Genomic DNA, 115,343 nt, shown 5'->3' with positions numbered 1-115,343 from the left:
AATATTAGCAAGCCATCGCTTACGTACTTGCTCATCTTTAGCGAGTGTAAATGCAAGGATATTAAAATCTTCGCTTAATTGGCCTAATTCGTCTTTTCGCTCAAGCGTAAGTTTGGTCTCATAGTTACCTTGCGTTAAGCGATGCATACCGTTAGCAATTTGCTTTACTGGGCTAACTAAGTGGCGAGACAATAAAAAGGTAACCAGTAATGTAAGCAATACCGCAGCTAAAGCAATAAACCATAAGTAGTTAGTTTGCTGCTGTAAAAAATCAAGCTCATAACCATCAACCAAGTTATCTCTTTTGGAAACAGCTAAGTAACCCACTGTTTTATCGCCCACTGTAATTGGGGTTGTTATATATTTTAAATCACTGAGATATTTACCCACTACTCGCTGTTTATTTTCATCAAGTAATGCGTAGTGAGCAATATTGTCCGGTGGTGGGCGGCGATCCATCCCTAAACGAACATGATCTGGCGGCGGTCGTCGCATCATCCCTCCCCTGTGACCCGGACCTTTTGGTGGTCTAGGTAAAAACTGGCTATTTTCTAGCTGCGATTCAACAAGCTTTCTAAAATTTTCGTCATCGCCAACAACGCGTTGCCATGAGGGGGTTTGTTCGTACTGTCTTGACAGCTGCGCAACAAGTGGTTCAAGCGCTTTCACCTCTTTTGCATTAACAAAATCAATTACGCCTTGGCCTATACTCCATTGTATAAGTACTACTAGCCCTGCAATAACACTAAAGGTAAAACTAAATAGTATTAAAAAAAGTTTATTATGAATTTTCATTAATTCGTGTTTTCAACCTTGCTAGGAAAGCTTTCAAATCGGTATGTTATAAACTCTTTGCTTTGATCGCTAACATACAACGTAGCAACTATTTTTTTGCCTTGAACGGTCCAATACATATGACCATGATTATTTAAAGTAACCGATACGGTATTTATACCAGTTTTAAATAAGTTAGCAGGTAAATGCAACGCTTGTCCGTAAATTCGCTGTATTTTAACCCCATTAATGTATAAATGAGCATGACCTTGTAAAAAGCCCGTGTCATCGTTTGTAGTAACGCTCATCATTTGCTGCATGTTCATCGTGCCCTCTGGCGGCACAGACAAATCATAACGCTGTGTATCTAAAATTAAGTTATAACCCGACATACTATCTTTTAATAACTTAAGGCTTAATGCCGGGATTGGCGTATCATTTGGCACTGCTATAGGCATATGGCTATGATCCATCATTTCCTGCTGCGCAAAGAGCTTGAAGCTCAATAGCGCAGCAGTTGTTAGGATCAATGCGTATTTAAAATAACGCATAGTTACTCCTTACATTCCCGGTGGTGGACCCATTGTTTCGCCAGTGTCACAGCGACCAATCGAATTATCGGCTAATTGACCTTTAAAACGAGGCCCTATTTGATAAGGAAAAGAAGGCTGTAATTTACCATCACTGCCTAACGTTAGTGTTATATGGTAGTGATAACCCTTGCCATCATTAGTATCGTGGCCGTTATGCTCATCTAATTGAGTACCGGTTACTGTTTTTTGTGCGTAGTAATAATCTTCAAAGTAATACCCATCGTCGGCATTTAATGTATTACCAGAGAGCGTCGTTACTTGTGCACCGATAGCAGGGCCAGCATCACTTGTTTGTGTGCCTTGGCTAACATCGTATTGATCGACTAAAGTACAGCTTCGCTCGCCCTCAGTACCACAACCACCCTCACTTTCTGATGCGCCATAATCACGTATTTCCCAGCCACTTAATGCTAGTTGGCCGTTACTTTCATAAGGACCGTAAAGTGGATAACCATCAGCTGCAAACCCATAAATAGGTGAATGCGCATCGCCATCATCTTCGAGTAAATCAGCTAAGCAACTCGTGTAAAAATGGTGATGATATTCTCCGTTAGCAGCATGTCCGCCACACACATCAACATCGTATTGCTCAGCAATGGGCGCTAATGTATACCAAATATTATTACCGTAGCTCATACCATCGCCCCAGTTAAATATGCTGGTGCCATTAACCATTAAGCCAACTGTACCTAAACCTGTTTCGCAGGTTTCAGTGCCTGATAAGTCGGTAGGTGTTAGCGGAAAATACGCCTCAACCGCTTGTTCTGTCGGGCAGCCTGGTCCTGGAGGCCAATAACCTGCACCGCCCGTGTCATCACAGTTTTCAGTGCTGCTGTTATAGCCAATATCTTCACCAAATGAAATAGTTTGACCTACTGCTGCTGAGGTTACACCGTTATAAAAATCAGTAGCTGCACGCGGGCGATTATTTAACGCGTCTACTTGGTCTTGTGTAAGCGTTACATCATATCTAGGAATGTCAGTTGTTTGCACGTACATGTATTCAACGTCAGCATCTTCCTCTGTAACAGTAACAACCTCAACTGATTGAACATCTTCAACCACTGCGCCATTGTTTTGTATATAAGTAGAGGTTGTATCATTATTAATTAACCAACTAGAGAGCTTTACACTGGTATCACCATCATAATCTGATGATGCAATTACCGTAATAGTAACGGTATCAATAACAACATCATTAGTACCGTCATCTGCACTGATTTCAAATACAAGTGCTTCATCAGTTAAAACTTCAGGTGCAACAAACTCAGTAGACGTTGCGGTACTTGAAGATAAACTAACCGTAGTGCCTGATGTTTGTGACCAACTAACAGATACTTCGCCGTCATCTTCAACCGTTGAACTTAAATAAACGGTATCACCCGCATTAACAGTTTGGTCAATACCGGCATCAACCGTTGGAGCACTATTACTGACTGTTTCGCCGCCTGTTGTTGTGCTTGTTGAATCGCTATTACATGCGCTTAAAGCGATACAAAGCACACTTAACGCAAATAATTTAGTTACATTAGAGGCTTTTATTTTAAGAAGTGTTTTCAATGTTTGAACCTTTACTTTAACGTTTAATAAAGCAAAGTTAACAAGTAAAAGTGCAAACAATGTGCACAAACAAAGGAAGAATCTACATAAAATTACAACTGTGGTCTTTTAAGAAAAAACTTATCTTTGGTTGTACTAAAGTAATCGCCGCCCATTTTGCCCACTGCATTTAATAATTCAGGGTCTATATAGTCACCACTCATTACTTCATCGTCTATACAAATACCCACTACATCCAACAACATCATTTTTCCGCCGCCAGGCTCATTTGAAATACTAATAACTTCGCGTAACTTACATTCAAACCGTACTTTTGAATCGGCAACGCTTGGCGCATTAACTAACTTACTTGGAGCTTGGGCGATGTTTGCTGCATCAAATTCGCTTATATCACTAGGATAATTTGCACAACTTTGATTCATTTTTTCAACTAGCTCTTGGCTAACTATATTAACCACACACTCTTTAGTTGCCATTAGATTACTGAGCGTATCTTTATTCGTTTTATCACTAGGGTTTACTTGCGTAACACTTAAAACAGGTGGCTTGCAGCTAGCCACAGTAAAAAATGAATAAGGCGCAATATTCGCAATACCTTCACTATTTAATGTACTTATCCATGCGATAGGCCGTGGGCTTATACCGCCGACTAAGTAAGAGTAAACATTTTGGTTGGTATTTTCGGTGAGATCTAAAAACATACATTTCCTTTTAATACATTAAAACTAAATCTTAATTCAAGGTAGTTACGTATAACTTTGGCTAACTCAATTAAATAACAAGTTAATTTTTATTTCTATTTAAAGCAATAAACCAATTATATGAAAATAAACATCGTGTGGTTTAAACGTGATTTACGTCTTAGCGATCATCAACCATTAAAAAATGCATTTAGTAATGGCTTACCGACCCTGTTACTTTATAACTTTGAGCCATTACTGCTCGAAGATGCACACTACAATGAGCGGCACTGGCGCTTTGTGTATCAATCAATAGTTGAGTTAAATAATCAGCTAGCGCGTTTTAACGCCTGTGTTTATGTATTTAATTTAAATATGAGCGATTTACTTGAATCGTTAAAGACGCAGTTTGAAATAGTAAATATATTTAGCCATCAAGAAATAGGCTTAAACAATACCTTTGAGCGCGATAAAGCTATTAAAACTTGGTGCCAGCATAACCACATTAATTGGCAAGAGTCGCAAACAGGCGCGGTGATCCGCGGCAAAAAAAATCGTAATAATTGGAACGAACGCTGGCAGCAAACAATGCAAGCACCTATTGCTGTTCCTAATTGGAAGAGTATAAAAACAATTACTCTCAATAACTACCAAGCACCAACATTACCAACTACCTACACGCAAGATCACGACAGCTTTCAACAAGGTGGCCCGTTGCATGCGCGAACTGTAATGCAGAGCTTTTTTGCCGAGCGCGGTAAAGGTTATCAAAAAGGAATATCGAGCCCAAGTTTAAGCCAAACTCATTGCTCTCGGCTTTCCCCGTATTTAGCGTGGGGGAATATTAGCCTTAGGCAGGTGTATCAAATGGCCATTGATGAATATCATTCAAAACACCCTGACAAAAGAGGCTGGAAGCGCCCGCTAGCTGCGTTTGTATCGCGCTTGCATTGGCACTGCCACTTTATGCAAAAGTTTGAAAGCGAGTGCTCCATGGAGTTTTTAGCCCTTAATCCAGGCTACCATGTATTTCCGTATCGTAATGATGAACGAGTGAAAAACGATATTGAACGCTGGGCGCAAGGTCAAACAGGTATTCCCATTATTGACGCTTGCATGCGCTGCTTAAAAGCCACCGGCTATATAAACTTTAGAATGCGCGCCATGCTTGTAAGCTTTGTCACGCATCATTTAAATATAAGCTGGCAGCAAGCAAGCTTTCCTCTCGCTAATTACTTTTTAGATTTTGAGCCAGGGATTCACTATCCGCAAATTCAAATGCAAGCCTCGGTCACAGGTATTAATACCATTAGGCACTACAACCCAATTAAACAATCAGAAGATCAAGACCCAACAGGTTCGTTTATTAAAAAATGGTGCCCAGAGCTTGAAAAACTCCCTATTGAATATTTACATCAGCCTTGGGAGCAAACTCCAATGGAAGCACTCTTTAACGACTTTAAGTTAGGGGAGGATTACCCTGAACCCATGCTTGATTTAACAGCCGCCTCAAAAGAAGCACGCGAGCGCTTATGGCAATACCGTGAGCGAGCCGATGTTAAACGCGCCATAGGGAGGATTCTTAAAAAACACGTTGGGGGTACTCAAAAAGTTACTCGAACAAAAAGTAAAACGGATACTAAAAATAACAGTAAGGCTAAGTAAGCATGGCGCACAAAAAACTAAACTTACCTCAAAAAATGTGTCCTATTTGTAATAAACCTTTTACGTGGCGTAAAAAATGGCAGCGCGACTGGGATAACGTTATTTACTGCTCAGAGCGCTGTAAGCGAAATAAACAGGGATAACAATTAACTGGCGCCTATTTTTCAATATAATCAAATATTTAGTGGTTATGAAGAAATAGTCGAACAGGTATCGCAAGCGTGGAATAAATTTATCTTAGCTCCTGAAGCAGTTAAAAACATATACTCTAGTGACTGGATAAAATTGATTTAATCTTTATGCAAATTGGTGTAATTACACTGATAATGATAACTACGATAGATACAATCTTAGCTTTGTAGCCCAGTTTTAATAAACACAAAAAAGCCGCCTTGCTGGGTCAGCCCAGTTAACCAAGGCGGCTTTTACTAAACAACTATAACTTACATATTACCTAGCTCTATCATCATTGCTGTGTACATACGTAAATTAAGCTCAAGTTGCTCAAGTGTCATAAATTCATGCTCTGAGTGACCTGTATAGCGTTTACCTGGCATTGAAGGGCCAAACGATACCGCATTATCAAACAGCTTTGCGTTAGTGCCACCACCTATTGATACAAAGTCAGCTTTTTCGTCGCCCGTAAAATGCTTGAAAATATCAAGCAGCTTTTGCGCATGTGGCGCACTATCAAGTAGCATAGGTGTGCCAATAATTGTTTCTATGTTGGCAAGCGTTACATTGTTAGTGGCCTGCCAATTAGCGAGTGCATCATCAATTTGCTTTTTTAATACAGCTTCGTCTTTACCCATTGGGCGACGTGCATTTACAGCAAGAGTTAGCGCATTACCATCGCGCTCAATAACGGTTGGTGCCACTGTCATCGGGCCCATAAAGTTGTGCTTGTAAGCTATTTCGCCAAACTGTTTACCGTGAATGTCTAAACCAATTAACTGATTCACAAAGTCGATTAGCTGGCCGTCACTGTTATTTTCAAGCTCCACGCCTTTAAATAACTCAGCTAAATAAGCAATGGCATTTATACCCGACTCCGGCTCAGATGAATGCGCCGACATACCTTTAACGCTTATTGCTAAGCTATTACTTTTTTCACTAAAGTTAAATTCAACTTTATTTAATGTTTTAGCTTTTGCTTTTAATATATTAATAAGTGCTGCGTTTGCATTGTGCAAAACTAAGCTTGCGTCTTCTGGAATTTGGCTTCTAAACGCACCGCCAGTTACATCCTTTACATATAAACCCGTCTGTGGTGATGTTGCATTAAAAGTAGGTGCAATTAAGCTCCAGCCTTTCTCGGCAACCACTACAGGGTATGATGCATCAATCGTTACTGCATATTTTGGTTGCTCATACGTTTTCATAAATTGAGTAAGCGGACCCCAATCAGACTCCTCAGCAAGGTAAATCATAAGCTCAATACGGTTATTAAGCGTTATGTCTTTATCTTTAATTGCTTTCATGGCGTAAAGCGCTGTCGCTATTGCGCCTTTGTCATCCTCAGTACCACGACCAACTAATTTACCGGGCTCAGATGTATCAATAATAAAAGGGCTTTGTTTCCATTTGCTAGCATTAGCAGGCTGCACGTCGCCGTGGGTTACTACCGTTACTTTTTCGCTTTGCTCGCCCATACCAATTAATACGGTGTACCCTAAATCTTGATAGTCAAAACCAAGCTCTGCAGCTTTCATTCTTAAAAGTGCTTTAAAGCCAATAAAATCGGGATTTTGAGGAGCGGTAATGTCGCTTTTATTAACGGTCGGAAAAGCCACTAAGTTAGTTAGTGTGTGTATTTGAGCATTTTGGTAGGTATTTACTGCGTAATCGGCAACGCTATCAATATTTTTATTTAGCTGCGCATGAGCACCAAACGCAAATAAAGCAATACTGGCTAAAGCTAACTTTTTCAAAACAATTCCCATTTAATTAATAACTAAGAGCATTAATTATAACGCTATGGGAGGCTTACATATAGCAATTTGTGGCAGGCACACAGGTAACGTAAGGTAAATATTTATATAGCAGCTTTTATGAGGATGGCTGTATAATGCGCGACTTAAAATTAACAGAGTATTTAATTGTGAACCGTCGTAAAAAAATCGTCACTAAATTTCAAAAGAAAGATAAACGCACTAACGCTAAATTGCATAAAAGCAACAAACCGTCTTATGTATCAAAAGCTGAGCGCGAAAAACTAGCTGAACAAGAAAATAATGAACCACAGGTAATCCAAGAGTAACTTTACGTTACCTGTTGCTTTGATAATTTAAAGTGGCAAAAGTACCGACCACTTACATAACATACCACTGCCGTGGCAACTATAAGCTCAAACGTAGCTAAGTAATTAACTGTATCTACATATGATATTGCGAGGTTTATACTTTGCATCCAGTCTTTCATTTTAAATAATGCAGTTGCCCCAATAACCATTGGAAACGTAAAAGCAGCGTAGCTCGGCGTAAAAGGTCTGCGTAATAACTTTATAAATAACACATAAACAATCAGTGTTTTTATTATCGCTAATATGTATTAGTTCAGACAAGATCTGACAATTCAACTTGAAAAAGTGAGAGTTACCCGTTTTGATAAAGGTGTCGAATCTTTAAATCAAAACAAACAAAAAGGTAACTCTCATGTTGCATACTAACAATCCAATCATAAAACACAAAGCTGGTTTACTTAACCTTGCCGAAGAACTAGGCAATGTATCAAGAGCCTGTAAAGTCATGGGCGTATCACGAGATACATTTTATCGTTATCAAGAACTCGTTAATGAAGGTGGTATCGATGCATTAATCGAAAAGAACCGCCGTACACCAAATATAAAGAATCGCGTTGACGAAGAAACAGAGCAAGCCGTCATTAACTATGCAGTTGACTATCCTGCTCACGGTCAACATAGAACCAGCAATGAGCTTCGTAAGTTAGGCGTGTTTGTCTCAGGTAGTGGTGTTCGTTCAATCTGGTTGCGTCACGATTTAGAAAACTTCAAAAAACGATTGAAAGCATTGGAAAACAAAGTCGCTAATGAAGGCATTATTTTATCTGACGCTCAAGTTGCTGCGCTAGAAAAGAAAAAACATGACGATGAAGCCTGTGGTGAAATTGAAACAGCGCATCCCGGTTATCTTGGCTCACAAGACACATTTTATGTTGGTAACCTTAAAGGTGTTGGTCGTATCTATCAACAAACCTTTGTGGATACCTACAGTAAAGTCGCCTTTGCGAAGCTCTACACAACGAAAACGCCAATTACAGCGGCTGACATGCTCAATGATAAAGTATTGCCTTATTTCGAAGGTCACAAATTGCCTATGCTTCGAATATTAACTGACCGAGGAACTGAGTATTGTGGGCGAGTTGAGCATCATGATTATCAGCTATATTTGGCAATTAACGACATCGACCATACAAAAACGAAAGCAATGTCCCCGCAAACAAATGGTATCTGTGAGCGTTTCCATAAGACGATTTTGAACGAGTTCTATCAAATCACATTCCGCAAAAAGTTGTACGATTCAATGGAAGAACTACAAAAAGATCTGGACGAATGGATGGATTACTACAACAATGATCGGACTCATCAAGGAAAAGTATGTTGCGGTCGAACACCACTTGAAACATTATTGGATGGAAAAACGGTTTGGGCAGAAAAGAATTTAGCTCAAATCTAAACTAACAGTCACCATTAGAAAAATGGGTAACTGTCAGATCAAGTCTGAGCTAGTACAGCTAATATAAATAATGCCCCCACTATAACAAGTGATGGATTAGCTACAATATGAAAATACCCCGCTAATGTTAAACTGGCAGGCGCAGCTAAAATGGCAAGTGTTGGCTGTATTTCGTAGTCACTTTTTAATGCTAATAAAAAACGATAAAACATAATTGGCAGCATTATCGCGTACGTTGATATACCAATAACTAACGCACTATAAGCTAACCACGCTAATGTCGGATTTCCCGAAAAAGTAATATCTGCAATAATTATCCCTACTGGTGGCACAAACCAGCTGGGCGCCATATCCTCAAAGTTAAACTTTTTTGCTCGCTGGTATAAAAAACTCACCAAAAATGTGAGATGCAGCACAAAAGCTAAAACCCACATAATATCACCAGCCAATGGGTTAAATTGCCCAATTGAGTTTGAAATAACAAGATTAGCCATTGCAAATGTAGGGATCACACTTCCTGCAACTGGGTGTGCTAAATCGGCTTTTAATAAATGAGGGTGTAGTAAAAACTTAGCAGCCAAAAGTAAAACTAATACGCCAGCTAATACCGCTCCCAAAAATTGCCCTTGAGAGTTTAAATTAAAAACGTTTTCCCATGTCCATCCCATACTAGCAATACCCAAAGCTAAACCGGCCATAGCTGTTGGCGCACCCATCACTTTATTTTTAAATTGCTTAAACACTGTACTTCCTAATCATTGGGTGATGAACAAGTTACTGCTTTTTACTGCATTACCTTAAAATAACGCTGTAAAATTAATCCAAGCGTGCTTAATAGAACCCTTTTTGCATACAAATATTTCATAAAAACAAAAAGCCATAACACAGCTACGGCTTTTGCTTTATTTTAAATTTGAATATGAGGTTAATTAAAACGCGTAACTAACGCTTACATTAAATGAACGACCTTGCCCTGCTAATTGCTCAAACCCGTTGCCGCTATCTTGTTTAAGCGCTGCAATACTTACACCGCCAAGGGGGAGCTGGTAATATTCATCAAACACGTTACTCACTTCTGCGCTTAGAGTTAATGAATCCCATGTGGCTTTAGAGCTTAAATTAATCAGGCTGTAGCTGTCTGTTTGGTTTTCAAAACGATTATTATCTACACGGCTTTTTGCATCTACCCACTGCCAAGATAACGCATTTTCAAATCGATTAATTTGCTGGCTAATACCTAGCTGGGTTTGCAGTGGTTTAATTTGATAAAGCGGCTGGTTAGTATCGTCGCGCTTACCTCTCGTATTAGTAACATTAGCGTGCAACTGCCAGTTACCTAAATCCTTAGATTCATAAATGTTGGCTGTTAAATCTATTTTTGCACCATATAAAATGGCATCTACATTAGTAAACTGCAAAATGTTACGCGCTGTATTATCTAAATCATAACTATTGAAGCTTCTTACAATATCAGCATCAATATAATCATTCACATCTGTATACCAAACATTGGTGCTTAAACGCCAACCATCATCTTTAGCCTGCTTAATATAAGTAGCACTTATTGTATGCGCTGTTTCAACGTCTAAATCAGGGTTACCAATATAGCCATTACCATCGCCATACCAACCAATCATGGTGGTTGCCATATTGCTTACGCCCCAGCTGTATCGCTCGTATAAATTAGGCGCGCGGTTTTTACGGGCAAGGCCAAATTGCAGCTCATCATAATTTGTTATTTGGTAGTTAATTAATAAATTAGCATCAACTATGGTGTCAGTTTTATCTCTGTTGGCAGCATTAAAGTTCTGTGCAGCAATGCTATTATCTGTAGACGTATCGCTCATGGTCATAGTTTCCATACTGCCTATACCCATCATGCTCATACCATCGTTGTAAGATTGAACCTCCCCAACGTGGGTATTAATACTTTCAATACGCACGCCTACGTTTAACCATAACTTTGTATTTATTTGACTCTCAAATTCAGCAAATGCCGCTATGCGCTCTCGTTTACCGTTATTTATATTTACGTAATCGTCTGGTCCCATCATGGTTGAGCCTTCAATACCTGGCCACCAATCATCAATGCTGTAATTGTAATATTCTTGAGCGAGTAAAATACTGCTGTTTTTATTAAGCGCGATACGCCATTTAAGCTGCGTACTTATATCTTGTGCATCGGTTTTCATTGGCATCATGCCTGTTTTTTCTTCACTGAAAAAACCCATTTCGTGCTTTACACTGTGCCAATTAACTTGCCCTTCAAGCTCGCTGTTTTCAAAGGAGCGTTTGTATTGAGCTATTGCACCGTAACTGGTGTTATCGGTCATATCCATATACTGATTTGCAAATCCCTGATACGGGATTTTTTGATGCGTTAGCTTTATAACTAATTGCTGTTTATCATCGCGCATAGCTGCGGTTAAACTATGATTTTGCGCTCGATACAATGTATCAAGCACTACATCGTCGTTACCGTCTTCATAACTATCTGCATCACTAAACGAACCCTGATAATTAAGGCTAAACGTGTCACTTGCTAAACGTGCACCAACGCCAAGTTTACGTCCGTTATCAACGCTACTGTACTTTGCTGACACATAACCTGAGTGCCAATCTAATTCATTGCTATCGCTATACTGTGGTGAAATAGAATTAACGCTTATTACGCCTGCAATATTATCGCCGCCCGCGCTCACTGGCGACACGCCTGCAACCACATTGTAAGACGTAATTTGATTAGCCGAGATATACGACAGTGGCGGGTTCATGTGATTAGCGCATGCAGCGGTAACATCTGCGCCATCAATTAACACTTTAACTCTGTCGCCCATTAAACCATTTAAAATAGGGAGGTTAGATACGCCGCCCGCAGCTGAAAAGTCGACACCTAAATCACTTAATAACGATTCTGACGAACCAAGTGCTAAATGCTTATTTTGAGCATGTCCGTGTACTTCAATTACTTCTAAAGGTGTATCGTCGGCAAATGCAAAAGGAGATAGCACACCGCTAATAAAAAGTGCGACAGGGGAAAGTAAGTAAGTTTTTTGAGTTTTGCTTTTATAAACCATTGTGAATTTATGCCACTGTAATAATTGGCGTAATTATAGTGTGAACTGCAAAAGCAAAAGCGCGACATATTGTCGCACTTTATCAATTAAGAATGTTGTTAAATTGCCCTAGACAGAACCCTTTGTGCAGCGCATGTTTGGCATTTATTCTACGTTATCGCCTATTTATGAGGAATAAACACTACATAGGCTCTGCCTTACTTAAATACCAAACATACTGCTGAAAATTCAACCTCAAAAGATAAGCAGGCCATAAATAAAGGATGGTTTTAATTACAAAAAAGAGCCAACAGTAAAACTGTGACCCTTATATAAAAATGTATTCTTTAAATTTATACATTTAGCTGCGACACAATTTCCGAAACTTTCTCCGCCCCAGCTTCAATGTCTTTTATAACGTCAGATACTTCTGAAATTAACTCTCGCCCTTTAACCGAGGAATCAGAAACAGATGTTATTTGCTTTGAAATATCATTGGTCAGCTCTTGATTGTTTTTTACAACCGTTGCAATTTCATTTGTAGAACTACTCGTTCTTGCTGCCAATTGTCTAACTTCATCAGCTACTACTGCAAAACCTCGGCCATATTCACCTGCTCTAGCGGCTTCAATAGCTGCATTTAAAGCTAGTAAATTAGTTTGATCGGCAATACTACTTATAGTAGAAACAATTGATCCTATGACCGCAGATTGTTCATTTAGATTTTTAATTAACTCAACTGATTTAAGGACCTGATTTACGATGGCATCGGAATTTGCGATCGAATCGCTTAAAATACCAGAGCCTAGTACGGCGGTTTTAACCGTAGAAACGGCTGATTCGTGTGCAATCGCTGTGGCTTCTGTAACGGCTCTATTACGCGACATGCGCTCAGTTATATCCGAAGCAAATTTAATAACCTTTATCACGTTTCCCTTGTTATCTAAAATAGGGTTATATGTTGCCTCAAGCCAAATTATGTCTCCATTTGCTTTTACTCGTTTAAACTGTCCTGATTTGAATTGCCCTTTCCCTAACTCATCCCAAAAATGTGGGTTTTTATTGTAAAACTCGTCGGTGCAAAACATCCTATGATGCTCACCTGTTATTTCATTTAGCTTATAACCGGTAGCAGACAAAAAGTTGTTATTAGCTGTTAATATTTCACCTTGAGGGGTAAATTCAATCGTTGCCAACGCTTTGCTTAATGCTTCTGCAACTGCTTCTTGTGCTTTTCTTTGCGTGTAATTAGCCGTAATATCAGAGGCTATTTTAATTACTTTAACGACAACCCCATCTATTTCAACTGGAAAGTATGTTGCTTCTAACCATATTTTTTCGCCTTGGGAGTTATATCTTAAAAAAGACCCACTCACTGACTTACCGTCTCTGAGATTTTTCCAAAATTGAGTATACTCTTTCGATTCCGCATATGATTTTTCACAAAACATACGGTGATGATGACCAACAACATCATCCTTGGCATAACCTACTGTGTTCAAAAATAATAAATTAGCGTCTAAAATAATCCCTTCAGCCGTAAACTCAATATAAGCAACATGCTTCGTTATTGCATTTAATACTGATTCTTTTTGAGCGACTTGTAACTCAAGTGCTTCTATTTTCGAGTTACTTTTATTTATACCAAACATATAAGCTGCCTTAGGGTAAATGTTTAATCTGAATGAGCTGTTTATTTAAGCTCTATACTACAACTATAAAATTTAAATATAGGCAAAAATACAAATTTAATCTAATAAATTAGACTTTATGCGCCGCATCACACTAATTGACCGAAACTCTGGATAATCAATCTATCTCAAGTGGTTACTTTCAGCGCTAACTGCGTTTAATTTACTTGCAATAGGCCAGCTATTAACGCGTAAACTCGCCTTGTTTTCACAGAAAATCTCTGGCTAGAGGAAAAACTTCAATCCGAGTTTAGATTAACTATCTAGAGCCTGTTGATCTTCAAAAATTAAAGTTTACTCTATCTTGGCCGATTAAATCGCGGCGTAGGCTAGGTAACTGATCCTGCTTATTCTACTGATTTACATTGACATAAGAGTGAGTAAAGACAGCGCATGCTTGGCGTTTATGCTACGTTATCAAATATTTATGGGAGTTAACCAGGGTACATAAGGCCACGGTGCTTAAAAGTAAACAAGCTCCTGTAAATTCAATTTCGAAAGATAAACGGGCTCAAGAATAATCTATTTTATATATATAAAAATATCACTATTAAATGCATAAATCGTATATATATTATTTAATTTCAGTTTGGCACATGACGCCGCGCACTTTTTAACTTAATATAACCACCTGTTTATCTCTAAATCACGTCATTTTTTCTAGGGTCTGTTTATAGATTAAAATTCGTTCTATCTAGGTTCGATTTAATCGCGGCGCGAGGTGTGTAACCTAGTGGGCTAAGTAAAAACAGAGCAAAGCTCCCGCGTTCTGCTCAACACCTTTTGCCTACATCCATGAGGGAATAATCACACTAACAAGCTCTGCCTTGCCTAAAAAACACACGGCAGTTAAATTCAATCTCGAAAGATAAACAGAATCTAGCCTATATATAATATTTTTACATATTTTACTGTTGCTTTTATCTATGTATTTCACATCAATTTCAAAGGATTTTTTATGACATCAGATGTAACGTCGGCATCTAGTCAACTTAACAGAACCGCTATTTTATTTGTATTAGCGCTCGGTACATTTATTTTAGGATTATCTGAATTTTCGATGATGCCTATGCTGCCACTAATTAGCGAAACATTTGGTTCAACGCCATCACAAAGTGGTTATGCAATTAGTGCTTACGCCATTGGTGTTGTCGTGGGCGCGCCTATTTTAATGCTAACAACTGCTAATATGAGAAAGCGCAAAGCATTGCTCATTTTTATAAGCTTAATGTTTATATCAAACGGGTTAAGCGCGATGGCAACATCGCTTGAGCAGCTTGTAATATTTAGATTTTTAAGTGGCTTACCTCATGGTGCATATTTTGGTGCTGCTATTTTATTAGCATCGGATATTGCCCCAAAAGGTAAGCGTGCTAGCTTTATGTCTAAGGTGTTTATGGGTTTAACTGTGGCTACTATTGTTGGCGTGCCTATAGTTACACTTGTAGGTCAAAATTTAAGTTGGCGTTATTGTTTAGCTGGCGCTGCAGTGCTTGCATTTATTGCTTTTGTTTTTGTTTATAAAGTGGTGCCAAATATTGATAATGCTAAGCCTTCTAATTTACTAAACGAGTTTGGCGTACTTAAAAACAAACTGGTTTGGTCTATTTTAGGGATTGTAATTATTGGCTTTGGCGGGGTGTTTTGTATTTACACTTACATTGCCGACACCATATTAGTGGTAACAAAAACAGCCCCGTATACTATTTCTATCGCAATGGTAATGTTTGGTATCGGTTGTACGCTTGGTAACTATGTACTGGGTAAAGCAGCCGATAAATCAGCAATTAAAACCACTGGTCTTGCACTTGTATGTACCATTGTATTTGCTTTTACTTATGTAACGGCAAGCCATAATATTTGGGCTCTTTATGCGGTGATCTTCTTTATTGGTTGCAGTGTGGGCTTGGCTACGCTGATTCAAACGCTTTTAATGGACGTCGCCCCCGAAGGCCACGCTATGATTGGCGCCTTAGTACAGTGCGCATTTAATACTGCCAATGCTATAGGCCCTTGGGTCGGTGGAATTGCAATAGCGCAAGGTGCTGCACCTAATCAAACAGGTTATGTAGCAGCTGCATTGTTTTTAGGTGGTTTGGGTATGTGGCTATTAAGTTACTTACAACTAAACAAACAGCAACCAACAGCGCAAGCAGCTAATTAACTTGAGTTCTGGTTAATTTAAAATACAAAAAGAGCCGCTAATTAGCGGCTCTTTTTAGGTAAAATTAAGCGTTTAGTGATGCCATATCAATAACAAAACGGTATCGTACGTCAGATTTTTCCATACGCTCGTATGCCGTGTTAATTTCGTCTATGTTGATCATTTCGCACTCAGGTAGCACGTTATTTTCACCACAAAAGTCGAGCATTTGTTGCGTCTGTGCAATACCACCAATAAGTGAGCCTGCAATACGACGGCGACCCATTAATAATGGCACTGTATTTACTTCATCTACCGGACCAACTTGACCAACAATAACTAATGTACCATCTACATCAAGTAGTGGCGTGTAAATAGATAAATCATGTTTTACAGGGACTGTATCTATAATGACGTCAAAGGCAGATTGCGAGTCTTTCATTTCGTCATCATTAGATGACACTAAGTAATGCTGAGCACCTAATTTAACGGCATCATCTTTTTTAGATTCACTACGACCAATAACCGTTACGCTTGCACCCATCGCAACTGCATTTTTAACAGCCATATGACCAAGTCCGCCTAAGCCAACTACACCCACACGGCTACCTTTTTTTACGCCCCATTTATGCAGTGGCGAGTAAGTAGTAATACCAGCGCAAAGCAATGGCGCAACGCGCGAAAGGTCTAAATTTTCTGGTACTGAAAGTACAAATTCTTCACGTACAACAACATGTTTAGAATACCCACCTTGGGTCATTTCACCTGTAATACGGTCTTTACCTGCGTATGTACCAATCATACCTTCTCGGCAAAATTGCTCTTCGTGATTATCACATTGATCGCAACTTTGGCACGAGTCAACCATACAACCAACAGCAACAGTGTCGCCTTGCTTATATTTTTTCACGTCGCTACCTACCGACATGACTTTACCTACAATTTCGTGCCCAGGTACTAACGGGTAGTCACTGCCGCCCCAATCATTTCGTACGGCGTGTAAATCTGAATGGCACACACCGCAGTATAAAATTTCAATTTCTACATCGTTATTTCGTAAATCGCGGCGCTCAAAAGAAAACTCTGTCAATTCAGAACCTTGGCTTTTTGCTGCATATCCTACTGTTTTCATAATAACTCCATAGTGGTTAAAAATTTAAATCATCAACAGCATAGCCCATAGCCCGTGAATAGAACCTGACAATATAAAATAGGCACAAAAAAGCCCAAACAGTGTTTGGGCTCAATCATTAGTACTAGGGCGCTAAATTTAATTATTTTGCAAGTAAGCTGTTTAGTTCATTAATTAATGTATGAATGCGCTGTGCATTTTTGCCTAAATCACTACGTCCTACTCGCGACTTACTACGAATATCGACAAAACGTTCACTGCCTTCATCGTTAATGCGGACAACGACATCATCTTTAAAACCAAACCATGTTGTTGTATCAGTCGCTTCTACAAGACCTAAACTTGTATCTGTGTTAACAAGTTCCCAACCCAAGTTTTTCACTGCTTGCTCTGTAGCTTCAAGCAAATCAGTTTTAGATTGAGCAAAACTAAGCGTTGCAAGTTCTGGGTAAGCTTTGCGTTGTTCAATTGCGGTTTCTTCGCCTGCATAGGCAACTGGGTTTGGCGCATCAACACGAAGTGGTGCAATAGCTACAAACTGAGGGGGGTTAACTAAGTCGGTAGAAATATCATGTATTGGCGGCACACTTTTAGCTGTGTTCATCATATTTAAAGGCATTGCTATAGCCACTGCTGAAAATACAACAGCAATAGCTGCACTACCAAATGTCACGGTTTTGCGCATAAAGATTATCTGTATTAAAAGTAGCACAAGTGCAGCGCCACCTGCATAAACGCCAAATCGAAAGCCTGTAAATGCAGTTCCTAGTTCTACAATACCAAATTTGTACAAAGGCCCTGGCAGAACGACCAGCAAAAAGGCAATTAAACTAACTAAGCTCACTAAAATTTTCATTTTATGATTCCTATATTATGTGTGATTTTTATTATTAAACAGATAAACGCTATTAACGAGTAGCTTATACTGCCTATAAGTGCTTTTAGATTACTATTAGCGACTAATTACACAAAAAAGTCCAATGTTGTGTGATCAAAGTTACTTAAATTAGGAAAAATATCAACAAGCTCAGAGCTCGGCACACCAAACCACTGAGCCAATGTGGCAAAGTACTGCTCATTTGCAACGCTTGGAATTAAACGCCCGCCACTGGTATCTTGTGGGCCATCTAAATGCTGAGTTAAAAGCTCACCATATATATTGCCGCCTTTTACTGCGCCGCCCATTACTATTTGGTTCCCTGCCCAACCATGATCAGTGCCATCGCCATTTGAGGTCAACGTGCGACCAAAATCAGACATAGTAAACGCAGTCACTTTATCTGCCATATCAAGCTCTTTCATCGCACTATCAAACTCACTAAGCCCTTGGGCTAATGTGCTTAGCAATACAGGGTGAGTATCTAGCTGATTATCATGGGTATCAAACCCGCCCATAGACACAAAAAACACTTGGCGCTGAGTACTTAATTTTGACTGCACGCTAATTGTTTTAGCAACTGCTGCTAACTGCTCCGATAAACTTGTATCACTAAATGAAGTAATTAACGCTGGCGCTGTTTCTAGCGCATTATTCATCGCTTGGGTGTTATTAATCGCCGACTTGAAGCTATCAGCGTAAGCACTACTGAGGGGATGAACTGTATTACTCATAATCCGGTTCATTATAGTAGTTACATGTTCCATGCGCGGCTTATAATCACTAAATGCATTAATTTTACTTATACCACTTTTATTAAGTGCAAATGCTTTTGTTTGATTACCCGTTTGCCAAAGGTTTGTACCATCAAGCGATATATTAGCGGCAAACTGATCTTGCTGCTCTAAGCGCTCAAGTAAACGTGCGCCCCACCCACTATTTAACGACTGTTTTTCACGCCCATACATCCATGATGCCTGCTGATCATTATGCGAGAACAAATGTTTGGGGAGCGTCACGGTTTTATTTTTATAATCATCGAGAGTAGTAGGTGCGAGTAAAGTTCCAAGGCCGCCAACAAACGCTAGATTAGATGAATCAAACACCCTTTTAATAGGCGCAAGCGAAGGATGCAGCCCAACTCCACCAACAAAATTAGTTGCACTATTAAGTGCTATAGGCGCCGAAACAGCAAGGTTTTGACGACTTTGTTCATACAAGCTACGTTGCTCACCTTCTAATGGTACTAGCATATTAAGTGAATCATTACCGCCATATAAAAACACACACACCAACGCTTTGTAATCCCCCAACTCAATCGCATTTACTGACCCCGTTAATGCTTGCAGTTGTAAACTTGTTAGCGCGGCCGCCGACACACCGCCTTTTAAACATAACGACAAAAACTGTCTTCTATTTATGCTCATTATGTCTCTCCTAATACTGCAAATTAAATTCAGGTGAAATAGCAATTATGTAAAGTAAATACGATACCCGTTCTCGATATTCGGCATCATTAAAGTATGCATCTAAATCAAGCAATGCTTGGCGCGTATCAGCACTCATTGAACCTGCAAAATATAAAACATTATACTGTTCAAGTAAGGCACCTACCCCGTTACTTTTTAAAAAGCTCATATCGCTCTTGATATAAACATATAACTCTTTGGGATTTAAATCATCACGTGCTTCTGCAGTTCCCCATACTAAACCTGAGAAATGCTCGTTCATAGTGCCAATTAATGTAGTATCACCCGCTATTTGTAATTCCGGTGCGACTAACTCATCACTGCGTAATTGAGCTGGCTGATAATCGGGTCTAAAAAAGTTAAATACAGATGGCGAACGCATTGGCCCCTGCCCATAATTATTTATTAAATTCCATGTTCTATACTCCCCTTCTAAAGACCTTGCATCAAGGTTTCGCCAAAATTGTACTGTTTTTAGTAAGGGCTCCTTAACTTTTCCTTGATAGCTTAAAACACTGCCAAAATGACGAGCCTCGTCATCTAAGTAAATAGCTTTAATGACAGCCGCTAAATCCCCACGCACACCATCGCCATTATCGTTAAACACATTAGCCACTCGCTCAATATATTGAGGGGTTGGATTTGATGTAATTAATCGTTGAATTAGTTGCTTAGTAATAAATGGTGCTACATTGGCGTGATTAAATAAATTATCGAGTGCTATTTGCAGTGATTCCTCTGGCCCATAGCCCTCAGGGATTACTTCATTATTTAAAAGTACTTTTTGTTTACTTGAATGGTATTCGCTAAATGCTTGCATTGGTTTAATATAATCACGGCTTTTGCGTTTAAACGTTTCACTATCGGCAAACGTCCAACCAGTAAATACCCGTGCAAAGCCTTCAATTTGAGACTGCCCGTAAGTGGCAATGGTATTCCCTTGGGCATCAAACTTTGCGCTACCATCTAGGTTTAGCTCTTCAAGCCCAATGGTAAATAACTGCATTACTTCACGTGCGTAATTTTCGTCTGGACGAATGTTAAGTGCATCATCTGCTTTTTCGTTACCTAAATGGCTTAAATAAGTCCCCATAATTGGCGAAAGCGTGACATCCTCTAGTAACTCCCGGTAATTACCAAATGCATTTTTAAGCAGTAAATCGTAGTAGGTAACCATTCCTTCTGGTTGAGAGCTTAAGCTGCTGTTGGCATCCGACACGACTAATATCTCGCTCAATGCAAATGCAACGCGCTGGCGAAGCTGATCGTCACTGCGCAAGGTCGCCTTCCACCAACCATCAATACGGTTGATATATCTAAAGTCATCTTGATCCGGACTTTTGACTAAATAACTTCGGTGGTATTCAATTGGCAATGCTATTTGGCTTTCAAGCCATTGCTGCTCACTTAACCCTTGGGCTTTGCGTATTTCATTAAGTGTTGGCCCCATACTACCTTGGTGTAGCAAACGTGCAGCAGCAAATTCATCCATCGCGTTTCTGGCAATAAAACTTACCGTTTTAACTGCAATAGCACCTTCGTTGTCCGTTGCAGTTACATTAAAGGCATACTCTTTTGGTGAATAACTCAATGCTGAAGGAATATTTATTATCACAGAGTTAGCAGCTATTGGCTCATCAAGTACCTTAAGACCAGCAGTTTGCTCCCAGATCACACTTGTTATTGTGCCGTCGTTATCGCTCGCTGTTGCAGTTAATTCAATAGTTTGGCTTTTGGTTATATCGCTTGGAATATTAGCCACAGATAAAATAGGAATTTCATTTCCGTTAATAGTTGGCGTATCATCTGAGCCTGAACCACCGCAAGCACTTAGTAGCAAAACTGAGCTTGCCATCAAAAAATATTTATAATGCATGAAAGTCGTCATCGTCTTTTAATAAAGGTACATTACCATGTACCGAGTTTGATGCATTTATTGAAACACAAAATTTACAATTTAACCCTTTATTTTTTGTAACCGAAACTTGACTAACCCTCAAAAACACAAAAAATACGGTGGTTTAAATTAGCCTGGGCTTTATTATTTATGAAAACAGAAATTAGCTATCGTTTTGAATCTTCACAAGTTGCCAACCGATTTTCACATGAACTAAAAAATTGGTCTGTTAACGATGTAAAAACTCGTCTTTTTAATGGTGGCGACAGTGTAAAAGTAAGCTATGAGTATGACGAAAATGGGTTTGATTACACTATTGCAGAACTTGATGACCTAGCTGAGCGACACGCAGGTAAAGAAATATAAGTAAACAAAACCCCTCTCATACGTAATTTATTAAATATAAATACGTTAATTACTTTTAACACGCTAGAGATGAGTCTGGCAGTGTTATTATGGGTAATATACAACGCATTAGAGTGCCCTTATTAAGCTCACTCTCAATTTCTATAGATCCCTTATGTTCCTTTAATACGTTATATACAATAGCCATTCCCATTCCAGTTCCCTCACCTACAGGCTTTGTAGTGTAAAATGGTTCAAAAATATGATTGACTGTTTTTTCATCCATTCCGCAGCCATTATCGGACACTTCAATGTAGATATTTTTCTCGTCTGAGAATAAATTAACAAGAATTTCTCCTTGCTGGTCTTGTACTAAATCACAGGCATATTTAGCGTTTAGTAAAAGGTTTACGAAGATTTGATTAATTGCCGACAAATTACAATAACTTAATGGTAATTCATCATCCGAACACGTTATGTTGCATGTTTTTAACTGATTAGCGAGTAACTTAATAGCCCCCTCTAGCGACTCTCTAATATTAGCCATAGCCATGGAATTATTTTTAGGTCTAGCAAAATTAAGTAAGTTATTAACAATTGCCGCAATTCGCTGTAATCCCTCATGCGTATCATTTAATAGTTCATCTAGATCATCTAAAATAAAATCAATATCACTTTCTTTATCAAGTTTTATTAGTAATGTTTCCATCTCTGCAGCAGATATTGATTTATTAATATATTGTTTTGCAACAGTCATTAATGCTATCAGCGTAGGTTTAAAAAATTTAATACTTTCAAGGTTACTTGTTACATATGCCAGTGGATTATTTATTTCATGGGCAACACCTGCCGATAGCGTCCCTAAAGTAGCCATTTTTTCACTTTGCATAAGAGTAACCTGCTGATTTTTTAACATGTTAAGCTTTTCTTCAAGATCTTGGTTTGCACAAAATAATGCGCGTGTTTTATCCTCAAGTAGCATCTCTAGTTCATCTCTTGCTGCTTTTTCACGAAGGTATGCTTTTTTGTAGTTGTGGGTATCTTCACTCATTGCCAATCTCATATTTAACTTCAATTACACATTTATCAAAACCATTATGCATACATTCAACATGATTTAGCGCCACCTCAATACCGTAATGAGAGGCTGCACCAAAAATAAGCCCTTCAGCGCACATGCACAGCTGCCTTTTGGAATAGTAATGCATCAAAATAAATCCATCTTCAATAAGCTCTGCTTTAATTTCTGGTAAATTTGGCTCTTGATATAGTTTTGCAACTTCAACATGAATCACCTTATCGATACCCATAATTAAGTCCGCAAACCCATTAAAGTTTTCAACTATTGTAGGGTGCCGGCCCTTAAGTGGCCAAATAAATACTCACCAAATGCCTTTAAAACATCAGGCATAGACATAGATAAAGCATCAGCTACATCTTGCGCCAAACCCACTATTTCTTCATCTGGATAGCTTTCTGCTGAAATATAAATACGATCACTAGGTGCATTTTTTTCAAGTAAATCATCCCACGCAGCCATGCCGTACTTTTCAATAACGAGGGCTTCAAGTCCTCTAAAAATAACACCTTTCATACATCCCCTCGTGTATCACTTTTTAAAACTTAAAAACCATTGTTGTACATCTTCTAGTATTTTCAAATCATCAATAAAGTCATATTCAGTTTGATTAAACTCAATTACTTGCTGGCAATAAGCATGCTCAACAATCATATGAATAACAGTTAATGATATCCCCTCATCCACAGGTAAATCATCCAGTAACTGCGCCCTAACAATTGACTTTTCAAACCCCCAAAGCGCTAATAAGTAGGCACTAAGAGCGTACTTAGGCACGTTTTCATCTTCGTTATCTTGCACAATACACATAGCAGCTAATTCACCAATAACACTAAGCAAACCAACTGCAAATGCAAACAACTGTGTTTGCCTATCTTGCTTTAAATACTTAGCGAGCGATTGCGCCATACTTGCTTTTTTATATCCTTTATTAATTAACTCATTAAGCGTCTCTTGCTTAGCCTTATTAAGTAATTGTTGAGACAATTCAGAAAAAACCACAATCGCCTTTAAACTAACTAAACCAATTCTTATAATCGCCTCTTTTAAGTTTGTAGTTTGACTATCAAACCCCATAAATGCGGAGTTGGCTACCTGCAAAACTTTTCCCGTTAATACAGGGTCGTGGCTAATATTATTTTCTAAAATAGAAATGTTTGGCTCATTTTTGTTTAACTCACTTAATAAGTTTTGAGTCACAACACCTAAAAATGGCAAGTCTGAAAGCTGCCCTAAAATAACGCGATGAGGAGCATGAATAGGAAGTAATTTTAATAACTTAGCGCTGTCTAGCACCGCTACTAAATGTTTCTGTGTAAAAGGTTTTACAAGATGAAAGTGGATTGTGTTGTTAACTTGTAGTTGATAGTTACTACTTAAATCACTGGTAAATAAACACCTTAAGGCTGTAGGACAGATCGCTTTAGCGTGCTCTAGTACTTTAAGCCCTGAAGAAAGTGGCATCATAGAATCACAAAAAATAATGTCGGGTGTATTATTGTTTTCTATGTAGCGTTCAAATTCATTAGGTAACTGTAAGCAGGCTACAGTTACATTTGCACATAAGCGGCTCAACGTTTTTGCTAGTGCACGTAATAGTAATTCGTCATCATCAATTAAAAGTATATTTATTTTTTGCTCATGCATTCACTATACCTTCGCTATAACGTATTAATTTCTAATCAAAGCGTAGTATAAATTCACAAATAGACATAAAACGAAAAGGGCCTAATCGTATTAGAGATTCATAGGATTAAGATAAAGCCATTGAGATCTGATAGGATATACTTAATTACTGCACAATTAATGTTAAACCAGCCGGTTAAATAGATTGAATGAAAAAGATATTTTTAATAGCACCTTTTTTATTAGTTTTATAAACGACAAGCTTCGCCCACTGATTAATAAAACATACCGTTCCAACTCAACAAATACTTTAATTGGTCAATCATTAGCTGGTCTGCCTTCAAGCGATATTTTATTTAATCACTCTGCAACTTTTAATTATTACGTAATAATTAGCTCAAGCTTATGGTGGGCCAATAATGAATTACTAAATAGCCCTTTTGAGCCACAATCGTTTCCTCAATCGGTTTATATTGACGTTGGTAAAGAAGGTGAATTAATGGAAGGCGATTGCATAAGAAAATAGCGCCTATTTTTGGTAATAAAAGCCAAGTGAAATTAGGCTATTTTAAAAACCTAGATCACGCCGATACTCTGCATTTAGCTGTATACGACGCTTTTACATAAATTAACTACCATCCAAAAAAGTAATTAATAAAAATGCTTATAAGACTTTAAGTATTATTCATGGTATTTGCGGATCATCGCCACCTTACCATTTTCAATTTCGATTACTTCCATCATTGTGGAGGTGTATTCTATTGGCTGCTTACTTTGTGGGTGAATGCCTTTTGCAAAATTTTTATAACGAATAGCAAAGCCTGTATCGTTAAACACAAATGTATTAAGCAGTGTGCTTTCAAACAACGTGTGTGCACCTAAGTAAAAACTCATACCTTTGCGCATCTGCTCTTTGCCATCAGGAGTACGTGAGTCATCCGGTTGATACGGAATATGCTGATTACCAATATCATCGGTTAACAATGCAAGATAAGCCTCAAGCTCTTTAGCACCTGCGTTAGGTGCTTGTGTGGCGGTCATTGTTTTATAATACTGCTGCGCAAACGCATTTAAGTCGAGTGGCTTTTCAGCATTCGCCGAAAAAGCAGTTACTAAGGCCAAGCCTAACGTTAAAAGTAGCTTCATCACTTATCACTTCCTGTAGTTAAAAATATTGATTCATTTATAGGAACACTATATTAATGTGTTCAATAATAAAACAAATAACTTTAAGTAACTAACACCTACATTTTGCTTTTCACTCTATTGGTTGCAACGCTGTTGGCAGGGTCGTCTGGCCAAAAATGCTTAGGGTAGCGGCCTTTCATTTCCTTTTGCACATCGCGGTAACTGCTAGCCCAAAAGTGCGCTAAATCTTGAGTAAGTTGCAGCGAGCGTTTACCTGGCGATAGCAACTCCATAAGCAGTGGCAGTTTACCGTTGGCAAGCATAGGCGTACTGGTCAAGCCGTAAACTTCTTGAATGCGCACGCTTAGCTTTGCGGGGCCATCAAGCTGGTATTCTATTTTTATATTTGAGCCACTTGGCACCGTTAAGCGCAGTGGTAACAATGCTTTTAACGCGGTTTGTTGTTGCCAATCAAAACAGTTTTGTAATGCTTCAAAGTAGTTAAACTTTTTAAGCTGCGTGAGCGTTTTAATATCTTCTAAAAACACGCCTAGCCACTGCGCTGCATTTTGAATAAGTTGTTGCTCGTTTATTTGCGGGAATTTATCGGGCATTAAATTACTTGCTAGGCTCATACGTATCAGCAATTGTTGCGCATCAGGTTGCTCGTTAAATAAAGCAAAACCGTGTTTAGCAAATAAGCTAAGCCACGCTTTAGCACGCTCGCTCTTATCTAGTTTTTGTTTACTAGGCTGGCTGCTGAGCGTTATAGCCCCGAGCTTTACTTCATCTTGATGAATAAAGCGCGCTGACTTTTCATCAAACTCACAACGAGTAAGTTCACTAAATAAATGCGGTAAAAATTCTTGTAACTCAAATGGGTTAAGCGCGGTGGCTGCAAATATACGCCCGCCTTTGTGCCCGCCCATGGTTGCTATGGCTAAGTAATCGTCGTTGTGCCAGTAATCGGCATTCAACTCAGCCCCTGCACCATTGGCAAGTAAATAACCATTACCACGTTTTTTAGCGATGCGATCGGGGTATGCCAATGCCACCAGCAAACTTATATAATGCGTATTTAATTCGCTGTTTTCGTCTTTTACTTTTAAGCGGCTTTGCCAATATTTTAACTGTTGTTTAAATACCGGATGCGGACGTTGCTGTTGGCTATGCAACGCTAAACTCAACTCGTTTGCACTGTTTACTCGGCTCTCAAGTAATGCCACTAAATAAATAGCGAGCCTAAAAATACCAGGGAGTTGGTCATCAAGTATTTGTGCTTTTAAGAGCATATGCGCCAAACGAATATCAGCACCAAAACCTAACATTTTACTGCCAAGCGATGTGAGCTTACCCTTGCTATCAATAGCTTCTAGCATGTTGAGCAGGTTACTTGCTTGCTCGCATTGTTGCTCAGTGGGTTTATCGAGCAAGGTTAGCTTATCAATACTGGCTCCCCACTGCTTTGCCTCAAGCATAAGTTGGCTTATGTCTGATGTGAGTATTTCTGGATTGTCGTGGCTATTACGTCTCTCAAAGGTTTGCTTTGAGCCAATTCGATAAACAATGCCCGGCTCTATTCGTCCTGCACGCCCTGCACGTTGCACAGCAGACGAGCGCGATATACTTTGTGTTGTGAGCTCAGTAACACCTGTTTTTAAATTAAAGGTAGCTGCACGGCGCTTGCCGCTGTCAATTACAATGCGTATGCCTTCAATAGTTAAACTGGTTTCGGCTACATTGGTGGTAAGCACTACTTTGCGCATGCCGTTTGGTGCAGGAGCAATAGCAGTTTGCTGATTGGCTTTATCTTGCTCGCCAAATAGCGTTGCAACTTGGCAGTTACTGGGTAAATCGCTAAGTGCTTGTTGCACGCGTAGTATTTCAAATTGCCCAGGTAAAAATACCAATGCGCTACCTGTTTGCTCATTAAGTGCTTGTTTTATTATGGTAGGAATTGCATCAAGCCAGCGACTTTCATCTTTTATGGGTATGTATACTTCGTCTATTGGGTAGCTGCGACCGCTTGATTGAATTACAGGGCAGTCAAAAAACGCTGTATAGCGCTCTGTATCTAGCGTTGCCGACATAAGCATAATAGTTAAATTTTCACGCAGTGCACTTTGGGTCTCGAGCGCAAAGGCAAGTGAGGTATCGGCTGCAATTGAACGTTCATGAAATTCATCAAATATCAGTAAATCTATATCGCTTAATTCGGGATCGTTTTGCAGCATGCGCGTTAGCATGCCTTCGGTGACTATTTCGAGGCGCGTATTAGCGCTTACTTTACTCTCGCCTCTAATCCGCAAGCCCACACTTTGCCCAACACTCTCGTTTTGGCACTTTGCTAGGTAGCTGGCAATATTACGTGCAGCTAAACGGCGGGGCTCTAGCATTACAATACGTTTAAAATGCCCATCGCGCATAATCTGCAGCGGCAACCACGTAGATTTACCCGCACCAGGCGGCGCTTGTAATAACGTAATAGGATTACTTTGTAATGTAGTAACGAGTTGTTGATATATGTCTTGAACCGGCAGCACTGCTATTTACCCAAAATTGCTTTGCGTGCATTGTAACAAAAACCAAAAATAAACGCGCCGCTAAAGCTATGTGGTTATAAGGGATTTAATAAAGGGTTACATAATCAGAAATAATTACAGACCGCTCTGTACATTTTTTAAGGATGTTTTCACAACATTAATCATTACTGCCTCAATAAAAACATAACACCATGATTATAAATGCAAAATAAAAATTTAACTTATTGGTACACGCCTTGCTCCTTTTATACTGAACGTTAATTAAATCTAAGTAAGGAGAAACTTATGAACAGCGATCGTATGAAAGGTAATTGGAACGAACTTAAAGGTAAGGCTCAACAGAAATGGGGCGATCTTACTGACGACGATTTAGACAAAATTGAAGGTAGCCGTACAGAGCTAGTTGGTAAAATTCAGCAGCAGTATGGTAAATCTAAAGAAGAAGCAGAGCGTGAAGTTGATGAGTTTGAAAAAACTCACTAATCGCTAACTTCTAAAAAAACCGCCATTTTGGCGGTTTTTTTGTTTAAGCTGTAGGTTATTTAGCTACGCTTTTAATTGGTTACCAATCGGTAACTGCCTAATACGCTTTCCACACGCTGCAAAAATAGCATTACATAATGCTGGTGCATAAACCGGTGTAGATGGCTCGCCTACCCCTGCTGGTGGTGCATCGCTTTGTACTATTTCAACTTCAATCTCAAGAGGTGAGTCGCTCATACGCGGTACGCGATAATCATGAAAGTTACTTTGCTGTACACGGCCTTTATCAAAGGTAATACCATCGCTGATTGCAGTTGTAATACCGTAAATAGAGCCACCTTGGGTTTGGTTTTTAACGGTGTCGGTGTTTACAACCGTCCCCGCATCAATGGCAACCCACGATTTAATTACTTTTAAATCGCCAGCATCCGACACTTCTACTTCAACTACCGTAGCTACGTAAGTTAAAAAGCTTCTGTGTGCTGCTATTCCTAAACCTCGACCTTTAGGAAGTTCTCGACCCCATTTACTTATGTCAGCTACTTTTTCAATAACATGGCGCAGCCTGCCAATATCTAACGGATAAACCGCTTTATCGCCACCGTAATTATCGTATGTGGCATTTTGCTCAGTTACATCAACAATGCGACTCGGACCTATAGTGTCTAGTAAATAGTCTTTTTGGTCGCGACCGGCTTTGTGCGCTGCTTCGCCAATAAATGACTGAATAGCAAAGGCATGAAAAATATTTGATACAGAACGCATCCAACCAATTCGTGCTTTGGCTTGCGCATCACCGTTTTCTAACTTCATGTTAGGTGTGTTAATAGGGTTATCGGTAAATCCTAAGCGCAGTTCAAAGCTTCCCGGCGTAGTCGCCCCTTCTGAAAAGGTAGAGATAATTGGTGAAAACGCGGTGCGGTGTAAATACGATTCTATTGCGCCATTTTTATCTAGCGATGCTTCAATGTGCTGAGCCGAAACTGCATGGTAAAAACCATGTTGTATGTCGTCTTCACGCGTCCATTGCACACGAATAGGCTTGCCTACTTTCATTGAAAGATAAGCTGCTTCTGCTGAAAAGTCAGGTTTTGACTTACGCCCAAAACCGCCTCCTAACATGGTAACGTGAACATTAATTTTGCTCTCATCCATGCCAAGCATTGCCGCCACTGTTTTCATATCGGCTTGTGGATTTTGCGTAGCAGCCCATATATCAACACTGTCTTTGTTGTACATAGCTGTTGCACAAGGCGGCTCCATTGGTGCTTGAGCAAGATGCGGCGCGTAATAATCAGCTACCAATTTATTGCTCGATTTAGCCAACACGCCCATGGCATCGCCTTTATCACGTATGTTTGCCTGTGGAGTTTGTACTGTTTGTAATAATGACTTTTTAAATTCTTTTGAATTGTAATCGCCATTTTTGCCATCATCCCACACGACTTTTAATGCTTTACGCCCTTGCCATGCAGCCCATGTGTTTTTAGCTATAATCGCAATGCCACCTTTTGGCTGAAACTGCGGCGCGCCTTTTGGTGCAGGTATTTCAATAACATCTACAACGCCGTTTATCGCTTTTGTAGCACTGGCATCAAATGACTTAACAACACCGCCTACTACCGGCGGGCGTTCAATTATAGCCACCAGCGCTTGTGGTTCGCGTACATCGGCTGCAAATATTGCTTTACCTGTTACTAAATCGGCTAAATCTATGTGCGCCATGCCAGTATTAATGTAGCGCCATTCTTTGCGTGTTTTAAGTGTTAGTTTGTCAGCTTCTGGTGGCGTTATTGTAAGCGCTAAGTCGATTAAATCTTTATAAGTAAGCGATTTACCTGAGCTGTGTGTAACAACGTGTTGATTGGCTGTACAGGTCTGCGGGTCAACTTTCCAATACTTAGCGGCAGCGTGCTGCATCATGTAACGCACACTTGCGCCCATTTCACGCAGGCGCTGCATGTTGTAGCGAATACTGCGCGAGCCATCGGTATTTTGATCGCCGTATTTAGGGTCGCCCTTACCCTGAATAACAATAACCTTATCCCACGCGGCTTCCATTTCATCGGCAACTATTTGTGCAATCGCGGTGCGAATTTGCTGACCCATTTCAGAGCGATGGCAGGTTATTTCAACCATGCCGTCTGGGCGCAGTGCAATAAATAAGTTTGCGCGCTTTGCTTGCTCAGATGGCTGTTCTAACACACCCGCAAATGCTCTTGGCGCACTGCCTACAAAATAAGTACCAAGTACCAATGCACCTATTGCGCTAGTTTTTAAAAACTTACGGCGGTTTAAATCAAAGTATTTGTTATCTTGGTTCATACTTCTTCCCCTTGTTCATTTGGGTCAAAATATTGAACACTCGCCATTGTTTTAGCCGCTGATTTAATTGCTTTATGAATACGCGGGTATGTACCACAACGGCAAATATTTCCCGACATATTACTTACTATTTCATCGTCGGTAGGGGTTGGGTTTGCTGCTAATAAGCTTGCAGCTTGCATCATTTGACCGCACTGGCAAAAACCACACTGCGGTACTTTATGCTCAACCCATGCTTGTTGTACTGGATGGTCGCCCTGCTCGCTTAACCCTTCAATTGTCGTAATTGAACGCCCTGCTGCTGCCGCAACAGGTAATACACACGAGCGCTGAGCTACCCCATCAATATGCACGGTACACGCACCACACTGCGCCATACCACAGCCAAATTTAGGCCCAGTTAAATTCAATTCGTCTCGGAGATACCATAATACTGGCGTTGACGGATCGCCAGAAAACTCATGTTTATTACCATTAATGGTAAGCGTGATCATACTAAACTCCTTGGCAAAGCGCTTTACAGGAGGGTCCCTTGTTGCGCGAGAACTATTTTTAATTACTTACTATTTTATACTTACTACTTTTAGCCTATCACTTAGATCTATTTTATAAAAATACTAATTATTAGAACGTTAGTAAAAATAGGACAACCAACTAACCACAATTTAGATAAAATTTAGGTAGCCGTAAACAGCTTGTTGGTAAAATTGAGCAACAATACGCTAAACCAAGAAAAGTAAATGAGTTGAGAAAGGTTATTAATTTATAAGCATTTTAACTAAAGTAGTGCATCACTGTTGCTATCCAAAACTTTATAATGGATAAATTACTGTTCTGACAACCCACAATTGCTACCGGTGGCAATTGAATGTAGAATAAATTTAATATTAATTAATTTGGTAAAATCTATGAAAATCGCATTAATGAATGAATTTAGTCAAGCAGCAAAAAACCCTATTGTACTTGAGCAACTTAATACTGTGGCCAAAGCCCAAGATCATCAGGTATTTAATGTTGGCATGGATGGTGACAACGACCATAGATTAACATACATCCACCTAGGAATTATCGCCAGTCTATTGCTTAACTCTAAAGCTGTGGACTTTGTTGTAACAGGTTGTGGCACAGGCCAAGGCGCACTTATGGCTAGCAATGCTTTTCCGGGTGTTGCATGTGGTTATTGTATTGACCCTTCTGATGCATATCTATTTGCACAAATAAACAATGGTAATGCACTGGCTTTACCGTATGCAAAAGGTTTTGGGTGGGGTGCTGAGCTAAATATAAAATACATTTTCGAAAAAGCATTTACAGGTGAAAAAGGTCAAGGTTATCCAGCTGATCGTAAAGAATCTCAAGTGACTAACGCTGGTATTTTAAGTCAATTAAAAGTAGATATAGCTAAAGATTATCTCAAGGCACTTGAATCGATAGACCCCGACCTTATTAAACAAGCTATTGGCGGTTCACGGTTTCAAGATTGTTTCTTTAAGCATTGTAAAGACGAAGCAATAGCAGCATTTGTTAAAGCTAGAGCTTAATAATAAAATTGTCATATAGCCTGAGCTCTGGTTAAGAGATTTACTAATATATTGAACCATAATGATATTTAGATTTATTATCCAGAGTTCAGGTTACATACCTCTAATAGCAGCTTCTGCATCATCTTGCGATAACACCTACTCACGTCTTTAAGACCTAAAGCCAACCGGCTGTGATGTAATAGCAGCCAATAATGGCTACTGGTAGCACATAACTATAGCGACAATTTTTGAAAGTATAATGGTAATTCCCACCGCTACCCTCAAACGTAATATCGCCATTTAATAAAACCATGCTGGGCTTATCGCTAAGCTTTTTATTAATACCCCAAACTGCATACCGAAAATTATGTTCGCCTAAATCATCAACACGAATATGGTATTTAGCTGTTTTCCAATCGAGTACTGGTTTTTCAAAAGTATTAATATTTGCGTGCAAGGATTGCTTACCTTGTTCGATTAAGCTTTTAGCAAGTGCCTGCTCTTTAGTATTTTGTGTATTTACAGCAATAATTTTACCTTCGGTATCTACCCACATAACGCCGTTATTTAGCATAATGCCGCGCCAACCTACTTTCTCCCAATCAGTTTTAATGTTTGAACTGACAATAACGGTTACTAACTCATCATTAAAAACCTCATCAAAGCGGTTAATAAACTCAGCTTCATTTTTAATGTCGGGCAATGGATATTGCCTTTTTAGGGGTAGCGAATATGCGCAGCAATCGCAGTTTTATCCTGCGTTTTAAAAGCAGCAATCGCAGTTTTATCCTGCGTTTTAAAAGCAGCAATCGCAGTTTTATCCTGCGTTTTAAAAGCAGCAATAACAGGTAAAACACTCTCGTGATACTTTTGCTCAAGCGCAAATATGTTCGATGTGAAAAGTAGAGATAGGCACAGTAGAATGCGGTTTAGATATTTCATTTACAGTCCTTTACTCTGGGCTTTTATTATATTTCTAATACTTTGACCTAAAATCTTAGAACATACCTTTCTGCTGAGGCGCTTCTTTATGATCTGTAACTTTCGTAATGAGTTTTTCGATCTTCAAGCCTTGCGGTGTTTTAGTCTGAATTATTTCCATTTCAACTATTAATAGATCCCCTTTACCAAACCGCTCTCCTTTATCTACAGTCTCAATAAATTCTCTATCAGTAATCTCTGCATAGAAACTGGATTGTCCATCAAATAATTTCCACTTATTTCCATCTTTAAAGGATGGTGATTCAATAGTTAAACCTGTTGTAATTGTATTTTTTGAAATTGGTAAATCGAAATCTAGAGGTTTAAAAAATTCGGCATCATTAGCCGAAGCTTTAGTTTGGATGTCAAACTTTGAAGATTTTAACTTTACTTCGCTTAACCCTTTAAGCAAAGGCTCTCTAATAAATGTATCCAATGAATTAGCAGCTTTTGGGTCAGAAAGAACATTTAGCGTTTGAATATGAAATACTTGAGTATGACCATTAGAGTTTTCAATATTAACTGTATTCGCATTACTATCTGGTGTGCACTGCTTCGGTTGATTGCCAGCTAAATGAATACACAACTTAATTGAGTCAGTAGCCAGAGTAATAAGGTCTTTGGGGGAGCTGGTGCAAAATAGTGCTCCAGAGGATAAACCTACAACCTGAAGTAAAAAATCAATATCAAATGATTGTCCTCTAAAACCTGATACATCCATACATAGCGATGCATCTTTACCATAAGCCTCTGTTGTAATAACGTTCATAAATTCATCTAATGCCAAAATATAGCGAGCAACATCTTTCGCTTTTAGTTGCCCTTTTTCAACTGCTGCACCGTAATATTCAAGAGATAGCTGATCTTCCGTAATTGTCTGCATTATAATTCCTTAGTTAGAGTAACTAAAACTTAGTATCCTTTATGCTTAGTCCAAAACTAATACATAGACTACATGTTCAATCCATTTAATAGTCACATCTAATACCTATTATGTAAACAACTGAGTTATCGATATTTATTGTCATAACAAATATAAAGATACAAAATAAAAACGAGCCTAATTTGGCTCGTTTTTTTTTTAATTAATAGCTAAAAACCAACTGTTATTCTTACTCCGGATCATACCCCAAATTAGGCGATAGCCATCTTTCTGCCTCTGCGAGCGTCATATTAGTTCGCTTGGCGTAGTCTTCTACCTGATCCTTTTGAATAGCTGCTACTGCGTAGTATTTTGCCTCTGGGTGTGAGAAATACCAGCCCGAAACAGCAGCTCCTGGCCACATGGCGTATGAGCTAGTTAGCTGCATGCCAATGCGTTTTTCGGTATCGAGTAACTGCCAAATTTTCTTTTTCTCGGTGTGCTCTGGGCACGCTGGGTAACCTGGCGCTGGGCGAATACCTTGGTAGTTTTCGCGAATTAGCTCATCGTTTGCTAGGTTTTCGTCTGGTGCAAAACCCCAATACTCTTTACGTACTTTTTCGTGTAGGTATTCGGCAAACGCTTCGGCGAGTCTGTCGGCAACCGCTTTAACCATTATTTTGTTGTAATCATCTTGCTGTGCATCGAACGCGTCGGCTAAGTCGTCTTCTTCTAAGCCGCCTGTTACGGCAAACGCGCCAAAGTAATCAGGTGTGCCTTTTGGCGCAATGTAGTCGGCCAAGCAATAGTTAGCAAAGTCGGTTTTTTCGGTTTGCTGGCGTAAATGGCACGAGGTGTTTAACAGTTCTTTACGGGTTTCGTCGGTGTAAATTTCTATGTCATCGCCCACGCGGTTTGCAGGGAATAAACCAATTACACCTAAAGGCTGTAAACTGCCTGCTTTTTCAAGGTCGTCGAGCATGTCGTTAGCGTCTTTAAATAAACTACGTGCTTGCTCACCAACGACTTCATCATCCATTATGCGCGGGTATTTACCAGCGATTGACCACGTCATAAAGTATGGCGTCCAATCTATGTATTTACGCAAAGTCGCGATTGATACATTTTTAAACTCGGTCACGCCCAGCTTTTTAGGCACTGGTGGTGTGTAGTTATCCCAATCAAGCTTTGCTGCGTTATCGCGTGCGCGCTGGATTGTAACAGGCTTAGAGCGTGGTTTTTTACGCGCTTGTTGCTCGCGTACTTTTACATATTCAGCTTTAGTTTTAGCTAAAAAGTCAGGTTTAATGTCTTTTGATAATAAGTTTGAAACCACACCAACTGCACGGCTTGCGTTATTTACATACACAACGCCTTTGTCATATTGCGGCTCAATTTTTACTGCGGTGTGCGCTTTAGAGGTGGTTGCACCACCAATAAGTAGCGGCAGTTCAAAACCACGGCGTTTCATTTCTTTTGCTACGTGTACCATTTCGTCAAGCGATGGGGTAATTAAGCCCGATAAACCAATAATATCGGCTTTTTCGTCGATGGCGGTTTGCAGTATTTTATCGGCAGGTACCATTACGCCTAAATCAATAACTTCGTAGTTATTACACTGTAGTACCACGCCTACAATATTTTTACCTATGTCGTGTACGTCGCCTTTTACGGTCGCCATCACTATTTTACCATTGGTTGAACCTTCTTCTTTTTCGGCTTCAATAAATGGGTCTAGGTAAGCCACGGCTCGTTTCATTACGCGCGCCGATTTAACCACTTGTGGTAAAAACATTTTACCTGCGCCAAATAAATCACCTACCACGTTCATGCCATCCATTAACGGCCCTTCAATTACGTGAATAGGTTTATCGGCAGCAGCGCGGCATTCTTCTGTGTCTTCATCTATAAAGGTAGTAATGCCTTTTACAAGCGCGTGCTCAAGGCGTTTTTCTACAGGCCATGTGCGCCATTCTAAATCTTCTACTCGCTCGGCTTGTGCCATACCAGAGTATTTTGGTGCAAGCTCTACTAAACGCTCGCCTGCACCTGGGTCTGTGTTAAGTATTACGTCTTCAACGGCTTTACGAAGCTCCTCTGGTATGTCGTCGTAAACGGCGAGTTGCCCTGCATTTACAATCCCCATATCCATACCCGCTTTTATGGCGTGGTATAAAAATACCGAGTGAATAGCTTCACGTACTGGGTTATTACCTCTAAATGAAAACGATACATTTGACACCCCGCCCGACACTTTACAGTGCGGTAAGTTTTGCTTAATACGGCGTGTGCCTTCAATAAATTCTACTGCGTAGTTATCGTGCTCTTCTATACCGGTGGCTACGGCAAATATATTAGGATCGAATATAATATCTTCTGGTGGAAAACCAATGTCTTCTACCAATATTTTATAGCTGCGGGCACATATTTCATATTTACGGTCTGCTGTATCAGCTTGCCCGTCAGTATCAAACGCCATTACAACGGCAGCTGCACCAAAACGTTTTATTATTTTAGCTTGACGAATAAACGGCTCTTCGCCCTCTTTTAGCGATATAGAGTTAACAATGGCCTTACCTTGAATACACTTTAGGCCTGCTTCTATTACTTCCCATTTAGAGGAGTCGACCATAATGGGTACGCGTGAAATATCAGGCTCTGAGGCTATTAAGTTTAAAAACTTAACCATAGCGGCTTTTGAGTCCAACATGGCTTCGTCCATGTTTATATCAATAACCTGTGCGCCATTTTCTACTTGTTCGCGGGCCACTGTTAGCGCAGCTTCAAAGTCTTCTTCCATGATTAAACGTTTAAACATGGCAGAACCGGTTACATTGGTACGTTCGCCGACATTGGTAAATACTGCTATTTGTTGGGTCATGCTGGCTCCTTAATTTAAGTTACAGGCTTCAAGGCCTGATAAACGCATACGTACTTCAAGCTCGGGTAGTTGGCGTGGTTTAACGCCCGCTAAACCTTTTGCAAAAGCACGAATATGCGCAGGCGTGGTGCCACAACATCCACCTACTATATTAATAAAGCCCGATTTACCCCAATCGATAATTTCGGCTGCCATTTCAGGCGCTTCTAAGTCGTATTCACCAAACTCATTAGGCAAGCCCGCATTAGGGTGTACCGATGTAAAGGTTTCGCACACGCGCGAAAGCTCTTCTACGTATTGGCGCAGTAAATCAGGGCCAAGCGCGCAGTTTAAACCAATCGAAATAGGCTTAATATGGCGAATAGAGTTATAAAATGCTTCGGTTGTTTGCCCAGAAAGCGTACGGCCAGAAGCGTCAGTAATAGTGCCCGAGATCATCACTGGTAATGTGCGCCCTGCTTGCTCAAAGGCTTCTTCTACGCCAAACGAGGCGGCTTTTGCGTTAAGGGTGTCGAATATAGTTTCGATTAGTATTAAATCGGCGCCGCCTTCCATTAATGCAAGGGTAGACTCTACATACGCAGTAACTAGCTTATCAAAGGTGACATTTCGGTAACCCGGATCGTTTACGTCTGGCGAAATTGAACACGTTTTAGATGTCGGCCCTAAAACACCCGCTACATAGCGTGGTTTTTCTGGCGTTTTAGCCGTAAATTCATCGCAAATTGCGCGTGCTAATTTAGCCGACTCTACGTTTATTTCACGACTTAGGTTTGCCATGTCGTAATCTTCCATCGAAATAGTGGTCGAGTTAAACGTGTTGGTTTCAATAATATCGGCGCCCGCTGATAAAAAACCACGATGAATATCAGTGATTAAGTCGGGCTTAGTTAGGCTTAATAAATCGTTATTGCCTTTAATTAATACATGCCAGTCTTTAAAACGCTCTCCGCGATAGTCTTCTTCTTCTAGCTTATGATCTTGGATCATGGTGCCCATAGCGCCATCTAAAATTAAAATGCGTTCTTTTAATGCAGCGCTTATTTCGGCTTGCTTATTATTTGTAGGAGCGTTATTCGGCATAGTTGTTAGTCCTCACGTCTTGGCTAACTAAATTAATATCATACGGTGTGGTTTGGTACACGTAGTAATTTAACCAGTTCGAAAAAAGTAAAAAAGCATGGCTTTGCCACGTTTTTGAAGGTTGTTTGGTTGCATCGTCATCCGGAAAGTAATTTTCGGGCTTTGGTGCATTAGGGCTTTTTTTACAATCACGCTCGTATTCTGCTTTTAGCGAGTCGGCGTCGTACTCTGGGTGGCCGGTTATAAACACTTGGCTACCTGATTTATTTTTAAGTAAGTAAGCCCCTACTCGCTCAGAACCTGCCAGTACAACTAGCTCGTCGCAGGCGTTTATCTTATTTATATCAATATGGCCGTAGCGTGAGTGCGGTACCAAAAAGGTATCGTCGAATCCACGAGTCAGTGCACCGTGATCAAAATAACACTGGTGAGTAAATACGCCACACAGTTTATCGTCTTTTAAATCACGTTTTAAATTGTAACGGTGATATAACGCTGCATGCGCTGCCCAACACGAAAACAACGTAGAGGTAACGTGTTGCTCAGCCCAATCAATAATGACTTTTAGCTCATCCCAATACGCTACATCGTCGTATTCTAAATGCGCAAGTGGCGCACCGGTTACTATTAATGCATCGTAATTGTTGTCTTTAACCTCAGAAAAATAACGATAAAAGGTATCAAGGTGCTCTTCTGAATTACTGCTACTGCGGTGAGTGTCGAGGCGCAGTAGTTCTACGTTTACTTGCAAAGGCGAGTTGGCAAGCAAGCGAATAAACTGAACTTCGGTTTCTACTTTATTAGGCATTAAGTTTAAAATAGCCAAACGCATTGGGCGTATTTCTTGCGTTTTTGCACGTGTTTTTGGCATTACAAATACGTTTTCTTGACGTAAACGTGCAATTGCCGGCAACTCGTCTTTTACTGTAATTGGCATACTTTACTCCTGCTCATAAAAACCGAAGCTTAATTATGAACTGAAAGTAAAAAATATCAACCTCTAGATGTATAGATGTCTAAATGAAATTTATTCATGATTTTATACTTTACTTACAAGCATGCTTTAGTGCTTTAAAACCCGCCATTCGTTGACTGTTTCACCTGTCAGCCACTACAATACAACATTGAAAATTTTATTATTATTTGAAGGCTCCTTTCATGGTTTTACCTGATAAATTTATATTCTCGATGAGTCGAGTATCTAAGGTTGTGCCACCTAAGCGCACTATCTTAAAAGATATTTCGTTGCACTTTTTCCCTGGCGCTAAAATTGGTGTGCTTGGTTTAAACGGTTCTGGTAAATCTACGTTACTACGCATTATGGCCGGTGTTGACCAAGATTTTGAAGGTGAAGCACATCCTCAGCCTGGTACAAAAATTGGTTATTTACCGCAAGAGCCAGTACTGGACGAAAGCAAAACAGTGCGCGAAATTGTCGAAGAAGCCGTTGGCGAAGTTAAACATGCACTTAGCCGTCTTGACGAAGTATACAACGAGTACGCAATGGAAGGTGCTGACTTTGATGCACTTGCAAAAGAGCAAGGCGAGCTTGAAGCGGTTATTCAGGCGCACGATGGTCACAACATTGATAACGTTTTAGAGCGTGCTGCTGATGCACTTCGCCTACCAGAATGGGATGCTAAAATTGAGCACCTTTCAGGTGGTGAGCGTCGTCGTGTTGCTATATGTCGATTATTACTTGAAAAACCAGACATGCTTATTCTCGATGAACCAACTAACCACTTGGATGCTGAGTCGGTTGCATGGTTAGAGCGCTTCTTACACGATTACGAAGGCACTGTTGTGGCAGTAACGCATGACCGTTACTTCCTTGATAATGTAGCTGGCTGGATATTAGAGCTTGACCGTGGTGAAGGTATTCCATGGGAAGGTAATTACTCTTCTTGGCTTGAACAAAAAGATGCGCGCTTACAGCAAGAACAAAAATCTGAAAAAGCACGTCAAAAATCAATTGCGCAAGAACTTGAATGGGTTCGTTCAAACCCTAAAGGTCGTCAAGCTAAGTCAAAAGCACGTATGGCTCAGTTTACTGAAATGCAGCAGTCTGATTACCAAAAGCGTAACGAAACTAACGAAATGTTTATTCCACCTGGCCCACGTTTAGGCGACCAAGTGCTTGAAGTAACTAATCTTCGTAAGAGTTTTGGCGATCGCGTTTTAATTGACGATTTAAGCTTTAGCATGCCAAAAGGTGCCATTGTGGGCATTATTGGCGCGAATGGCGCGGGTAAATCAACGCTGTTTAAAATGATAAGCGGTGAGCAAGAACAAGACAGCGGTAGTATCAGCGTTGGTGAAACAGTACACCTAGCTACTGTTGATCAGTTCCGTGACGGTATGGATGAAAGCAAAACTGTTTTCCAAGAAATATCAGACGGTCAAGACGTACTAAAAATTGGTAACTTTGAGTTCCCAAGCCGAGCGTATGTAAGTCGCTTTAACTTTAAAGGTAACGATCAGCAAAAGTTTGTTAAAGACCTATCTGGTGGTGAGCGTAACCGCTTGCATCTTGCTAAGTTATTAAAAGCGGGCGGCAATGTGTTACTTCTGGATGAGCCAACCAATGATTTGGACGTTGAAACCCTACGTGCACTTGAGAATGCTATTTTAGAGTTCCCTGGTTGTGTAATGTGTATCTCGCATGACCGTTGGTTCCTTGACCGTATTGCAACGCACATTTTAGATTACCGCGACGAAGGTGTAATTAACTTCTTTGATGGTAACTATACTGAATACGAAGAGTGGCTTAAAAAGACACTCGGTGCGGCAGCAGCTCAACCTAAACGTATTAAGTACAAAAAAATTGGCTAATCTTCACTGTAGCTGACTTATTACAGTAACACTAAGCCCTGCATTTATGCGGGGCTTTTTTATGCCACCAGCATTCTAAGCACTTATTTTCTAGCATGTAGAGAATTACCCGCTATGATTAATTTATTATAAAAACAATAAGGCTAAATTAGGATATGCAAAATCGTCGTCAGTTTTCTCGTGTATTATTTTCAACCGATGCACAGGTAATTTTTAATGATCATCAATACCCATGTAAATTGCTTGATATATCTCTACATGGCGCATTGATTAACAAATGCGATGCTATGACAGGCTGCACCAATAACGATGCAATACTGCGTTTTACACTCCCTCAAAGCGACATAGAAATAAAAATGGAAGTAGTTGTGTGTCATATAGAAGCAGATCACATCGGTTTAAAGTGCCGTCATATTGATATAGATAGCATTACTTATCTAAAGCGATTAATTGAATTAAATTTAGCCGATGACGAGCTGCTGCATCGCGAACTCACTATGCTGATTCACGACGCACAATAATAGACTCATTTAGATTAGTTGATTACCATAGGGCAAATTTTTCAACGTGTGAATACATGACTTTAAATCCACATTTACCTTTGGTGTATCATCCTAACTATTCGTTTAGCTTTGATCCAAAGCATCGTTTTGCAATGAGTAAGTTTGCACATTTATATCAGCATGTTGAAGAGCTTGGTTTGATTGGCGATAACCTAGTTGAGCCAATATTAGGCACGCCAGCACCACTTGAGCTAATACACTGCGAAAATTACATACACGATTTGTGGAACAACCGCTTAGATGAAAAAGCCATGCGCCGCATTGGCCTACCTTGGTCAAAAAAGCTCATGGCGCGCACATTTACAGCCCCTCAAGGCACATTACAAACGGCTCGTTTAGCGCTAAAACATGGCATAGCATGTCACCTTGCTGGTGGGACACACCACGCACATACCGATTTTGGCTCAGGCTACTGCATGGTTAACGACCTTGCCTTTACCACGCAAACTTTAATTGAATCGGGTGAAGTAACTAACGTACTTATTTTTGATTTAGACGTGCACCAAGGTGATGGCACTGCGGCCATGTTACAGCATCAGGCATACGCTTATACCTGCTCTATACATTGTGAAAAAAATTTTCCGTTTAGAAAATCTGCTAGCGATTTAGACATTGGCTTAACCGACAATATGAAAGACGACGAATACCTCGCTATAGTGGATGAAACCTTAAGTTACTTACTCAAAGAGTTAAATCCGAGCTTGGTACTTTACGATGCTGGCGTTGATATTTGGCAAGGCGATGGTTTGGGTAAATTAGACATTAGCTGGGATGGTATAATTAAACGCGACCATTTAGTGTTAAAACGCTGCCTTGAACACAACACACCCGTTGCTACAGTAATAGGTGGAGGTTATGATAAAGACCATCTTCGCCTTGCTAAACGCCACGCTATTGTTGTTGAGCAAGCCGCTCGCTTTTAGTGTGAAATAAAAATGTTAAATTCTCGTTCTTATTTAATACATACAATAAAAACGAAAATACTATGAAACAGTTATTTATCGCCATCACACTCATTTTGTTAAGCTTTACAGCACATGCGCAACAGGAAATAACAAATACCATCCACCCTAAATTACCTACATTAAATTTACAAATGGCCGACGGTTCTATAATTAATACCCACGATTTACTAGGCCAGCCTTATATTTTACATTTTTGGGCCACTTGGTGCCCATACTGTAAAAAGCTGCAACCGGCACTTCAAAAAATTGATGATATGGGCTTAAAGGTCATTGCAGTTAGTTTTAAAGAAGATGAAGATGCTGCTCCCGCCAAAGCTCTTAGCGACAGAGGTTATACTTTTAAAACAGCAATAAAGGCTGATGCGATAGCTAAAAAGTTAGGGATCAGAGGTACGCCTAATACATTATTTATTAATAAACAGGGCGATGTGATTTGGCTCACTAACACCTCAAATTCAGAAGATGCAAACTTGCATTTAAATGCACGTACGTTACTTCACTCTATGGAACTAAAAACAGAGTAATTTACTGCGTTTTTAGCTGACTTGGCGTTAAACCTGTCCAACGCTTAAAAGCACGCCGAAAATTTGGGATGTCATAAAATGCTAGACGCTCAGCAACTTGTTCATTACATTTAGCACGTAAGGTAAGTAGGTAAATTGCTTTGTGTTTGTTTTGCTCGTCAATTAGCGCTGAAAAGCCTACTCCGTTAATTTTCAGTTTTCGTTTAAATGTAGCTGAACTCATAGCAAAGTGCTTTGCGGTACACTCTAAATTAGCACTTGGGTGAGAGTATAAATACCTACAAACAGCTTCAATAAAAGTCATGCTAACTAAATTTTTATTATGTAATTGAGACTGCGCTTGCATAAATCGTAATTGACTAGCGCACGGGTTCTTAGCCCTTAACATGGCTTTATTTAATACCCAGCGAGTACATGGCCTATCAAAACTTATCTTTAGCCCTAAATTTTGTTCGTACTCTTGAATATGCCGAGGGCGCTTAAAAGCAAAGTCAAACTGACAATGCGGGTAACTTTCGCTTACTCGTTTGAGTAAACTATAAAAAGCGGTGCTGTATATTTCTAATACGTAGTGGTGCAGCTCTTCATTGAGTCCATGAGCAGGTTGTAAATAAATATAATATTGCCCGCTTTTAATGTATGTTTGGCTAAATAATAAAGGCGCTAACTGCATTCTTAAATGCGCTAATTGCTTTAGTACTTGCCCTAAATCAGCACTGTACATAAGCGCTTGTACTTCAACTCGCGTATCATTTATTAGCTGGCTACCAAGTAAAAAGCCACTGTCGGTACTTTTCATTAACAGTTTAAATTGTGCTAGTAAACGCACCTGCTGAGATAAACTAAACGCATGTTGAAAGTTAAATAAATCTTGCTCAAATATTCCCGTACCACGCAATAGTTTATGAAGTTCAATACCTCGACTTTGTGTTAATTCAACAATCGCAATTATAAGTCCTTGTGCACTTACAAACTTATCATCTTGATTAACAAAGGTGTGCACGTTGCGCTACTTTTTGTTGGTGCTTTTTTTGTTGTAACTGGCTATGCAATTGGCTTGTTAATGTACCTGTATAATTACGTTCATTACCTTGAATTAGAGCAGTTGTTACATGCTGAAACTTTGCTTTTTTTGAGCCTTCCACTTTAAATGCGCAATATCTCAATGCCCCTTTAATTTGCATCATAAGCTCTTTTGCTTGTTGTTCTGTGGTTTCTGGCATTAACACCATAAAGCAGTCTCCTGCATACCTGCACACAACATCACTTAGCCGGCAGTTCATTAGCAATAACTCGCTCACCTCACGCAGTAACCTATCGCCTTCTTTAAAACCAAATTCGCTATTAAAATGCGAGAAGTCGCGTATATCAATAGCACCGAGCCACAAAGGCTGTGTGCTTAAAAGCTGATTTTTTATGGCTAAATCTAAGTACTGCGCTTTATAAAGCCCTGTTACAGAACAAACTTTACTGTGTTCACGCAAGTTAGCTTCACGGCGGCGTAATTGGCGATTTAATACATATTGCTCTTGATGCCAATAATACAACCCCAAGCTAGTTAGTAGCATGCCTACAGGGGCTGGTAATGACTCAATCCAACTTAGCCATTTGTGTGCTGGGTGCATTAACCACTCATCGAGTAAATCTAAAGTAGCTGAGAACATAAACAACCCTACGCCAATCACTAAATAAGTTGTTACTTTACTGGGGGGCCTTGAAATTAATAACACCGTGATCCACACCAGAGCCATGAGTACAATACCGCCCTCGCCCATAATATCTAGCCATTGAATATCAGCATACGTTTTAAGTACACCTAGGTAAGCGCTTAAAAAGCAGGCACTAAAAAACATCGCAATAATACAATTAACTAATAATCGGTGGCTGGTAAATGGGTTAAATCGCATTAATTAATCTTCTCTTTGTAGAGTCTATTTTTATGCTAACTCATATCTATATTTGCCAGCAGGGTCATATTAGCTCAACTATATGACAGCAAGATGATCACCATTTTCAAAACCATCTTACACCACACAAAAAACCTCACTTTATAAGGAGTGCTAGTAGCTCATAAAGCCTTTCATAACAGTAAAACACAGCTCACAGTATATGTTTAAAGTAACACCTGTCACATTTACGTCATAAAATAACTTTAGTTTGCTCGTCATGCCAAAAATCAATGCAGATTTTAACGTTAACAATAAATTAGATATTTCTATATTAGAATCAGAAGCAACTTGAAAGACGGATTTAGACTAGGGGCGAAGCAGCTTTGCTCAGCTTTTACTAAACCTTCTAGGTTACAAGCCTCGCACCGCGATTAAATAGACCATAGATAGAATAAATTTCAATCAAAAAGGTCAGCTGGCCCAAAATCTATAAAGCATGATTTTTAATAAAGAAAAGCTATTTATTACAACACTCGCTTCATGATTTTTTAGAAGAGACTGAGAAAATATAACGCTGTGTTCAGTAAAGGAACCATTATGAATTTTAGATTAAATAAAACACTTAGCTTACTTGCTAGCTGTTTAATGATTAGTGCCATAACCGCCTGTAGTAACGGTGCTGTAAGTGAGAATATAAGCATTGAGAAGCAAATAGTTAGCACTGTAGAGCTTGGTCCAAATCAAAATATGCAAGGCTCACAAGGCGCGTGGCTAAGCAATAATAATTGGTTATTAGCAAGTGAAAGCAAAGGGCTAGTACTTGTAAATAGCCAAACAGATACAAACCAAATAATTGCGCCCGGAAATTTTGAATCTCTTTCAGTTAGGGCTTTATCAAGCAACGCTTTTTTAGTGGCGAGTATTGATAACAACCAAGACAATGTAGCTATTTTTAAACTTCAACATGTAAATAAAACATGGCAGTTATCTGAGCTAACCCGAATCATATCACCACAGGCTCAGCCCGACACAGTTTGTTTATTTGCTAATAATATCACGCAGACAGTTACTGCATTTATAGCCGATGTTCGCGGCTTAATTACCGAAACGGCTATTTTTGATACAGCTAAAAATCAGCCCGTCAATGTCAGTATACGAGAATTCCCTGGCGTAAGTGAAGCTGCGGGTTGTGCTGTAAGTGATATTACAAGCACGTTGTTTATTAGCGAATCCAACGTGGGGATTTGGGCTATAAATGCAAATGCTGAATCGCAAGCTGATAAAAAACCAATTGCGCTTGTTGCACCCTTTGGCGAACTAAAAAATGAACTTGGCGCTCTCTTTGCCTCAAGTGATGGCATGATATGGTTTACAAGCACTGAAAATAGCCTCCTATATGCTTATAACCCAATTAGTAATAAATTAAAACACTGGAGGTTAAATACTAATTTAAACCCTGAATCAGCCGCTATCAAGTACACCAGTAATAATACAGCGACTGCGGTTATTTATAATGATACGACTGGGGCTTATATGCAAAGCCAACTATCCGTGAAAAAAATAGCGGTTCAAAAAAATAGGCAAAACATAACGCAAATACATGCAAATGCACAAACTACACCTGTAAACGCATTTGGTGATGCCGCCGACGATCCTGCTATTTGGGTAAACCCTAGTGATGCTGAAAACAGCCTTATTTTAGGCACTGATAAACGTCGTGGACTAATGGTATATAGCCTAAATGGCAAGCTTGAACAGTCACTTGAAGTTGGTCGTTTAAATAACGTGGACCTACGACAAAATAGCACCATTAAAAACAGTACCAATACATTAATAACAGCCAGTAATCGAACACTTAACGGTATTAGTGTATTTACAGTACAAGCTAATAATAATGTGAAGTACATTGCTGATATTCCTACCAATCTTGATGAAATTTATGGCTTATGTATGTACTCGTCAAATACGGGGAACTATGTTTTTGTAAATGATAAATCGGGGCTGTATCAGCAATATAAAATCAGTGAGAATAACGAAAAAATAACAGGCAAACTTGTTCGCGAGTTTAACCTTCCAAGCCAGCCAGAAGGCTGTAGTGCAGATGATGAACTAGGACAATTATTTGTAGGCGAAGAAGATGCCGGTATTTGGTATATAGGTGCTGAGCCAAGCACCGGAACAACACCTATCATGCTACAACACATTAATAAGCAATTAGTTGATGATGTAGAAGGGATGGAAATTTATCATGCAGATAACGCACGTTATTTAGTTGTTTCAAGTCAAGGCGATAATAGCTATGTGTTATACGAAATAGGTAATATAACTCAAAACACTGAAGTGCCATCACTCAAATTTAGTGGTAAATTTAGCGTTATTGCTGATTTAAACTCAGGTATTGATGGCACATCAGAAACCGATGGACTAACTGTTACAGCAAAACCTTTACCAGGTTACCCTGAGGGTATTTTAATAGTACAAGATGGTTATAATCGAATGCCGCAGCAACCACAAAACTTTAAAATAATTGATTGGCGAGAAGTTAAAAAAGCCATCAGATAATACGCGCTACCTAATCATTTTATAAAGGCTCACTTGAGCCTTTAAATTGATCTTGTAATTAGATAAATATTACATACATTTTTATACTACAATTTAAACTCATAAATTAATTGAGATTATTATGCGCCTACTACTTACTTTATTACTAATTACTATAAGTGGCTTTGTAACAGCGGAAGAAGAGAAAAAAGTAGAACTCCCCCCTGTCGATCCTGCTTATAAAGCTAAACATCCAATGGTGTTAGTTAATAAAGGCTCGTCTATCATCGCGATGAATTTGCCTACCTATAATTCACCTCATGATGTACAAGTTGTTTATAAAATAGGTAACCCCGATGTGGCGTTTTTAGGCTTTGTCAGAAATGCTGAATTAATCACCGTAAAACCACAAGCATTTAATATTCAACATTTAATGCGTGGTGAAGAAATTACGATTATTGCCGATATTTTTGAAGGCGATTACCAACAAGGTGGTAGTTTAATTTACTCACAAAAAGAACTTGTACTAGGTAAACAGTTGTATGCCAGAGAACTAAAGGGGTTAAGTGAATCATCACAATGGCAAGACTACGACATAATTAACCTAGGCGGCACTGAGCGTATTTATATTCATAAAATTCAACAAGCGCCGAGCTATAACCATCTTATTTTTGTCGATTTAGTTAATGCGTGTATGCAAAAGTTCCGCACCTCAAAACGAGTTCCACCTGTAAATGAGCTTACCTATAAATTTGTTAATTGCGGGACACTCAAACCACTTTACTACAATGCAAATGATTTTAAAAAATAGTTACTTATAATCAGTTATAAGCTTAAGCCCCTGCTGCATAGCATCGATTGATTGCCCTGCAAAACCTAAACGAACATGGCTAGGTTGCTCGGGCATTAAACTTCTTACTGAATTAGCAAAATAAAATTCAAATTCTGCTTGTAAATACACGCCTTTACTTTGCATTGCTTGTTTTATATTACTCGTATTTTTATTTAAGTTAACCCACATTGCCATGCCGCCATCAGGCTTTTTATACTCTATTGGTAAACCCTGTGATTGCAGTAACGTTAACGTATTGCCCATTGCTTCATAACGTTGTTTATAGTGCTTAGTCATGCGTTTTAAGTGGCGTTCAAACCCGCCCTCTTGCATAAAATGCGCTACAGCTAACTGCATAACAACATCATTTTTATGATTTACTAACTGCTTCCATGCGATTAACTGTGTTAATACTTCAGGGGCTGCGCAAATGTAGCCAATTCTAGCGCCTGAGAACATAATTTTAGAAAATGTAGATAAGTAAATAATAATCCCAGCGGGATCGTTCCCAGCCATAGGTTGTAATGGCTGACAGCGATAGTGAAATTCGTGATCGTAATCATCCTCTATAATCATTACGCCATACTCATAACATAATTGATAAATTTGCATGCGCCGTGTGGGCGAAAGCGTAACGGTGGTTGGATATTGATGCAGCGGCGTTAAGTACAACATTTTTATTGGATATCGTTTAAGTTGCGCTTTTAAATCATCTACACACAACCCATATTCGTCTTGTTTTATATCTATTAATTGCGCACCACAAGCTGCAAACGCTTTACGTGCTGGCGGATAACCTAAGGTTTCGGCAGCGACAAAATCGCTTTTATTTATAAACGCCTTTGAAATTAAAAATAAAGCTTCTTGTGAGCCATTACATACAAGCAAGTCTGATACTTTTAAACTTCTAGTTTTATGTAGATAATTGCCTATCTGAGTTTTTAGCTCACTCACTCCACTTATATCGCCATAATGAAGTTTACTGGTGTCTAAATGATTAAATACATGGCTCATAGAGCGTTTAAATTCTTTATAGGGAAAACTATTTAAATCAGGAAGTCCACCTGCGAAATTATATACGTAGTCTTTTAAATTCATTGTCGGAATAGGCACGGCTAACTCTGTAGCAAATTTATAAGGTTTTGGTGTTAAAACTGGCGTGTGCTCACAGTTAGCACTGCTTTGAATTGGCAGTGTTTGAGTGACGCTATACCCAGAGCGTTCATGGGACTCTAGCCATCCTTCGGCTACGAGTAACTGCAATGCGTTCATTATTGTATGGCGATTTAACTGATACGTTTGCGCCATAACTCGAGCAGAACTAAGTTTTGTAGCAGGTGCAATATCTCCCTTTACGATAGAACCGCGCAGAGCATCTGCAACTTGTAAGTACTTAGCTTTGTTTGAGTTATTAAATTCAATATTAAGCGGTTGCATGTTATCCCTTTATAACTGGTATAGCTAAAAAGCCAATTCTGGTTGTTTTTACCAAACCAAATTAGCGTACATTTGTTGCTCGAAAATAGCAAAGCTTAGAGGCAATATGTTTACTCAACAGATACATAAAACAAATAAGGTCATACTAGAGCCATTAAATTATGAGCATTTAAAAGGCTTATATAAAGCTGGGCAACATCCAAAAATATGGGAATGGGTATTAAGCAACTATACAAAAACACCCGAACAGTTAAAGGAATGGTTTACCACAAGTGCACAATTTAATAAAAAAGAACAAATTGTATTTGCCATAATAGACATAGCCAGCAAAGAGGTTGTAGGCACTACACGACTATTTAGATTAGATGCACATAACTTAAGTGCTGAAATTGGTCATACATTTATAAGCCATCACTGGCAGCAAACTTATATTAATACTCACACTAAATATTTACTGCTTAGCCATGCTTTTGACGCGTTGAATTTAGTGCGAATAACATTTAATACTCACGAACAAAATCAAAAATCTCGAAATGCAATTACTCGACTAGGCGCCCGATTTGAAGGTGTAGCTTATAAAGACAGGCTCCTTAGTGATGGGAGTTACAGAAGCACTGCAAAATTTAGCATTATTGACGAGCATTGGCAGAGTATTAAATTACAGTTAGAGGAGAAGCTTTAATGTACCCACCCACACATTTTCAAGAACATAATATTGAACGTTTGCAGGCTTTAGTAAAGCAATTTCCACTTGCAACTATTTTAATGCCCTGCTCGCAAAGTGACTTAAATAATATATGCCAAGTACCTGTATTATATGAGCTCTCACGTAATGTATTTATTGCTCACGTAGCAAAACATAACCCGCTAACGCAATGTGATAAACAGTCAGTAAAATTACTCTTTAGTGGCGATAACTGTTATCTATCTCCCTCGTATAGTAATAATAAAACACTGCCGAGCTGGCTTTACTCATCAGTACAAGTAACCGCAAAAGTAGATATTATTAAAAGCGACATTGAGAAAGAAAAAATAATGCGGCAATTAACGAGCTATTTTGAGCAAGGCTTTACGCCAATGTGGAGTATTGATGAGGTGCCAAAAAATCACCGTGAAGCTATGTATCAACAACTTAGTTTTATAACGTTTACTCCTATTAACTGGCAAGGAAACTTTAAATTAAATCAAAACAAACCAGTCGATGTAAGAGCAGCTATAAAAAACAGCTTAGCACGTGAAAATAAAGGTAGTATTGCAGCGTTATTTAACTAGCAAAAAGCCTTGCTCGCACTCTAATAATTCTTGTTAGGGGCCATTAAAGAGCCCCTTGATTAAAAATCAAACTCAGAAAATTCAAGTAATCTCAGCTGAAATAAGGTTAACTTAAAATTATAATTTACATATCAATTAACCTTTAAACCCGAACTTAATCTAAATAATGAATAGTTAAATAACCCAATTATTAGCAATAGCATTTATTACTCAGGGCCAGACTCTCCATTCAATAGTGGCATTTGATAAGCATCATCCAATTGATAAATATACATACTCACATCAGTAAACACACTATTTCCAGTATCTCTTTGAGGATCAGTTGCAGACTGTGCAGCGTAAACATTGTTGCTCGCTTTCATATAGCCTGACACATTCCAATGTGGTCTTCTGCTATCATCAAAATAATTAGATTCAATAAGTGCTTGCGCCTCATTTGTCGTATTAATCGCGAAATAAGTAATTTCGAGCCAATAATTATTATATAAATGGGCACGTGTTTTACTGCCATCTAATTTAGGATTTCGCCCTGCAGTGTAATTCCAAAAGTTATGATGAAATGTAACTTCTGAATCAGTGACCGCATTAGTATACCAATGCTGGTTACCACATACGAATGGGTTATAGCCGTCAAATTCATTGTGACTTAGCGTAATATTTTTACTGTTTTTGATATCGACATAACCATCAGAAATATTAGAAAAATTAACATGGTCAATAACTATATGGCTTGAACTATTCAAACTGATGCCGTCTCCCCCCTCAACCAAATGAGGATTGATATTGTCAATATTGAGGTTTTTAACAATAATGTTTTTGCTATTGCTTAGATCTAATGTCGCGCCAATAATTTTAGCATTGTCACCTAAACCGATTAGGGTTTTATTTGATTTAACACTAATGGAAATATCATTACGTACCTTGTTTACGGTCGTATTTGTTGTACCACCTAATGATGTACAACTTTGCCCCGAATTAGGTATACGATAAAATATTTCTCCTGGATCCTGATACTCAGGACACTCAATAGCACATGCTGCTACGGTTGAACCGCCGGTACGACAATCAATGTGTGTATTATTTGGAATTTGGATAATTGTTGTGTTTGACGATACCAATGCTGATTTTAATGCACTACAGCTTGTTACCGTTATTGAAGACCCTCCTGCGCCTCCTGTCGTTGTTGCTAAACCATCACTGCCAGGAAGTGATGCAAAGCCCGTTACATCAATATTTGAATCGTTCGCACTATCGCAGCTTCCATTGACTGGGTTTAAGTACCAACGTTGTGAACTAACATTTAAATCATCATTTTGATAAATATTTGCCCCATTATCACTCCCCGCTACCGTAATTGCCTTATCACTAAAAGCGGAACGAATACTAAATGCCCCCGTAGAATCTTGTAACAATCGCCATTGTTGATTTGATTGCCCAGACGCTGCCCACTGAATAATATTGCCACCATTAGCTTGAGAGCGCTCTGATACATCCAAAAACAAGTCACTATGTGAAGCTTTAATTGTCCAAAAACCATTTCCTAAATCATTAAAGATAAATTGCTGATTTGTTCCGCTATTTTTTGCATAAGAGATGATATTAGCACCAGACTCTCTTGATTTTTTATCAACATCAATCGCTTTATCTGAACTAAAGTTAACAATTTGATACCGTTGATTATTTTTTGGTAGAGCTTTACAGTTTTCTGCTTTTGCCTGTGTTGATATTAAATTTAACAACATCATCGAAAGTGCAATTTTACTTACATTTTTTATATTCAAGAATTTCATAATTTTCCTCATACTTTTTGATATAAACGAAAACTTAGGCAAAGCAAGAAAATAAAAAAACAATGCCACCGGTAGCATAATTACACAACAAAACCAAACGTCAACATTTTATTAACATTCACTGTCGTTATATTTTTTAAAGTTAGGTTTAAATAGTCAATCTGTACCCAACTATTTTAAACGCTCTTCTTAAATGCGAGTTCTTCCGAGCGTGTGTTTTATTTATTCAAACTACGAGGGTCGTATTATTTAAAATGGTCTTGAAATCGACTTAAGGTGATACTTGCTCTTAAATTGAAATGATTGAAATAAAGTTCTAGCAAGTTTATTACTAATTACGCCTATAAAAACATGCTATAAATATAAAAAAAGGCCCTTTCGAGCCTTTGGATTAACTTTGGAATAGTTAAAAATTTTTAAATTAGGTAAGCGTTAATAGCTGTGGAGCAACGCTATGATAGTCAACAGCCATAGCAATACTTAACGCTGTAATATTAATAATTGAAAATGCGAACACTTTACGTGCCCAACTGCTCATATCAATATTACGACGATAACCACGTAGTGCCATTAGCAACCACCAAAAGCTGGTAATACAAGCAACAGCCATAAAGGCCACGCCGGTGTATCCACTAATTGGCAGTAACATCACCACTAAGGCGTATACAGCAATATAAAGCACAATGTGGCGTTTTGCTTTGTCGATACCTTGCGCTACTGGTAATACAGGAATACCTGCCGCTTGGTAATCTTTAAAGCGAAAAATAGCGATGGCGTAAGAGTGCGGCATTTGCCACAAGCTAAACATGACTAGCAGTATTAATGCGCCCATATCGAACTGCCCTGTTACGGCGCAGTAACCAACTACTGGCGGTACAGCGCCAGAAAGACTACCTACAAAAGTGCCATATACTGAATTACGTTTCATGTAGAGGCTATAAACCCCTACATAAATTACGTAGCCAAAGGCTGCAAAAAATACCGCGGCTTGAGTGGTGTAGGCGATAAGTAAACCAAAGCCCACAACACCCAATAAAATACCGTGACTAAGTGCAGCAAAGGCCGACATTTCGCCTGTTACTGTAACTCGCGTACGAGTACGCGCCATGGCCACATCTATGTCTCTATCTATAACATTGTTGATAGCACAACCTGATGCAACCACTAGCGACAAGCCAATTAATGTGGCAATCATTAACCATGGGTCTATATCACCGCGCGAGGCAAGTAAAAACCCGCCCGCTACGCTGATCAAATTGCCCATAATAATACCCGGCTTAGTCACTGATAAATAACGACGAAACATCTTCAACTCCTAGTACATCATCATTGCGTTAGATTCATAAATGATCCAAACAGATAACCCAACAACCATTACGATGATCAGAGCACTGAATAGGAATGAGAAAGTACTTGCACGGCCATCTTCGGTGGTAAAATTAAGGTGTAAAAAGTATTTTAAATGCACCCAAATTTGTACGATAGCTAAAGTAACAATGCTCCAAAGCGTTGTTGCTTTTGAGAAGTCACCTTCCATAACCATATAAAACGGTATAGCAGTTAAAATTACCGATAGTACAAAGCCAATTAAGTAAGTTTTAACACTGCCATGAGATTCATCATGATGATCACTTTGCGTTTGCTTTAATGCATGCGTTTCGCTGTGGCTCATTACATTGCTCCCATTAAATAAACAACGGTAAATACACAAATCCAGACAATGTCTAAGAAGTGCCAAAATAGGCTTAAGCAGCTTAAACGCGTTACGGTTGCTTTACCTAAACCACGTTTAGCAACTTCAATCATCATTATGGTCATCCAAATTAGACCCGCAGTTACATGTAAACCATGTAAGCCAACTAATGAGAAAAACGATGTTAAAAAGGCACTTTGTTGTGGACCATTGCCATGCACAATTAGGTGATGAAATTCGTATACTTCCATACCAATAAACACAGCACCTAAACAAAACGTAACAAATAACCAAGTCAGTGTTAGTGCCTTTTTTTGCCCTTGAGCGGCAATCATGGCAAAGCCAAAGGTAATACTACTAATCAGTAGTGCTGCAGTTTCTACTGCTACAAAGTCGAGTTCAAAAATATCTTTACCCGATACACCACCCGCTGTGTTCATAAATAACACAGCGTAAGTGGCAAAAAACGAGGCAAACAGTAGGCAATCGGTCATTAGGTATAACCAAAAGCCGAATATGGTGTCACCCGAAGTATCGTGGTGTTCATGCGCGAGGGCATGATCATCATGCGATACTGATTCTAAATTTGCAGAAAGTGTACTCACGCTTTTAACTCCTTAATGCCACTTGAATTATACGCAGCTTCAGTGCGTGCAATTTCATCAGGTTGAATATAGTAATCAACATTGCTGGTGTAACAACGTTTGATAAATATGGCAATCCCGCCCACTAGACCAACAACAGCTAACCACCAAATATGCCAAATCATTGCAAAACAAAATACTGTTAAGCTTGCTGCCATGAACACGCCAGCTGATGTGTTTTTAGGCATATGAATAGGGCTGTAATTTGCTTTATCTTGATATGCTTGGCCTTTTTCTTTCATGTCGGTCCATGCATCAATATCATCAATATGTGGAATTGTTGCAAAGTTATAAATTTGCGGAGGTGAACTTGTAGCCCACTCAAGTGTGTGGCCGTTCCACGGATCGCCTGTTGTATCGTCAAGCGCTTCACGGTCTCTAAAGCTCACATATAGTTGAATAACTTGGCTAATAATACCAAACATAATAATTACAGCACCGCCTGCGGCAATGTATAACCATATGTTCCAATCTGGGTTGTTAGTGTGGTTTAAACGACGTGTCATACCTAAGAAACCAAGTACGTACAACGGCATAAATGCAACGAAGAAACCGATAATCCAACACCAAAATGATGCTTTGCCCCATTTTTCGTTAAGTTTAAAGCCCATTGCTTTAGGGAACCAAAATACAAAACCAGCAAGGTAGCCAAATACAGCACCACCAATAATGGTGTTATGAAAATGTGCAATTAAGAATAAGCTGTTATGCAGTACGTAATCAGCACCAGGAATGGCAAGTAATACACCGGTCATACCGCCTACTGTAAAAGTAACCATAAAGCCAAGTGTCCAAAGTACCGGTACGCTAATACGTAAACGACCTCTGTAAATAGTAAATAACCAGTTAAACAACTTAACCCCAGTTGGTACGGCAATAACCATGGTCATTACCCCAAAGAACGCGTTAACATTAGCACTTGAGCCCATAGTAAAGAAGTGATGTAACCAAACAATAAAGCCTAAAATTGAGATTGCACCGCTGGCGTAAACCATCGACTTGTAACCAAATAGACGCTTACCTGCAAAGGTCGAAATAATTTCAGAAAAAATACCAAACGCTGGTAATACTAATATGTATACCTCAGGATGACCCCATGCCCAAAACAGGTTGATGTACATCATGGCGTTACCGCCCAATTCATTGGTAAAGAAGTGAAAGTCGAGATAACGGTCAAGCGTTAGCATTGCAAGTACAGCAGTTAAAATTGGGAATGATGCTGCAATTAAGATGTTTGCCCATGTACATGTCCATGTGAAAATTGGCATTTTCATTAGGGTCATACCTGGTGCACGCATTTTAAACACAGTTGCTAAAAAGTTTACGGCTGTTAGTAGTGTACCGAGCCCGGATATTTGCAAGGCCCAAATATAATAGTCGACCCCCACCCCTGGGCTAAAGGTCAGCTCCGAAAGCGGCGGATAAGCCACCCAACCTGTTTTTGCAAACTCACCAAACACAAGTGATAAGTTAATTAAAATTGCACCACTGGCTGTAAACCAAAAACTTAAATTATTTAAAAATGGAAAAGCAACATCGCGAGCACCAATTTGAAGTGGTAATACAATGTTCATCAGACCAATCATAAATGGCATTGCCATAAATATGATCATAATTACGCCGTGGGCAGTAAATATTTGGTCGTAGTGTTCTGGTGGTAAATAACCTGGCGCACCACTAGTAGCAAGTGCCAACTGCGCACGCATCATTATTGCATCAGAAAAACCACGAAACAGCATTATTAGTGCTAAAAGAATATACATTACACCTAAGCGTTTGTGATCAACAGACGTGATCCAGTCGCGCCAAAGCACGCCCCATTTTTTATACTTTGTAATAAGCCCGGCAATAATAAGCCCAGCTATCGCAATAACCGACATCGTGAACACAAGAATTGGCTCATGAAACGGAATTGCGTCGAGTGAAAGATTACCTAATAACGACATTATTATTCCTCGCCTTGGCTGTGAGATGAAGGTATTGAGTGCTCATTCATTTCATGATGCTTTTTACTCATTTGCCCATGTTCGCCCATTGCATGGTGTTTTTTGTTCATATCGCCATGCGCCTGCATATACTTCATAACAATGGTATGAAATAAGCCGTCATCAACTTTTCCGTAATATGCTACTGGGTTATTTTCACTTGCTTTTGCAAGCTCAACATAATTTGCATGAGTCAGGTTATTAGCGCTTGAATTCGCTTTCACATCACTCACCCACTTATCAAAGTCTGCTTGAGTAGGTGTAGCAATGGCATTAAATTTCATGCCAGTGAAACCTGCGCCGCTGTAATTTGCTGAAAAGCCTTTAAACGTACCTGGCTCATTTGCAATTAAGTGAAGCTTGGTTTCCATGCCAGCCATTGAGTATATTTGACTACCCAATTGCGGAATAAAAAATGAATTCATTGTGCTCTGTGAAGTTATTTTATATTCAACAGGTACATTTGCTGGGAACACTAATTCATTAACCGTAGCAATACCTTGCTCAGGATATATAAATAGCCATTTCCAATTTAATGAAACCACTTCAACAGTAAGATGCTTACCTTTACCTTCAATTGGTTTGTAAGGGTCTAGCTCTTGGGTAGACTGCCAGGTAATAACACCTAAAATGATCACAATAACAATAGGAACAGCCCAAACTGCGGCTTCAATTTTATTTGAATGAGCCCATTTTGGCGCATAAATTTCATGAGTTTGCGTGTCTCTATATTTCCATGCGAAATACAAAGTCATCACAATAACGGGAACGACTACAAGCAACATAAGCACGGTTGCGATGATGATTAAATTTTTCTCATCAATGCCTATTTGCCCTTTTGGATCGAGTATCCCGCCTTTACAGCCTGACAACGCCAGCACTGTACTAGCTAAAGCAATATTACAAAGGTTACGAATTAACAAGGGAGTATCCTACAAACCTAAAGTTTCAATTTGCTGCTTTAAATAAAAACCAAAGCAACGATTTTTCAATAAAAACCCAAGTTAACTAGAATTAAATTATAAAAATAAGGGGGCTATTCAAAACCTAAAGCTCATGCCATTAATGACCTAGCAACAAACCCAGCTTTCTAAACGCATTTATATAACGTAATAAAAGTTAACTTGGGTGAGTGGTGGTTGGCTGAAATGTGTTTAAAAAAACACGGAGCTACTTTGTTTTAGCTAACCTTAATTATTTACAGCAAGAACAAATAATTAAAACCAGCAACAAGATGCAGCGTTACAGGCAACCTGTAAAGCTAGGTGGAGCACGACAACCATGTGAAGAGATCGCAGGCTGAAGAACTTTAGCCTCGCTAAAAGCAAAGGCTGCTTTACGGAGGATTATGCCAGCACGACGCGCTGGACAAATATGGAAGAATAACCAACAAAGGCCAATAAGTAACTGACTTGATATGATCGGATGAGCTAAAAATTGCGCAAGATTAAGTAACAGTGGCTCTACAATAAACCCATCACTTAATAGCGCTTCAAGCTTGAAGACATCCTCTAATGCACCGCTTAGCAACATTACAGTATTAAACACTAATAAAGTTATAGCTACACACACACCCTTGCCTGCTTTGTTCAAGCGTTCACACGTCAGCGGCTCGCCAGAGGCAAGTTCCGTATTTGTATGATGCAACGAAAGTGTGTTCAAAGACATTAACCTACTAAAATGACTATAACAAAATTAGAGTAATACAGTTTGCAATGGAAAAATTTAAAAAACATTGCTGTTGTAAGCCCTAAAGCCAGGTGCTAAATACAATCAAATCCAGCTAGCACATATTTACCTAGCGAAAATTGATCCGTATCAACCAAACTTTCAAAACTTACTGAAAGTTCGAACGTGAGTATAACAAAGAGAATTTTCTGTTCAACTAAAAATCAATTAATTTGAGTTAAGCTTTCGAAGCTATTTTGTTAATAAAAAATAACAATATAAAAAACATTAAGTTAGATTAAATGAAAAACGATTTAAAGAGAAATATTTAATGGAATTATAGGTTTTTAGGAGGGAGTAATAATTGTGTCGCACAAATAAAAACAACTCAAGCTAAGTCACCACCGAACTTGAGTTGCCTTTCACACTGACAACATCTTCACACACAATATAAAGATTCTTGGTTTACATTACGTGGCAATTGAAAGGAAATAAAAACAACCCAAATTCAGTCACCACCGAACTTGAGTTGCCTTTCACACTGACAACATCTTCACACACAATATAAAGATTCTTGGTTTACATTACGTGGCAATTGAAAGGAAATAAAAACAACCCAAATTCAGTCACCACCGAACTTGAGTTGCCTTTCACACTGACAACATCTTCACACACAATATAAAGATTTTTGGTTTACATTACGTGGCAATTGTAGGGAATAAAAACAACTCAAGCTAAGTCACCACCGAACTTGAGTTGCCTTTCACACTGACAACATCTTCACACACAATATAAAGATTCTTTTAAGCGAGGCTAAGTTGCCTCAGCTTATGACTAGAGCCTTGCTCTGTGTCTATGATTAAACTTTAGAGTGTTAGCTCCAATTTGACAAACGAGAAAAATAAACCTAATAGGTGAAAAAAACTAAACTATATACCTTTGTCTAATACATTTAGATTGGATTGCTTTGGAAGCTATGATATTGAGGCGTTTTACAGACACAAAAAAAGCGCTATAAAGCGCTTTTTAATATTTAAGACAGACTTAAATAATTTGGTTTTCTTTCCAGGCTTGCTCTTTTGCTAAACGGTTTTTGCGTTTATCACATGGATCATCGCAATCACAGGCTTTATCAATACCAACCGAACCTAAACCACCACAGCTGCTTGCCATAGATTTTTTTTGCACGATCATACCAACGGCCATAGCCGAAACTATCAAAATTAGTAAGCCAAAAGTAAGAAGAAAAAGTGACATTGCTTAGCCCCTATTGATCAGCAATAAATTAAGCTCAAAACATTGTTGAGCGACTGCTATTATATACTCAAATAACGTGGAAATAAACAAACCCGCACCATACTATAAATAAGGTTTAAATGCAGGGCTTGAGTAGGTTATTAAACCGTCTTTCGATTTACCTATTAAGTACACGGGTAAATCATGCTGCTCAGCATAAGCTTGCGCTTTATCCATACCCATAACAGTTAATGCTGTCGCAAGACCATCGGCAGTCATAGCACTTGAATGAAGCACGGTTACCGACACTAAGTCGTGCTTAATCGGCATGCCGGTCACGGGATCAATTAAGTGAGTATAAATTTCACCATCCATTTCATAAAAAATACGATAATCACCCGATGTAGCAATACCATTTGTACCTGGCGACAAAATACGGTGTACTTTACGCTCTCCAGGTTGTGCGTCTGGTTGCTCTATAGCAATTACCCAATCTTTATTATTTAGCTTCTCGCCTGCAATTCGTAGCTCACCGCCAATTTCAACCATGTAGTTGGTAATATTGTGGCTTTCTAATAACTGCGCCACCTTATCAATACCGTAGCCTTTAGCCGTTGCCGAAAACGATAACTCTAAGCCTGCCACTTTTTTAGCCAAACCTTGAGCTGTTAGCGTAAGCTTATCAACGCCTATATTTTTAATCATACTTACAAGCTCTTCATCGCTAGGACGATTAGTTGGCTTTTTATCTGGGCCAAACCCCCATAAATCAATTAAAGGCCCCATAGTTACATCGAGTGTTTTAGTCGATTCACCTAAGCGAATAGACTCGCTTATAACAGCCCTAAAATCTTCACTAATCGGCATAACCTGATTTGCTGGTAATCTGTTGAATGTATTTATCTCAGAGTCTTCTATGTAAGTAGACATAGACTGATTAACATCTTTTAAAACAGCGTCTATTTGCAACTGTAACTGTGAGGCAGACAGCTGAACTTGCTCATCATAGTACTTAATATGATAAGTAGTGCCCATAGTCTTACCTTCTAAAAAGGTCTCTTTTGACTCTGGCTTTTCACCACAACCAGACAATAATAAAGTCAGCGTAATTAGCAAAAAGGCCATTATGCCTTGTGAAGTACTTACTCGATTCATAACTGTTCTACTTAATAGATTGATAAAATTAAAGAATAAAAAAGCCTCGTAACACAAGTGCTACGAGGCTGGTATTTTAACCAAAACTAAACTGTTTTGGTATTAGTGTTAGCCACCGAAGTCATCTAGTAAGATATTTTCGTCTTCAACACCTAAATCTTTAAGCATAGTAATAACTGCCGCGTTCATCATTGGAGGACCACACATGTAGTACTCACAATCTTCAGGCGCTTCGTGATCTTTAAGATAATTCTCAAATAACACGTTATGGATAAAGCCAGTGTAGCCTTCCCAGTTATCTTCAGGTTGTGGATCTGAAAGTGCTGTATGCCATACGAAGTTAGGGTTTTCAGCGGCTAAGCCATCAAAATCTTCTACGTAGAACATTTCACGCTCAGAACGTGCACCATACCAAAAGCTCATCTTACGTTTAGAGTTCAAACGTTTAAGTTGGTCAAAGATATGAGAACGCATTGGCGCCATACCAGCACCACCACCAACAAATACCATCTCTGCATCGGTGTCTTTAGCAAAGAACTCACCAAATGGACCCGAAATAGTTACTTTATCGCCAGCTGTAAGTGACCAAATGTACGAAGACATTTTACCACACGGCAAGCTAAGGTTTCTTGGCGGCGGAGCAGCAATACGCACGTTAAGCATAATGATGCCTTCTTCTTCTGGGTAGTTAGCCATTGAGTAAGCACGAATAGTCTCTTCGTCTACTTTTGACTCCAGATCGAAGAAACCAAAGTGGTTCCAATCACCACGATATTCTTCAGGAACATCGAAATCTGCATATTTAACATGGTGAGGTGGCGCTTCGATTTGGATGTAACCACCCGCACGGAACGGCACTGACTCGCCATCTGGAATTTGCAGCTTAAGTTCTTTAATGAATGTTGCTTTGTTATCGTTAGAGATAACTTCACAATCCCACTTCTTAACACCGAAAATTGACTCTTCAAGCTCAATTTCCATGTCGTTTTTAACATTTACCTGACACGCTAAACGGCAGCCTTCACGGGCTTCGCCTTTAGATATGTGATCAAGCTCAGTTGGCAGAATATCGCCACCACCTTCTTTAATGTGTACACGACACTGGCCACAAGAGCCACCGCCACCACATGCAGATGATACAAATATACCTGACTCAGATAGCGCGCCTAAAAGCTTACTACCTGCTGATGTTTTAATGGCTTTATCTGGGTCGCCATTAATGCTAATGATAATATCACCACTTGCAACTAACTGAGATTTAGCACCAATGATGACTAAAACCAGTAGTACAACGATAGCGATAAAAACACCAACGCCTAAGAAAATCTGATAATCCATGATTTATCCTCGCTACCTTTACAGTGAAATACCAGAGAATGACATAAAGCCAAGTCCCATTAAACCAACAGTGATGAAGGTAATACCTAAACCACGTAAGCCGTCTGGCACGTCTGAATACTTCATTTTCTCACGGATACCTGCAAGTAATGTAATTGCAAGTGCCCAACCAACACCAGCGCCAATACCATAAACAACAGACTCACCGAAGTTATAGTTACGCTCAACCATGAAAGATACCGCACCAAAGATTGCACAGTTAACTGTGATCAATGGTAAAAAGATACCTAATGCGTTGTAAAGTACTGGGAAGAACTTATCTAATACCATTTCAAGAATTTGCACTAGCGCTGCTATAACGCCAATGAAAGTTAAGAAACGTAAAAAGCTAAGGTCTGCATCAGGATAACCAAGCCACGTAAGTGAACCTGGTGCTAATACAGCATGGTAAACTAAGTTATTAACAGGTACTGAAATACCTAAAACAACGATAACCGCTACACCTAGGCCAATTGAAGTAGTCACTTTTTTTGATACTGCTAAAAAAGTACACATGCCTAAGAAAAATGATAACGCTAAGTTTTCAATAAAAACGGCTTTTACAAATAAACTAATATAATGTTCCACTGTGTGCCCCTTACGCTTTAGCTTCTACTTGGTCTTTCTTATAAGTACGAAGTACCCATATGAATAAACCAATGATGAAGAATGCACTCGGTGGTAATATCAATAGACCCATAGGTTGATACCAACCGCCATCTTGTACTAATGGGATAATATCAACACCGAATAGTGTTCCTTTACCGAATAGCTCACGAATGAAACCAACAGTAAGTAAAACAACAGAATAGCCTAAACCATTACCAATACCGTCAAGGAATGACATTAGTGGTGGCGACTTCATCGCATATGCTTCAGCACGACCCATTACAATACAGTTAGTAATAATTAGACCAACGAAGACTGAAAGCTCTTTAGCCGTAGCATAAGAAAACGCTTGCAGTACTTGGTCAACAACAATAACTAATGATGCAATAATCGTCATTTGTACAATGATACGTACTGACGATGGGATCTGGTTACGAATAGTCGAGATAAAGAAGCTCGAAAACGCAGTTACCAAGGTCAATGCTATTGACATGATTAACGCATTTTTTAAGCTAGACGTTACCGCTAACGCAGAACAAATACCCAGTACTTGTAGTGCGATTGGGTTGTTAGCTAAAACCGGACCAAATAGGACCGCCTTCATTTCTTTAGTATCAGCCATTATTTCAATGCTCCTTTACGTACTTTCGCAAGGAAAGGGCCAAAGCCGTTTTCGCCAGTCCAAAAGTCAACTGCATGTTCAACACCGTTAGACGTTAATGTAGCACCTGAAAGACCATCGATCTTATGCTCATTATCACCCGCAGTACCTTTAACAATTTGAATTGGTAGCTCTTTACCTTGCCACGTAGCAGTCCACTGTGGATTTTGAATTTCACCACCTAAGCCAGGCGTTTCATTATGCTTGTAGAAAATAATGTTTTTAACTGTTTCACCATCGCTTTCAAGCGAGATAAAACCGTACATTAAGCCCCATAAGCCGTAGCCCTGAATAGGAAGAATGATTGCATCAATAGAGCCATCTTCTTTTTTCGAGATATACACCGGTGACTCTTTAGTCACACGTTGAATACCTGCAATGTCTTTAACGCCTTTCTCTTGAAGAGAAACACTTAGCGCTGCATCGTATTTGCTTTTTTCAAAATCAAAGATTGTTGGGTCTGTGTCTACAAACTCACCTGTGGTCATATTTACAACACGCGCTTCAATTTTAGCATTAAATGTATCAGATACATTCTCAACTTTATCGATGCCTGCCGCTGCTAAGATATTGCTTTGAATATCTTTATTTTTATTAGCTTGCTGTAAAGGACGAAGCTGTACAGAAGCAAACGATACAATTATTGCACACACTAAACATAGTGCTACAACAACTGCTAACGTTTTACCGATTGATTCGTTATTACTAGACATTACGTGCCAACCTCCGCTTGATATTAGCTTGCACTACAAAGTGATCGAACAGTGGAGCAAATAAGTTAGCAAATAAAATTGCTAGCATCATGCCTTCTGGGAAAGCAGGATTCACAACACGGATAAGAACCACCATAAGACCAATTAGTAAACCGTATGCAAATTTACCTTTATTAGTAAATGCAGCCGATACAGGGTCTGTAGCCATAAAGAACATACCAAACGCAAAACCACCAAGCACTAAATGCCAATACCAAGGCATTGCAAATACAGGGTTAGTTTCTGAACCAACAGCATTTAATAAGAATGCCGTTGCTACCATACCAAGGAATACACCTAGTACGATACGCCAAGAAGCGATGCGAACGTAAATTAAGAATAAACCACCTACAAGTAATGCAAGTGTCGATGTTTCACCAACAGAACCTTGAATGAAACCGTAAAATGCATTCCACCATAATTCCATGTTTGAAAAATCAAGTGTGCCAACAAAAGCTTGGCCTAGCATAGTCGCACCAGAGAAAGAATCTACTGCAGTCCATACTGTGTCACCCGAAATTTGTGCCGGGTATGCGAAGAATAAGAACGCACGGCCAGCCAAAGCAGGGTTTAAGAAGTTACGACCAGTACCACCAAAAATTTCTTTAGCGATTACTACACCGAACGTGATACCTAGTGCAACTTGCCATAAAGGAATTGTTGCAGGTAAAATAAGTGCAAATAATACAGAAGTAACGAAGAAACCTTCATTAATTTCATGCTTACGCACAGAAGCAAAAATCACTTCCCAAAAACCACCTACAGCAAACGTGACTGCGTAAATTGGTAGGAAGAAACATGCTCCGTAGAACATTTTAGCGCCCCAGCCTGCATTAGCGGTTAATTCACCACCAAAGAACTGAAACAGACCAACCTGCCACGAATTTGCTAGTTCAAAACCTTGTGCTAAAGCACCTGCGGCCTGGTGACCGATGTTGAACATACCAAAAAACATAGCTGGGAACGTCGCCATCCACACTAAAATCATCATACGTTTTAGGTCGATATTATCGCGTACGTGTGTCTTGCCTTTATTTACATAGCCTGGTGTATAAAAAATAGTTGCAGCTGCTTCATACAGTGCATAAAATTTTTCATATTTTCCACCGGCTTCAAAATTCGGCTCGATATCTTCTAGATATTTTTTTAAACCCATCTCTCTAGCCTTCCTTCTCGATCGTAGTTAAGCAATCGCGTAGGATAGAACCATACTCGTATTTGCCAGGACAAACGAAGGTACATAACGCTAAATCTTCTTCATCAAGTTCAAGCGCGCCCAGTGAAATTGCACTATCTAAATCGCGTGCAATTAAGTCACGTAATAATAGTGTAGGCAAAATATCTAACGGCATCACGCGCTCGTAGCTACCAATTGGAACCATGGCACGTTTTGAACCACCTGTAGACGTTGTCATTTTAAATAAACGACTCGGCGTAAGGTGAGAAAGGAATGTACGCGTTACAGAGAATTTATCACTACCTGGTGCAATCCAGCCAAATAGTTCTTTTTCGCGACCTTCAAGTAATACAGATACTTGAACGTGGTAACGACCTAAGAACGCATTAACACCGTTTGAAGTAGCGCCAGATAAAACAGAACCAGAAATAACACGGTTATCACCGTCTTCTAATTCTCCAGCAACTAAATCATCCAATGAAGCACCTAATTGTGTTTTCACTAAACGTGGGTTTTTAACACGAGGACCTGCAAGCGAAACAACACGGTTTGTGTAAATTTCACCCGTAAGGAATAAGTGACCATACGCAATAACGTCTTGGTAACCAATATGCCAAACTTGTTTACTAGCAGATACAGGGTCAAGATTATGGATATGAGTGCCTACAAGGCCAGCAGGGTGCACACCACCAAACTCATGTACTTCTACTTGAGCTATAGATGAGCTAGGAACTTGACTGCCAACTTGCTTACAAACAAATACTTTTCCATCAGTCAAACGCGATACAACGGCTAAACCCGCTTCGAATGCTTGCGCATTATCAGCAATAACTACCGCAGGATCTGCAGCAAGAGGATTAGTGTCGATAGCGGTCACAAAGATAGAGCTAGGATTTGCATCCACAGCCGCAACTTTGCTGAATGGGCGAGCACGAAGTGCCGTCCACTGACCAGACTGGATAAGTACTTCTTTAGCTTTTTCACGATCTAAGCTCGTAAGCTCAGTGTCAGAGAAAGAGTCAAAGGTGATTTGCTCACTGCCGTCTACTTCAATAACAACAGATTGCAGCACACGTTTAGCACCACGATTTATTTCTTTTACAACACCAGAAGCTGGTGCGGTAAATAGGACGCCGGGGTTCTTTTTATCTTCAAAAAGTACCTGGCCTTTTTTAACTTGGTCATCCATACGGATATGCATGGTTGGACGCATACCAATAAACTCTTCACCTAGCACAGCTACACGTTTGACGGGAGAACCGTCGTGAATAACTTGCTGAGGTGCGCCCTCTATGGGTAAATCCAGACCTTTTTTTATGTTGATCATACGCACTTGCACTACATTAACGGAAAGAAACTGAAAAATCGTACCAACCACGTCGCCATTTGAGCTATCCCAAGTTATATCTATGTATACAAAGAACAACTTGCTATGAATACTAAACAAGCAACGCGGTAAAAACTCTTCACATATTGCCTTAATTTTAACATCATTGTGGGCGACTATGCGAGTCTAATTATGAAAATTATACGACAGAAACACTTATTTAGTTTTGTTATGTGTATTTAATAAAATTTAAGTTAGACCAAAGTGGTAGCTTAAGCAAAGAATGACATTTTTTAATCACAATTGTTCAAAAAAGCCCGCAAAACAAAAAAGTCGCACTCAGCGACTTTTTAATTACATATTTGCAAATATGGTTAATCAATCATATTTGCAATTGGTTTGACCGAATCCACATCTTGATCGTAATCAACTCCGTCAATACCAAAGCCAAATAAACGTAAAAATTCGTTATGGTAACCCACATAATCGGTTAACTCATCAATTGAGCTTGTATCTACGCTATCCCAAACAGCTTGAACACGTGCTTGCACATCGTCTTCTAATTCTTTGTAGTTTTGAAATAAGTGGCCACCTTCATCAAAGCGTGGGTTATCACCATATAAGTTCTCACTAAATAAAGCCTGAATTTGCTCAATTGTACCTTCATAAGTACCATCTGCTTTCATTACTTTAAATAATGCTGAAATGTATAAAGGCATAATAGGAATAGCCGAGCTTGCTTGTGTTACCACAGCATTAAGAGACGATACATAGGCTTCGCCATTTAAATCTTTTGTAGATTCTTTAATTGCAGCAGTTGCTCGGTCTAAATCTTCTTTAGCCTTACCAATAGTAGCGTGTCCGTATATTGGCCATGTTAGCTCTTTACCAATATAAGTGTAGGCCGTAGTTTTAAAGTTATCAGCTAATACGTCGGCTTCTTTTAATGCGTCAATCCACATTTCCCAATCTTCACCGCCCATTACTTTAATGGTGTTGTCGATATCGTCCTGGTTTGCCGCTTCAACAGTAATTTCATCAATTTCACGCTTTGACGTATTAAGGTTTTTAGTTGTAACTGCGTTACCAATTGGCTTAAGTGTAGAGGAGAACACTTCACCCGTATTTGGATCAGTACGACGAGGAGACGCCAAGCTATAAATAATACAATCTACTTTGCCCAAATCTGCTTTAATAGTGTCGATTGCTTTTTGTTTGATTTCGTTAGAAAACGCATCACCATTAATATTTTTAGACCAAAGACCCGCTTCGTCAGCTGCTTCTTGAAATGCTGCAGTATTGTACCAACCAGCAGAACCTGTTTTACGTTCAGTGCCTTCTTTTTCAAAGAAAATACCGAGTGTTTTAGCGCCGCCACCAAATGCAGCTGTGATACGCGACGCCAAGCCGTAGCCTGTAGATGCGCCAATAACTAATACATTTTTTGGTGCGTTTTTTAACACGCCTTGTTGTTTTACATAGTTAATTTGTTCTTGAACATGCTCGCTACATCCCGTTGGGTGTGCGTTGGTACAGATAAATCCACGAATTTTAGGCTTAATGACCATTGATGATCCTATATCTTTTACAATAAAAATTAGCGCTAGTTTAAAGGCTAATACTAAAAACACTGATCTGATCAGTTAATCACTAATCAGATACTTCAAAAAATACTTAGCTAATTTTAGAGCCGCCCATACAATTAGGCGAATCAGGTGCTTCTCCGCCCTGCTCGGTATACTCATCCGGTGTATAAGTATGGATAGCGAGTGCATGAATATGATTTGCTAACTCATCTTTTAAAATTTCATTAATTTCACGATGGCGTTGTAATAGGCGTTTGCCAGCAAATTCTTCGCTTACCACAATAACTTTAAAATGTGACTCGGTGCCTTTGCTGTGCATGTGACTTTCGTTAATTACATTTAAATGCTTACAGGCAATTGCGCTGCTGATTTTTTCTTGAATTTGTTGCTGCATTGACATAAAAACCATTTTTGTAGTTAAGTTATGTTGTTATCATAACAAGTAGCCAAGCCTATTGGCTAACTAAAATTGAGCTTGCTTGATTTGCTTTATGCATCTAAACGTTAAGCTAATTCGTGGGTGAGCCAATGTAGTTTGCTTTGGGATTGCATGTTGATAATCACGCTGACTGTCGCCACTCATGACTAAACAGCTACCACTTTGCAGCTTTAAATCGGTTACTTTATTTGTCGATTTTTGTTTAAGCTTTAAAACACGCTCTGCTCCAAGTGATACACACACAATAGTAGGTTGATGGCCCAGCTCTATTTCGTCATCACTGTGCCAACCCATAGTATCGTTACCATCTCGGTAATAATTAACTAATAAAGAATTTAATGGCTGATTTAAATGTTTTTCTAAGCGCTTACGCATTGCTAATAAAATATTAGGCCAAGGCTCTACTATTAACTTACTATGCGAATAACCATATTCGAAATTATGCTCGCTAATAAAGCATTGAAGTCGGGGAATTGGGCCTGTTTTAGAATAAACGGTGACGTCGGGTTGCTGCCAAACTAGGTTTTTTTGCAAATAATAAAATAAATCGAGGCTTTTTTGCGCGCTAAGTGCCCTACTTTGATAAGAAAAGCCATTTGGTAACTGTTGGGGGTTGGCGTTTTGCCGTTGCATGTTAGAATTTACCTACATTAGTTTACTGATCAAATACCATTATGACGACGCAAGCCCAGCTAGGCGATAAAACCTTTACTCTTGAACGCTTTCCTTTGGATCAAAAAAACCGCAGTTTACAAGCGTGGGATTCAGCCGATGAGTACCTTATCAATTATGTTAACGAACATCACCCTGATTGTCGCTCACTGCTTATTTTAAACGATAGCTTTGGTGCACTTGCTTGTAGTTTTAATCAATTAACGGTTTGTTCAGTTAATGATTCTTATATTAGCCATCAAGCAGTGGCATATAACTTACAAATAAACAAACTATCCACGGCGCAATTTAGCCAAATAGATAGTCTGTCTGCATTGCCTGAAGACATAGATTTAGTGCTAATAAAAATACCGCGTAACGTAGGTTTTTTGCAATTTCAACTAAGTGAATTAAGCGAAATACTTGCACCTGGTACACCCGTAATTGCAGCCGGTAAAACAAAAGAAATTCATAATTCAACAATAAAATCGTTTGAGCAATTTATTGGTGAAACAAAAACAAGTTTAGCGGTTAAAAAATCACGTCTTATATTAAGCACGGCAAAAGGTGGGTATAAAGCAGCTGATTTCCCTATTACTTGGCCACTTGAAGGCACTGAATTTAATATAACAAATCATGCAAATGTGTTTTCACGTGATTCGTTAGATATAGGTGCTCGATTCTTTTTCAACTATTTACCAGAAACCAAGAAAGAAACTAGCATAATCGATTTAGGTTGTGGTAATGGTGTTGTAGGTGTTATGGCGCTTGCTCGTTGCCCTAAAGCATCTGTCACATTTGTTGATGAATCATACATGGCGGTTGAATCTGCACGTTTAAATGTAGAACAAAACATGCCTGAGCAGTTTGATAATTGCCAATTTATTGAAAACGATTGCTTGACCGACTTTGATCAAGACAGTGTGGATATGGTGCTATGTAACCCACCATTTCATCAAGCGCAAGCTGTAACAGACCACATAGCATGGCAAATGTTTAAACAAGCAAAAGAAACCTTAAAACAAGGTGGCGAATTACGTATTATTGGTAACCGTCATTTAGATTATCACGACAAACTAAACCGTATGTTTGGGAACTGTAAACTACTTGGCTCCAACAAGAAATTTGTAGTACTAAGTGCCACTAAAAATTATTAGGAATTTAATGATTAAAATTACTTTTAGCCTATGTGTGTTACTTGTACTAGCTGGCTGTGCTAGTCAGCCTAATCAAGTGATCCTTAACCCTGTTTATAAAAATGGCCAAATTAGTAAAATTAACAGCAGTTTAAGTACCAGCGTAATTGATTTACGTGGTGACACTGCAACGCTTAAGCTGATTGAATCTGATAAAACTAAAACGTTTGCAAGTCAAGGTATTACAGAGTCAGTTAAAAGCGTTTTAGATAGCGCGCTGAGTCGAAACGGAGCAAGTATTTCAAACCTAGCGACTGTGCGTTTTGAAGTAGATATTCATGCACTGCAAGCTGTGGTAACAGAAAAACTAGTAAGCCACACCAGTGAAGCTCAGATAGAGCTTGGTGTTCGTGTTATTCGCGCTTCAAGCAATTTTAGTAAGGTGTACCGAGGTAGTGCTAATTTAGAAGGCCCATTTAGTCATGAGCGAGCAAAAGTAGAAGGCCAGCTCAATAAGTTGACTGAGCAAATTATTACCCGCATTGTATCAGATCCTGAATTAATAGAATTTTTAGAAGGTTAAACATGAAACGACTTTTTTTAATCTGTTTCGGCCTATTTTTTAGCGCAAGTAGCTTAGCAGCCCAAGAAGGCCGCTTTGTGCAAAAAGATAATATTTTTCCGCGCGTCGAAATCGTAACCTCAATGGGCAGTATCGTAGTCGAGCTTGATCGCTCAAGAGCCCCTATTACAGTCAATAACTTTTTAACGTACGTGTCAGATAAAAGTTACCAGGGGAGTGTTTTCCACCGTATTGAGCGTGATGTAGAAAATGATCGCGATTTTGTTATTCAAGGTGGCGGGTACGACAAAGACTACGATGGTTTACATGAAAACGATCCTATTTTTAACGAAAGTGGTAATGGCTTAAAAAATGACATGTACAGTATAGCCATGGCATATCAGGACAGAGAGCCGCATTCTGGTACTCGTCAGTTCTTTTTTAATATGGACAATAACGACCATTTAAATCCAGATAAAGACTGGGGATTTGCCGTATTTGGTAATGTAATGGATGGCTACGACACACTTGATAAAATAATGGTTGTCGAAACAGGCTTTAACGAAAAAATTGGTTACGATTTCGTGCCAAAAGTACCTGTTGTTATCTTAAATATAAAAGTCCTTGAGCAAGTACCATTATAATTAATGAGCTGTAGTTTAACTACACCCAATCGCCAATGAAGGCCCTATGAGCAAAACTCTCTCTATTAGCGAATATTTTTCTTACTTTAAAGACAAACGCTTAATCAATATTTTTATATTTGGTATGAGCAGTGGTTTTCCTTGGGTTTTAATTGGCTCAGTGCTGTCGGCTTGGTTAAAGGATGAAGGCCTAAGTCGCAGTATGATTGGCCTATTTGGCATTGTATTTGGGGCTTACAGTATAAACTTTTTATGGTCGCCACTCATTGACCGGACCAAGCTCCCTATTTTATATAAATGGCTTGGCCAACGTCGTAGCTGGATACTATTATGCCAAAGCTTTATCTTAATTGGCACGTTACTATTAGCTGGACTTGATTTAAAAACTAACTTAGCGCTTGTTGCCGTAATTTGCTTATTAATCGCCATTGCTTCTGCTACGCAAGATATTGCAATTGACGCATTTAGAATTGACACTCTCAGTGAAAACGAATCTCATAAAGCTACGGCAGCCGCCGCAATGGCAACATCTGGTTGGTGGACAGGTTATGCGCTTTTAGGTGCTATTCCATTTTATATGGCTGATATCCCCTCGCTTGACTGGCCCCAAATATATTATTTTTTAGCCGCTATAATTTTGCTGTTAATGGGTGGAGCTTTGTTCGCAAAAGAGCCTAAGTCAAACAGAGAAGCCGTGCATGCTGAGCTTGAGCGTGTATACCTTGAAAAACTTTCATCAACAAAACAAACCCCACTTACAAAAACAGTTGCGTGGCTCGCGGTAACCGTTATTGATCCCTTTAGAGCCTTTTTCACTAAAAACGGCGTTAAAACTGCACTTGCGTTACTTGCATTTATTTTCTTATTTAAGATAGGTGAAGCGTTTTTGGGCCGCATGTCTATTGTGTTTTATAAAGAAATTGGTTTTAGTAATAGCGATATTGCTACATTTTCAAAAGTAGGCACTGCCGTACTTACCATTATATTTACCTTTGTTGGCAGCTTATTTAATCAAAAATATGGCATTGTTAAAGGTTTATTTATAAGTGGTATTGCAATGGCAGCATCAAACTTAGCATTTTCATGGATTGCTTTAGTTGGACCTGACTTAAGGCTGTATGCCTTTGCTATTGTTATTGATGGATTTACACAAGCGTGGTCGTTAGTGGCAATGGTCGCGTTTATATCAATGCTTTGTGATAGGGCATTTAGCGCAACTCACTATGCGTTGCTAGCATCATTAGGGAACTTAGGAAGAACGTTGCTTTCAAGTTATAGTGGTGTAGTAATAGATGATTGGTTGGCAGGTAATTGGTCGCTATTTTTTATTCTTACAGCGTTAATGGTTTTACCATCGTTACTATTTTTGTACTTAATTAGGCACAAGCTGTATGAACTTGAGCGAAATTATCATCAAAAAAATTAAGAAATATAATGCATCCCTGCATTAATTTACTGCCTAGAACATTTATATAACTCATAAATGAACTAAACAATCACATAATTAATCTACTTTCAGCAAATTTAATGCTTCATGTGGATCAACGTCTAGTGCAGTACAATAGCGAACAAATTCAATAACATCTAAACGGCGCTCTTGATTTTCAATTTTACCGATAAACGAATGAGGTGTACCTAGCACTTGTGCAAGGCTGCGCATTGTATGCCCTTTTTCATGGCGCTTACTCTTAAGCCACTTTGTTAGCTTTGCGTTTTCTTCTGAAGAAACGGTTTTGCCCATCATTTTACATCTCCTACTCGATGATTTGACATACCCATTAAAGCAGTAGCCTATCAATAGCTGTAGGTAAGTAAGCAGCGCTACTTAATTTCACTTCAATAGCAAGGTGTTGCAGTTAAGCACTGTTGCCACTTACTTCTACCCACTTAGCTAAAAGCTACGCTAAAAATGTGGTATAAGTTTGTTTTTATTGAGAATGAAATTTTGCCCGTCTCATTCTTGGATACATTATATACTATTAATACTTTGGTTGAATGATTAATTGCGTTGTTCGGTACAAAATTAACTTGAGCGAATGTTTATAAACACTGAATATCCATCCATTTTCATCAAAAATTGAATTTTTTATGATTTTGTTTCATTTTAATGCGACATGTTTATTATTGAGTCTTATTAATTTTAAAAGGTTGAGTCATGTTCAGGATACTATTTTTATTGCCAATTTTACTGTGCTTAGGTTGGTATCTTTTTTTGCGCAATAACGGGGTTCCAATTAAACAAGGTAAAAAAGGCTTTATGTATATTTTAGCTTTTTCTGCGTTTGTGCTCGGCTTTTTTATATTTATTATGCAAATAACCGAATACGCACCAACTGATTTATAGGCATTAAAAAAGCCGCAAAAGCGGCTTTAATCTATTTAGCGTTTGGCTGTTAAACGCTAAAGCTTGCACCACAACCACAGGTTGTTGTTGCATTTGGATTAGATACAAAAAAGCGTGCGCCTTCTAATCCTTCAGTGTAATCAACCTCACCATCAACCAAATATTGAATACTCATAGGATCAACAACTAGGGTTACACCATTTTTTACTATTTCTAAATCGCCGGGGTTTGCTTTTTCATCAAAAGTAAAACCATATTGAAAACCTGAACAACCACCGCCTGTGACATAAACACGCAGTTTTAGCTCTGGATTTTCTTCTTCGTCGATTAACTGTTTAACGCGAACAGCTGCTGCATCGCTGAACTTAATTGGTAATTCTTCTGACATTTTAAAACCCTCAATATCGTAATGACGTGATTATCTAATACCCGAGTGTTTTAATCAAGTATAGTAAAACAACTCTTTACCCTAATCTAATGTCGCATGTATTATGAACTTGGCGTAGCTTTAACCAAGCTAAAAAAATTGATACAAAACTGAGCTCTAAAAAGATCTAATAGACTGATTGATTTGGATTTTAGGAGCATTTTGACCTTTCCGAATTATAATTAGTTCAATTTACGAACAATTCAATTACAACTTAAAACTTAAAACTTAAAACTTAAAACTTCTGTTAGTCAATACTGCTTAGAAAGGGCTGCACATATTTGATATTTATGCGTCATGATCTCCTATTTATGGAAATAACCACACTACATGTATTCTACTCAGCCTAAAAATCAAACATACTGCTAAAAAGTCGATCATAACAGCTGCTATGATCGACTCCGTATTTTCAATGCTAATGCCTGTGTGCTACTTATTGAAATAGTATGATCTTTTATAAGCTATAAACATACCTAGCAAGATAAGTAGCATCGCTAATGAACCGCCACCACTACCGCTATCTGAATTAGCTTTTGCTGGAGTAATGATAGCTTTTACATTAACTTCCACCAGCTGTTCAGCTTGATCTTCACCATCAGAAACAATAAGTTTAAACACCAAAGTAGTATCTTGAGCTACGTCTGGTGCTGTAAAGTTAAGCGTATTTGTAGTTACCGAGTCTAGTTGAGTAAGAGCTCCCTGAACTTGCACCCATGAGTAGCTTAAGTCGCTAGACTCTTTGTCTGTGGCTTCAGCGATAATAACAACGTTATCACCTTCATTTACAGAATATGTACTCGCGAGTGTAATCTCTGGCAATTGGTTGATATGTAAAAACTTAACATTGTGCGTATACGTAAACTCTTCATAGCCATCATCAATAATAAGAGTAATTACACTATCAACACTTTGCGTTAATTCACCTACCGTAAGTGTCGCTATATCGAGTTCCGGTGTATTAATTGTCACGGCTTCGTTTGCAACAGACCAACTGTAGCTAAGTATATCTCCGTCAGGGTCAATTGTGTTTGATGCATCTAAATTAAACGTTTCGAGTTCATTCATTTGATCCGGTAATTCAAGCGCTAAAACAGGTGCCTGATTCAAACTTTCTTGTGCAAGTTTTGCAACTAATTCCACAAATCCATTCTTTTGACCATCTAAATCAAATTCGCCACCATCAAGTACTTCAAAAGCTGTGCATTGCGAGCATATTTCTTGATAAACATTCCCTGTTAACTTAGGCACCGTTTTCCAACCTGAGATTGAAAGTAACCTAACTTGTAAATCCGAGCTCAATAACGCGTTATCTAACTGTGGTAGAGCAATTTCAACATAATCGGCTTCATTTGCTAATTCTACGTTTAGATTAACTAAGTCACTTTTAGCTTGAAAATGTGGCTCAAAAATATCTAAATCAGATAAGTGATTTTCAAGTTGTTGCTCATCAATTGTCAAACTATGGATAACATCACTGTTGCTCAAACGAGCAATAGTGCCAACACGAATTGAATTGAACTCATTGACGCTATGGAGTACTTTACCCGATTCTAAAATACCGATATTCATTATTGATGAATTATCTAAATAATCAGGGATCCCATCTCTGTCAGCGTCACTCATACCCTCTTCTATATCGGGAATACCATCACCATCAGTATCTATTAGTGGATCATTAAATACTACTTCATCAATAACAGGGATTGTTTGTGTAGTTGTCGCAACAACATCATCGTTTATCGTCGCTGAAAATGACAACTCAAATACATCCGAGCTAATACTTTTTGAATCAAAAGTCATTTCCCAACTCGTATCACTCAGCCTATAAAAATCTAAGTCACTGCCAGTGTTTTCGTTCAGCTGCGCGTATTCAGGTGTAGTCCCCATTAACTTTACAACAACTGAAGTAGGCGAGTTACTTCGCTCTATCGATGTTACTACTTTATTATTTTGTTTATAAAGTAAAGAAATATAAGGCTCAATCAACTCGTCATGAAATAAAATTTTGCTTTGAGCTTTGTCGGTAACAAAAACGCTATAATTAGGCTCAAGCTCTAGCAGGGTTGAATTACCAATGAAGCTAGGATCTAGTTCAACTTCAATAGAGCCAGATTCATCTATACTAAATGATTTATAATTATTACCTGCTCGTAACTGAAAGCGAGCATAGCCTGTGGGGCTTTCGCCTGATATGTAAAGTTTAACAACTATTTTATGAATCGAATCAGAAAGCGTAAATGGTTGAATCGCGATCTCTGGGTATATTTGCACATTCACAACCCCGGATGCTTTATTTCCAGCTCCATCTTCAGCCGTAACAGCAACGTTAACTAAACCAGTACGAAAAACAAAATCATTATCTATTGTTACTGAACTCAGACCAGATACATTCTCACGAATGACATAACCGTTTAGTAGCTCATTTTTAATTCCATCAATTGTATTACCATAAAAATGAAGTGTACTATTTGCTTCAAAAATCGGTGCAACGGTGTCAACAATGAAGACGGTTTGCACAGCTTGAGTTTCATTCCCAGCCCTATCACGCGCAATCCATGTAACTTGGTGTTCACCTACATCAAACCTGCTTCCATTCGAAATGTAAACCTCTGGCGTAAAATAGCCATTGTCCACTACATCGGGTCTATAGAGATCAAGCAAATATGTGTATTCACGTTCAGCCTCAATCGTAACAGCGGATAAATCTGTAAAAGTAGGAGCTTGGTTCTCACCCTGAGTAGGGTCTGTTGGGGCACTATCTTCATTATCAATAACACCATCGCTGTCTGTGTCATTTGATTGAGGGTTTGTATTTAACTCAAACTCGATTAAATTAGTTAAGCCGTCGTAATCGTTATCATTGGATGCATCATAGCTATCAAGTACATTTAAACCATGCTCAAACTCCCAGTAATCGGGAATGCCATCATTATCGGTGTCTAGCGTCGGATCAACTTCAGAAATCCATTGCAATTGGTCTACAGCTAAAGCGAATTGTATATCGTGGTTTGGAATAAATGAGACTTTAATTATATTGAAACCGGCATTAATCGGAATTAGAAGTCTTGATTCATTAGTGAATAAATCGAGCTTATTACCATTGACAATAACTGCAAAGACGCCAGAGTAAGAGTAAGAGTAATCTAAATTCAAATAACCTTGTTCAAACACACCAGCGAGTGCAAACCCAACTTGCTCACCTTGTTTTACGTCTATGATTGAAATGCTTTGAGCGCCGTCAGTAAACCAATTTTGATAAGCACTCCACTCCTTTTGACTATTCGCAAGGGGTGTTAAATAACTTGGTAATGAATTACCTTCAAAACTTTCACTTAAATTAGAGAATGTCGAAGGAATTGATTGTGAACTATCTGCTCGACTTTGTGCATAAAACTCTTGGTAATTTGAGTAACCATCATTATCGGTGTCGAGTAATGCATCCGTTGAATCTAGAGGTAATAATCCATTATCTACTTCGTAACCATCACTTAGCTCATCGTTATCTGTATCACCAAGATTAGGGTTTGTGCCTAATTCATACTCTTGCAAAGCACTTAAACCATCGTTATCTAAATCTAATTGCGCATCAGTACTGTCAAGGCGATCTAAAGCATATTTGACCTCCCAAACATCGGGTAACAGATCACCGTCTGAATCACGCATATCATCTAATGGTAAATATACAAAATTATCAATCCATACAGTATCCTGACCATAACTAGCAGAGCCGTCTTTACTATATTTGAAACTAATATTTTGAACCCCCTCTTCAATCTCTAACAGCAGTGGGCCTTCTTTTAAAGAGGAATCTGATGCAAATATTCGTTGTTCATTTACATACACATGTAAATTATCACAGCAACTTTCAGATTCTATTTTAAAATCAAACAGTAAGTAACCCGACTTAAATAACCCCGTCACATCAAATTGGCTAATTTCATTATCAGATAATACTCCTGATCGAATACTTTGCGCACCATCAGTCGCAAAAGTTGTATCAATATACCATGGTGAATTACTCTGTTCATTATCCACTAACCATGATGGTAGTTCGCTGCCTTCAAATGAATCCGTAATATCTAAATGCAAAGGGAAAGAGCTTATATCTTGTGGGTTTGTACCACTTATAAATTCGATTAAATTACTAAAACCATCGCCATCGTGATCACTCGTCGCATCACTAGGATCTGTTAGAGATAAATCGTTGTAAAACTCCCAACCGTCCGGCATTTTATCGGCATCAGTATCTGCGTTATTAGGTAAGCCTTGGTTTTCAAATTCCTGTAAATTTGACAGCCCGTCTTCATCATTATCGAGTAGTGCATCACTTGAGTCATTAATATTTAAACCGTGTTGCAATTCCCAATAATCAGCGATACCGTCTGCGTCAATGTCAGAAAACTCGTCGCCAATATAAATATTATCTATAAATACGGCATCTGAATCAGTTGATACGGACATATCTTTACTGTAAACAAAAGTTAACTTATTCAAACCAGCAGAAATTGCATGAGTAAATGTTTCCCATTGCAGTGAAACACCTGATTTATTTAAAACCAATTCATCGTTAATATAAACAGTGAAAAAATCAAAGTTTTCTTCTGAATTAATGTTGTAGTTAAAGTTTAAAAATTTGTCACTATCAATAAGTACTGAATATTCAACACTCGTTTGCTGGGAGTCGCTTATATCATTATTAGTTAACACAAAACTATTGGTCTCAACATCCTGCATTACTAACCAAGGAGTAATAGGTACAGATGAAATAAAGTTTTCTGGTACAAGTCCGTCATCAAAATTTATCGTGGTAGTGGATGGAACATCTGGTGTTGAGCTAGCATCAGATGGGTCAGAACCGGCTAAATATTCAATCAGGTTGCTTATTCCATCCCCATCTAAATCTAGTTGGCCATCACTCCCATCTAACGGATTAAGCTGATATGTAAGCTCCCAGTTGTCAGGCATCGTATCTAAATCTGAATCTGAACTTATAGGATTAGTATTGTGTTCATTTAATTCAGCAAAATCAGTTAACGTATCCCCATCGGAATCTTCGTTGTTAGGAAGAGTATTTGCATTGTATTCTTCCAAATTAGTTAGACCATCATTATCTAAATCTAGATCTGCATCACCTGCTGAGCTGGGGTCTAAATTGTAAACACGCTCCCAGTTATCATCCATTCCATCTAAATCACTATCGATGAACTGAATGTTATTACAGATCACACCAACAGCATTAAATGCATTAACAACATCACCTGCATTGTAGCGAAGGTCTATTGCTGTATTTATTGCACCACATGCGGCATCAATATAATCCGATGAAGAAATCCAATAGTTTTGATTGGCTTTAAGCATAATTTCAAATGCTTTTTTTGGATCCCAACCTTCACTTGTCGCTAGTAAGAAAAAAGCACGATTAAATACGCCACTACTAAAGTGCACATCCATTCCGTAGTAAAAATCATTAGCATGATCAATAGAGACACCATCATTAGAAGGTGTTTCAAAGTAACGTAAAGCAGTCGCTTGTTTCGTTATATCTGCGCCAGATAACCAATCAGTCTCGCCTCGAACAAAAAACTCAGCGGTTTCTCCTGCCATATCAGAAAATGACTCATTAATACCACCCGACTGATCAAAATACATCAAGTCTGAATTTTGATTTGTGAAACCATGGCTTACTTCATGAGAAACAATATCTAATGACACTAAAGGGTGAAATCGATCTGCCCCATCGCCAAATGTCATCGCATAGCCATTCCAAGTGGCATTTTCCCAGCCATTATCTTGATGAACACGCATTAACAATTTAAATGTTAATGGGGCCGTATTATACCATTGCTCATACATATCAAAAACAGCGGTACCAAACGCGTGCGCATCATTCAAAGGAGAATATGCACCATTTATTTCTTTATGAGTATTTCTATCACAAAGGAACGAAAATGCATCGACAGGTTCTTGGCCTGACTCCATTGTCACCGTCTTTACTTTGTCGTTTTCTAAAAAGCATGTTGTGCCATTTTGAGTAACTTCTAGCGCAGGGAAATCTGTCCCATATTCATACTGGCCAGTCTTCGTATTACCACCAGGTCCTGAAGCTTGCGCTTGTTGAATATTATTCCATACTTTAATTAGAGAATAATCTGACTCATCAATTAACGCTGCTGGTTGGCTCTCCAATGACTGATCATTAACAAACAATTCTATAAGTCGAACATAGCGCGCTTTACCATTATTTATGTAGATGTAACGATCATTACTCGTGATATCAAAACGCGAAGCTATATTTAGTTTTGACTTTGCTAATATTGCTTTAGCAGCATCTTCAGGCTTGAACTGATTATTTTTTGTTTTTTTAAGCTGTTCATCGCTGATGTTCTTGGCAAAAAAACCACTGATATGGTTTGTTTTATTTTGTACACTAATCTGCTGCCCCCAAATAGGAACCCCAGCGTAATACTGTTGCATCTTTTTAGATTTTTTAGATCCATTAATCCCTTTAGATAACATACTGTTATTTTTTGATATTTCAGAGAAATAAACTGGATTTATATTTTTTGAATTGCTTGTAGATGAATTATTAAGAAGTGCCGTCAATTCCACTTTATTTACAGGTGTAATTCTTTCAACAACAGCGCTATGGGCTACCATCGAGTTAAAAACACATAACGCAGTAATCCCTGCAGTTAATCCTTTATACATAAATTTCCTATGCTTAACGCATTATAATTAGTTTTTAATACCTTATATTAACAAAAGTAAACCATTTAAAAAATAAAAACGACTCATTTTAAGTTTACGAATAGTATCAACGAACACCACCATAAATATTAAAACTAATTTAACCTGAGCACTGTTCAAGTGACACACTAAAAAATTGAATTATATGATATTTTAATTTTTTTCCCTAGCCAGAGACTTTTATTGCGAGTAGATTCTACGCAGTCAGCGCTAAAAGTAACCGCTTGAGATAGATTTATTATCCAAAGTTCAGGTTAATTTACATGTCAAAATATTTTTTCAGGCAAATTTTTGAAGGAAATAAAGTTAATTTAGTAGCAACTTCCTTATCAGTTATGTGAATCTATTTATGTTATTAATTTTACAAAATCACAAGGACTTAGTGGTTAGCATTTGCTAAACTGCTCGCTGAAAAATATGACGAGGAAATAATGCATGTGGCTTGAGCAACTCAGGCGTCGGCTGGCAAAACCTAAAACATCTGTACAATTATGCTTATTAGGCGTAGTTGCCGGATTGATTGCTGCATTTTTTATTATTTTATTTCGTTTAACTATTTTATTTTTCCAAAGCTTATTTTTAGAAACACCTGACGACTTTACTACCCTACCAACACTTGAACGTGTTTTAATGCCGCTAATAGCCGCACTATTAATTGCGTGTTTTGCTGCGTTTACTGGCTTTAAACATTATCGTTTAGGCATTCCTTTTGTTATTCACCGTATTAAGCGCCATTACGGACAAATGCCTCTTTATAATACGGTAAATCAGTTTGTTGGTGGTGCATTAGCACTTATAAGTGGTTTTTCGGTCGGCCGCGAAGGCCCTTCTGTTCATATGGGCGCCACTGGTGCAAGCATTTTAGCCGACAAGCTCCACTTACCTCATAACGCGATGCGTACATTAACGGGTTGTGGTGTTGCAGCTGGGATTGCTGCTTCATTTAATACCCCACTGGCAGCTGTTATCTTCGTAATGGAAGTAGTACTTAGGGAATATAAAGTACATATATTTGTGCCCATTATGCTTGCTGCGGTTACAGGTGCACTCGCTACTCAATTTGTTTTTGGTGAAGGCTCTGAACTTGCTCTTATTACAATAGCGCCACTTAGCGGTTGGCACTACCCATATTTAATATTGTGCGGCATGGCACTCGGTGCAATTGCATTTAGCTTTAATCAAAATTTAATGTTAATTATTAAAACATTTAAGCCTTTGAGTATGTTCCCTCGCCTATTGATTGCAGGCTGTATTGCCAGTTTAATTGCATACGCAGTACCACAAGCAATGGGGTCAGGTATGAGTGCAATTACCATTGCGGTAGAATCCCCTGAGAACGTAAAATTACTTACCACCATTTTAATTGCCAAATTACTTGCCACTTTATTTGCGATTGGTTTGGGTATTCCTGGTGGGTTAATTGGCCCAGTGATCGGACTTGGCGTATTAATTGGTACTCTTATGGCCTTTTGCGCACAATTTATTAGTCCTGGAACTGATATAGCAGGTACTTATGGGGTTTTAGGAATGGCGGGATTAATGGCTGCAACGTTGCATGCCCCATTAGCTGCTTTAACAACCGTTATGGAGCTAACATCATCGCCTGAGATTATTGTGCCTGCCATGCTTGTTATAACGACAGCCTATGTAACTGCATTACAATTTTTTGGAAATCGCTCCATATTTTTACAGCAATTAGATTTTCAGGGACTTCCCTATCATGTATCTCCAGCCACAGAAGCGCTACAAAAAGTAGGGATAATGGATGACATGGACGAAAATTTCAAATTGCTATATTCAGATGATAAAGAGCAAATAAAAAATACCCTTGATGCTATGGATAGCCAAACACCACTTATTGTATTTGATGAGGAGAATGGCTACAGGCTTGCTGAATACGATTTAAGTCTAATGTCTGATCAGGCCATCAATTTAAACTACATTAGCCTGCAGGGCATTAGTAGCCAAGCAACACTAGCCGATGCATTCGATATGTTAAAAGACAAAAGAAGTGGCGCACTGTACGTTTACAACCTTTTAGATAATCAACAAATTATGGGGCTTTTACGTTGGGACCAAATTCATCATATTTTGACCATTCGTAACAGCTTACTTTAAACAATAAGGATTATTATGAGCGCATTATTGATTTATAAAACACTCCACATATTTTTTATGATTGCGTGGTTTGCCGGTATTTTTTACTTACCTCGATTATTTGTATATCACGCCATGAGCGAAGAAAAGTCGTGTAACTCTATGCTTAAAGTTATGGAGCGCAGACTACTTTATTTTGTCACCCCATTTGCTGTTTTAACGGCTGTATTTGGAGTACTAACCATTGTTGAGTATGGTCGTGATTGGTTTAGATACAGCATGTGGCTACATTACAAACTTGTACTCGTTATTATTTTGTATATATACCACGGCTACTGTTTTAAATTATTGAGCGACTTTAAGCATGACCGAAACACTAAAACGGATCGTTTTTACCGAATTTTTAACGAGCTACCTGTTATTGCGCTACTCATAATTGTGGCATTAGCAGTAATAAAGCCTAGCTTGTGAAAACCTCTGGCTAGAGATGAATAAATTTAAATATCATTATTTCTCAATGTATTAGTGAGCAGCCCAACCAGAGTTCAGGTTAAGTCACATTTTAATTTTGTTTTAATACGCGCGATTGCGTGCCCCATTTTTTGGATTATCGCGCCCTTTTGAAAAACTAGGAATAACCCCATGTTAAGTTTCCAAGGTGAAAATATACTGTCTGTTAGTCAACTAGACAGGGACTGTATTGAACGCATTTTTGCAGTTGCTAAAAAAATGGAGCCTTATGCTAAAAAACAAAAACGTACCAACGTACTTGAAGGTGCTATTTTAGCTAACTTGTTTTTTGAGCCAAGCACACGAACACGTGTAAGCTTTGGTACAGCCTTTAACTTACTCGGTGGTTTAGTTCGTGAAACAACCGGTATGCAAAGCTCAGCCCTTGCAAAAGGGGAATCACTTTACGATACCGCACGTGTTATTTCAGCTTATGCTGATGCTGTCGCTATGCGTCACCCAGATTCTGGCTCGGTCAGTGAGTTTGCTACGGGTTGTAGCGTACCAGTAATTAATGGTGGCGATGGCCCAAATGAGCACCCCACTCAAGCCTTACTTGACTTACTCACTATTGAACGTGAACTCAGCCGTTTTGATCAAAACATTGATGGTATGCATATAGCCTTAGTGGGCGATTTAAAATATGGTCGCACCGTACACTCGCTTTCAAAACTATTGTGCCATTATAAAAATGTAAAATTTTCGATGGTTGCTCCCGATGGCTTACAAATGCCTGACTACATCTTAGACGCAGTAGATAACGCGGGTCATAAAATTGAATTGGTAGACAAGATGGAAGGCAATTTAGCGGCCGACATCGTTTATCAAACACGTATTCAAGAAGAACGCTTTCCTTCACAAGAAGAAGCAAATAAATACCGAGGTGGATTTAGAATTAGCCAATCAATTTACAGTGCACACTGTAAACCTAACTCTGTTCTTATGCATCCACTTCCGCGTGACAGTCGTATTGAAGCCAACGAGCTCGATAATGACTTAAACGCTAACGACAATTTAGCTATATTTCGCCAAGTACAAAATGGTGTATTAATTCGTATGGCACTGTTTGCTTTAACACTCGGCGTAGAAAACAAAGTTGAGAAGTATGAAGTAGACGTACCTTGGTTTAGCCGCAAACGCGATAGCTAAGCCCCTTTTAAGTGACAATTTATAGGATTTTTCATGACAATTAGCCAAGACTTATTTGAACGCGCTCAAGCCTCTATTCCAGGTGGCGTAAATTCGCCAGTTCGTGCTTTTAATGGTGTAGGCGGTACGCCGCTATTTATTACAAAAGCAGAAGGTGCGTTTACATTTGACGCTGATGGTAATCGTTACATTGATTACGTTGGCTCTTGGGGGCCAATGATTATGGGGCATAACCACCCTGCGATTAAACAAGCCGTTCACGAAGCAGTAGAAAACGGCCTCAGTTATGGCGCGCCAACTGAAGCCGAAATTTTAATGGCTGAAAAAGTAAAAGAGCTAGTCCCATCAATCGAAAAAGTGCGTATGGTCAGCTCAGGTACTGAAGCAACTATGAGTGCAATTCGTTTGGCACGTGGTTTTACAGGTCGCGATAAAATATTAAAGTTTGAAGGGTGTTACCACGGCCATGCAGATTCGTTATTAGTTAAAGCAGGCTCAGGTGCACTAACAATGGGCGTACCGAACTCTCCAGGTATTCCAGAAGACTTTGCAAAGCATACGCTTACGGTATCGTTTAATAACTTAGATGAAGTAAAGGCTATTTTTGCAAAATACGCAGACGAAATTGCTTGTATTATTGTAGAGCCAGTAGCCGGTAACATGAACTGCATACCACCTGTGCCAGGCTTTTTAGAAGGTTTACGCGATGTGTGTGACGAATATAAATCAGTACTTATTTTTGATGAAGTAATGACGGGTTTTCGAGTGGCACTTGGCGGCGCACAAGCTTATTACAACATTAAACCAGATCTTACGTGTTTAGGTAAAGTAATTGGCGGCGGCATGCCCGTTGGCGCGTTTGGTGGTAAAACAGAAATAATGGATTACATTGCACCTGTTGGCCCTGTATATCAAGCGGGCACTCTTTCTGGTAACCCTATTGCAATGGCTGCTGGTTTAAAATCACTGGAGCTATTAAGTGAGCCAGGCCTGCACGATAAGCTAGAAGCAATTTCAAAAGCAATTTGTGAAGGATTTGAAGCTGGCGCTAAAAAAGCAGGTATTGCGTTAACGACTAATTACGCAGGCGGGATGTATGGATTCTTTTTTACCTATGCGGAAAAAGTAACAACCTACAAACAAGCAACTGAATGTGACTTAGAGCGTTTTAAACGTTTTTTCCACCTTATGCTTGAAGAAGGTGTTTACTTAGCACCATCTGCGTTTGAGGCCGGTTTTGTATGTGCTGCACACTCTGTTCAGGAAGTAAAAGAGACCATCGCAGCTGCCGAACGCTCATTTGCCAAACTGTAACTTAAAAATTACTTTTGTATTAATTAAACGCCTGTTTTTAATACGTATAATTAATATAAATGATTAAAAAAAGCCCAAAAGGGCTTTTTTTATTTGTAAAGTAATTTAAATGAATGATAATTAACCTTAACAAGGTCTAGTTAGCATTAATTCCCTATTCAATAATACAAGAGAGTCTTATGTCAGGATTACGACAATTCACAGCACCTGCCACCAGGCTAATGGCTAATTTAAAGTACAAAACAAAAATTAGCCTTACATTTGGTATATTGTTAGTTCCTCTTGCTATTAGTTTGTTTTTTCTAGTGTCGCTATTAAGTGATAGCATTAACGTATCTAAAATGCAGCAGCAAGGCTTAAAAGGTTATCAAGCCATACTTAATAATCAAATGCTTGGAACAAGCAGTAAAAATATAAAAGTTGCTCGCGAACTAGGCTTCACAATAAAAGATGGTCAAGCTGATGATGTGCTAGAACTTGTTTCAATTGAGTCTAATTTAGCACTTGATAGCCAACTTGCCAGTGCTTATGTAAATCGCGCATTAGTCACCCCGATCCCTGCACTTATAATGCAAATAAATTTAACGACCGAAAGCGCAAATACAGTACTAACCAGTAACCGATTTACACCCGATACATTTATTGCTCTCTCCAATCTTAGTAAGTCATTGCCTCTGTATGAAAAGCAATTAGAAAAAACTTTAACCGTAGCAACTGCAGCAGACAAATCAGTTAGTAAAATACTTACCCCTGCTCTACAGCAACTACAAGAAACTGTGTATGCATTCAAAAATGCGATAGACAAAAAGTTACTTGAGCCAGATGATATAGAACTAAGTAAAAGTAAATTTGAACAGCTAACAAATGATGTTAATAACAGCATCAGTACATTGATAAATAAGAGTATTCCAACTCTAGAATCTTTAGTTGAAAATAAACTGAAAACGCAACAATGGACACGTAACATTGTATTAGCTGCTTCAGTTTGTAGCTTAATTTTTGCCTTTTATTTAATGGTCGGCTTCTACTTTGCTGTGGTTGATACTATAAACCGCTTCGCTGAAGCCGCAAATAAAGCTGCTAATGGGGATTTAAAAGCAATTCTTCACTCAACTGGTAGTGATGAAATGAGTATTATTGCTTCGAGATATAATGCTTTGTTAAATGCATTCTCGCATTTATTGTCAGATGTAAAGGCAAGTACGGTAGAACTGTGTGATGCCACAAAATCACTATCGCATGCAAGTAGCCAAACAAGTGACGATGTTACTAAACAACAAACACGTGTAAATGCTATCCATAATGCTTTAAGTGATATGGCACAAACTGCACATACTGTTGAAGAGTCAGCTCACCAAGCTACACTGACAGCTCAAGATGCCGCTTCACATGTAAAACAAGGCTCAGACAATACAATGGAGCTGGCTAAATATATGCAAGACTTGCAAATTGAATTTGCAGAAAGCCAGCAAGCACTCGACAGATTAGCGCAAGATAGCCAAGAAATTAGCAAAGTAAGTAAAGGGATCAGTGAAATCGCCGATCAAACTAATTTATTAGCCCTTAATGCCGCTATTGAAGCTGCTAGAGCTGGTGAACATGGTCGAGGATTTGCTGTTGTAGCTGATGAAGTAAGAACCTTAGCGCAGCGTACACAAACACAAACCCAAGAAATTCATCAAATTATTAGCTCATTGCAACAAGCTTCTGACGACACACAACAGAAAATGCGTTCAAGTGTTGAGAAGATGGAACAATCAGTAAAAGCAGCCAACCAAACCAATGAAGTATTGCAAAGTGCAGAACAAAGCATGGGTGATATTAAACATCAGGGCGAAGTTATTGCAGAACGAGTTAAACAGCAATCAAATGCTACAACACAAGCATTAAATGACTCGCAAGCGGTCAGTAACTTAGCGGATCAAACCTTGATCTCGGCACAATCAACACTTCAGGATGCCCAGCAGTTAAGTCGTTTATCTAATGACCTAACTAAGTCTATGAGCTTTTTTAAATCATAATTAATTGACTTTAATTCACAACAAAGCCGCTAAATAAGCGGCTTTGTTGTTTAAGGTAGTCTTAGATTAACGAATGCATTGTGGTCTTGGCTCAAACTCACTCGCTCTAAGCGGTAGCTGAATCACCTTGCCACATCCTGGTGGCGCTTGCTTACCCGTTTGCTCATTTACAAATGCCCAGCGTATTGATGGCGGACGAGTATCAGCTATTGCTTGTGGGTTAAGTGGCTTTAGGTAACGTATATAGGCTTCAAGCGCTCCCACACTGCCTGTTAACCCCGTACTTTTGTTGTCGTCTCGACCAAGCCACGCAACAGTCACTGTATTTTGATCAAAGCCTGCAAACCAGCTATCACGTAAATCATTACTGGTTCCAGTTTTACCTGCTAGTTGAATTGACGGGAAGTGTAAATTTAAGCGTTTAGCTGTGCCGTCTTTCGTTACGCGCTTCATTGCGTACTTAGTCATATACATTGCTGATTTATCAAAACGAGGCTCTGCATTTACTTTATGCTTATAAAGTACTTTGCCAACCGAGTCAGTTAATGCCGAAATTGCAGTGAGCTTTTTATATTCGCCATCAGCAGCAATTGTTGTATAAAGCTGAGCGACTTCAAGACTCGACATTTCAACAGCTCCTAAAAGCAGAGACGGGTATTCGTCTATAGACCCGGTAGCACCTAACCCTTTTAATGTTTTTGCCACTTGATCAACACCTACATCAAGCCCTAAATTTACTGCAGGAATATTAATACTGTTACTAAATGCTTTGTAAAGAGGCATTGCACCACGGTATTGATGATCAAAGTTCTCAGGCTGCCACACTTTCCCTTGCTCATTTGTTACTTGCAACGGTGAATCATCAAGCAGTGTTGATAAATTATAATGTGGTAACTGAAGCGCCGTTAAATACACGGCAGGTTTTACCAGCGAGCCTATATTACGTTTTGTATCTAAAACACGATTAAACCCTGAGTAACGTACATCGCGCCCAGCAACAAGTGCCGATACACCGCCTTTTTCGACATTAACTGAAATCATGGCGGCTTCTAATTTTTCAGTTTTTGGGCGTTTTTCTAAATACGGTAAGCTCTTTTCAATAGATTCTTCCATTGCTGTTTGTTTTTGTAGATCAAAATAGGTAAACACCCTAACACCTGCATCTAGTGTTTGTTGATCTGGCAACAATTTATTTAGCTCCCTGTTTACTAACTCTAAATAGCCCGGATAGGATTTTTGCAAACTAGCTTTCATTGGTGCAATATCAATTGGACGTTTAAGTGATGCCCGATATTCTTTTGTACTAAGCAGTTTACTTTCAACCATAAGGCGAAGTACTAAATCACGGCGCTCCATTGTGCGCTCTTTGTAACGACGAGGATTGTAATAAGAAGGGCCTTTAACCATTGCCACCAGCAGAGCAATTTGATCGTACTCAAGCTCGTCTACAGGCTTTGAAAAGTAAAAGTCAGAGGCAAGCCCCATCCCATGAACACCTTGGTTGTATGACTGCCCTAAATAGACTTCATTTAAATAAGCTTCAAGAATCTGATCTTTTGAATAACGATAATCTAAAATAAGTGCAATGAATGCCTCATTTATTTTTCGCATTAAAGAACGCTCACGCGTTAGGTAAATATTTTTAGCTAACTGCTGGGTAAGTGTGCTACCTCCTTGCACTGTACGCCCAGCTCTAATATTAGTATAAAGTGCACGTAAAATAGAAAAAACAGATACACCATGGTGTTCATAAAAATTACGATCTTCAACAACGAGTAAAGTATCTTTTAACATTGCCGGAAACTTATCCAATGGCACAAATTCTCTATCTTGTTTAGAATCGTTACCAATGCGGGCTATTTGCACCGGTTCTAAGCGAGCACTATTTAAACGCCTACCAAACTTATCTTTAATAGTAGCCACTTTTTGCCCTGAAAAACGAAGTTCAATAATATGGGACTCTTCAAGGCCATCATAAAATTCAAAATCACGACGATAAATTTTGATGCTATTTGCAGTCTTAACAAACTGCCCTGTTCGACTCAGCCTATTAACTGATGAGTAATTTAAACGCTCTAGCTCAAACACTACTTCCTGACTTGATAAAAACTGCCCCGGATAAAACGCCATTGAACGAGCATAAACCTGCGCTGGTAACTGCCATTTATTACCTTCAAATATACGTGTTGTTTTTGAATCTAAATAAATTAAATACATTGCCATAGCAATGAAAACAGCCAAGCTTAATTTCCAAAACACTGACCATGTTTTTCGCATAAAAGAGCGTTTAACAGTGGATTTAACTGTTTTTTTACGCCCCTTTGAGGTGTTTTTTTTTGTTGTGCTTGATGATTTTCTTGCACGTTTAGCTGCAGGTTTGCTGGTAGGTGTTTTGTTATTGTCGGCCATTTAAGTATAATTTATTCCAAAGGTTATTCACGAGTGTGAGCTTAGCATATTGGGCATACCCTAACATCCGAAAAGTTAACCCCCCCTGAAACAAAAAAAGCCCTACCGAAGTAGGGCTTTGTGTAAACACACTATTATTTAAATAAACTATTAGCTATTTCGAACAGAAACAAATTCTGGGTAGGCTTCAATACCACAATCGTGTTGATCCATACCATTTAACTCTTCTTCTTCTGTTACACGTATACCCATCGTTTTGTTAAGCACAGTCCAAACAATAAATGATGCTACAAATACAAAGGCAAGAATACACACTAGACCAATTAACTGATTAACAAAGCTTGCATCACCATTAGTTAGCGGTACTAACATAATACCTAATGCACCACACACACCGTGTACAGAGATAGCACCAACTGGATCGTCAATCTTAACTTTATCAAGTGCTATAATGCTAAACACAACTAATGAGCCACCAAGTAAACCTAGTAAACATGCCATTAATGGAGAAGGTGAAAGTGGGTCAGCAGTAATTACAACTAAACCTGCTAATGCACCGTTTAATACCATGGTTAAATCTGATTTGCCCCAAAGTATCTTACATACAAACAGTGCAGCAATAGCACCCATTGCAGCAGCTGCATTAGTATTAAGTAATATTTGACCTACCGCAGTTGCGTTTTCTTTATCCGAAAGTAGTAATTGAGAACCACCGTTAAAGCCAAACCAGCCCATCCATAAAATAAATGTACCGAGTGTAGCAAGTGGTAAGTTTGAACCTGGAATTGGGTATATTTCACCGTTTTTACCATATTTGCCTTTACGAGCACCTAGGATTAATACACCAGCTAGTGCAGCAGCTGCACCTGCGCCATGTACAATTGCAGAACCTGCAAAATCTACAAAGCCCATTTCAGATAAGAAACCACCACCCCATGTCCAGTAACCTTCAACAGGGTAGATAAAGCCAGTAAGTACTACAGCAAAGCCAAGGAAAGCCCATAGCTTCATACGCTCAGCAACTGCACCCGATACAATCGACATAGCCGTTGCAACAAATACTACTTGGAAGAAAAAGTCAGATTCTAAAGAATGGTCAGCATCAGCAGCTTGTGTGCCAATTAAAGCGCCTATTGAAGGAATAAAACCACCTTCGGCATTGTCTACATACATAATGTTGTAGCCAACTAATAAAAACATCGTACATGCAATTGAATATAGCGCGACATTTTTAGTTAAAATTTCAGCTGTGTTTTTAGAGCGAACTAAACCCGCTTCTAACATGGCAAAACCTGCTGCCATCCACATTACTAATATACCTGATATTAAAAAATAGAAGGTATCGAGTGAAAATTTTAGTTCTATTATTGTATTTTCCATGATTCCCCCTTAAATCGCTTCTTCGTCAAGTTCGCCTGTACGGATACGGACAATTTGATCTAGGTCGTACACAAAAATCTTACCATCACCGATTTTACCTGTTGATGCAATTTTAGTAATTGCTTCAACAACGCGTTGACAATTTTCAGTACGAGTTGCAATTTCAAGTTTGATCTTAGGAATAAAATCTACTTGGTATTCAGCTCCACGATACAATTCTGTATGACCTCGTTGACGTCCAAAACCTTTAACATCAACTACTGTCATCCCCTCAATTCCTAAATCAGCGAGTGCTTCACGCACGTCGTCTAATTTAAATGGTTTTATGATTGCACTAATCATTTTCATAGCGGCCCCCTCGGACTCTTTATTGTTATCCTGTTAGCCAATACAATCCAACCTTTGTGCCACTATTTTATAGTATTATTAAACAATAACTTAACTAAAAAACCCAAAAAAAAGACAAAAAAAACGCACCATTTAGGTGCGTTTTTTTAACAAGCCAGCTACATTGGTGCATTAGATGATTCTGCACCAATTAAAAGCAATAATGCATTTATACAATACAGTTGCGTCCTCTATTTTTAGCTTCGTATAAAGCAGTGTCTGCAACGCGCATTGCATCGCTTAAGCTGGTGTTTTGAAATTCGGCTAAACCAATACTAGTAGTAATAGTGAATGACCGATCGCTGATAGAAAAATCATACATTGCCATTTTCTTTCTAAATGCTTCGAGATATTCGCGCCCTCTAGCTAGCCCTATATCAGGTAAAATAATGGCAAATTCCTCCCCCCCAACTCTCGCAACAGTAAAGTTAGCAAATGCAGAACGAATCAGTGCTCCTACTTGCTTTAACGCTTGATCACCACCTTCGTGTCCTAATGTATCGTTTATGTTTTTGAAAAGATCGATATCGAGTAAAGCTAAGGTGTTATTTTGATTTTTAGTTTTTAATAATTTTTCTGCATATTGATAAAAATAACGTCGATTATAAAGACCCGTTAAATGATCTCTAAAAGCACTCTCTTTGATATCTGCAATTAACGAAAGCTGTTCCATTGTTTGTAACACCCGACAATGAAACTCTTCATTCATAAACGGTTTTGTTAAAAAATCGTTCGCGCCATATTTGATAAAGCGGGCTGATAAACCATGTTTTCCAGCCCCCGATAATCCTATAATCGCTAAATCATCACGGCCTCTAAAATTTCGCACCGCTTTAACTAGTTCAAAACCATCCATTGTAGGCATTGCATAGTCAGTCATCAGTAACTTAATGTCAGGGTCTGCCTTTAATATATCAAGCGCTTGTTGGCCATCGTGTGCCGCTGTTACATCAAATAATTGCTTTTCGAGCATTTGCTTCATCAAGGAACGACTCAATACAGAATCATCTGCGATTAATGCTTTACACCCTTGGTTTCGCAGAAGCTGTGCTACCAACTTCACCGCGTAGTGGTATGAATCGCGATTATCTTTTATTACGTAATCGACAACCCCTAACTCAAGCATTTGCTGGCGTTTATATTCATCAATTTTTGAAGTCAGTACAACGGTTGGGATTTTTTTAGATAAGGTATATTTTGCAACTTCCCCGTTCGGTGCATCAGGCAACGTTAAGTCTACAAGAGCAAGTGAGTATTTATGTTTTTCAACATTCGCTTCACATTCAGCTAAAGACCAAGCGAAATCGACAGTAACATCTAAATAATGTGCAGTTAAGTGGCGTAGAACCTGCTGTACTACTTTACTGTCTTCGACCACTAATACTCTTTGCATAGACCCTTCTCTTAACTTCTGATTAATTTTGCGGTATAGCCGCAAGTACAAAATATCACCACTTCATTCTCACGGTATAAAATCATACAAAAGAGTCAATGATAAGCTGGCACGTAAATATACCGGATTTTTATAAGTAGCTAAATAAATAAATTATAAATTAACCTAAAAGCACATTATTACTTATTCAACCAAAAATATCGGTCACTAGTCTCAATATTTTTGTTATTTAGCTAGTAATTGCTTTTAATAGCCTATCAACAATAATAAGGATACCTCATGACGCTTTGTCGGATTATCAGTTTACCAATCGCTATTATCACCTTAGTCCTCAGTACTGCCTCACTTGCAGATAACCAACGCCGTATAGATGTCGACAGTAAAGTAATTACTCAACACAAAGCCAAAATTAACGGCCAACGTTTTGGCTATACAGTTGCCACAGGTACGCAACCTGTGTGGGATGATAAAGGCGATGCGATTGCAACGCTTCAATATACCTACTATACCCGTGACAAAGTAGACGACAGAACAACTCGCCCACTACTCATTTCTTTTAATGGTGGGCCCGGCTCTGCATCAGTATGGATGCACCTTGCCTATACTGGACCTAGAGTATTAAAAATTGATGACGAAGGTTACCCTATTCAGCCTTATGGCGTAAAAGATAATCCTTACTCAGTGCTTGATATTGCCGATATTGTTTATGTAAACCCGGTAAATACCGGTTATTCTCGCGTACTTGAAAATGAGAAAAGCGAACTCCTTTCTAAAGCAAAGCAAAAAGAGCTATTTTTTGGTGTAAATGCCGATATTAAATACCTTGCTGAATGGTTAAATACTTTTGTAAATAGAGCAGAGCGCTGGCGCTCGCCTAAATTTTTAATTGGCGAAAGCTATGGCACAACACGTGTATCGGGTTTAGCTCATGAGCTTCAAAACAGTCAGTGGATGTATATTAACGGTGTTGTACTCGTATCACCTACCGATATTGGTATTAAGCGCGATGGCCCAATAAAAGCTGCCAACCGCCTACCTTACTTCGCAGCAACTGCTTGGTATCACAAAGCACTTAAAGCCGATTTACAAGCTAAAGACTTAGACGAGCTATTACCAGAAGTTGAGCTGTTTACTGTAAATGAGTTAATCCCAGCTCTTGCTAAAGGTGGCTTTATTAATGCAGATGAAAAACGTCGTATAATTACAAAAATGGCGCACTATGCTGGCTTGTCAGAAAAATTTGTTGAGCAAAATAACTTAGATATTCCAACCCAGTTTTTCTGGAAAGAATTACTACGTGAACGTGGTCAAACTTTAGGGCGTCTAGACTCTCGCTATTTGGGGATGGATAAACGAGGCGCAGGTGAGTCTCCTGATTACTGGGCTGAACTTACGTCATGGTTACACTCTTTTACCCCTGCAATTAATTACTACTTACGTGAAGAGTTAAACTATAAAACAGATGTAAAATATAACTTATTCGGTAATGTTCACCCTTGGGATAGAACGGGTAACAATACTGGCGAAAACCTTCGTTTGGCAATGGCGCAAAACCCTTATTTAAACGTCATGATCCAATCAGGGTACTTTGATGGCGCAACCAATTACTTTGATGCTAAATACACGTTATGGCAGTTAGATCCTAGCGGAAAAATGAGGGAACGTTTGAGTTTTAAGGGCTATAGAAGCGGGCACATGATGTACCTTCGCCATGCTGATCTAGAAAGCTCTAATAATGACCTGCGTAACTTTATTAAAAATGCCTTGCCTAAAGAAGGCCAAGCCGCAAAATACTAATCTCTAAATTTACTAGAGGTGGCTCTTATTGAGCCACCTATTTATTTTCATATTGCTGGCAATAACGACTTAACTGAGCTATCACAGCGTTAAAACATAACTCTAACTCTTCAATTAAGTTGCTTTGGACACTTTTATTTTCTGCCAAAGTTTCAACTTCCTGACATATATCTGCAAGTCGTATCGTCGCCACTGATTTTGATGATGATTTTAAGCCATGGGCCTGAAATGCTATGCCAGTAAAGTCATCGCAGCTTGCATACTCACGTATCAACTTAACTTGCTCCCCTGCTGTTTGCAAAAATGCATTAAATACCATGCAATGTACTGCGGGATCATCTCCGAGCATTGCACGCAACACGGATAAGTCGAGTTGATCAAACGAATGAGTCTCTGTTTCAGGCTTTTGATTGGTTTTAACCTCAGAATTAACCACTGTTTTTGTGTGCTTAATTAAAAGTGATTTAAGTTTCACTAACTCAACAGGCTTAGTTAAAAAACCATTCATACCTACTTTATGGCAATCGTCTAAATTCTTTTTAACAATATTGGCTGTAATGGCAATAATGATCAAAGGTTCGAAACGACTATCTTTTCGTATTCTTGTCGTTAGCTCAAAACCATCTAAAAGAGGCATTTGGATATCCGTAAGTAAAACATCAAAGTGCTTGTTTTGTAATGTTTGCCAAGCCTGCTCTCCATTACTTACAAAAGTTGAGCGCACACCGAGTATTGTTAATTGCTGCTTTAATACTTGTTGATTGGTAACCTGATCCTCAGCAACTAATACATCTAAAATAGGCAAAGAGTTTGCTGAAAAGTTTTTCTCTTTGATTACGCAAGCATCTGAATTAGAAGAAAAATCAGCCTGTTCAAAAGTATTAAACGTCAAACTGAAGCACGATCCTTTATTTAATTCACTTTGTACTGATATTTTTCCTTGCATGCGCTCAACCAACTCCTTGGTAATGACCAGTCCAATACCTGTGCCATGGACCTTACTCGTTTCTGCACCTAATCGATCGAAAGGTTTAAACAATCGAGAAATATCATCATTTGCAAAGCCACACCCTGTGTCAGCAACGCTAATTTCACACTGCTGATTATTTAAAATTTTACAACTTATGTAAATCTCACCATTTTGTTTATTATATTTAATCGCATTAGAGAGTAAATTTAACATTACTTGTTTAAAGCGACGTTTATCAATATAAAAATTTAGTCCTTTAAGTAAATCGAACCCTTCAGTATACAGAGTCATTGACTGTGCTTTTGCTAATTCACTTACAAGCTCCACAGAATCTTCGATAAGTGGTTTGATAGGCACATAATCAAAATTAAATTGCATATTTCCAGACTCGATAGCCGTTAAATCAAGCACATCATTAATCAATAATAGTAAGTGTTCACCAGCTCGGTAAATACTTTTGGCGTTACCTTTTTGTATATTATTAGCAAATTCGTCATATTCATATAACTGAGCGAAACCTAAAATAGCATTTAACGGAGTGCGTAATTCATGGCTCATACTTGCCATAAAATCAGACTTTGCTTTACTTGCCGATTCAGCCTCAATGCGCAGCCTATTCAATTTTTGATGATTACTTTGAACTTCAATAGCCATTTTATTAAATGCATTGATAACACTGCCAATTTCATTCTTTTGTTGCCTATCAACATGACAATTAAAATCGCCTTTTGCGAGCTTTGAAAAAGCAAATTCCAGTCTGCGCAAAGGCGTTGTGATTCGATAATCAACTAACCAAGCAAGTGCCATGAAAAAAATAACGAGTATGGTAAATTGACTGTATATTAGTGTGTAATGCAGCTTTGAGGATTCATTTATTTCGTTAGTGAAATTAGCGACTAAAATAATTTTTGCTAGAGGTTTATCTAAAAATAAAACCTGCTGACTTAGTACAACATCACTACGCTCAATTGTGCCCTGCCAAGTGTCCAATGGATACAATTGGTTTTTTGTTACCTCATCTATAACTTGGATTCTTTTCCAATTCGGTTGAATTTCTAGCTGGCTATCAATCTGCTCGTAAAGTTCGGCATATTGGCGAGTAAGCAAAGGAGTTGTTACTGAAGTAGACAGTTGTTGCAGTGACCGTTGTGCGGTTTTAGAAAGTCCTTCGTTAACCCAACGAGCTTGCTCTGGTAGTGCGTAAAAAATAAAAAGACAAACCAATAAAAAACCAAATGTTATTACAGCAACAAAGCTTTGTACTCGCAGACTACGCCACCAATTAATTCTCAACATAAAATGCGCTTAGCCCCCATTCAGTTAATTGTTGATACTCCGCTAAGGTCGCAATACTGGGCTCTATAATTGGGATCCCTGCAAATAAATGTTTATGCTCATCACTTTCGCCTATATTTAAAAAAGCACGCTGTACCTTAAGCTGTATTTCACTTGCAACTCTCGGGTGAGCAACAATTGGATGGCGGCTAATTTCACGAGTTTTATAAATAACTTTGAGCTTTTGTTGTAAATTTTTAGGTTGCTGTTTTAATGTACCTAAAACTCCACCTCCTGCTTTAGTCGAGTTCAGTGCTACGTTTAAGTACACCGAAGAGTGTGTTTGTACATAAACGGGCTTAATTTTTAGTCCATACAGTAAGGCTAAATCGGCGCGCATTAACAATGAAGCACCTAGTGCATTTGGTGCAGGAAACGCAATTTCAGCTCCCTCTAACTGGCTTAAATTATCTATACCACTTTTTTTATTAACAACTAAAACACCTTGGAGTGATCGCCCTGCATCTTTTATTAAGGGTAAATAACCTTGTTTTTCATGTGCTACAACACTGTGCCAAGGGTTCATATAAGCAAAATCATATTCTCCATTAGCAAAAGCCTGTTCAAAAACAGGTATAGACTTAACCGTAATTAACTCAATTTTTACACCTGTTTGCTCACTCACTTGTTTGAGTAAAGGCTGCCAAATAGCATTCAATTTTTGCGATTCATACTGAGGTACAACACCAAAAGTATATTCTTGAGAAAACAACCATGAACTTTGCAATAAACATAACATAGCAACGACATACTTCATCAGCTCTCCTAATATGAGTGTGTTATTACTATTAGCTTAGTTAAAGACTGAGTAAGTCACCATAAAATTCTTATCTGTTCAGCATTTACCAGCTTTAATCAGAGGCGCTTTTACTTGATACCTCTGATGAATAAGAATGTCATGTAGATTGAGCAGGGTTTTGTAGGTACTTTTCAGACCTACTTTATTATTAAGCCAAGTAGGGATCATGCCTGCGGATAAAGCATAAACTTGATAAGCAATGCTTAAATTGTTGCCTTGCTGAGTTAATAACCACTTTGCATTTAAAGTTTTAATTCTGACCACATTTTTATAAAGTGGCAGCTCTTTTGGGCGCGCTTTAATAACTAGCTGGCTTTGATTTGGTGTTAATTGTGAATAACACGAATACGTGACTGCGTCTCTATTTGCAACAGGCCAAGGGGAGTAAAAATAGCTGTAAACGAGGTTTTCTGAGGGGCTCAGTATTTTAATAACACTAACTTTCGAGGCGTTCTCTATCCACTTTTGCGCCACTTGCGTATCACTAAGTAACGCTAAAAAATCCTCAGTGGTGACACCATTTACAACTAGCTCGCCTTTAACTTCAAACGTATCATCATCATGAATTTGATAATATACGCTTACCCCTTTCTCATTTTTGTACAAATGCCAAATCGGATTAGCATACGCATTAAAGGCTTGCATTAAAAAAAAGAAGCAAGTGCACTTTTGAATAAAGTTTGGCTTACAAAAGTGCCTTGTTATCATTTTTGCCAATACGGTTCTATATCAAATGACGCGAGTCGGCTTTGCTCCATCGCATTTACCAAATACTCAGATTTTTGCTCAAGCCACAACTGAATTTTAGCGAGTTGCTCATCTTCTTGCCCAGCACATAACTGCTTTAAATACTCCAATGTACTTAACTCATACATTCCATGGGAAATATCCAACCAAGGCAACCTAAATTCCAATCGCTCCTCTTTATCAAATAGAGCACCTAAGCAATTGCCACTTAGTAGGCTATTTTCAAGCTGTGTACGCAAGCTTAAATAATCAGTAATACTGAGAGTTTGCTCTTTTGGGAGCATATGATGCAAGTTTTTCCAATCTTTATTAAACAGACGATTAGCAATCGATGAAACTGGCTTTTCTGCAGCTTGAAGTTCAACCTGCCCCCAATCTTTACGCCAGTGCTTATCAATTAACCAAGTTGTTAACGATAATAGTAATCGATTATAGCGCGCACTATGAAACAGCGCATTGATATCATCAATACTGGGTTGAAGCTCTTTTAAGTCATTAATAACTTGTGCAAGTGCCGGCGCTGCATTTATTTTTCTATAAAAAGCATGGCGTTTAGAGGTATAGGTTTTAAGCTGAATTGCATTTTCAACCCATGCTAACTCACTTAATAGCCATTTAAGTTCAGTGCGAAGATGGTCTGTGCTTTCTTTAGATACAATATCGTCATACAACCAAAAAGTATGCCGAATTAAACTAATACCATCTGTTACTCTTTTCAGTGTTTTTAAACTTGGTTTATCGAAATAACATTGCTCATGTTTTTGTACAAACCGGATACCAAAATTCATAGCTGCAACTAATGCATTTTCTTGACTTGGTGAACTAGACAATTGCACAAAGCCAATGGATTTACTTGGTTTTAATGGTTTTTCATCAGCCAGACGATAGCCACGTGCCGCTTTAGAATATAAACCTAAACGAATACAGTTTTGACTCACCAACTTATCAGCTAAAGCAAAGAGTTCGTTGCGACTGCCTTCAACCAGCTCAATCTCAAGTTCGCTAATAATCTCTATTTTACCAGCCGCTGCAATTTCGCCTTTATCAAGTACGACTTCAATTTTGGCCCCTGTTTCAGTCTCTATTAACCAAGTACGGCGAATAAAGTTAGTACTGAAAATGGGGTATAAATTTTGTGAAATTGAATCAACTTGCATACCATGAGGCCAGATGTTGGCGTTAAATGCCATCAAATTAGGACGATTTGATTCAAGTGGTAAGTTATATTCAGGGCGTTGATGCAGCCCACCAACAACTTCACCTGCAAGTTTTATAGTTTGCTCACATTGGGTATCCGCACAACGCGTTCTAAACCCGATATCAAGCGCTCTAAGTTCACGGTTCGGTGTATCATAGTATGAGTTTTGCAAACTGCGTGAAGGCTTGTTTATAACCGTTTTTGCAAATTGAGTAATTAAAGAGGGGATCAGTGGAACTACGGCATCTGATACCAAAAACTTCAGTTCTATTTCAGTATCCATTTGGTCTGCGGATTACCTTTAAAATAAATAAGTGCTCAAAATAAACAAAGCGCATCCACAATGCAAATTTTTTAGTCTTATTTATGCCTAAAATCATGACTGGGTTACAATATCAGTCTTGCTATTAAGCGCTTAAATCCATACTATCTGGCTACTTATGTGAAATAAAAATCACGTTCATCATGGACGCAGTTAGATTAACAAGGTAGATAAATGCTAAAACACTGCTTATTAGGGCTACTTTTAACAGCCACCACATTTATGAGCCATGCAGAAGAAGCCCAAGCGGCAAATTCCACTGATGCAAAAACCGCTTATATCATCGATAATTTATATACTTTTATGCGCTCTGGAGCAAGTACAAATTATCGCCTTCTTGGCTCTGTAGATGCAGGAACAAAGTTAACTTTATTATCAGCTGAAGAAAATGGTTTTATCAAAATTAAAGACGATAAAGATCGCGAAGGCTGGATAGAAACCAAGTTTGTTACCCAAACTGCTGGTTTACATCAACAATACCAAACACTGAATAGTGAAATGGGCACAATGCAAGAAAAGTTACGCCTAGCTCAAATAGAATTACCGCAGCTGCAAGAGCAGAATCAAAAATTAACAGATCAAAACCAACAACTTTCTGAGCAAATAACTAAATTAAAGAGCACACTGGAGATAGAACGGACTCAAAAAGAAGCTGCCAGCTCTAAAGAAAAACGCCAGCTACTTACTTATGGTGGCGCAATTGCATTTTTAGGACTGTTTTTTGGTATTATTTTAACTATTGTGCTGTCGCGTCGTAAACGCTACGAAGGTTGGGCATAAACTCACAGCTGAATGTATACAAAAAAGCCGCTTTATAGCGGCTTTTTGTTCTCTGTATTTTCATGCAGTTCAAGCTTAGGTGCGCTCATACCTTTGAGTAATCGACCAAATATATCTGCGCCAGTAATAATACGCTTTTCATCACTCCACACTAATACAACGTCGTGATCAATGGCACCATCAAACGATTTATCAAGTGAATGGTTTGCTCTTATTTTTAAAATAACTTCACTCAAACGCATGGTTTCATCTGTAACAATGATTGGCCTGTGGCAATAGTGATATGGGTCAAAAGCCTCTGATTCAAACAATGCTGAACGTAAAAAGCCATCTGCATCAACCACCAATAACGGCCAACCATCTTCATTAGTAATGATCACCCAGTTATAACCTGATTTATGTAACTTACGTAAAAATTCGTTATCGGCAGTCAACGTAAGATCAGGAAATATCGGTAAATCTAGCTTTGTTGGCAATGCAATTATAGAATCAGGGTCAATCACCTCACCTTCTTTGGTTACACTGATCTCATCTAAACTAAAAAAGTTAAGTGCGCCAATTCCTTCCACATGCTGAACATCAGCCTCTTCGGCTTCAATGTGTTTACGAATAATGCCTCTTAATTCGCTTTCAGCAAAGTACGTAATACCCTCTTTTCCAAGCCATGCATCAAGCACCAAAGCAGTTGGTTTAGCTACAACGTAAAACAGTATCTGGTAAAATTTGATAAGTGGTGACAACATACTCGCCATTTTAAGCGCATTACGCGAAAAATAAGCTTGGGGCGTAATTTCACCAATGATAGTAATTGCGATAGTTGAGAACAAAAATGAGCTTGCCCCCATTAATACCGAATCAGAAAGCAAAGTAAGTAATACGTTTATACCTACGTTACCCCACAAAATAGTCGACAATAAAAAATTTGAATCATTACGCAGCGCCATTACTTTTATAGCGGCTTCGTTACCTTTCGTACTTTCCATTTCAAGTTGTAATCGGCTTAGCGAAAAAAACGCCAAATTCAAACCAGAAAACATTGCGGACTGTGAAATACACAGTCCAATTGCACACCAAATCATGACATCAAAAGTCATTGTATTTTCCTATTAAAAAAGCTTATAGCAACAACAAGCTGCCTAAACCTAAAAAGGTTACAAACCCTACAATATCAGTAACGGTTGTTAAAATTACCGAGCCCGACAATGCTGGATCTATTTTCATTTTGTCTAAAATAGACGGAATAACAACACCCGCTAACGACGCTGCAACTAAGTTTAATAATATTGCGACTGTAATCGTAATACTTAGCATAATGTCGCTAAACCATAAATAAGTAAGTGCACCAATAACAAACGCCCACACCAACCCATTTACAGCCCCCACGCGCAGCTCTTTTTTAAGTAACGCTTTACGGTTGGAGTCGGTAACCTGGCCCAGTGCCAAGCCGCGAACAATAACGGTCAATGTTTGACTTCCTGCAATCCCTCCCATAGAAGCCACTACTGGCATTAACACCGCTAACGCAACCACTTGCTCTATCGTTGCCCCAAATAATCCTATAAACCACGATGCTAAAAACGCCGTTGCTAGATTAATGCCTAACCAAATACCTCGGTTTTTAGCACTTTTTCGCACACTTGCGAACAAATCTTCGTCTTCTCTTAAACCACCCGCTTTAGCTGCCGCTTCATCGGTAATTTCTTGGCGCAATTCGTACGCTGAGGCAATCGTTAATCTGCCAAGTAACTTGTTATCTGCGTTTACGACTGGCATTGCCATTTTCTCTGAGTGAATAACGACTTCTGCCGCTTCATATAAATCATCATCTGCATGTAATGATGAGAAATCATGATTAGCCAAAGCTATTAAATTGTCAGTGTCACTCGCTTTTATTAAATCGTTAACAGCAACCTCACCTATTAAGCTGCCTTTTCTACTGACTAAATAGATAACTTCACTGTATTGTGGCAAACCTTTATTCAACAGCTTTTTAGCCCCACCAGCGGTTAATTTCTCTGATACTTTTAAGAAATCAAACCCCAACCAATGACCTAGTTGTTCAGGTGGGTATTGCTGTGCTAATTCGTATTGTTTAATCTGCGCTTCGTCGAGTTGTTTTTTAGCATACTCAACAAAGCGTTCTGGAATAACTTCTTCTAGCTCAAGCAGCTCTTCTACATTAACTTCATCTAATAATTTAAATGCATCGTTATCATCTAACGTTTGCAGTAACCATAGACAGCTATCCTCACTTAAATTTACAAAAATTTCATGTTGCGTGTCTTCATCAAGCAATAGCCAAATTTCAAGGCGTTGCTCTTTTGGTATCGCCTCAAAGAGTAAAGATAAATGCTCAGTAGAGAGTGTTACCTGCGCATCAGCTAATAATTTATTTTTGCGTTCTGTTGTATCGCATTGAAGTAAATCATTTATTAGTTGTGGAAGTTGATCAACCGGATACTCAATCATTTTAAAACCTTAAAATTTAAAAATGCACGTTACTTACAGTTTATCCTGACAACAAAAATTTGCTGAGAAAACTTGAGTTTATTAAGCATGTACAGGCTATTTTTGCGCATTGTATGGGCAAAATAAAAACGGTACTAATGTTTATTTTAAAAAATTAAAAAAACAGTAAAAGGGATTATTTTTGAGGAGAGAGTCAACACAATAAGCAATCCAAATAGATTGCTTTTGCTACAAAAAAAGGCTCATATTAAAAACTAATATAGGCAAACAAGAATGAAATAGGTGCGTACATTTAAAGGCGGTCGGTAATGCTGCGTACAAGTTCAAAATCTAAGAATTGAGTTACCAAGGCAGCTCCCCAGGCATACGTCCGTTGAATTGGGTAACCTTTAAAAATCCAGCGTTTACGTACATGATTAAAATGCTCCAGATAATCTTGCTTAGCTTGGGGCATAGGGTGTTCAGCAAGTTTATTCCACGCCTTGTAGACACCCGACATATCTGAGCCTCGCATAAAGCGCTGTAGCCATCGAGGAAAACGAGCGAAGCTAATAGTTGACTGAAAGTCGATAAAATAAGGTTTACCGTCAGCACCACATAAAATATTACCCATATTACGTAAATCTAAATGCACTATCCCTTTGCGATGCATTTTTGCGACTTGACGCTCAAGCTCGCTAAAAAATCAACTGGAAGCTTTTTACCTTGATGAATTAAAGAACGAAGTGACGTGCCCTCTATATAGTTATAAGCCACTGCAATCGGCGATAAACGGCAAAAACGATTTGCTACCGCGTCCAACTCAGATAATCGACTCAAACCTTTATATTCTTGGTTAACCGAAATACGTGCAAACGATTTACGAATAAACCAAGGACTTTGGCTAAAGTCTTTTATTATTAAATCAAATCCATCATCTTTATATCGATAAACAATAGCATTAGCAAAACGTCCTTTATGAACAACACTTAAACGATGTTGCACAAAAGTGTGCTCTGGAAATTGTTGCTGTAATTGCGCTAACAAATCATTTTCAATCATAACAAACCTCACAAGATAATAACCTTGATTGCCTAGGCAACTATATTATCAAAGTTCGATTTTACCTACAACGGAATCACATGTTTAGGGTCTTGATTTTCTATTAAAACAGTATCGCTATTTTATTGATAATCTATTTTTTAGAGGCTGTTTGAGGCAGTGATTCTAGGTTATTTATTGCTTTGAACAGCAAATCCATTAACTGTTTTTTTTCAGATTCTAAAAAACCAGTTAATGCCTGAGTATATACTTCGTTTACTACTGGCATTATTTCTGGGTAAAGTGCTTTTCCTTTTTCACTTAAACATAAAATGGTTGAGCGTTTATCAAACTCACATTGTGTTTTAGCTATTAAGCCTTTTTCTTCAAGACGGCTTAATAGTCGACTCATTGCACCTCGGTCATAAACCATATGCTCACAAAGCCCAGCAAGCGTATTAACAGACTCTTTAGCTAGCAACACAACAACTATGTACTGCGCCGAAGTTAAATCCATAGGAAGTAATTTGGTATCAATATGCGTAACCAGCGTTGAGCGTAAAAAAGATACCAAACGTCCTAGGTCTTTTTCAGGGACCAATTCATCGCGAGTACAGCGTTTAATTGATGTCATACTTTGCATTAAAATCCACTCAATTTAGTCTATTTACGATCTACTTTAAAAAATTGTAAAACTTACCAATAAGGTTAAGCCGCAGTTAGCGGCTTTAGTAACGGTAAATACATGAGTACTAAATTTTAAACTGCCCAACTAATTGCCCTAAACTTTCACCTCTTCCGGCTAAGTGTTCACTAACTGATGACGTTGTTTTACTCGACACTGTAAGCTCATTAACTATTTCTTGGATAGCATATACATTGCGATTTATTTCTTCTGTTACACTACTTTGTTCCGTAGCGGCTGTCGCAATTTGCGTACTCATATCGTTAATTGATGTCACTGAATTGGTAACCGATCCTAAACTATCGGATATAGCTCGTGATGACTCAACTGAACGATTACAGCTTTGTTGGCTTGCTTGCATTGCACCTACCGCTGAGGACACTAGATTATGTAGTTCACTCAGCATTTCATTAATTTCAAGTGTGCTCACTTGCGTACGACTCGCCAAGCTTCTTACTTCATCTGCAACAACAGCAAACCCTCTACCGTATTCACCAGCACGAGCGGCCTCTATTGCGGCATTAAGTGCTAATAGGTTTGTCTGTTCTGCAATACCGCCGATAACACTCAGCACACTATTAATTTTTTTAGACTGCTCGCTCAGTGAATCAACCTGTTCAGCAGCGACGTTTATTTCATCCATTAATTTTGATACTTCGCTAAGTGAAATATCAACACACTCTTGTGCTTTAGCAACTTCCTGTGTTGCAGCCTGAGTTGATACAGCAACTTGCGTAGTATTTTGTGCAACTTCATGTGATGTGGCAGACATTTCAGTAATGGCGGTCGCAACTAACTCTGTTTCATGATTATGATTGAGTAGCTTGCCCTCAATTAGTCGTGTTTGTTTATTTATATCACTGGATGCTGATTTCACATCATGTGTAACATCAACCACATTCGCAATAATACCGTGTAGCTTACTGACAAAAACATTAAATGCTTCACCTAATTGACCAATTTCATCATTCGTGTCTATCTCTAGGCGCTTAGTTAAGTCACCTTCACCTTTTGCTATGTCGTCAAGGCTCTGCACCATTCTTTGAATTGGCTTAACCATGGTATTCGCCGCAACCAATGCACATGCAATCGTTAAAACAACCCAAAATAAAGCAATTAGCAATAAGGTAATTACTTTATCATTCATATGCTCTTGCATCGTTACTTCGTATTTAATTAGCTCTGCTTCTATATCATCCATATATGCGCCAGTGCCAACCATCCAATTAGTTCCTGGGATCATGGCAGCATAGCCCATTTTCTCTACTAGGCCTGTTGTATTAGGTTTTTGAAAGTGGTAGTTAAATGCGCCACCACCTTTTTGAGCCTGTTCGAGTAACCCGACTATAATTTTTTTACCATTGGGGTCTGTCATCCCTATTTTATTTTGCCCTTCAATGGCATCACCTAATAACGCATGAAAAACACTAACACCATTTGTATCGTAGATGAAAAAGTAACCCCCTTGACCAAAGGTTAAGTTTCTAAGCGCATTTTTAGCATCTTGGGCAGAGCCAGTATCTAATTGGTGACGAACAATTTTGCTCGCAATTTCGATTTCTGTACTTAATAAGTTCTGTTTATCTTTGATCAATTTAGTCTTAAATGAATCAAAATTTTGCTGCTGATTTTTAGACTCTAAATAATAAGAACTCAGCATTAAGCTAGTTAAAAGTAACATCAGTGGCAAAATAGCTAATAACAACAATTTGTTTTTTAAGCTTAAATTACTCATTATTTCTCCAAATCTAAGGCAGTAAATTTAAACAGCAACAACATAAAATAACAAAAGATACTTTTTACTTTATGCTCACTGATAAAGGTAAATTAGTTTATTTACATACAACTTAATATTTACGAAGCGTGTAAATATTAAAGGTAAATGTCGAGGTAAGAGCCAAACCAACCTTGGCGATTTTGTCCATATTATAGTTGTAAGGCATACATTTTAACACTTAAAACATTGCGACCTTAGTATTAAGCAAAGTAATGAACCTAACCAATTACTCCCACCAATAAGTAAAACAACGAAAAACAAAGATGAAACTTAGGAACAATCATGTAGTTTTTTTATTTTTATTAACATATAATCACCCTATCTTACTAATACGAATTACCTAGCATAAAATCGGAACGCACGTCATTTCTTATCTCTGCTTAATCCCAACCAAAATGAATCATCAATGAAGTACATTCTATATTTTACGCTTTTAATTTCTGCTCATGTATTCGCCAAGCCAATAAACAACAGCACTGCTTTTTATTATTCAGCACCGATGCCTCTTGCTGAAATGACATTTTATTCTCGTGTGGTAGTGCAACCAGAATTAATCACAGAGCATGAGCTTAATTGGCTTACGCAGCGTAACATTGCTGTTTATGCTTATCTTAGTGTCGGTGAGTCATTCGAAAAAAACACGTCATCACTTGTTGTTAATCCCAATTGGAATAGTCATATTTCCGATTTAACTTCTACGTATTGGCATAAACGCATAAAAAACAGCGCTAATGATTTAAAAGAGCGTGGTTTCACTGGCTTATTCTTAGATACACTAGATAGCTATCAGCTATTAGATACAACAAGCAATAAAGCAGACCAACAAGCTGGGCTAATTTCAATTATTGAGGACCTCTCAAGCTCATTTGATAAACATTTAATACTCAATCGTGGGTTTGAACTACTTCCCAAGTTAAAAGGGTTCGCAACTGATTTAGTAGCGGAGGGGTTATATAGCCATTACAATCCTCTTGATAATAGCTACAAACTCACTGCCGAAAGTGATCAAACATGGCTAATTGCACAATTAAATACAGCAAAAAACTTGGGCTTTAATGTACAAGTGATTGATTATGCAAAGCCCAAAAATCGCCTTGCTATGGCTCAAAAAATAATAAAAAACGGTTATGCACCTTGGATAACTGACGGACACCTACAAACATGGGGAACGTCAAATATCACACCAATAGCTAGGCGTATTCTAATTCCTTACAATAGTGATATTAAGCCACTTATCTATACTACGGTGCACTTAAAACTTGCAACCATGATTGAGTATTTGGGGTATATCCCTGATTACATTGATGTAGCAAAAAGAGCGCTTCCTCTCATAGATCCAAGTTTACATGCTGGCGTTATTTCGTGGACTACCAGTGATGCTTTTTATACCCCGGCGATAACTAATTGGCTAGAAACAAATTTAGGCGCTGTCCCTTTGTTAGTTATGGGAGAATTACCGCTTTCGACTACACTACTAATCAAACTAGGTGTAGAAGCACTCAATGTATTACCTCCTGCTCCTTATGAATTAAATTACTTTGCCCCATGGTTCAAAGGTGAAGCCGCGACACCACCACCAATAGTAAAACCATATTTACTGAAACTAGCGCCAAATGCCACTGCGCTTATTAATATAAAAGCGGCTGATGGCAAAATTGTTGTGCAAAGTGCAAAAACAAAATATGGTGCTGTGGTGGTTGCCCCTTGGCTAATTGATACTTTTCCGATGGAAGGTAGTAAGTGGGTTATCGACCCTCGTACATTGCTGACAAAGGCGATGGAGCTCCCGCCTATCTTAGTCCCCGATACAACAACTGAAAGTGGTAGGCGCATGCTTACTCTACATATTGATGGTGATGGTTTTTCAAGTATTGCAAATTTTACAGGTAGACCTTATTCGGCAGAAGTGATCCGCGATGAAATAATTAAACGCTATAAACTCCCTTTAACATCATCAATTATTCAAGCAGATATTGAAGCTACTGGACTTCACTCAAAAGCGAGTCTTAAATTAGAACGTATTGCGCGCAGTATTTTCGATTTACCCTATGTTGAAATTGCATCTCATACTTATAGCCACCCTTATTTTTGGACCGCACTCTCTGGTCGGAAAAAAATAGATGAGGATGACACCGACTATGGTTTTCATCTTGATGTGCCAGGATACGACACTATAAGTTTAAAAAAAGAAATTACGGGCTCTATAAAATACATTGACGAAAAGCTGGCACCAAAAAATAAAAAAACAGTATTAATGCTGTGGTCTGGTGACGCAACACCTGGGCCAAAAGCACTTGAACTTGCCCGTGACGCGGGTGTATTAAACATTAATGGCGGCAACACAGATGCAAATGCCGATAACCCTAGCCTGTCTCATATATCGCCAATTGGGCGACCTGAGCGCGACCTGTTATATCAAATTTATGCTCCTATCTTGAATGAAAATGTATTCACTAATTTATGGCACGGGCCTTATTATGGGTTTAAACGTTTAACCGAAACATTTGAAATAACAGAAAAACCATACAGATTAAAGCCTTACACTATTTATTATCACTTTTATTCGGGGGAAATACCTGCTGGTCTCGATGCCTTAAAACACAATATAGACTATGTTTTAGCACGGCCAAATACACCTGTACATTTGAGTCATTTTGCAAAAATTGCAAAAGATTTTTATTTCTCTGCATTAGCAAAAAATAATGACGATGAATGGCTATTTAGCTCAAAATATATTCGTACTTTACGAATACCTAGCGATTTTGATATACCAAATATAGCCCAAAGTGAAGGGGTATCTGGTGTAACTCAAAAAGGCGACTACGTACATATTATCAATAATATTGCCCGCCTTAGCTTTGATCACAGCCAAAATAATAGTAAGCCTTATTTAGCTTCTGCTAATGTGGTTATCGATAATTGGCAGGTAAATGGCGCAGTAAGCTTTAAAGCTTGGGTGCCCGCTTCACTTGATTTAATGAATGGACGTAAATGTCAATTTACATCTCATTTGGGAGAGCACTTTAAAGGTATCACTCACGGTAAATTAACGCATTTCAAAATACCTATGGGTGACTTTTATGGCTACCTTAACTGTGCTGGGACTGCCCCATAATGAATTCTAATAAACGCCCTCAGTTAGTATCTATAAAAACAATATTAACGATATTAGCCGTAAGTTGCTTTGCACTTTATGCGTTATTTCCGCATACCTTATTTTTTGAAGATGATACGCTTTCACAAGATTATACTTTTGAAACATCGTACCTAAATGCAGCGCTTAATACTGACCCTGACAATGAAAAACTACGCGCTAAGCTAATTGAGCTACACATAGAGCTAAGCGAATACGCACAAGCGAAAATTGAGCTTGCAAAGTTACCTAAAAGTGAGCGCAAAGCGACACTTGAAATCAAACTACTTTACTCATTATGGTTAGCAAGTGGTGCAAATATAGATGATAGATTTGAAGAGTTATCTTTAAAAATAAAGGCCCATAAAAATTGGAATGAACAAGTGCTAAGCATAGCTAAAGCGCTTGGCTTAAATGTAAGTGTTGCACAGTACTACCAGCTAAAAAACAAGCCATTACTCGCCGCTGATTACTGGTTAAGTGCAGGCGAACCAGTTAAAGCATTAGTCATTTATAAAGCAGGTATACACGCAAATATAGCTGAAAAAGCAATTGAAACAGCGCTTGGCGCAAATGACCCTGTGCAAGCCTATATGTGGTGGAAAAAGTATGGCGACCAAGCTAACACTGAACGTACTCTTTATTTAGCTGACTTAGCCGGCAATACAGAAGATGCTGCAGATGCGGTAGAAGCTCTACTAAAAGCTACCCCTAATAATACACACTATTTAACTAAGGCAATGTATTTACGCTTAGCCAATGGTAATGCAAAAGGTGCCGAACAATTACTCGAAAAATTGCTAATAAAAAGTCCAAATAACAAAGAACTCCATTTACTAAATTGGAAAGTAAAACGTTGGCAAAATAAACCCAGCGAAGCACTTAATGAATTTAAGTGGTTAATGGCAAATCATGCAGTAACACCAGCCATGCTCAGTGATAGCATAAACGATGCAACCTCTCTTTATTTGTATCAAGATGCAAATGATATTTACGAATACAAAGCGCAAAATAGGCAGTTAAAAGGCAATGGTTTTGCTAAATGGATGCAAACCAATGAGTTCATCGGCAATGCAAAAAAAGAGCTAAATCATATTGAACGATTTGAACAAATTAGTGGTAAAAGTGTGTTATCACAATACTGGAAAGCTAAAGTACTGCACGATACTGGTAACTTAAAAGGCTTAAGGTCACTATGGCCAACATACCAAGGTCCAAAAAATGAAGAAGATCTATTATGGCTTGCCCGATCATTTTGGCTTATCGATGATTTTTCAACCGCACTTACCATTTTAAAGCAAAAAAAACAAAGTACAGACACTGAATTTTGGACTGCACGCGTTGATATGGCATTACGAGTTCAAAATAAAAAAGAAGAGCTTTATGCGTTCGAACAATTAATGACCATTAGTGAGCTCAGTGTAGGTGATATGTTGCACTATCAACAACTGCGCTTTGAGAACAATCCTCAAGGCCTTCTCGATTACCTATGGCAGCAACCATCGCTTACAATTAGACAATTAATCCAAGTTGCATTATTGAGTTCACACGTTGATGATGAAGAATCGATAAAACGTATCCACCAAGAACTCGAAAAGCAGCGCTATAATAAAGCACTTTATCCTGCTTGGTTAATACTCTCAAACTGGTATCAAAACAAAAGCGATTTAAATTCAGCCTATACCACTTTAAACCGCGCAGCAAAACTAAGTGAGTACAATCCAGACGTGGTGCTTGCACAAGGTTGGTTAGCACTGCAAATGCACGATACAGTAATGATAAAACGTATTATAGATAATCATTCAGAAGATGAGACTACTCACGGCTGGACGCAACTGTTAGCTAGCTTATCGATTCATGAAAAATCATATAATAGCGCTTACTTTTACTTACGAAAGTTAGCGCTGGCTGATCCAAACGACTTAACAACCCTGGTTAACTTAGCTGATGTAATGAAACAGCTTGGTTATTACGCAAATGCCACCGAACTTAATCATTATTTATTACAACATTTACCTAAAGATAAATACGCCTACCGAGGCTTAATGTACCGCTGGGCAGGTGCGATGGCTATTCCACATTTAATGCAACTTAATTCAATGGATGAACTAGCACCCGAGACAATTGGCGAGCCTCAAACAAACTGGTGGTTAGCACGACGAGCAGCACAAAAGTTAGCTCCTTGGCAAAAACTACAACTTTACATGACTAATGGCGAGTTTAATAAAATTAAACAGCTCATAACGCAAAATGCACTAACCGAGGAAGATAAGTTAAATGCACTTCTCTACCTCAGACAACCCTACGCAACAATGCAGCGTTGGTACGAAGAACTAACAACTGAGCCGAGCGAATCACAATTAAGTTTAGTTCGTAATGCCCGAGGCTCATACTTTAGAGCACTTGAAATTAATTTATCGCCTGAGGCCGGATTAAACAGTAGCCAATACGATGTAAATGTTTATTTTCCTTATGCCAATGGCCAGTGGAAACTAAGCCTAAGTAATCAGAAAAACTTTAATAATAATGGATTACTGTTTGCTGTAGAAAATAAAATGACATGGGGTCGCTGGTATTTCGATGCAAAAATTGATTCCCACCAAGGTCGTTTAGCAAATCGTCAGGGTATTAGCTTAGATTCTCGCTATCAATGGGATTCTCGTACACAAGTTGGTTTAAAGCTTGAACACAATGTTGAAAATCGCCAGTCAGAGGCCTTACTTAGTTTTGCGCAACTTAACAAAGCTACGGCCTATGTAAACTATAATATTGATGGTCGACAAAACATGCAATTATCGGCCGCTATAATGTCTTTTTTACGACGAGATAGTGGAAGTTCACTCATCAACGGGCAAGAGTATAACGCCCGATACCAATACCGTATTTTAAAAGATAGGCCAATTTGGACTGCTTATTTTAGCGCGCAATGGCAAGATTTTGAACAAGTGAACACGCTTATAAATACAGGTAACGATGCCACATTAAATATAGAACTTCAGCCATTTAGACGCTTTGCGCTCGGTACCTCATTTTCCTCAACCAGCTCACTAGAACCGCCCTATTTAGGTACTAGCCCATCATGGCTATTTGATATAAGCACCGGTTACCAAACTATCAACGATGATATTGATGTGTCTGTTTCAAGTGGCGCTGGTTGGTCTATTTTAGGTGATGATTTATTTAAATTACAGCTGGGTTACCAAAGTAGTAATAAGGTTGGTAATTCAGATACACAGTTACAATTAGGATATTACGTACATTTTTAATGTTAGGAGAAAATATGTTTCGCTTAGTTATACCATGTCTAGTTTTATTACTATCAGCCTGTACAACGAGTAGAGTTGCTGATGATGTAGAAATAAACCCATCAACAACAGTTGCCTTATTACCGCTAGTAAATCATGCTCAAACACCTCTCGCTGGTGAGCGTGCTGAAGACATTTTAACAAGTATTTGGCAACAAAATAAATTACCAACGCTTCTTCGCGCACCCAGAAATAGCAATAAGGAGCTACCACCACTTGACGATCAATATCGTTTAGATAACGCCATGCAATGGCTAAGCACTCAACAAGCGGATTATCTACTCACCGGTAGCATTGAAGAGTGGCGCTACAAAGCTGGTCTTGATGGCGAACCCGTTGTTGCTCTTACTTTATCGTTAACTGCGTACGGCCAAACCACACCGATATGGACAGGAACAATTGCAAAAAGTGGTTGGGGGCGCGATAGCATTGCAGCAACGGCACAAGATGTAATTGCCGACTTAATTTCTTATATAGAGGTTAGTGAGTGAAAACACATTTCTTTCGTCCAAGAGAAGTCCCTGAACTACAGACATGGGCTGAGGTAATTATATTTACCACATTGGCTTTAGGCCTGCCTGTTCTGTTTAATGCCGAGGATCCTTTTTGGACGCAAGGAGGGTTTTCTTGGTCTGTATTAGGGCCTTTACTGGTTGCTTTGCGTTATGGGTTCTCTAAAGGTTTTATCAGCATTTTAACTTTACTCGTAGGCCAATTACTGTTGTTGCAAAGCGATATTTTGGCACCTCAAAGCGAATTCAATATCAACGCCATGATTGGCTATACTATTG

93 protein-coding genes and 2 pseudogenes (2 of these 95 running past the window's edge) are annotated in these 115,343 nt (G+C 38.7%); 33 read left to right on the top strand and 62 right to left on the bottom strand.

All coding sequences use genetic code 11. The features are described 5' to 3' along the window. The 4 genes in view from D172_RS05190 to D172_RS05175 are tightly spaced (at most 32 nt apart) and all read right to left on the bottom strand, a layout consistent with a single transcriptional unit that may run on beyond the window. Positions 1-795, bottom strand: the 5' portion of a protein-coding gene (locus D172_RS05190; RefSeq protein ID WP_007376867.1) for an ATP-binding protein. Its footprint begins 651 nt before the window's first position; 795 of the gene's 1,446 nt are visible here — the first part of the coding sequence; it begins with the start codon at positions 793-795; its stop codon lies off the left edge, out of view. Next, the gene (locus D172_RS05185) at positions 795-1,325 is read right to left on the bottom strand and encodes a hypothetical protein (RefSeq protein WP_007376866.1); all 531 of its coding nucleotides are present in this window, start codon (positions 1,323-1,325) and stop codon (positions 795-797) included. The genes D172_RS05190 and D172_RS05185 overlap by 1 nt, the downstream gene beginning before the upstream one ends. Before the next feature lie 9 nt (positions 1,326-1,334). Then, complete coding sequence (locus tag D172_RS05180) at positions 1,335-2,987, bottom strand: YHYH protein (RefSeq protein WP_007376865.1); 1,653 nt, start codon at positions 2,985-2,987, stop codon at positions 1,335-1,337. Between the two features lie 32 nt (positions 2,988-3,019). Next, on the bottom strand, positions 3,020-3,628 hold the full coding sequence (locus D172_RS05175) for a flavin reductase family protein (RefSeq protein WP_007376864.1): 609 nt from the start codon (positions 3,626-3,628) through the stop codon (positions 3,020-3,022). A gap of 120 nt (positions 3,629-3,748) precedes the next feature. Between D172_RS05175 and D172_RS05170 the strand changes: the two genes are divergently transcribed. Both D172_RS05170 and D172_RS21200 read left to right on the top strand, forming a co-directional pair. Further along, positions 3,749-5,272: a cryptochrome/deoxyribodipyrimidine photo-lyase family protein gene (locus D172_RS05170; protein WP_007376863.1), complete on the top strand. Its 1,524-nt coding sequence runs from the start codon at positions 3,749-3,751 to the stop codon at positions 5,270-5,272. Between the two features lie 2 nt (positions 5,273-5,274). Then, positions 5,275-5,415: a DUF2256 domain-containing protein gene (locus tag D172_RS21200; RefSeq protein ID WP_007376862.1), complete on the top strand. Its 141-nt coding sequence runs from the start codon at positions 5,275-5,277 to the stop codon at positions 5,413-5,415. A gap of 300 nt (positions 5,416-5,715) precedes the next feature. Here the strand turns inward: D172_RS21200 and D172_RS05165 are convergent, their stop codons facing one another. After that, entirely contained in the window at positions 5,716-7,203 is a 1,488-nt protein-coding gene (locus D172_RS05165; RefSeq protein WP_007376861.1) for a dipeptidase, read from the bottom strand. A 137-nt stretch (positions 7,204-7,340) separates the two neighbouring features. Here D172_RS05165 and D172_RS05160 point away from each other — a divergent pair, with 137 nt between their 5' ends. Continuing rightward, positions 7,341-7,532: a DUF2986 domain-containing protein gene (locus D172_RS05160; protein ID WP_007376860.1), complete on the top strand. Its 192-nt coding sequence runs from the start codon at positions 7,341-7,343 to the stop codon at positions 7,530-7,532. Positions 7,533-7,926: 394 nt separating this feature from the next. After that, the gene (locus tag D172_RS05150) at positions 7,927-8,967 is read left to right on the top strand and encodes an IS481 family transposase (RefSeq protein WP_007379120.1); all 1,041 of its coding nucleotides are present in this window, start codon (positions 7,927-7,929) and stop codon (positions 8,965-8,967) included. A gap of 38 nt (positions 8,968-9,005) precedes the next feature. On the opposite strand, the gene D172_RS05145 is transcribed toward D172_RS05150, so the two are convergent. The 3 genes from D172_RS05145 to D172_RS21870 form a co-directional block, all read right to left on the bottom strand. Beyond that, the gene (locus D172_RS05145) at positions 9,006-9,710 is read right to left on the bottom strand and encodes a C4-dicarboxylate ABC transporter (RefSeq protein WP_237113691.1); all 705 of its coding nucleotides are present in this window, start codon (positions 9,708-9,710) and stop codon (positions 9,006-9,008) included. Between the two features lie 186 nt (positions 9,711-9,896). Continuing rightward, complete coding sequence (locus D172_RS05140) at positions 9,897-12,044, bottom strand: TonB-dependent receptor (RefSeq protein ID WP_007376179.1); 2,148 nt, start codon at positions 12,042-12,044, stop codon at positions 9,897-9,899. Positions 12,045-12,376: 332 nt separating this feature from the next. Next, positions 12,377-13,675, bottom strand: a complete 1,299-nt coding sequence (locus D172_RS21870; RefSeq protein WP_007376178.1) for a methyl-accepting chemotaxis protein — start codon at positions 13,673-13,675, stop codon at positions 12,377-12,379. 961 nt (positions 13,676-14,636) lie between these two features. Between D172_RS21870 and D172_RS05130 the strand changes: the two genes are divergently transcribed. After that, on the top strand, positions 14,637-15,878 hold the full coding sequence (locus D172_RS05130) for an MFS transporter (protein WP_257721347.1): 1,242 nt from the start codon (positions 14,637-14,639) through the stop codon (positions 15,876-15,878). Positions 15,879-15,942: 64 nt separating this feature from the next. On the opposite strand, the gene D172_RS05125 is transcribed toward D172_RS05130, so the two are convergent. The 4 genes from D172_RS05125 to D172_RS05110 all read right to left on the bottom strand — a co-directional run bounded on the left by D172_RS05125 (position 15,943) and on the right by D172_RS05110 (position 21,211). Further along, complete coding sequence (locus D172_RS05125) at positions 15,943-16,989, bottom strand: NAD(P)-dependent alcohol dehydrogenase (protein ID WP_007376176.1); 1,047 nt, start codon at positions 16,987-16,989, stop codon at positions 15,943-15,945. Positions 16,990-17,131: 142 nt separating this feature from the next. Further along, positions 17,132-17,845, bottom strand: a complete 714-nt coding sequence (locus D172_RS05120) for a DUF1499 domain-containing protein (RefSeq protein WP_007376175.1) — start codon at positions 17,843-17,845, stop codon at positions 17,132-17,134. A gap of 107 nt (positions 17,846-17,952) precedes the next feature. Beyond that, positions 17,953-19,293, bottom strand: coding sequence for a DUF1501 domain-containing protein (locus D172_RS05115; RefSeq protein WP_007376174.1), 1,341 nt, complete (start codon positions 19,291-19,293; stop codon positions 17,953-17,955). A 10-nt stretch (positions 19,294-19,303) separates the two neighbouring features. After that, complete coding sequence (locus D172_RS05110; protein WP_033023295.1) at positions 19,304-21,211, bottom strand: DUF1800 domain-containing protein; 1,908 nt, start codon at positions 21,209-21,211, stop codon at positions 19,304-19,306. Positions 21,212-21,382: 171 nt separating this feature from the next. Here D172_RS05110 and D172_RS05105 point away from each other — a divergent pair, with 171 nt between their 5' ends. Further along, positions 21,383-21,598: a hypothetical protein gene (locus D172_RS05105; protein WP_007376172.1), complete on the top strand. Its 216-nt coding sequence runs from the start codon at positions 21,383-21,385 to the stop codon at positions 21,596-21,598. Between the two features lie 55 nt (positions 21,599-21,653). Here D172_RS05105 and D172_RS05100 read toward each other — a convergent pair whose 3' ends face one another. The 3 genes and pseudogenes from D172_RS05100 to D172_RS05090 form a co-directional block, all read right to left on the bottom strand. Beyond that, complete coding sequence (locus D172_RS05100; protein ID WP_033023292.1) at positions 21,654-22,628, bottom strand: sensor histidine kinase; 975 nt, start codon at positions 22,626-22,628, stop codon at positions 21,654-21,656. Then, positions 22,621-23,171: pseudogene (locus D172_RS05095) on the bottom strand (heme NO-binding domain-containing protein). Before D172_RS05095 ends, D172_RS05100 begins: the two are co-directional and overlap by 8 nt. Before the next feature lie 15 nt (positions 23,172-23,186). Continuing rightward, positions 23,187-24,302, bottom strand: a complete 1,116-nt coding sequence (locus D172_RS05090; protein ID WP_007376169.1) for an HDOD domain-containing protein — start codon at positions 24,300-24,302, stop codon at positions 23,187-23,189. 184 nt (positions 24,303-24,486) lie between these two features. Between D172_RS05090 and D172_RS05085 the strand changes: the two genes are divergently transcribed. Beyond that, positions 24,487-24,807: an alpha/beta hydrolase-fold protein gene (locus D172_RS05085; RefSeq protein WP_007376168.1), complete on the top strand. Its 321-nt coding sequence runs from the start codon at positions 24,487-24,489 to the stop codon at positions 24,805-24,807. A gap of 155 nt (positions 24,808-24,962) precedes the next feature. Here D172_RS05085 and D172_RS05080 read toward each other — a convergent pair whose 3' ends face one another. Together D172_RS05080 and hrpB are read right to left on the bottom strand one after the other, a co-directional pair. Further along, positions 24,963-25,427, bottom strand: coding sequence for a nuclear transport factor 2 family protein (locus tag D172_RS05080; RefSeq protein ID WP_007376166.1), 465 nt, complete (start codon positions 25,425-25,427; stop codon positions 24,963-24,965). A 98-nt stretch (positions 25,428-25,525) separates the two neighbouring features. Then, positions 25,526-27,952 (bottom strand): ATP-dependent helicase HrpB, encoded by a 2,427-nt coding sequence (gene hrpB, locus D172_RS05075; RefSeq protein WP_007376165.1) that lies wholly within the window; start codon positions 27,950-27,952, stop codon positions 25,526-25,528. Positions 27,953-28,237: 285 nt separating this feature from the next. On the opposite strand from hrpB, the gene D172_RS05070 reads away from it, so the two are divergent. After that, entirely contained in the window at positions 28,238-28,435 is a 198-nt protein-coding gene (locus D172_RS05070; protein ID WP_002958133.1) for a CsbD family protein, read from the top strand. Positions 28,436-28,498: 63 nt separating this feature from the next. On the opposite strand, the gene D172_RS05065 is transcribed toward D172_RS05070, so the two are convergent. Both D172_RS05065 and D172_RS05060 read right to left on the bottom strand, forming a co-directional pair. Further along, positions 28,499-30,760, bottom strand: coding sequence for a xanthine dehydrogenase family protein molybdopterin-binding subunit (locus tag D172_RS05065; protein ID WP_007376164.1), 2,262 nt, complete (start codon positions 30,758-30,760; stop codon positions 28,499-28,501). After that, a complete protein-coding gene (locus tag D172_RS05060; protein ID WP_007376163.1) occupies positions 30,757-31,254 on the bottom strand; it encodes a (2Fe-2S)-binding protein in 498 nt (165 codons plus the stop codon). Before D172_RS05060 ends, D172_RS05065 begins: the two co-directional genes overlap by 4 nt. 414 nt (positions 31,255-31,668) lie before the next feature. Here D172_RS05060 and D172_RS05055 point away from each other — a divergent pair, with 414 nt between their 5' ends. Continuing rightward, positions 31,669-32,301 (top strand): RpiB/LacA/LacB family sugar-phosphate isomerase, encoded by a 633-nt coding sequence (locus tag D172_RS05055; protein WP_007376162.1) that lies wholly within the window; start codon positions 31,669-31,671, stop codon positions 32,299-32,301. A 157-nt stretch (positions 32,302-32,458) separates the two neighbouring features. On the opposite strand, the pseudogene D172_RS05050 reads toward D172_RS05055, so the two are convergent. The 5 genes and pseudogenes from D172_RS05050 to D172_RS05030 form a co-directional block, all read right to left on the bottom strand. Next, positions 32,459-33,225 (bottom strand): annotated as a pseudogene (locus D172_RS05050) (hypothetical protein). Positions 33,226-33,280: 55 nt separating this feature from the next. After that, entirely contained in the window at positions 33,281-34,147 is an 867-nt protein-coding gene (locus tag D172_RS05045) for a hypothetical protein (protein ID WP_007376159.1), read from the bottom strand. 229 nt (positions 34,148-34,376) lie between these two features. After that, positions 34,377-37,007: a methionine synthase gene (gene metH, locus D172_RS05040; RefSeq protein ID WP_007376158.1), complete on the bottom strand. Its 2,631-nt coding sequence runs from the start codon at positions 37,005-37,007 to the stop codon at positions 34,377-34,379. 9 nt (positions 37,008-37,016) lie between these two features. Further along, positions 37,017-38,090 (bottom strand): homocysteine S-methyltransferase family protein, encoded by a 1,074-nt coding sequence (locus D172_RS05035; RefSeq protein ID WP_007376157.1) that lies wholly within the window; start codon positions 38,088-38,090, stop codon positions 37,017-37,019. Beyond that, on the bottom strand, positions 38,080-39,027 hold the full coding sequence (locus D172_RS05030; protein ID WP_007376156.1) for a homoserine O-succinyltransferase: 948 nt from the start codon (positions 39,025-39,027) through the stop codon (positions 38,080-38,082). The genes D172_RS05035 and D172_RS05030 overlap by 11 nt, the downstream gene beginning before the upstream one ends. Positions 39,028-39,248: 221 nt before the next feature. On the opposite strand from D172_RS05030, the gene ettA reads away from it, so the two are divergent. From ettA to D172_RS05010, 4 genes are all read left to right on the top strand, one after another. Continuing rightward, positions 39,249-40,922: an energy-dependent translational throttle protein EttA gene (gene ettA / locus D172_RS05025; protein WP_007376155.1), complete on the top strand. Its 1,674-nt coding sequence runs from the start codon at positions 39,249-39,251 to the stop codon at positions 40,920-40,922. Positions 40,923-41,077: 155 nt separating this feature from the next. Further along, positions 41,078-41,443 (top strand): PilZ domain-containing protein, encoded by a 366-nt coding sequence (locus tag D172_RS05020; protein WP_007376154.1) that lies wholly within the window; start codon positions 41,078-41,080, stop codon positions 41,441-41,443. Positions 41,444-41,499: 56 nt separating this feature from the next. Further along, positions 41,500-42,408, top strand: a complete 909-nt coding sequence (locus D172_RS05015; RefSeq protein WP_007376153.1) for a histone deacetylase — start codon at positions 41,500-41,502, stop codon at positions 42,406-42,408. 62 nt (positions 42,409-42,470) lie between these two features. Continuing rightward, positions 42,471-42,974 (top strand): TlpA family protein disulfide reductase, encoded by a 504-nt coding sequence (locus tag D172_RS05010; protein ID WP_007376152.1) that lies wholly within the window; start codon positions 42,471-42,473, stop codon positions 42,972-42,974. Position 42,975: 1 nt separating this feature from the next. Here D172_RS05010 and D172_RS05005 read toward each other — a convergent pair whose 3' ends face one another. Together D172_RS05005 and D172_RS05000 are read right to left on the bottom strand one after the other, a co-directional pair. Beyond that, positions 42,976-43,977, bottom strand: coding sequence for a helix-turn-helix transcriptional regulator (locus tag D172_RS05005; protein WP_007376151.1), 1,002 nt, complete (start codon positions 43,975-43,977; stop codon positions 42,976-42,978). Next, entirely contained in the window at positions 43,961-44,881 is a 921-nt protein-coding gene (locus D172_RS05000; RefSeq protein WP_007376150.1) for a GGDEF domain-containing protein, read from the bottom strand. The genes D172_RS05005 and D172_RS05000 overlap by 17 nt, the downstream gene beginning before the upstream one ends. Positions 44,882-45,460: 579 nt before the next feature. On the opposite strand from D172_RS05000, the gene D172_RS04995 reads away from it, so the two are divergent. Both D172_RS04995 and D172_RS04990 read left to right on the top strand, forming a co-directional pair. Further along, positions 45,461-47,425, top strand: coding sequence for a phytase (locus D172_RS04995; RefSeq protein WP_007376148.1), 1,965 nt, complete (start codon positions 45,461-45,463; stop codon positions 47,423-47,425). Between the two features lie 121 nt (positions 47,426-47,546). Next, positions 47,547-48,215: a hypothetical protein gene (locus D172_RS04990; RefSeq protein ID WP_007376147.1), complete on the top strand. Its 669-nt coding sequence runs from the start codon at positions 47,547-47,549 to the stop codon at positions 48,213-48,215. Here D172_RS04990 and D172_RS04985 read toward each other — a convergent pair whose 3' ends face one another. Next, positions 48,216-49,673 carry a PLP-dependent aminotransferase family protein gene (locus D172_RS04985; RefSeq protein ID WP_007376146.1) on the bottom strand — a complete coding sequence of 486 codons (1,458 nt, stop codon included), beginning with the start codon at positions 49,671-49,673 and terminating at the stop codon, positions 48,216-48,218. 106 nt (positions 49,674-49,779) lie between these two features. Here D172_RS04985 and D172_RS04980 point away from each other — a divergent pair, with 106 nt between their 5' ends. Further along, a complete protein-coding gene (locus tag D172_RS04980; RefSeq protein ID WP_007376145.1) occupies positions 49,780-50,355 on the top strand; it encodes a GNAT family N-acetyltransferase in 576 nt (191 codons plus the stop codon). After that, entirely contained in the window at positions 50,355-50,945 is a 591-nt protein-coding gene (locus D172_RS04975) for an FMN-binding negative transcriptional regulator (protein WP_007376144.1), read from the top strand. The genes D172_RS04980 and D172_RS04975 overlap by 1 nt, the downstream gene beginning before the upstream one ends. Positions 50,946-51,151: 206 nt before the next feature. Here D172_RS04975 and D172_RS04970 read toward each other — a convergent pair whose 3' ends face one another. The 18 genes from D172_RS04970 to D172_RS04885 form a co-directional block, all read right to left on the bottom strand. Then, entirely contained in the window at positions 51,152-52,735 is a 1,584-nt protein-coding gene (locus tag D172_RS04970; RefSeq protein WP_007376143.1) for an RICIN domain-containing protein, read from the bottom strand. Between the two features lie 421 nt (positions 52,736-53,156). Beyond that, entirely contained in the window at positions 53,157-54,041 is an 885-nt protein-coding gene (gene cyoE / locus D172_RS04965) for a heme o synthase (protein ID WP_007376142.1), read from the bottom strand. 9 nt (positions 54,042-54,050) lie between these two features. Continuing rightward, positions 54,051-54,407 carry a cytochrome o ubiquinol oxidase subunit IV gene (cyoD, locus tag D172_RS04960; RefSeq protein WP_002958101.1) on the bottom strand — a complete coding sequence of 119 codons (357 nt, stop codon included), beginning with the start codon at positions 54,405-54,407 and terminating at the stop codon, positions 54,051-54,053. After that, a complete protein-coding gene (gene cyoC, locus D172_RS04955; protein WP_007376141.1) occupies positions 54,407-55,033 on the bottom strand; it encodes a cytochrome o ubiquinol oxidase subunit III in 627 nt (208 codons plus the stop codon). Before cyoC ends, cyoD begins: the two co-directional genes overlap by 1 nt. After that, the gene (cyoB, locus tag D172_RS04950; protein WP_007376140.1) at positions 55,030-57,018 is read right to left on the bottom strand and encodes a cytochrome o ubiquinol oxidase subunit I; all 1,989 of its coding nucleotides are present in this window, start codon (positions 57,016-57,018) and stop codon (positions 55,030-55,032) included. Before cyoB ends, cyoC begins: the two co-directional genes overlap by 4 nt. A 2-nt stretch (positions 57,019-57,020) precedes the next feature. Beyond that, positions 57,021-57,980, bottom strand: a complete 960-nt coding sequence (gene cyoA / locus D172_RS04945) for a ubiquinol oxidase subunit II (RefSeq protein WP_007376139.1) — start codon at positions 57,978-57,980, stop codon at positions 57,021-57,023. A 319-nt stretch (positions 57,981-58,299) separates the two neighbouring features. Then, the gene (locus tag D172_RS04940) at positions 58,300-58,719 is read right to left on the bottom strand and encodes a hypothetical protein (RefSeq protein WP_007376138.1); all 420 of its coding nucleotides are present in this window, start codon (positions 58,717-58,719) and stop codon (positions 58,300-58,302) included. A 1,050-nt stretch (positions 58,720-59,769) separates the two neighbouring features. Continuing rightward, on the bottom strand, positions 59,770-59,982 hold the full coding sequence (gene nqrM / locus D172_RS04935; RefSeq protein WP_007376137.1) for a (Na+)-NQR maturation NqrM: 213 nt from the start codon (positions 59,980-59,982) through the stop codon (positions 59,770-59,772). A 102-nt stretch (positions 59,983-60,084) separates the two neighbouring features. Further along, positions 60,085-61,116, bottom strand: a complete 1,032-nt coding sequence (locus D172_RS04930) for an FAD:protein FMN transferase (RefSeq protein ID WP_033023284.1) — start codon at positions 61,114-61,116, stop codon at positions 60,085-60,087. A 108-nt stretch (positions 61,117-61,224) separates the two neighbouring features. Then, positions 61,225-62,454 carry an NADH:ubiquinone reductase (Na(+)-transporting) subunit F gene (nqrF, locus tag D172_RS04925; protein ID WP_007376135.1) on the bottom strand — a complete coding sequence of 410 codons (1,230 nt, stop codon included), beginning with the start codon at positions 62,452-62,454 and terminating at the stop codon, positions 61,225-61,227. An 18-nt stretch (positions 62,455-62,472) separates the two neighbouring features. Continuing rightward, on the bottom strand, positions 62,473-63,081 hold the full coding sequence (gene nqrE, locus D172_RS04920; RefSeq protein WP_007376134.1) for an NADH:ubiquinone reductase (Na(+)-transporting) subunit E: 609 nt from the start codon (positions 63,079-63,081) through the stop codon (positions 62,473-62,475). Between the two features lie 10 nt (positions 63,082-63,091). Next, positions 63,092-63,724 carry an NADH:ubiquinone reductase (Na(+)-transporting) subunit D gene (locus D172_RS04915; RefSeq protein ID WP_007376133.1) on the bottom strand — a complete coding sequence of 211 codons (633 nt, stop codon included), beginning with the start codon at positions 63,722-63,724 and terminating at the stop codon, positions 63,092-63,094. After that, a complete protein-coding gene (locus tag D172_RS04910) occupies positions 63,724-64,476 on the bottom strand; it encodes a Na(+)-translocating NADH-quinone reductase subunit C (RefSeq protein ID WP_007376132.1) in 753 nt (250 codons plus the stop codon). The genes D172_RS04915 and D172_RS04910 overlap by 1 nt, the downstream gene beginning before the upstream one ends. Beyond that, the gene (locus D172_RS04905) at positions 64,469-65,671 is read right to left on the bottom strand and encodes an NADH:ubiquinone reductase (Na(+)-transporting) subunit B (protein ID WP_007376131.1); all 1,203 of its coding nucleotides are present in this window, start codon (positions 65,669-65,671) and stop codon (positions 64,469-64,471) included. Before D172_RS04905 ends, D172_RS04910 begins: the two co-directional genes overlap by 8 nt. Positions 65,672-65,675: 4 nt before the next feature. Beyond that, on the bottom strand, positions 65,676-67,019 hold the full coding sequence (locus D172_RS04900) for a Na(+)-translocating NADH-quinone reductase subunit A (protein WP_007376130.1): 1,344 nt from the start codon (positions 67,017-67,019) through the stop codon (positions 65,676-65,678). Between the two features lie 374 nt (positions 67,020-67,393). Then, positions 67,394-68,587 carry an enoyl-ACP reductase FabV gene (gene fabV, locus D172_RS04895; protein ID WP_007376129.1) on the bottom strand — a complete coding sequence of 398 codons (1,194 nt, stop codon included), beginning with the start codon at positions 68,585-68,587 and terminating at the stop codon, positions 67,394-67,396. 106 nt (positions 68,588-68,693) lie between these two features. Next, on the bottom strand, positions 68,694-69,005 hold the full coding sequence (locus tag D172_RS04890) for a BolA family protein (protein ID WP_033015006.1): 312 nt from the start codon (positions 69,003-69,005) through the stop codon (positions 68,694-68,696). 63 nt (positions 69,006-69,068) lie between these two features. Further along, on the bottom strand, positions 69,069-69,677 hold the full coding sequence (locus D172_RS04885) for an alpha-ketoglutarate-dependent dioxygenase AlkB family protein (protein ID WP_007376126.1): 609 nt from the start codon (positions 69,675-69,677) through the stop codon (positions 69,069-69,071). A 41-nt stretch (positions 69,678-69,718) separates the two neighbouring features. Between D172_RS04885 and D172_RS04880 the strand changes: the two genes are divergently transcribed. Genes D172_RS04880 through D172_RS04865 form a run of 4 tightly spaced genes read left to right on the top strand, consistent with a single transcriptional unit; the run spans position 69,719 to position 73,463 of the window. Further along, entirely contained in the window at positions 69,719-70,852 is a 1,134-nt protein-coding gene (locus D172_RS04880) for a methyltransferase (protein WP_007376125.1), read from the top strand. Positions 70,853-70,859: 7 nt separating this feature from the next. Continuing rightward, positions 70,860-71,414: a YajG family lipoprotein gene (locus tag D172_RS04875; RefSeq protein ID WP_007376124.1), complete on the top strand. Its 555-nt coding sequence runs from the start codon at positions 70,860-70,862 to the stop codon at positions 71,412-71,414. 2 nt (positions 71,415-71,416) lie between these two features. Continuing rightward, positions 71,417-72,037 (top strand): peptidylprolyl isomerase, encoded by a 621-nt coding sequence (locus D172_RS04870; RefSeq protein ID WP_007376123.1) that lies wholly within the window; start codon positions 71,417-71,419, stop codon positions 72,035-72,037. A gap of 46 nt (positions 72,038-72,083) precedes the next feature. Next, a complete protein-coding gene (locus D172_RS04865; RefSeq protein ID WP_007376122.1) occupies positions 72,084-73,463 on the top strand; it encodes an AmpG family muropeptide MFS transporter in 1,380 nt (459 codons plus the stop codon). A gap of 78 nt (positions 73,464-73,541) precedes the next feature. Here D172_RS04865 and D172_RS04860 read toward each other — a convergent pair whose 3' ends face one another. Next, positions 73,542-73,781, bottom strand: coding sequence for a helix-turn-helix domain-containing protein (locus D172_RS04860; protein WP_007376121.1), 240 nt, complete (start codon positions 73,779-73,781; stop codon positions 73,542-73,544). Between the two features lie 411 nt (positions 73,782-74,192). Between D172_RS04860 and D172_RS04855 the strand changes: the two genes are divergently transcribed. Continuing rightward, entirely contained in the window at positions 74,193-74,381 is a 189-nt protein-coding gene (locus D172_RS04855) for a hypothetical protein (RefSeq protein ID WP_033014996.1), read from the top strand. 49 nt (positions 74,382-74,430) lie between these two features. Here D172_RS04855 and erpA read toward each other — a convergent pair whose 3' ends face one another. Then, positions 74,431-74,769 (bottom strand): iron-sulfur cluster insertion protein ErpA, encoded by a 339-nt coding sequence (gene erpA, locus D172_RS04850; protein WP_007376119.1) that lies wholly within the window; start codon positions 74,767-74,769, stop codon positions 74,431-74,433. A gap of 468 nt (positions 74,770-75,237) precedes the next feature. After that, a complete protein-coding gene (locus D172_RS04845) occupies positions 75,238-81,516 on the bottom strand; it encodes a M4 family metallopeptidase (protein ID WP_007376118.1) in 6,279 nt (2,092 codons plus the stop codon). A 474-nt stretch (positions 81,517-81,990) separates the two neighbouring features. Here D172_RS04845 and D172_RS04840 point away from each other — a divergent pair, with 474 nt between their 5' ends. The 5 genes from D172_RS04840 to D172_RS04820 all read left to right on the top strand — a co-directional run bounded on the left by D172_RS04840 (position 81,991) and on the right by D172_RS04820 (position 88,646). Further along, positions 81,991-83,673 (top strand): chloride channel protein, encoded by a 1,683-nt coding sequence (locus D172_RS04840; RefSeq protein ID WP_007376117.1) that lies wholly within the window; start codon positions 81,991-81,993, stop codon positions 83,671-83,673. A gap of 15 nt (positions 83,674-83,688) precedes the next feature. Beyond that, positions 83,689-84,123 carry a CopD family protein gene (locus tag D172_RS04835; RefSeq protein WP_007376116.1) on the top strand — a complete coding sequence of 145 codons (435 nt, stop codon included), beginning with the start codon at positions 83,689-83,691 and terminating at the stop codon, positions 84,121-84,123. A gap of 171 nt (positions 84,124-84,294) precedes the next feature. Continuing rightward, entirely contained in the window at positions 84,295-85,311 is a 1,017-nt protein-coding gene (locus D172_RS04830) for an aspartate carbamoyltransferase (protein WP_007376115.1), read from the top strand. 33 nt (positions 85,312-85,344) lie between these two features. After that, on the top strand, positions 85,345-86,625 hold the full coding sequence (gene hemL, locus D172_RS04825) for a glutamate-1-semialdehyde 2,1-aminomutase (RefSeq protein WP_007376114.1): 1,281 nt from the start codon (positions 85,345-85,347) through the stop codon (positions 86,623-86,625). 179 nt (positions 86,626-86,804) lie between these two features. After that, the gene (locus tag D172_RS04820) at positions 86,805-88,646 is read left to right on the top strand and encodes a methyl-accepting chemotaxis protein (protein WP_033023282.1); all 1,842 of its coding nucleotides are present in this window, start codon (positions 86,805-86,807) and stop codon (positions 88,644-88,646) included. A gap of 66 nt (positions 88,647-88,712) precedes the next feature. Here the strand turns inward: D172_RS04820 and mrcB are convergent, their stop codons facing one another. The 4 genes from mrcB to D172_RS04800 all read right to left on the bottom strand — a co-directional run bounded on the left by mrcB (position 88,713) and on the right by D172_RS04800 (position 94,215). Further along, positions 88,713-91,055 carry a penicillin-binding protein 1B gene (mrcB, locus tag D172_RS04815; RefSeq protein WP_058230537.1) on the bottom strand — a complete coding sequence of 781 codons (2,343 nt, stop codon included), beginning with the start codon at positions 91,053-91,055 and terminating at the stop codon, positions 88,713-88,715. A 150-nt stretch (positions 91,056-91,205) separates the two neighbouring features. Then, positions 91,206-92,435: an ammonium transporter gene (locus D172_RS04810; RefSeq protein WP_033015526.1), complete on the bottom strand. Its 1,230-nt coding sequence runs from the start codon at positions 92,433-92,435 to the stop codon at positions 91,206-91,208. 9 nt (positions 92,436-92,444) lie between these two features. Then, positions 92,445-92,783, bottom strand: coding sequence for a P-II family nitrogen regulator (locus D172_RS04805; RefSeq protein ID WP_004587162.1), 339 nt, complete (start codon positions 92,781-92,783; stop codon positions 92,445-92,447). 208 nt (positions 92,784-92,991) lie between these two features. Beyond that, positions 92,992-94,215: a response regulator gene (locus D172_RS04800; protein ID WP_007376108.1), complete on the bottom strand. Its 1,224-nt coding sequence runs from the start codon at positions 94,213-94,215 to the stop codon at positions 92,992-92,994. Between the two features lie 279 nt (positions 94,216-94,494). Between D172_RS04800 and D172_RS04795 the strand changes: the two genes are divergently transcribed. Next, a complete protein-coding gene (locus D172_RS04795; protein ID WP_007376107.1) occupies positions 94,495-96,012 on the top strand; it encodes a S10 family peptidase in 1,518 nt (505 codons plus the stop codon). A 37-nt stretch (positions 96,013-96,049) separates the two neighbouring features. Here the strand turns inward: D172_RS04795 and D172_RS04790 are convergent, their stop codons facing one another. The 4 genes from D172_RS04790 to D172_RS04775 all read right to left on the bottom strand — a co-directional run bounded on the left by D172_RS04790 (position 96,050) and on the right by D172_RS04775 (position 101,344). Beyond that, positions 96,050-98,278 carry an ATP-binding protein gene (locus D172_RS04790; RefSeq protein WP_007376106.1) on the bottom strand — a complete coding sequence of 743 codons (2,229 nt, stop codon included), beginning with the start codon at positions 98,276-98,278 and terminating at the stop codon, positions 96,050-96,052. Continuing rightward, complete coding sequence (locus tag D172_RS04785) at positions 98,265-99,074, bottom strand: phosphate/phosphite/phosphonate ABC transporter substrate-binding protein (protein ID WP_007376105.1); 810 nt, start codon at positions 99,072-99,074, stop codon at positions 98,265-98,267. Before D172_RS04785 ends, D172_RS04790 begins: the two co-directional genes overlap by 14 nt. A gap of 78 nt (positions 99,075-99,152) precedes the next feature. Then, positions 99,153-99,824: an START domain-containing protein gene (locus D172_RS04780; protein ID WP_007376104.1), complete on the bottom strand. Its 672-nt coding sequence runs from the start codon at positions 99,822-99,824 to the stop codon at positions 99,153-99,155. Further along, positions 99,821-101,344 (bottom strand): CYTH and CHAD domain-containing protein, encoded by a 1,524-nt coding sequence (locus D172_RS04775; RefSeq protein WP_007376103.1) that lies wholly within the window; start codon positions 101,342-101,344, stop codon positions 99,821-99,823. The genes D172_RS04780 and D172_RS04775 overlap by 4 nt, the downstream gene beginning before the upstream one ends. A gap of 213 nt (positions 101,345-101,557) precedes the next feature. Between D172_RS04775 and D172_RS04770 the strand changes: the two genes are divergently transcribed. Further along, on the top strand, positions 101,558-102,163 hold the full coding sequence (locus D172_RS04770) for a TIGR04211 family SH3 domain-containing protein (protein WP_007376102.1): 606 nt from the start codon (positions 101,558-101,560) through the stop codon (positions 102,161-102,163). 32 nt (positions 102,164-102,195) lie between these two features. On the opposite strand, the gene D172_RS04765 is transcribed toward D172_RS04770, so the two are convergent. The 6 genes from D172_RS04765 to D172_RS04745 form a co-directional block, all read right to left on the bottom strand. Next, on the bottom strand, positions 102,196-103,257 hold the full coding sequence (locus tag D172_RS04765) for a DUF21 domain-containing protein (RefSeq protein WP_007376101.1): 1,062 nt from the start codon (positions 103,255-103,257) through the stop codon (positions 102,196-102,198). Between the two features lie 22 nt (positions 103,258-103,279). Next, on the bottom strand, positions 103,280-104,632 hold the full coding sequence (locus D172_RS04760; RefSeq protein WP_007376100.1) for a magnesium transporter: 1,353 nt from the start codon (positions 104,630-104,632) through the stop codon (positions 103,280-103,282). A 292-nt stretch (positions 104,633-104,924) separates the two neighbouring features. Further along, positions 104,925-105,284, bottom strand: a complete 360-nt coding sequence (locus D172_RS21655; protein ID WP_007376099.1) for a hypothetical protein — start codon at positions 105,282-105,284, stop codon at positions 104,925-104,927. Next, positions 105,266-105,673: a hypothetical protein gene (locus D172_RS21650; protein ID WP_007376098.1), complete on the bottom strand. Its 408-nt coding sequence runs from the start codon at positions 105,671-105,673 to the stop codon at positions 105,266-105,268. Before D172_RS21650 ends, D172_RS21655 begins: the two co-directional genes overlap by 19 nt. Before the next feature lie 133 nt (positions 105,674-105,806). Then, a complete protein-coding gene (locus D172_RS04750; RefSeq protein WP_007376097.1) occupies positions 105,807-106,295 on the bottom strand; it encodes a MarR family winged helix-turn-helix transcriptional regulator in 489 nt (162 codons plus the stop codon). A gap of 109 nt (positions 106,296-106,404) precedes the next feature. Next, on the bottom strand, positions 106,405-108,072 hold the full coding sequence (locus D172_RS04745) for a methyl-accepting chemotaxis protein (protein WP_007376096.1): 1,668 nt from the start codon (positions 108,070-108,072) through the stop codon (positions 106,405-106,407). A 448-nt stretch (positions 108,073-108,520) separates the two neighbouring features. Here D172_RS04745 and D172_RS04740 point away from each other — a divergent pair, with 448 nt between their 5' ends. The 4 genes in view from D172_RS04740 to D172_RS04725 are tightly spaced (at most 14 nt apart) and all read left to right on the top strand, a layout consistent with a single transcriptional unit that may run on beyond the window. Next, positions 108,521-111,229: an endo alpha-1,4 polygalactosaminidase gene (locus D172_RS04740; protein ID WP_007376095.1), complete on the top strand. Its 2,709-nt coding sequence runs from the start codon at positions 108,521-108,523 to the stop codon at positions 111,227-111,229. Next, a complete protein-coding gene (locus tag D172_RS04735) occupies positions 111,229-114,513 on the top strand; it encodes a tetratricopeptide repeat protein (RefSeq protein WP_007376094.1) in 3,285 nt (1,094 codons plus the stop codon). Before D172_RS04740 ends, D172_RS04735 begins: the two co-directional genes overlap by 1 nt. Positions 114,514-114,527: 14 nt before the next feature. Next, positions 114,528-115,043, top strand: a complete 516-nt coding sequence (locus D172_RS04730) for a hypothetical protein (protein WP_007376093.1) — start codon at positions 114,528-114,530, stop codon at positions 115,041-115,043. After that, a protein-coding gene (locus D172_RS04725) for a PelD GGDEF domain-containing protein (protein WP_007376092.1) crosses the window boundary here: on the top strand, positions 115,040-115,343 show its 5' end (the start). 998 nt of this gene lie beyond the right edge of the window; 304 of the gene's 1,302 nt are visible here — the first part of the coding sequence; its start codon is at positions 115,040-115,042; its stop codon lies beyond the right edge, outside the window. Before D172_RS04730 ends, D172_RS04725 begins: the two co-directional genes overlap by 4 nt.

Source organism: Pseudoalteromonas sp. Bsw20308, from assembly GCF_000310105.2.
Lineage (GTDB): Bacteria > Pseudomonadota > Gammaproteobacteria > Enterobacterales > Alteromonadaceae > Pseudoalteromonas > Pseudoalteromonas fuliginea.
The sequence above is the reverse complement of the archived record's forward strand: the minus strand, read 5'-3'. Positions and strand labels throughout refer to the sequence as shown.

Excerpts from the sequence above, each read along its gene's own strand:
- D172_RS21655 (WP_007376099.1), bottom strand. The coding sequence starts at position 105,284 with ATGCATCGCAAAGGGATAGTGCATTTAGATTTACGTAATATGGGTAAT.
- D172_RS05140 (WP_007376179.1), bottom strand. The coding sequence starts at position 12,044 with ATGGTTTATAAAAGCAAAACTCAAAAAACTTACTTACTTTCCCCTGTC.
- D172_RS21650 (WP_007376098.1), bottom strand. The coding sequence starts at position 105,673 with ATGATTGAAAATGATTTGTTAGCGCAATTACAGCAACAATTTCCAGAG.
- D172_RS04980 (WP_007376145.1), top strand. The coding sequence starts at position 49,780 with ATGTTTACTCAACAGATACATAAAACAAATAAGGTCATACTAGAGCCA.
- D172_RS04740 (WP_007376095.1), top strand. The coding sequence starts at position 108,521 with ATGAAGTACATTCTATATTTTACGCTTTTAATTTCTGCTCATGTATTC.
- D172_RS05150 (WP_007379120.1), top strand. The coding sequence starts at position 7,927 with ATGTTGCATACTAACAATCCAATCATAAAACACAAAGCTGGTTTACTT.
- D172_RS04845 (WP_007376118.1), bottom strand. The coding sequence starts at position 81,516 with ATGTATAAAGGATTAACTGCAGGGATTACTGCGTTATGTGTTTTTAAC.
- D172_RS05185 (WP_007376866.1), bottom strand. The coding sequence starts at position 1,325 with ATGCGTTATTTTAAATACGCATTGATCCTAACAACTGCTGCGCTATTG.
- D172_RS05125 (WP_007376176.1), bottom strand. The coding sequence starts at position 16,989 with ATGAAAACAGTAGGATATGCAGCAAAAAGCCAAGGTTCTGAATTGACA.
- D172_RS04735 (WP_007376094.1), top strand. The coding sequence starts at position 111,229 with ATGAATTCTAATAAACGCCCTCAGTTAGTATCTATAAAAACAATATTA.
- D172_RS04790 (WP_007376106.1), bottom strand. The coding sequence starts at position 98,278 with ATGTTGAGAATTAATTGGTGGCGTAGTCTGCGAGTACAAAGCTTTGTT.
- D172_RS04760 (WP_007376100.1), bottom strand. The coding sequence starts at position 104,632 with ATGATTGAGTATCCGGTTGATCAACTTCCACAACTAATAAATGATTTA.
- D172_RS04865 (WP_007376122.1), top strand. The coding sequence starts at position 72,084 with ATGAGCAAAACTCTCTCTATTAGCGAATATTTTTCTTACTTTAAAGAC.
- D172_RS05000 (WP_007376150.1), bottom strand. The coding sequence starts at position 44,881 with ATGCGATTTAACCCATTTACCAGCCACCGATTATTAGTTAATTGTATT.
- D172_RS21200 (WP_007376862.1), top strand. The coding sequence starts at position 5,275 with ATGGCGCACAAAAAACTAAACTTACCTCAAAAAATGTGTCCTATTTGT.
- D172_RS04860 (WP_007376121.1), bottom strand. The coding sequence starts at position 73,781 with ATGATGGGCAAAACCGTTTCTTCAGAAGAAAACGCAAAGCTAACAAAG.
- D172_RS05115 (WP_007376174.1), bottom strand. The coding sequence starts at position 19,293 with ATGAGCATAAATAGAAGACAGTTTTTGTCGTTATGTTTAAAAGGCGGT.
- D172_RS04905 (WP_007376131.1), bottom strand. The coding sequence starts at position 65,671 with ATGGGTTTAAAAAAATATCTAGAAGATATCGAGCCGAATTTTGAAGCC.
- D172_RS04915 (WP_007376133.1), bottom strand. The coding sequence starts at position 63,724 with ATGGCTGATACTAAAGAAATGAAGGCGGTCCTATTTGGTCCGGTTTTA.
- D172_RS04985 (WP_007376146.1), bottom strand. The coding sequence starts at position 49,673 with ATGCAACCGCTTAATATTGAATTTAATAACTCAAACAAAGCTAAGTAC.
- D172_RS04870 (WP_007376123.1), top strand. The coding sequence starts at position 71,417 with ATGAAACGACTTTTTTTAATCTGTTTCGGCCTATTTTTTAGCGCAAGT.
- D172_RS05105 (WP_007376172.1), top strand. The coding sequence starts at position 21,383 with ATGAAAACAGAAATTAGCTATCGTTTTGAATCTTCACAAGTTGCCAAC.
- D172_RS04830 (WP_007376115.1), top strand. The coding sequence starts at position 84,295 with ATGTTAAGTTTCCAAGGTGAAAATATACTGTCTGTTAGTCAACTAGAC.
- D172_RS05120 (WP_007376175.1), bottom strand. The coding sequence starts at position 17,845 with ATGAAAATTTTAGTGAGCTTAGTTAGTTTAATTGCCTTTTTGCTGGTC.
- cyoB (WP_007376140.1), bottom strand. The coding sequence starts at position 57,018 with ATGTCGTTATTAGGTAATCTTTCACTCGACGCAATTCCGTTTCATGAG.
- cyoE (WP_007376142.1), bottom strand. The coding sequence starts at position 54,041 with ATGTTTCGTCGTTATTTATCAGTGACTAAGCCGGGTATTATTATGGGC.
- D172_RS04890 (WP_033015006.1), bottom strand. The coding sequence starts at position 69,005 with ATGTCAATGCAGCAACAAATTCAAGAAAAAATCAGCAGCGCAATTGCC.
- D172_RS05110 (WP_033023295.1), bottom strand. The coding sequence starts at position 21,211 with ATGCATTATAAATATTTTTTGATGGCAAGCTCAGTTTTGCTACTAAGT.
- D172_RS05160 (WP_007376860.1), top strand. The coding sequence starts at position 7,341 with ATGCGCGACTTAAAATTAACAGAGTATTTAATTGTGAACCGTCGTAAA.
- D172_RS04795 (WP_007376107.1), top strand. The coding sequence starts at position 94,495 with ATGACGCTTTGTCGGATTATCAGTTTACCAATCGCTATTATCACCTTA.
- nqrM (WP_007376137.1), bottom strand. The coding sequence starts at position 59,982 with ATGTCACTTTTTCTTCTTACTTTTGGCTTACTAATTTTGATAGTTTCG.
- D172_RS04745 (WP_007376096.1), bottom strand. The coding sequence starts at position 108,072 with ATGAGTAATTTAAGCTTAAAAAACAAATTGTTGTTATTAGCTATTTTG.
- D172_RS04780 (WP_007376104.1), bottom strand. The coding sequence starts at position 99,824 with ATGATAACAAGGCACTTTTGTAAGCCAAACTTTATTCAAAAGTGCACT.
- D172_RS04975 (WP_007376144.1), top strand. The coding sequence starts at position 50,355 with ATGTACCCACCCACACATTTTCAAGAACATAATATTGAACGTTTGCAG.
- D172_RS05080 (WP_007376166.1), bottom strand. The coding sequence starts at position 25,427 with ATGAAGCTACTTTTAACGTTAGGCTTGGCCTTAGTAACTGCTTTTTCG.
- D172_RS05060 (WP_007376163.1), bottom strand. The coding sequence starts at position 31,254 with ATGATCACGCTTACCATTAATGGTAATAAACATGAGTTTTCTGGCGAT.
- D172_RS04820 (WP_033023282.1), top strand. The coding sequence starts at position 86,805 with ATGTCAGGATTACGACAATTCACAGCACCTGCCACCAGGCTAATGGCT.
- hemL (WP_007376114.1), top strand. The coding sequence starts at position 85,345 with ATGACAATTAGCCAAGACTTATTTGAACGCGCTCAAGCCTCTATTCCA.
- mrcB (WP_058230537.1), bottom strand. The coding sequence starts at position 91,055 with ATGGCCGACAATAACAAAACACCTACCAGCAAACCTGCAGCTAAACGT.
- D172_RS04900 (WP_007376130.1), bottom strand. The coding sequence starts at position 67,019 with ATGATCAACATAAAAAAAGGTCTGGATTTACCCATAGAGGGCGCACCT.
- D172_RS05030 (WP_007376156.1), bottom strand. The coding sequence starts at position 39,027 with ATGCCAATTACAGTAAAAGACGAGTTGCCGGCAATTGCACGTTTACGT.
- D172_RS05100 (WP_033023292.1), bottom strand. The coding sequence starts at position 22,628 with ATGAGTGAAGATACCCACAACTACAAAAAAGCATACCTTCGTGAAAAA.
- ettA (WP_007376155.1), top strand. The coding sequence starts at position 39,249 with ATGGTTTTACCTGATAAATTTATATTCTCGATGAGTCGAGTATCTAAG.
- D172_RS04730 (WP_007376093.1), top strand. The coding sequence starts at position 114,528 with ATGTTTCGCTTAGTTATACCATGTCTAGTTTTATTACTATCAGCCTGT.
- fabV (WP_007376129.1), bottom strand. The coding sequence starts at position 68,587 with ATGGTCATTAAGCCTAAAATTCGTGGATTTATCTGTACCAACGCACAC.
- D172_RS04750 (WP_007376097.1), bottom strand. The coding sequence starts at position 106,295 with ATGCAAAGTATGACATCAATTAAACGCTGTACTCGCGATGAATTGGTC.
- D172_RS04970 (WP_007376143.1), bottom strand. The coding sequence starts at position 52,735 with ATGAAATTCTTGAATATAAAAAATGTAAGTAAAATTGCACTTTCGATG.
- D172_RS05090 (WP_007376169.1), bottom strand. The coding sequence starts at position 24,302 with ATGCATGAGCAAAAAATAAATATACTTTTAATTGATGATGACGAATTA.
- D172_RS21870 (WP_007376178.1), bottom strand. The coding sequence starts at position 13,675 with ATGTTTGGTATAAATAAAAGTAACTCGAAAATAGAAGCACTTGAGTTA.
- D172_RS04875 (WP_007376124.1), top strand. The coding sequence starts at position 70,860 with ATGATTAAAATTACTTTTAGCCTATGTGTGTTACTTGTACTAGCTGGC.
- D172_RS04810 (WP_033015526.1), bottom strand. The coding sequence starts at position 92,435 with ATGGAAAATACAATAATAGAACTAAAATTTTCACTCGATACCTTCTAT.
- metH (WP_007376158.1), bottom strand. The coding sequence starts at position 37,007 with ATGACCCAACAAATAGCAGTATTTACCAATGTCGGCGAACGTACCAAT.
- D172_RS05045 (WP_007376159.1), bottom strand. The coding sequence starts at position 34,147 with ATGCAGACAATTACGGAAGATCAGCTATCTCTTGAATATTACGGTGCA.
- D172_RS05070 (WP_002958133.1), top strand. The coding sequence starts at position 28,238 with ATGAACAGCGATCGTATGAAAGGTAATTGGAACGAACTTAAAGGTAAG.
- erpA (WP_007376119.1), bottom strand. The coding sequence starts at position 74,769 with ATGTCAGAAGAATTACCAATTAAGTTCAGCGATGCAGCAGCTGTTCGC.
- D172_RS04990 (WP_007376147.1), top strand. The coding sequence starts at position 47,547 with ATGCGCCTACTACTTACTTTATTACTAATTACTATAAGTGGCTTTGTA.
- D172_RS04880 (WP_007376125.1), top strand. The coding sequence starts at position 69,719 with ATGACGACGCAAGCCCAGCTAGGCGATAAAACCTTTACTCTTGAACGC.
- cyoD (WP_002958101.1), bottom strand. The coding sequence starts at position 54,407 with ATGAGCCACAGCGAAACGCATGCATTAAAGCAAACGCAAAGTGATCAT.
- D172_RS05055 (WP_007376162.1), top strand. The coding sequence starts at position 31,669 with ATGAAAATCGCATTAATGAATGAATTTAGTCAAGCAGCAAAAAACCCT.
- D172_RS04910 (WP_007376132.1), bottom strand. The coding sequence starts at position 64,476 with ATGTCTAGTAATAACGAATCAATCGGTAAAACGTTAGCAGTTGTTGTA.
- D172_RS05065 (WP_007376164.1), bottom strand. The coding sequence starts at position 30,760 with ATGAACCAAGATAACAAATACTTTGATTTAAACCGCCGTAAGTTTTTA.
- D172_RS05010 (WP_007376152.1), top strand. The coding sequence starts at position 42,471 with ATGAAACAGTTATTTATCGCCATCACACTCATTTTGTTAAGCTTTACA.
- D172_RS05170 (WP_007376863.1), top strand. The coding sequence starts at position 3,749 with ATGAAAATAAACATCGTGTGGTTTAAACGTGATTTACGTCTTAGCGAT.
- D172_RS04785 (WP_007376105.1), bottom strand. The coding sequence starts at position 99,074 with ATGAAGTATGTCGTTGCTATGTTATGTTTATTGCAAAGTTCATGGTTG.
- D172_RS04855 (WP_033014996.1), top strand. The coding sequence starts at position 74,193 with ATGTTCAGGATACTATTTTTATTGCCAATTTTACTGTGCTTAGGTTGG.
- D172_RS04770 (WP_007376102.1), top strand. The coding sequence starts at position 101,558 with ATGCTAAAACACTGCTTATTAGGGCTACTTTTAACAGCCACCACATTT.
- D172_RS04840 (WP_007376117.1), top strand. The coding sequence starts at position 81,991 with ATGTGGCTTGAGCAACTCAGGCGTCGGCTGGCAAAACCTAAAACATCT.
- D172_RS04765 (WP_007376101.1), bottom strand. The coding sequence starts at position 103,257 with ATGACTTTTGATGTCATGATTTGGTGTGCAATTGGACTGTGTATTTCA.
- D172_RS04805 (WP_004587162.1), bottom strand. The coding sequence starts at position 92,783 with ATGAAAATGATTAGTGCAATCATAAAACCATTTAAATTAGACGACGTG.
- D172_RS05035 (WP_007376157.1), bottom strand. The coding sequence starts at position 38,090 with ATGCCGAATAACGCTCCTACAAATAATAAGCAAGCCGAAATAAGCGCT.
- D172_RS04775 (WP_007376103.1), bottom strand. The coding sequence starts at position 101,344 with ATGGATACTGAAATAGAACTGAAGTTTTTGGTATCAGATGCCGTAGTT.
- D172_RS05020 (WP_007376154.1), top strand. The coding sequence starts at position 41,078 with ATGCAAAATCGTCGTCAGTTTTCTCGTGTATTATTTTCAACCGATGCA.
- D172_RS04835 (WP_007376116.1), top strand. The coding sequence starts at position 83,689 with ATGAGCGCATTATTGATTTATAAAACACTCCACATATTTTTTATGATT.
- D172_RS04995 (WP_007376148.1), top strand. The coding sequence starts at position 45,461 with ATGAATTTTAGATTAAATAAAACACTTAGCTTACTTGCTAGCTGTTTA.
- D172_RS04800 (WP_007376108.1), bottom strand. The coding sequence starts at position 94,215 with ATGCAAAGAGTATTAGTGGTCGAAGACAGTAAAGTAGTACAGCAGGTT.
- D172_RS04885 (WP_007376126.1), bottom strand. The coding sequence starts at position 69,677 with ATGCAACGGCAAAACGCCAACCCCCAACAGTTACCAAATGGCTTTTCT.
- nqrF (WP_007376135.1), bottom strand. The coding sequence starts at position 62,454 with ATGGATTATCAGATTTTCTTAGGCGTTGGTGTTTTTATCGCTATCGTT.
- D172_RS05175 (WP_007376864.1), bottom strand. The coding sequence starts at position 3,628 with ATGTTTTTAGATCTCACCGAAAATACCAACCAAAATGTTTACTCTTAC.
- D172_RS05015 (WP_007376153.1), top strand. The coding sequence starts at position 41,500 with ATGACTTTAAATCCACATTTACCTTTGGTGTATCATCCTAACTATTCG.
- D172_RS04930 (WP_033023284.1), bottom strand. The coding sequence starts at position 61,116 with ATGAATCGAGTAAGTACTTCACAAGGCATAATGGCCTTTTTGCTAATT.